Source organism: Nocardia sp. GCM10030253, from assembly GCF_042675075.1.
Taxonomy (GTDB): domain Bacteria; phylum Actinomycetota; class Actinomycetes; order Mycobacteriales; family Mycobacteriaceae; genus Nocardia.
Genome location: NZ_JBHTDL010000012.1, coordinates 168,603 through 283,152, shown reverse-complemented (window position 1 = coordinate 283,152; position 114,550 = coordinate 168,603). Strand labels below are relative to the sequence as shown.

Genomic DNA, 114,550 nt, shown 5'->3' with positions numbered 1-114,550 from the left:
TCTTGTTTGCGTTCATTGAAAAGCGGCTGGTGGCAGGCCTGACCGCAGGCAGCGTCAAGTAGCGGAGCTGTCTGGGTCAGGGTATGGACTTCCGTGAAGAACAACAGCCACGGCGAGGCCATCGCGACCGTCACCACGATCCTGCGGCCACGCGGTGCGGCGCCGGAGGGTGGGCGCAAGCTGCTGTCGTATCAGATCGCCGAGGACAGCGGGGCACAGTATTGCGCGCCGTCGTACGTGATCCAATCCGGTGCCATTCCAGTCGATTACGTCAACGCGGCCGAAACCTTGATTCCGATCGCCGCTGGGCTCGGCCGGGGCTGGTACCCGAGATCAAGGAAAGCTATGCGCCGGAACTGAATATCGTCGGCGTCGCGGTAGGCGGCGTCGCACCCGGTGACTACGCGGCCGTGGTTCGGCACAACAACAGTGGCGTGTACGCCGGATTGATCTCGGCGTCGTTCGTCGGACTGGCAACCGAATACCCGGAGGTGCAGCGGGTGATGCGCGAGCGGGTGGATCTGCTCGGGCAATTCGTGATGGCGTCGAAGAAGGTGCTGTGCCATCCGCAGGGCGCGATACTGTTCCCCGGATTCAACTACCTCGGCACTTTCCGGGGCGGCGCCCCGCTGTCCCTGCCCGAGGTGCGGAATGCAATCGCGGACAATTCTCTCGGCCAGCAGACGCCGTCGGTGCCGATCTACTTCTACCACGCGCAGAATGACGAACTGATTCCTATCGGTGGCACCGACGCCGCTGTGGAGAAGTATTGCCGCGAAGGCGCGCCGAGCGTCACCTACGTTCGGGAATTCGCGGCCGAACATATCTCGGGTGTCATCTCGCACCTGCCCGGCGCGTTCTATTGGCTGAAGGACCGGCTCGACGGTGTCACCGCGACCGCCGGATGCACGATCACCAGTCCGGTGAGCACGCTGACCGAACCGCAGTTCGCACAGGGTCTCTCAGATCTGTTGCCGCCCATGGCCCAAGCCCTCGTCGGGCAGGCCATCGGACAGCAGCGTTAGTCAGTCCCCGCCCCGGCGTCGACCCGGTCATCCTGATGTCCGCGCCGGGGTGCGGCCGTGTTCGCCCGGTAGCATCGAAGCGTGGCACGGCAGGGTGACGAACCAAGGGACGGTCGCAGTTACGGCGGCCTATCCAAGGAGCAGCGGGTAGCGCAGCGGCAGACGCGGCTGGTCGATGCCGCGCTGGAGTTGTTCGGCACCCATGGCTATGCCGCGACCTCGATCGAGCGGCTGTGTACCACCGCCAATGTTTCCACCCGCAGCTTCTACGAAGATATGGGCAGCCGTGAGGCGCTATTGATCGCGCTGGTAAATCGCATTACCTCGCACGCCGTGGAACGAGCGTTGGAAGTATTGGATGAGACGAAGGGTGAGCCGCTGTCGAAAAGGGTCGTCGACGGTTTTCGCGCCTATCTTGATGTGACCTGTCACGACCAGCGGTCCGCGCGGGTCTGCTATGTCGAGGTGGTCGGTGTCAGCCCGGCGGTGGAGGACTGGCGCAGACAGCAGCGGCGGCTGCTTTCGGCGCTGTTGATGAGCGAGGCGCAACGCGCGGTCGAACGTGGCGAAACCAAGCCGCGGCGTTTCGATCTGTTCGCGCTCGCGGTGATCGGCGCGGTGAATTCGCTTGCGCAGGAACTGGTGCAGAACACGCTGCCCGATTCGGTGATCTCGCTCGATGAAATATGCGATGAGATCGCATATTTCGTGAATTCTGGGCTCGCGTTGAACTGATCCGGGATTCACTTCTCCGGCGTCCGTCATGCCGCAGGCCGAAGCAGACTCCGGATTGCGTTGACCGCAGGCACTACTCGGGTGGCCGCATTGCGTACCGCGATCCCGGATCTGGTCGCGGGGATCAGCAGTGCCGCCGCGGCCGTAACGCCATTGAGCTTGGGTTCCACCAACACGCGATGTCGCTTCTCGTAGCGCCGGAACGCCGACTCGTGATCTCCTGGCTCGGCAGCAAGCTCTTCCGCCAAGGTGTACGCCCCGGCGATGGCGAGCGTGGAACCATCGCCGAACAGCGATACACAGGAGGCGGCGTCCCCGAGCAGGGCGATGCGACCGTCCGACCACCTCGGCAGCTCACCCTTGCTGACGGAGTCGAAGAACAGGTCGTCGGTGCTGCGTACCTGATCGAGCAGTTCGGGCAGTCGCCAGCCCTGATCGGTGAATGCGTCGATGACCATCCGCTTGTGCAGCGCGGTATCGCGGTGGTCGTAGCCGGGTACGCCCTTGTGGCGGAACATGAATGCCGCAATCGCCTTGCCGCGCGTCGGATGCACCGCCAGCGCGCGCCCCGGCGTGTTGTAGATGAGGACTTCCCTGTCATCGCCGAAGGGTTGGTCGATTCGCAGCGTCGCGACGTAGATCCCCTGGTGCTCGATGAACTCGTTATCGTCGCCGAAGGCCAAGCGCCGCACCGCCGAATGCAGTCCGTCCGCGCCGATGACCAGGTCGAATCGGCGTGGCCGCGCGGTGGCGAAGGTGGCATCCACTCCGTCGGGACCTTGGGTGAGGCTGGTAATGGTGTCGTTCCAGAGGAACTCGGCCTGTTCACCTCCGGCATCCAGCAGGATGTTCGCCAGATCGGCTCTGGGCACCTCGACTTCGCGCGCACCCGCTGACCCCCGGAAGGCCTTCAGGTCGACATGCGCGACCTGCCGGCCGCGGCCGTCGACAAAGCTCATTCGGGAGACATCGGACCCGGCCGCGCGCAGTTGCGGCATGACGCCCATCTGTTCGACTACGTCGACCGCGGGGCCTTTGACGTCGACGGGATTGCCGCTGGAGCGCGCTCCGGCGGCCCGTTCGACCACTGTGACCTCGAAGCCCCCGCGGGCCAGCCAGAACGCGAGCGTCGAGCCGCCGATGCCTGCGCCCGAGATCAGAACCGTCTTGTTCATGGCAGCGCCTTCCACGTAAGTGGACGAATTTCGTCCACTTAGGAGAGGGTACAGTAAGCGGAAGGATTTCGTCCACTTAATGTGGGAGGTGAGTGCCACGACCCCGGCACAGCGGGCAGATGCCAGGAACAATCGCGACCAGATCATCGCGGCGACCCTGGTGACATTCCGTGAACAAGGCATCGACGTACCCATGAAAGAGATCGCCGACCGCGCCGGCGTCGGCGTCGGCACGCTGTATCGGCACTTCCCGGACCGCGACGCGCTGATCGCCGCGACCGCCCACTCCTACCTCGCCGACCTGGCGCGGACCGCCGCAACTTGCTGGCAGGAGGAGGTCGACGCGTGGCCCGCGCTGCGCCGATTCCTGCACGAATGCGCCGAACGAAAGGTGGGCGGACTTGCCGCGGCCATCGAGCCGTCGCTGCACGCGGAGATTCAGGCCGACCCGGGACTGCGCGAAGTGCGCGGCAAGATCGTCGACCTCGTCGCGCGAATGACCGAGCAGGCCAAGGCGTCCGGAGTCGTGCGCGCGGATATTCGGACAGAGGACGTGGCCGCCCTGATGACGTTGCAGATCTACACCCGATCGAACGAGTCGTATGCCGAGGCCGTCCACCGTGTCGTCGAGATCGTGCTGGACGGGCTCCGGGCACCGCCGGGAAAGAGGTGAGTGTGGCCGAGTGGTTGTCGCCAGGCTTGGCAAGACCCGTCTGGAATCTCTACGGTCTGCAGCGTGCCTGTGGTCAGATTGTTCGCGTGCATCGAAAAACGGCAGGTCGCCGGATCGACCGGGATGGGGTGAGATGACCGGACCGACGGACCGGCCGCAGCGGTGGAACCGGCTGCTCGAACTGCTCGCCGACTCGGGGCGGCTATCGGTGGAGGAAGCCGCCGAACGCCTCGGCGTATCACCGGCGACGGTGCGCCGCGACTTCACCGCGCTTGCCGAACAGCAGCTGGCCACCAGGACGCACGGCGGGGTCGTGGCAACCACCGTGGCCTACGACCTGCCCGCCCGCTATCGGCAGACCGGCGGCGAAGCCAAGCAGCGGATCGCCGAACATGCTGCGACACTTGTCAATCCGAGTGCGGTGATCGGCATGAACGGTGGCACCACCACTACGGCGGTGGCGCGGGCGTTGGCCGGGCGCGCCGATCTGGCGAACGCCGGTGGTGATCAGCTGACGATAGTCACCAACGCGCTGAATATCGCGGGCGAGATGGTGCTGCGCCCGCATCTGCGCACCATCTGTCTCGGCGGGGTGGCGCGCCGGGAGTCCTATGAGCTGCACGGGCCGTTGGCCGAGCGTGCGTTGGCCGAGCTGCGCTTGGATTCGCTGATCCTCGGGGTGAATGCGATCTCCGCCGAGGGTGGCGCGCAATGCAGGCACATCGACGAGGCCGGGGTGACGACCGAGATGGTGCGCCGTTCCGGTTACGTCATGGTGGTCGCCACCGCCGACAAGTTGGAGCGGTCCGCGCTGGCCAGGATCTGCGGCATCGAGCAGATCGATGTGCTCGTCACCGATTCCGATGCTGATCCCGCGGCCGTCGCGACGATCCGTGCCGCGGGCGTCCGGGTCGACATCGTGTAAGTCCATTCCGTGCAGTGCGGCCCGGCGGCCATTCGGCTCGCCGGGCTGTTTTGTCGTTGCCGGGTGATCGCCGATTCGTAGTCGCAGACCATTGACCGAGTCACCGTGTCTCACTAGCGTTAGTGGGACATCACGTCTCATTGAGAACGTCAAAGGGAGCCGGGCTATGGCCGACGGTGTCGATTCCACAATGCATCCGCCCAGGTGGGCGCCGACCTTTATTCGCTGGCACAACACGCCCATCACCTGGTGGGAGTCGGTGCGGCTGTCGCTGCGCATCCTGCCGCGCGTCCGCGATCACACCGTCCTCGACTATGTGACCAGCCTGCCCGGGCAGGACGACATCCTGGTGGCGCGGGTGCCGTTCGCGAAGTTCGTCATCGTGCGCAGCCCGGAACTGGCGCGGCACGTGCTGGTCACCAACCAGAACAACTATATGAAGAGCCCCGAATACGACATGCTCGCAGTCGCTTTCGGTCGCGGGCTGGTGACCGATCTGAATGATGCGAATTGGCAACGCAATCGGCGGCTGGTGCAGCCGATCTTCGCCAAGCGCAATGTCGACGGTTTCGCGCCGGTGATGGTCAGGGCCGCGCGGGATGCGGTCGCCCGCATTCGCGAACTTTCCGCGTTCGGCGACCCGGTCGACATCGGCGCCGAAATGAACCGTCTCACCCTGGACATCACCTCGCGCACCATGTTCGGCACCGATATCACCGGGCCGATGTCCGAGGTGGTGCTCGCCCGGCTGTTGCGGTTCTTCGGGCGCGGTTTCATGACAAACCTCAGCCGCCCGACGCACAACATCGGAATCTGGCTGCACAAGCGCAGCCACCGCGGCGGCGATGCCGCGAACTCCCGGCTCCCGATGCGCATCATGCGAGCCTCCGGTTGGCTGGTCGAGCCCAAGGCCATGCGCGATCTGAAGCATGCCGAAGGTGTGGTGGACGGGTTGATCGCCGACCATCGCAGCGGACGCATCGACCACAAGGACAATCTGCTGGCCCTGCTGATGGACGCGTCGGATCCCGAAACCGGTTACCAGTACACCGATCAGGAGATCCACGACGAGCTGATGACCTTCATCGGTGCGGGCATGGAGACCACCGCGACCGCGCTGAGCTGGGTGTGGCAGCTGTTGTCCGAGCATCCGCAGGTGCGGCAGCGGCTGCACGATGAGGTGCGCTCGGTGCTCGGTTCGCGTCCCGCGACCGCCGCCGACCTCGATAACCTGCCGTGGACGCAGGCCGTCGTCTCCGAAACCATGCGGCTGCTGCCGCCGGTGATCGGCCTGGCCAGGACCGCGAAGGAGCACGACGCGCTCGCCGGCTACCCGATAAAGCCGGGGACCACGGTAGCGATCGTGGTGCACGGGGTACACCACCACCAGCGGGTCTGGGACCGGCCGGAGGAATTCGACCCGAGCCGGTACCTGCCGGAAAACCTGGAGCGCGAACAGAAGCGGGCCTCACTGCCCTTCGGTGCGGGTAAAAGGATGTGTGTCGCATCGGGATTCGCGAGTATGGAGGCGGCGCTGGTCGTCGCGACCTTTGCCCAGCACATGCGGTTGGACGCGGTCTCGCCGCAGCGGGTGCGCAGACAGATCTCCTTCACCGGTGGTCCGGACGGCCCGCTGCCGATGCGGCCGCGATTCCTGCCGCAGTCGGAGCCCGCCGACACGGCCGTATAGTCGGCACCGTGAAACCGTCCGCCGACATGCGGCACCATCGCAGGCGCTCGGGTGGGCAGCGCTGGAAGGAACACAACTCCGCGCGACAGACCTTGATCCTGGAAACGGCCGTGGCGTTGATCGAGGAGAACGCGCCCGGCACCGAGGTTTCCATCCAGCAGATCGCCGAGCGGGCAGGTTTGGCGCGCTCGGTGATCTACCGGCAGTTCGAGAATCGGGAAGATCTCGACGCCCAGGTGCGCGAATTCATCCTCGGGCGCTATCTGGCGGAGTTCGAATCGATGCTGGTGCTCGATCCGGGCAAGAGCGCCGAGGAGATCATTCTCGAGGTCATGCGCGCGGTCGTCTCCTGGGCGGCGGAGCATCCGAATCTGTACCGGTTCGGTTGGACCGGCGACGTGCACGGCAACGAACCGGGAGAGACCGGCCTCGCGACCGCCAGGCATCGGATCGCCGACGCACTGTGGCACCGGTTTTCGTCCTGGACAGCGGTGCTCGGCATCGATGTGACGGGCTTCCGCCCGCTGGTCGTTGGGCTGGTCGGCATGGTGGAGGGCGTTGTCACCCAATACATCTGCGTGCCGCCAGACGCCGAACAGCCGGACCAGGAAGCGATCGCCACCCTGCTGACCTCATCGACCTGGTACATGTTCGCAGGCCACGCGGCCGACCTCGGCTACCACTTCGACCGCTCCGCCAACGTCGCCGCCGTCCTCGGCGAACTCTTCGCCGACGCCGCCGCTCACCACCCCGACCACTGACTGGTGGTCAGTGGGTTGGGGGGAGGCCGAAATGAGGGAAGAGGGTGGGGTCTACGAAGACGGTGATTCGATGGATCGCCGATTTCTTCAGGGTGAAGGTATGGATGGAATGCGCACGGTAGGTGCCGGTTTCGTCGCGAAGGTAGTAGGCGATGGCGGGTTCGGTGTTTGCCGCGGTCGGGATGGGGCGCCACTGGGTCGGGTCTGTGGCGCACTTGTCGGCGAAGAATTCGAGGACATGGGCGCGGCCTGCGAACCAGAGCAGAGCGGGTGGCATTTCGAGGGTCACGTCGTCGCGCAGTAGTTTGGCGAATTCGTCCATGTCGGCGTTGCCGAAGGTGGATGCGTAGCGGTCGATCATCGCGCGTTCGTCCGGACTCAGGGATTCCGATATTCGATCGAGCATCGGGGCGTCTTTCTCGAGTTGGGCGCGGGCGCGCTGTAGCGCGCTATTGACTGCGGCGGGGGAGGTTTCGAGCAGGTCGGCGACTTCGGCGGCGGACCAGGCGAGCACGTCACGAAGGATCAGCACCGCACGCTGCCGGGCCGGCAGATACTGCAGTGCCGCGATGAAGGCGAGCCGGATCCCGCTGCGCGCGGCCACGACGGTCGCGGGGTCGTCGGCCGAAGTGCCGAGCAGCGCATCGGGAATCGGCTCCAGCCACGAGAGCTCGGGGTGCTTCTCGGGGCGGGTCCGCATTTCCGTGCTCGGTCCGCCGAGCCCGGTGGGTAGTGCCCGCCTGCCGCGCTGCTCGAGCGCGGTCAGGCAGGCATTTGTCGCGATCCGATAGAGCCAGGTGCGCATCGAGGCGCGCTGCTCGTCGAAGCGGTCCGCGGCCCGCCAGGCGCGCAACATGGTCTCCTGCACCAGATCCTCGGCGTCGTGGATCGAGCCGAGCATGCGATAGCAGTGCGCCAGCAGCTCCGGGCGATGCTGCGTCGTTCGCGCCTCGAAATCGGCATCTACGGTCATGGATCAGAACCTATCGACTCGGCGCGGGCCGCACAGTCACCAGCGCGGATGGTTCGGTGCGGACTGGCGCACCTGCTTCGGCGGGAACCGGCGCACCCGCGGGGATCAGCAGACCGATGGCCGCGCCCGCCAGCGCGAGAACCATCGCTGTCCCGATCGCCGCCGCGAATCCGTCACTGAACGCCCGCGCCGAGTCGAAACCGCCGACCGCCGCGAAAACCGCTGCGGGCAAAGCGATCCCGAAGGCCGCGCCGAGCTGGCGCATGGTGTTGAAGGTGCCGGACGCGGCACCGACGGCGGCCATCGGCACCGCACGCAGGACGGCGCTCTGGGCGGCCGGGATGGCCATCGACACCCCGATCCCGGAGATCACGAACGGCGCGATCATGGCCGGATAGGACAGGTCGGGGTCGGCGATGAGCGCGATCCAGCCGTAGCCGGTGGCCTGCATCAGCAATCCGGCGACGATCAGCGGCCGCTCACCGAACCTGTTGACCTGCTTGCCCGCGATCGTCGCGACCAGGAACAGCGTCACCGTCCACGGCGCCAAGCGCAGACCGGCGCCCAACGGTCCCTCGTGCTGAACCTGCTGCAGGAACTGGGCGAAGAAGAACGCGCCGCTGAAGATCGATGCGAACAGCAAGAACCCGGCGGCATTACCGGCGGAGAAGGCCCGCGAGGCGAAGAAACGCATCGGAATCAGCGGGGACGGCGTCCGCAGCTCCCAGCGCACGAATCCGAACAACGACACCGCGCCGACAACGAACGCACCGATGACTTCGGTACTGGCCCAACCGGATTCATTGCCGCGAACCAGCCCCCACACCAGACCGAACGCCGCGGCGCTCACCAGGCCGATGCCGAGGAAGTCCAGCTTGCGCGCCACGCCGGAACTCTCGTCGAGCCGAGCGACGATCAGCGGAACCAGAGCGGCCCCGATCGGCACGTTCAGCCAGAAGATCCACTGCCAGGCCAAGCCTTGCACCACCGCGCCGCCGACGAGCGGACCACCCAGCGTGGCCAAACCGGTGATGCCCGCGAATAATCCGAGCGCCCGCGTCCGCTGCTGCGGCCCGAACGCGGCCGACAGCAAGGCCATCGTCACCGGCATCACCGCGGCCGCGCCGACGCCTTGCACCGCCCGCGCCGCAATCAACCATCCGAGACTCGGGGCCAGCGCGCACCCGGCGGACGCCGCGCAAAACACGACGAGCCCAACGACGAGCACTCGCTTTCGGCCGTATCGGTCGCCGAGCGCCGCGCCCGCCATCAAAAGCACCGCGAAACTCAGGGTGTAGGCGTTGATCGTCCATTCCAGCTCGGCGATCGTCGCATGCAGGTCCAGCTGGATCGCATGCAGCGCCGTGGTGACGACCAACGCGTCCAGCATGATCATCACCGCCGCCAACGATGTCAGCGCAAGCACCCAGCGCTGACCGACAGTCATCTTCATTGCGATGCACTCCTCCGATGGGTTTGTGAGTACATACCTGCGCCGCGGCGCAGACTCATCGGAGGAGGAGAAAATTCGTCCGGACGATCCGGCTACTGCTCTACGGCAACGACCTCGGGACGTGTGGCAACCGGATTCCGCGGGCGAAGCGTTCGTGTCCAGACGACGAATCCCCACGCGACGAAGCCCGCATAGACCAGGTAGAGCGTGGCGGACGGGTAGTAGCCCGCCTTCAGCAGCAGTGGCACGCCGACCAGATCGACGGCGATCCAGATGAGCCAGAATTCGGCGAGGCCACGGGCCATGCCGTAGGTGGCGAGGACCGAGCCGGTGAAGATCCAGGCTTCGGCCCACGGCCCGTAGGAGCCGATCACGGCGAAAAGCTGGGCGAAGGCGGCGGTGCCGATCACCATGGCGGCAACAAGGAGCCACCGTTCCCTCGGGCTCGCCGAGCGCGGATCGACACCGCGATGCTCGAGCCCGGTTTCGATCCGGGCATGGCGGTACCAGCTCCACCAGCCGTAGACGCTGACCGCGACGAACATCAGTTGGCGGCCCGCCTGGCCGGCCATATTCAGCTGCTGTGGTGTGTTGAAGATGCCGCCGACGAAGACCGTGAACAGCAAAAGGTTGCCCGCGATCCCGATCGGCCACGCCCAGACCCGCCGGCGCATGCCGCCGATCGCGGACGCGAGCCCGAAGCCGTTGCCGATCACCTCGCGCCACAGGATCTCCGAGCCCGCGATATGCAGCTTGGCGTCGAGCAGCGCGTAAAACGGGTTCACGACCGGTGTAACCGTGAGCGGGCGATTTCTCATCCGCGACGCGGGATTCGGGTCAGCGGGATTCGAACGAATGGCCGTCCTAACGTGCCGAGCGTAACGATTGCGCAATCTGGGGTGGCGATTCGCAATATCCGTGCAACGACCTGCTCCTAGGGTTTGTTTCATGAGCACGGCAAGCGAGACCGGCGAGCAGGAGCCCATCGGCGGGACGGGCATCCACATCAGCGGGTTGACGAAGACGTTCCGCGTCGGCAGGCGCACGGTACAGGCGTTGGATTCGGTGGATCTGCATACCGAGCAGGGTGCCTTCCTTTCGCTGCTCGGGCCGTCGGGATGCGGCAAGTCGACGGTGCTGCGCATCCTGGCCGGATTGGAGACGCCGACGGCGGGCAAGGCGCTCATCGATGGTGAGACACCCGCCGAGTTGCGTGGTCACCACGAGCTCGGCATCGCCTTCCAAGATTCGGCGCTGCTGCCGTGGCGCTCGGTGGAATCCAATATCAAGCTGCCCTTGCAGGTCGCGGGGCTCAAGTCCGATCCGGAGCAGATCGCCGACCTGGTGCGGCTGGTCGGGCTGGAGGGCTTCGAGAAGGCGAAGCCCGCCCAGTTGTCCGGCGGTATGCGGCAACGAGTCTCGATCGCGCGGGCGCTGGTGGTGAAGCCGACGGTGCTGCTGCTCGACGAGCCGTTCGGCGCGCTGGACGACATGACCCGGCAGCGGCTCAATCTCGAACTGCTGCGGATCTGGACCGAGAAGCCCGCGACCACACTGATGGTCACGCACGGCATCGCGGAGGCGGTGTTCCTCTCCGATGTGGTCGCGGTGATGAGCCCGCGGCCAGGGCGGGTGCTCGAGCTGGTGAAGATCGATCTGCCGCGCCCGCGTACGCCCGAGATGATGCGGACGCCCGAGTTCCACAAGCTGCACGATTACCTCTCGGAGCTGTTGTTCGGGAAGTCGGGCAAGGGCGGCGTCGCATGAAACGGATAGGCGGGCTGCTCGGCATCGCCGGGCTGATCGCGATCTGGTGGTTGCTTGCGGCGCTCGGTGTCGCCGGCGGCACGATCCCGAGCCCGTGGCGCGTGCTGGACACCATGTTCACCGACGGCTGGGAGCTCTACGGCCCCAACTTCCGGATCACCGCACTTGGCGCGCTGAAGGGCTTCGTGTGGGGCAATGCGCTTGCCATCGGGCTGGCGATCCTGATCATGCTGATTCCGCCGATCGAACCGCTGGCCACCCAGTTGGCCATCCTCAGCTACTGCACACCGCTGCTTGCGCTCGGCCCGATCATCCTGGTGGTCTTCGGCGGCCGCACCCCGACGGTGTTCCTCGCCGCGATGTACTGCTTCTTCACCACGATGGTCGGGACGGTGACCGGCCTGCGCTCGGCCGACCGGACCAGCCTCGATCTGGTGCGAGCCTACGGTGGCGGCCGCTGGCAGCAGCTGTACCGGGTGCAGGCGATCGCCGCACTGCCGAATACGTTCGCGGCGTTGAAGATCGCCGCGCCCTCCGCGGTGCTCGGCGCGATCATCGGTGAATACCTCGGTGGCGTGGACAGCGGCATCGGCGTTGCGCTGACCGCCGCCCAAACCGCGTACAACGTGCCACGCACCTGGGGCATGGCACTCGCCGCCGCCGCACTGGCCGGACTCGGCTATGCGATCGTCGCGTTGGCCGCCAGGCTGGTCGCGCCGTGGACGACACAGGAGGCCCGATGAGTGACCGAGCCGAAGGCCAGGACCTGACCAAGGCCGCGGTCGGCGACGCCCCTGCGGTCACCGGGGCGGACACCCAGGCGTCACGGCCGAGCGCGGCCGCTGGGACCGTGGACGTCCTGCGCCGGATCGGGCGTTTCCTGTTCCCGCTGTTCACCTCGCTCTTGCTGATGCTTGCCATCTGGTACGCCTTCTTGAAGGCGTACCCGCAGGTCGGGCCGCGAGTGGGCAAGACGCCGAGCGATATCTGGAAGTACCTCGTCACCTCGGAGAACGCCGGTACCGCGCGGCAGGCCATCTTCGACGATCTCCAGATCACGTTGCGGGACGCGGCGATCGGGTTCGGGCTCGGGATGGGTGCGGCGCTGGTGGTTGCCGCGCTGTTCGTATCGTTCGCGGCGGTCGAGCAGACCTTCCTGCCGGTCGCCATGCTGCTGCGGTCGGTGCCGCTGGTCGCGCTGACGCCGATCATCGTGCTGGTGTTCGGGCGTGGGCTCGCCGGTGTCACGGTGATGGCCGCGATCGTGGTGTTCTTCCCGGCGCTGGTGATGATCATGGCGGGATTGCGCAACGCACCACAGCAGGCGATAGACCTGGTGACGGCTTACGGTGGCTCGCGCTGGACCGGGTTGCGGATGGTCGCCGTCCCGGCCGCGCTGCCCTCGGTGTTCGCCGCGGCCCGAATCTCGGTGCCGGGGGCACTGATCGGGGCCCTGCTCGGTGAATGGCTCGGTAGTGGCACCGGCCTCGGCGCGAGCCTGATCCGGGCCATCCCGACGTTCCAGTACAACAAGCTGTGGGCGACGATCGTCATCGTCACCATCGTGTCGGTGATCCTGTACGCGATCGTCGGTGTGATCGAAAATCTCGTGCTCGCCCGATTCGGCCCCGAAGCCGGTCGCCGTTGAGACCGAATTCGCGCAAATCAATGCTCGGAACGTCAAAGTAAAGAAATCGAAACGGAATCGACCTAGATTCGGCGCATGACACCCGCACAACGCTCTTCGTTCGGGCCGCACCTGGACCGCCGTTCGTTCCTCCGATACTCCGCGCTGGCAGGCGCCGTCCTGGGCGGCACCGGGCTGCTCGCCGCTTGTGGCTCCGATTCCAGCAGCTCATCGGGCGGCTCGATCGACGACGGTTCCAAGTACGGCACCGTCGCGATCCAGCTCTCCTGGTTGAAGAACATCGAATTCGCAGGCGAGTACTTCGCCGATTCGCGGGGCTATTTCAGGGAGGCGGGTTTCGGCTCGGTCAACCTGATCGCGGGCGGCGCAGGGAGCACCTCGACGGAGGCCGGGCTCGACACCGGAAAGGTGTGGCTCGGTACCTCGGCCCCGCAAACCACCGCACGCGCGGTCCTGGAGGGCCTGCCCGCGAAGATCGTCGCAACCACGTATCAGAAGAACCCCTTCGCGATCGTCAGCTCCGCCGCCAAGCCGATCAAGACGCCGCAGGACATGAAGGGCCGCAAGATCGGCGTGCAGGACACCAACCAGGTGATCTTCGGTGCGTTGCTGACCGCCAACGGCATGACGCCGAGCGATGTCACCATCGTGCCCGCACAATTCGATCCGACCCCGCTGGCCAACGGTGAGGTCGACGGCTGGGTCAGCTATGTGACCAACGAACCGATCACCTTGGCCGCCAAGGGATTCGAGAACAACCACTTCTTGTTCGCCGACTACAACCTGCCGCTGGTCGCCGAGACGCTGACCGTCAAGCAGTCCACCATCGACAAGGAGCGCGACAAGCTCAAGGCCTTCCTGATCGCCGAGATCAGGGGCTGGAAGGACGCCATCGGCGACCCCGCGGAATCGGCCAGGTTGGCCGTCGAGGTGTACGGCAAGGACCAGAAGCTCGATCTGGATGAGCAGACCAAAGAGGCGATCGCGCAGAACGGCCTCGTGGTTTCCCAGGACACGACGGCCAACGGACTGCTGAGCATGACCGATCAGCTGATCGAGCAGAACATCGCCGCATTGCGCAAAGCCCAGATCGACATCAAGGCCGATCAGCTGTTCGACCTGTCCGTGCTACGCGAGGTGTACGCCGAGAATCCCGGACTGAAATAGCGGCTAAGCGAACGCCTGCTCGGCGTGGAAGGTGTCGCTGCCCTCGGATAAGTGCCGTCCGGTCCGACCGGACCGGGCGGCAAGCAGTTGAGCGGCGATCGAGACCGCGAATTCGGCCGCGGTCCGTGCGCCGACATCCAGCCCGGCGGGCGAGTGCAGGCGGGAGAGTGTCGCGTCGTCGAAGCCACCCGCCTGGAGGTCTTCGACGCGCCTGACATGGGCGGCCCTGGAGCCGATCGCACCGAGATAGCCGAGCTCGGGTAGTCGCAATGCCACTGTCAGCAGTGGGATCTCGAACTTCGGATCGTGCGAGAGCACGACAATCCCGGTGCTGCTGTCGATTTCACCCGCCGCGGACAGGGTGTTGAGGTAGCGGTGCGGCCAGTCGACGACCACCTCGGCGCCGGGGAAAGCGTCGGGAGTGGCGGCGGTGTCACGTGAGTCGCAGATGGTGACGCGATAGCCGAGCAGCTTCGCCTGCACGGTGAGGGCCGCCGCGAAGGCGTTGGCGCCGAAGATGAGCAGCCGCGGTGGCGGCGGGAACGAGGCGACGAACAGATCCGATTCGGGCAGCGCGACCAATTCGGTGGCGTGCCGCTTGTCGGTGACCAGGTGCTGGCCGATGAGGTCCGCATCCGGATTCCACACCACGGTGAACACGGTGACGCGCCGGTGCGCCGCGATTTCGGCTGCGACAGTGGGGAATTCGGGGAAGTCTCGGCGGGAGAACGGTTCGATGAACACGTCGATCATGCCGCCGGAATCGAGGCCTGCCTCGCCGATGGGAACGCCGAAACGGTGCAGTCCGCGCCGACCCGTTCGGGCGGCCTCGACGGCGGCGTCGTAGATGGTCGACTCGACGGACCCGCCGAGCACCGAGCCATAGATGGAGCCGTTCGCGTCGACCAGGATCGTCGAACCCACCGGTAGCGAACCGGAACCGATGGTGCGCACGATGGTTGCCAGCCCTCCGGTACGCCCGGAATGCCATAGTCGCAGTAAGTCCTCGACGATGTCGCGCATCAGTTAGCTCCGATCACCGTGCGGCCGAGGCCGGGTAATCACGATCGTTCCCCGTCGCCAAATCGTCGCACGTGACGCACACCATATCGTTCTTACCGGACAAATAGGTGCGGGCGCCCGAATCTCCTACGGCTTCTGTACATGCCGAGGTCCAATGCTTGTGTGCGAGCACAACGGGGTGCCCCGGTGTGTTGTGGAACACAGCGCGGGCGAGGCCGCTCGGTGCGGCGAAGGCGGCGGCGGTCACCCTGGCGACGACATCGGCTCCGACATCGGGGGTATCCACCGGCATGATCGCCGCGTAGCTCGCGGAGGTGCTCGCCGCGGCGATCAGTCCCGCCCGGAACGAGGCGCCGAGCCCCGTGGCCCAGTCCGCCGCCCACACGTGGCGCACGCCCGCAGGCAGGTCGACGATCTCCGGTGACGGGCCCGTGGCGCCGAGCACCACGATGATCGGATCGCAGCCGCCACCGCGCAGTGCCGCCACCGCGGCATGCAGCCAGGCGCCGCCTTCGGCAAGTACCTTCGGCTTCCCGTAACGCGTCCCCGCCCCCGCGGCGAGCACGATGCCGACACACTCGGGACCACCGGTGCGGCCTGCTCCACGTGCTGGATCGGCGCCGTGTTCGGTGCCGGCGCCGTGGTTGGGAACACCCATGGTGAGAACGGTAGTCCGAAAGCGTTGCCAGCAGGTTTCCCACAGGTGGTGTGGATGCGACGAGCACTCCCGGCGGGTCTACGCGACACGCCGGAAGTGATCTATCGCGTTCGAGTGGCAACCCGGCTGTTGGTATTCGATGCTGGACCGATGACACTCGACGGGGTGGGCATCGCGCCGTTCAACGCGCTGCCCGAGACGGAAGCCGTCGCGGCGTTGCTTGCCTGTTGCTCGGCGCCCGCCTTGGCTCGTGCGGTGGCTGCCGGGCGGCCGTACGCCAACGTCGAGGACTTACTGGAAACGGCCGACGCGGTGCTGGCCGAGCTGCCCGAATCGGAGATCGATCGCGCACTCGACGGGCACCCGCGCATCGGCGACCGGCCGGACACCGCGTCGTCCGCGCGCGAGCAGGCCACCGTGGCCAGCGCGGCTGACTCGATACGGGCCGCACTCGCCGAGGGCAACCGCAGCTACGAGGAGCGATTCGGTCACATCTACCTGGTGTGCGCGACCGGTAAATCCGGGGCCGAGCTGCTCGAGCTGCTGTACGCCAGGCTCGGCAACGATCCACAGACCGAAAGGCGAGTGATGCGAACAGAATTGGCGAAGATCAATCGAATCCGGTTGCGCCGCATGCTCGGAGCTACCGGATGAGCACGCTGAGCACACATGTGCTCGACGCGGTCCGTGGTGCGCCGGCGGCGGGCATCGCGGTGACGTTGTACGGCGAGGAGCAACTCGATGCGGGAGAGACCGATGCCGACGGCCGGATCGGCGCACTCGGGGCCACCCTGGCCGCGGGCACCTATCGGCTGGTGTTCGACACCGGGTCTTATTTCGCCGGGCTGGGGGTCGACTCGTTCTTTCCCGAGGTTTCCGTCGCGTTCGTCGTCACCGAGGAGCGGCATTATCACGTCCCGTTGTTGCTGTCGCCCTTCGCTTTTTCCACCTACCGAGGGAGCTGATCCATTCATGGAGCTGACCGGGCCGATCGTGCTGTCGGACAACCGTTACGGCAAGGCCGAGAACCGGATCGTCCGCATCTACCGGGACGAGGCACGACACGAGATCCGCGACCTGAATGTATCCACGGTGCTGCGCGGCGATTTCGCCGAGGCCTACATCAGCGGTGACCAGTCGAAAGTGCTGCCAACCGACACTCAGAAGCACACCGCGTACGCGTATGCGAAAAAGCCGGGGGTGCAGACCATCGAGGACTACGCGCTCGCACTGGCAAGGCACTTCGTCGACGAGGTGGAGCCGGTCGACAGCGCACGCATCGAGGTCGAAGAGTATGCCTGGCAGCGGGTTTCGGTCGGCGGTAGCGAACACGACCACACCTGGACCCGCTCGGGTCCCGAGGTGCGCACGGCAACGGTCACGGTGACGGGCAAGGGTAGCGACCAGCAGGCCTGGGTTATCGGCGGCGTGCGGGATCTGGTGATCCTGAAGTCGACGGGTTCCGAGTTCGCCGGCTTCCTCACCGACGAATTCACCGTGCTCGCACCGACGCACGATCGAATGCTGGCGACCTCGCTCGTCGCGCAGTGGCGCTTCGCGACCACCACCGGCGTCGAGTGGGACGAGGTATACGCCGGTGTACGAGCCCGTTTGGTCGAGACGTTCGCGACACTGCATTCGAAGGCGTTGCAGCAGACGCTGTTCGCGATGGGCACGGCCGCGCTGGAGGCGTATCCGGTGCTGGCCGAGGTCCGGCTTGCCGCGCCGAACAAACATCACTTCGACTACGACCTCGGCAGATTCGGGATCGACAATCGTGGCGAGGTGTACCACGCCGACGATCGGCCCTACGGGCTGATCCACGCGACGGTGTCGAGGGAAGATGCGCCTGAGGCGGGGTCGGCATGGCGACAGTGACCGAACCTACGCTGGTCATCGACGGATGCGCCGTCGCGACCGTCGATGCGGCGGGCACCGAGTTCCGGCGCGGTTATGTGACGGTGCACGGCAATAGGATCGGCGCCGTCGGCGCGGGTGACGCCCCCGATTTCGGTGGCGTGCCGCGCATCGACGGCCGTGGCTGCCTGCTGACCCCCGGCCTGGTGAACACCCATCACCACCTCTATCAGTGGATTACCAGAGGTCTGGCGGCGGACAACACCCTGTTCGAGTGGCTCACCACGCTCTATCCGATCTGGGCAGGCATCGACGAGCAGGCGGTGCGCGTCGCGGCGACCGGAGCGCTGTCCGCGCTGGCGCGCACCGGTTGCACCACCACGGCCGACCACCACTACGTCTTCCCGCGTGCCGGCGGCGACCTGCTCGGCGCCGAGATCGCGGCCGCCGCGGAGGTTGGACTGCGCTTCCACCCGTGTCGTGGCTCGATGGACCTGGGTGCGAGTTCCGGTGGGCTGCCGCCGGATCACGTGGTGGAATCGCTGGACACCGTGCTGTCCGCGAGCGCGGATGCGATCACCCGCTGGCACGATCCGTCGTTCGATTCGATGCTGCGCATCGCCCTGGCACCGTGCTCACCGTTCTCGGTCACCGCGGACCTGATGCGTGAATCCGCCGTGCTTGCCCGCGACGCCGGGGTGCGACTGCACACCCATCTCGCCGAGACCGCCGACGAGCTGGATTTCTGTGCGGCCCAGTTCGGTTGCACACCAGCGGAATACATGGAGCAGCTCGGCTGGATCGGCTCCGACGTCTGGTTCGCGCACGCCGTACACCTGGACGACGCGGCCGTCACCGCGATCGCGCGGTCCGGTACCGGAATCGCACACTGCCCCACCTCCAACGGCCGTCTCGGCGCAGGCATCGCCCGCACCGCGGACCTGGTCGCCGCGGGTGCGGTGGTCGGGCTCGGCGTGGACGGCGCGGCGAGCAACGAGTCCAGCTCGATGATCGAGGAACCACGCAATGCGCTGCTCTACGCCCGCGCCAAGGGCGGACCGCGCGCACTGAGCGTGCGAACAGCGTTGGCGCTGGCCACGATCGGCGGCGCACGGGTACTCGGCCGCGATGCGGAGATCGGCTCGATCGAACCGGGCAAGCTCGCCGACCTGGCCCTCTGGCGACTCGACACCCCAGCCCACGCGGGCATCGACGACCCGGTGACCGCACTGATCCTCGGCTCGGCCCCGCCACTGGCGGCCTTGATCGTGAACGGACGCGAGGTCGTTCGCGACGGCGAGGTTCGCACCGTCGACGAGCGGACCGTCGGGGCGCAGGTAGCCCGAGCGCAGGCCGCACTCGTCGCGAAGGCGGGCTGAGGCCAGCCCGGCCCGCGTGCGGGAGGGTTATAGACATTCACGTCGGAGCAACTCGATGCGGGCCTGGGCTGGAGCTGAGGCATCGGTCCTGGGTGGGAGCGACGAGGGCGGTCGCGTCCGGTGTTGATTCAGCGTGGACGTGGAGCGCAGCATCGGCCCTGGATGGGATCGACGACGGTGGTCGCGTCGCGGTGTGATTCGGCGTGGACGTGGAGCGCAGCCATCGATCCTGGGGGACCGACGAGGGTGGTCGTGTCGCGGTGTGATCCGGCGTCGACGCGGAGCGCAGCCATCGGCCCTGGATGGGACCGACTAGAGCGGTCGCGTCGCGGTGTGATTCGGCGTGGACGGCGAGCGCAGCCATCGATCCTGGGGGACCGACGAAGGGCGGTCGTGTCGCGGTGTGATTCGGTGTGGACGCGGAGCGCAGCCATCGGCCGTGGGTGGGACTGACGAGGGTGGTCGTGTCGCGGTGTGATTCGGCGTAGACGTGAAGCGCAGCCATCGATCCTGGGGGACCGACGAGGGCGGTCGCGTCGGGTGCGATTCGGTGTGGACGCGGGAGCGCAGCCATGGGCCGTGGGTGGGACCGACGAGGGCGATCGCGTCGGCGTCAGGATGCGATTCGGCATGGGCGTGGGGCGGATCGGAGCTATCAGCGGGCTGAGTCCGGCAAAGCGACCATGTCGTTCAACCGAACGTATACACAACGGACACGACAGGTGCGGGGCGGGATGGGAGGCTGGATTGTGCCGGGCGGCCCGGCCGGTCGGGGCGGGCCTGCGATGCGGTGATCCGGTTCGCTAGGACCATCGAAAGGGGTATAGCGGGCCGGACAGCAGGGTGGCTGGCGGCTGGACGGTGCTGGTCGGGAAGGGTGCCGGTGGTGGCGCGGTAACGGTGGCGCAATGTGGCGCAGGTGTCGTGCAACATTGCGGCAACTCTCGGCTTCTACTGTGGCGGCAGAGGTAGTGGAGCGAGGTGAGACGTGGACCTGGACACGATCCGGGAGGTGGTAGTGGCGCGGGAGCGAGCTGACCTGGGGGTCCTGGGTGGCTCGTGCGGGGTTCTCGCCGGGGGCACCTTCCTGTTCTCCGAGCCGCAGGAGCGGTTGGAGCGGCTGGTCGACATCACCACACTCGGCTGGCCCGCATTGTCGGAGACGCATGACGGGCTGGAGATCGCCGCGACCTGCACATTGGCCGAGTTCGCCGGTGCGGGGCCCGGCCGTGAGCTCGGTACGCCGGTGCTGCGTGCGCAGTGGCCGGGGACGGCGCTGTTCGCGCAGGGCTGCCGGGCACTGCTCGCCTCGCACAAGATCTGGCGGACCGCGACTGTCGGCGGCAACGTGTGCTTGTCGTTGCCCGCGGGCGGGGTGCTCGCCGCGGTGATCGCACTCGACGGGGTCGCGCTGGTGTGGTCGCCGGACGGAACCGATCGACGTATCCCCTTGCGGGAGTTCGCTATCGGCCCGGGGATCAATCTGCTGCTGCCCGGCGAGGTGCTGCGATCGATCACCATCCCCACGCGAAGCCTGCTCGCGCGCACTGCTTTCCGGAAAATCGCATTGTCGCCGCTCGGCCGTTCCGGGGCGGTGGTGATGGGTCGCCGTGAGCGCGACGATCGGTGCGCGCTCACCATCACCGCCGCGACCAGCAGGCCGATTGTGCTGGATTTCGCCGAGCCGCCGAGCGCTGCCGAGGTGCGGGCGGGCATCGAATCGATCGATCCGTCGACCTGGTTCGACGATCCACACGGCGCGCCGGACTGGCGCTGCCATGTCACCGAACTCCTTGCCCAGCAAGTGTCCGCCGAGCTACATGTCGAAGCGGGTGCGCAGCAATGAAATTCGAGGTCGACGGCAAGCCCGTACTGGCCGATCCGCGCCCGGGTCAATGCCTGCGTACCTTACTGCGTGAAACCGGCCACCTGGCGGTGAAGAAAGGCTGCGACGCGGGCGACTGCGGTGCCTGTTCGGTGCAACTCGACGGAATGACCGTGCACTCCTGCATCATTCCCGCCTACCGCGCCGCCGACCGCGCCATCACCACAGCCTCCGGCCTCGGCACCACCGACGACCCACACCCGGTGCAACAGCAATTCGTCGCCGCGGCAGCCTTCCAATGCGGCTTCTGCACCGCGGGCATGGTGGTCACCGCCGCGGGCCTCGGCTGCGACAGTCGATCGACAGCCCCCGACACGGCCGAACTACCGGAGCTGATGAAGGGAAACCTCTGCCGCTGCACGGGATATCGCGCCATCACCGACGCGCTGACCGCCACACCTCCCAGCCCTGAACCGGGCACGGCATCAGAAACCGCGCCGGTGGCACGTGGAGCCAACGCTCCCATCACGCGCCGGTTCGACACCGGTACGGCCTCCGATCTCGGTACGGTCTCCGGCACAGGGGCTACCGATCGCGGCACGGCTACCGACACCGGCCAGGTCACTGACCGCGGCGCGGCTTCTGGCATCGGCAGGGCGGCAGGCTTCGGCGCGGGTTCTGGCACCGGTTCGGTCTCCGGCGTTGGCGCGGGTTCTGGCACCGGCCAGGTCACTGACCGCGGCGCGGCTTCTGACACCGGCAGGACCGCGGGCTTCGGCTTGGGGCAGATCGGCAGTGGAACCGGTGCACCCGCGGGGGCTCGTGTCGTAACCGGCACGGAGCCTTTTACTTTCGATGTCCGTGCCCGCGATGTCGACCCCACCGCCGATGCGTCGATGGCCCCGCCGACCGCACCATTGCATATCGCGGTGCTGCCGAGTCCCCATCCGCATGCGCGGATCGTTTCGATAGATTCGTCGGCCGCCGAGGCGATTCCCGGGGTGCATGCGGTGCTCACCTGGGCCGATGCGCCGGATGTCGCGTTTACGACGGCGCGCCACGAATTTCGGATGGACGATCCTGATGACACGTATGTGCTGGATCGGACGGTGCGGTTCGTCGGGCAGCGGGTGGCCGCTGTCGTCGCCGAGAGCTTGGCTGTTGCCAGGGCCGGGTGTCGGGCGTTGCGGGTGGAGTACGAGGTGCTTCCCGCCGTGTTCGATCCGGCACAGGCGCTGAGTCCGGAGGCGCCGAAACTGCATGGCGGTAAACCGAATTCGGCTCGCATCGCGGACGCGGAGCGGAATCTGGTTGCCGAGGCGCATGGCGAGGTGGGTGATGTGGCCGCCGGGCTGGACGCGGCAGCCCATGTGGTGCGAGGGGTTTGGCATTCGCCGCGCGGGCAGCATGTGCATCTGGAAACGCACGGCGGGATCGGCTGGTTGGACGAGCGGAGCAGGCTCGTGATCCGGTGCAGCACGCAGGTGCCGTTCCTGGTGCGTGACGAACTGTGCGTGGTGTTCGGGCTGCCTCGGGAACGGGTGCGGGTGTTCGCGACCAGGGTCGGCGGGGGTTTCGGCGCCAAGCAGGAGATGCTCGTCGAGGATCTCATCGCGCTGGCGGTGCTGCGGACCGGGCGACCGGTGCAGTACGAGTTCACCAGGTCCGACGAATTCACCGCGGCTACCAGCAGGCATCCGATGCGGGTCGAGGTGACAGCGGGCGCCGATGCCGACGGCATACTGACCGCGCTGGCGATCGACGTGCTCGCCGATGCGGGCGCTTACGGCAATCACAGTGTGGGGGTGATGTTCCATGGTGTCGGTGAATCGGTGGAGGTCTACCGCTGCGCCAACAAGCGGGTCGACGCGCAGTCGGTGTACACCAACAACATTCCCTCCGGCGCGTTCCGTGGGTACGGTCTCGGGCAGATCATCTTCGGGGTGGAGTCGGCGCTGGACGAGCTGGCCCGTGCCGTCGGCATCGACCCGTTCGAGTTCCGGCGACGCAATGTGGTGGTGCCGGGGGATCGGTTCGTCGGTGTGGAAGTCGACGACGGCGACCTGGTTTTCGGCAGCTATGGCTTGGACCAATGCATCGACATAGCCGAGCGAGCGCTATTGCGTGGCAACGGTATTGCTTCACCGGGCCCGGACTGGCAGGTGGGCGAAGGCATGGCCCTGTCCATGATCGCCACTATCCCGCCGCGCGGTCACCGCTCCGACGCGACGGCCAGCCTGCTCGCCGACGGACGCTACGAGATCCTGGTCGGCACAGCGGAATTCGGCAACGGCACCACAACGGTGCACGCCCAGCTCGCGGCCACGGCGCTGAATGCCGATGTGCGGCAAGTGGTGATCCGGCAGTCCGATACCGACCTGGTCGGACACGACACCGGTGCGTTCGGGTCGACCGGAATCACGGTGGCGGGCAAAGCCTCCTACGCCGCCGCCCTGTCGCTGCGTGATCGGATGCTGGCCAGGGCGTCCGAACTGACCGGGACAGCCGAGTCGGAATGCGAACTACGACCCGACGGTGTCCGCTGCGGCGATCGGCTGCTCGTCGCGGCCGAACTGCTTGCCGATGGTGAGCTGTCCGCCCGCGGCGATCATGACGGCAGCCCCCGCTCGGTCAGCTTCAACGTGCACGCCTTCCGGGTCGCGGTTCACCCGGAAACCGGATCCGTGCGCATCCTCCAGTCCATCCAGGCCGCCGACGCCGGCACGGTGCTCAACCCGGTGCAGTGTCGCGGGCAAGTGGAGGGCGGTGCGGCGCAGGCCATCGGCACCGCGCTGTACGAGGACATGCGCACCGACCACGGCGTAGTGACCACACAGACACTGCGGCATTACCACATTCCGCAGTTCGCGGATGTGCCGCGCACCGAGGTGTACTTCGCCGAAACGGCCGACGACCTCGGCCCGCTCGGCGCCAAGTCGATGAGCGAATCGCCGTACAACCCGGTCGCCCCTGCCCTGGCAAACGCCATCCGCGATGCTGTCGGGGTACGACTGGACCGGTTGCCGATGACAGCCGACCGGATCTGGCATGTCATTCAGAAAGGAGAGCAGGGGTGACCCGGCTACCCGAGGACGTTCGTGCCCGAATCGATGCGATGCTCGACACGGTTGATACCGAACTGCGCACGCGTTATCCAGGCCCCGACGGCCGGGCGCAGCCGATTCACACGGCGTACGTGTCCGCCGATCGTGTCAACGCCGAGACGCCCGGCGAATGGGGAGCCGCGGCAACGCAGCTGCTCGACCGCCACCACGATCTGCTCGCCGAGCTCGACAGCACCCAGGCCCTGCCTGTCGTGCGCGAACGCCTCCAGCGCAACCCGATCCAGGATCTGCGCATCGACTTCGAGGACGGCTACGGATTCCGTTCCGACGACGAGGAAGACAAGGCCGCCATCACGGCGGGCACGGTGCTGTCCGCCTGGGCGGGGCAAGCGGGCGGCCCGGCAAGTTTCGGCATCCGGACCAAAGGTCTCGCGGGCCCCGAACGCGGCAGGGCGCTGCGCACTCTCGAACTGGTGCTGGACGCGGCGGGCGGCGTGCCGGACGGCTTCGTTTTCACCGTGCCCAAGATTCGCGCGGCAGCACAGGTGTCGGCACTCGTCGCACTGTCCGAAGGTTTCGAACGCGGCTACGGTCTGGCCGAGGGAACGCTGCGTTTCGAGCTGCAGATCGAAAGCCCGCAGGCCATCATTGCCGCCGACGGCACCGCGCCGATAGCGAGGATGATCGGGCTGGCCGATGGGCGCTGCAGCGGATTGCATTTCGGCACTTACGATTACACGGCGGCATGCGGTATCGCCGCGCCTGACCAGGCACTCGATCACCCGGCCGCGGACTACGCGAAGGCGGTCATGCAGGTTGCCGCGGCGCAAACCGGCGTGTGGATCTGCGACGGCTCCACCCAGATCGTGCCCGACACCGACCCGGAAGCCGCACTGCGCAATCATCATCGGCTGGTCACCAGGTCGCTGCGCCGCGGTTACTACCAGGGCTGGGACATGCACCCCGGACATTTGGTCACTCGCTGGCTGGCGACCTACGAGTTCTTCCGGCAGGCCACCGCCATTGCGGTCCCGCGCTTGCAGGCCTATCTCGAACGCCGATCCGGCGGTGTCATGGACGAGCCAGCCACCGCGGAAGCCCTGGCGGCCACCGTCTTACGCGGCGTGAACTGCGGCGCGCGCACCGCGGCCGAGCTGAGCGAGCTGACACCCGCACTGACCACGGAGGTCTTGCGAGCGCTGGTCTCGCGCGCGCCGATCCCGCAGGAGGCGTAGATGGACAACAATGGCGTAGTGAACGGCGACGAGGACTTCGCGCTGCTGCCCGATCTGGCGGTTCGCCCCCTCGGCGGGTCGGTGATCTGGGTCAATGACGAATTCTTCGCGGAAAAGGAGAATTTGATCAATCCAGGCCCGTCCGAATATCGCCCCTCGACCTTCGGGCACAAGGGCCAGATCTACGACGGGTGGGAAACCCGCAGGCATCGCGGCAGGCCCGGTGACGACTCCGCCATCGTGCGGCTCGGCGTGCCAGGTGTCATCCGTGGCATCGTGGTGGACACCGCCTGGTTCAAGGGCAACTATCCGCCCGCGGTGTCGGTGGCCGCCCTGGAGATCGAAGGCTATCCGGACGCCGAGACCATCGCCGAACGCGACGACTGGGTGACCCTGGTCGACCGGGCTCCCGTCTCGGGCGACAGCCGCAACCCGTTCTCGATCGAGAGCGAAAAGCGTTGGACCCATGTGAAACTCACCATGCATCCGGATGGCGGCGTGGCTCGGCTGCGGGTGTACGGGGAGGGGCGTCCTGATCCGAGGCTGCTCGGTCTCGGTCCGCTGGATCTGGCCGCGCTGGAGAACGGCGCGCTGGTGATCGACTGCTCCAACCGCTTCTACAGCTCGCCCAACCAGCTGCTCTATCCCGGCCTGGCCGGGAAGATGGGCGACGGCTGGGAGACCGCCCGACGCCGCGACAACGGCAACGACTGGGTGCACATCCGGCTCGCCGGACCTGGACTGATCCGGCTCGCCGAGATCGATACGTCGTACTTCCTCGGCAACAGCCCCGGCGCGGCCCGGCTCACCGGCCGCACCACCGACGGCACCGAGCTGGAGCTGCTGCCGCGCACCGCACTGCTGCCCGATACCCGGCACCGATTCGCGATCGCGCCGATGGCAGCGTCGGTCGAGGAGGTTCGCCTGGATATCTATCCGGATGGCGGGCTCGCGCGGCTGCGATTGTTCGGAGAGTTGGGCGAATGAGCGGGCGGGACTTTCGCGGGTACGGGGCAACACCGCCGGATCCGAGGTGGCCTGGGGGCGCGAAGATCGCGGTCCAGTTCGTGCTCAATTACGAAGAGGGCGCCGAAAACAATGTCCTCGACGGCGACCCGCACTCGGAGACCTTCCTCTCGGAAATGACTCCGGCGGAAGCCTTTCCGAACCGGCACATGAGCATGGAATCCCTGTACGAATACGGCTCCCGCGTCGGTCTGTGGCGGGTGCTTCGCGTATTCGAGCGACGCGGCCTGCCGCTAACCATCTTCGCGGTGGCCAGGGCCATGCAGCGAAATCCCGAGGCGGTAGCGGCCTTTCGTGAGCTCGGCCACGAGATCGCCAGCCACGGCCTGCGCTGGAAGTCCTACCAGCTCGCCGATCGCGAGACCGAGCGGGCGCACATGGCCGAGGCGGTCCGCATCCTCACCGAATTGACCGGCGCCCCACCACTGGGTTGGTACACCGGGCGCGACTCCCCGAACACCAGGCAACTGGTGGTCGAGCACGGCGGATTCGTCTACGACTCCGACTCCTACGCCGACGACCTGCCCTACTGGGTCACCGTCCACAACCGCAATCACCTGGTAATCCCGTACACGCTGGACACCAACGACATGCGTTTCGCGTCGCCCGCCGGTTTCCCCAGCGGCGAGCAGTTCTTCGCCCACCTGCGCGACGCCTTCGACGTCCTCTACCGCGAAGGCGCGGAAGGCAGCCCGAAAATGCTCTCGGTCGGCCTGCACTGCCGCATCGTCGGCCGCCCCGCCCGCACCGCCGCCCTCGAACGCTTCCTGGACCACGTCCAATCCCACCCCGACGTGTGGATCACCCGCCGCATCGACATAGCCACCCACTGGCGCCGAACCCATCCCCCGCTGCCGCGCTGAGCAGAGGCCGCACTCCCGACAAGGAGTGCGGCCGCGGGGGCCCGGTCAGGCGAACAGGCCCGCGACGAACGGCAGTGAGTCGGGGAGCGATGCGTTGACCGTTCCGCTGTGGTCGGTGGGGTAGGTGTGCAGGGTGATCGGCTGGCCGTTCGCTTTCAGTACGGCTGCGAAGCGGAGGGATTCCGGTGTGATGACGTCGGTGTCGCGCAGGCCCTGTCCGATGAAGATGGGCTTGTCGTAGCCGGATTCGGGCAGGCCCATGTATCGGGCGAGGAACCTGTGCAAGTCGGGGATCTGTAGCAGCGGCCGGGAGAACAGGTCACCGAGCACAACGTCGCGGGCGGCGAGCTCGTCGCCGAGCGGACCGATGCACGCATCCCGTGCCCGAGTCAGCCATTCGCGGCCGGAGTCGGTGAGGAAAGACTCGATATCCACCGTCGGGTAGGTGGTGCGCAGGCCATTGAGGATGTACAGCACGTAGGCAGTGGGGTGCGGGCTGAGCTCGATCGGCGGCATGTGCGGAGCGAGCGGCAGCAGGACGTCCTCGATATAGGCGGGCACACCGGTGTTGACCCCGCCGCGATAGTCCAACTCGGGACCACCGAATTCGGTCGCGTAGCGCGCGGTATAGATGGCCGCGCCCGCGCCCTGGGACTGTCCGACGACAACCCACTTCTTCGCAAGCGAGGAGTACTGCCTGGTCGCGGCCTGTACGGCGTCGACGACGTTGTGCGCCATGACCATCCCATTGAGGTAGGGATGCTCGCCCGGCGTGCCGAGCCCGGCGTAGTCGGCGGCCACGATGGCGTAACCCTGCTGCAGCCAGGTGCCCAGGTAAGCCCAGTCGCGTTCGGCGGCGCTGGGTCCGGCGATGCTGTATGCGCAGTTGTCGCCCAGTCCGACGGTGCCGTGCGCCCAGGCGATCACCGGCCAACCGCCCGCGGGCGGTTGGCCCTGCGGGAAGTAAACGGCGGCGCTCGCCTCGGTGGGCACGTCGTTGGCGGTGATGGTGCGGTAGAGGATGCGGGTGGGGTTCACCGCTCCTGGCGGGGTCGCGACCGTGGCGAGTGGGGCGGTGGAAGTGACGGTGCCCGGTCCGTCTGCCGGGTTCGCTGTGGCGGCGGGAAAGGTCAGCAGGCTTGCGGCACAAGCGCAGGCGACTGCCGTGGTGAACCACAGTTTCCGCATGGTGCTCCTGTCGGGTCGATCGAGCGCCCGATGCCCGTCACGGATCGCCGAGGCAGTTGGACGCGTGTCCTGGAATAGATCCGACCAAGTGTGCCCGACGGCACCCTCGCCGTCCCACTCGAAGGTGGCCGGGCACACACCGACGGCACCTGCCTGAAGCTGTGAAGGTCCTCACAGCGCGGAATGTCTGCGCGGGTCTATGGCAGCTCACCCGGAGATCGCTAACAGTACGAGCGTTACGCTAAAACCCCACGTCAGAGCTACCCGCCGGTAGGTTGCACGCTTGCAATTCGCCCGCAAATTTCGCAAAGTTAGCAAAGGCCTGCGGAAACCTAGCTGAGATTCACACTAGCAACAGGTAGACGGCTATTTCCTGGTGTGCCATCGTGTGGAAGTACACCCCATGGGCCTAGCAAGCCTGCAAATTGCCGCTCCAGCAGTTCGAGTGAAACTCGACCGTGGGGCACACGTCGCCAGCGACTGCTTGCAGGTCGCTCGAAATACACCGACCAAACGAGGAAGTGGAGTCAGAGATGACCACCGGCACCCCGAAGACAGCCGCGGAAATCCAGCAGGATTGGGACACCAACCCCCGCTGGAAGGGCGTCACCCGTAACTTCACCGCGGAGCAGGTGTCGAAGCTCCAGGGCACCGTCGTCGAAGAGGCCACTCTCGCCCGTCGCGGTTCGGAGATCCTCTGGGATCTCGTGAACAACGAGGACTACATCAACTCCCTGGGCGCCCTGACGGGCAACATGGCCGTGCAGCAGGTGCGCGCCGGCCTCCAGGCCATCTACCTGTCCGGTTGGCAGGTCGCCGGTGATGCGAACCTCTCCGGCCACACCTACCCGGACCAGAGCCTCTACCCGGCCAACTCGGTCCCGGCCGTCGTGCGTCGCATCAACAACGCGCTGCTGCGTGCCGACGAGATCGCCAAGGTCGAGGGTGACACCGCGGTCAAGAACTGGCTCGCCCCGATCGTCGCCGACGCCGAGGCCGGCTTCGGTGGCGCGCTGAACGCCTACGAGCTGCAGAAGGCCATGATCCAGGCCGGCGCCGCTGGCGTGCACTGGGAAGACCAGCTCGCCTCGGAGAAGAAGTGTGGCCACCTCGGTGGCAAGGTGCTGATCCCGACCCAGCAGCACATCCGCACCCTGACCTCCGCGCGTCTCGCGTCCGATGTCGCCGACGTGCCGTCGGTGATCATCGCCCGCACCGATGCCGAGGCCGCCACCTTGATCACCACCGATGTGGACGACCGCGACAAGCCGTTCCTCGACGGCACCCGCACCGCCGAAGGTTTCTTCGGTGTGAAGAACGGCATCGAGCCCTGCATCGCCCGCGCCAAGGCCTACGCCCCGTACGCGGACCTGATCTGGATGGAGACCGGCAAGCCCGATCTCGAGCTGGCCAAGCAGTTCTCCGAGGCCGTGCGCAGCGAGTTCCCGGACCAGCTGCTTGCCTACAACTGCTCCCCTTCCTTCAACTGGAAGGCGCACCTGGACGACGCGACCATCGCGAAGTTCCAGAAGGAGCTCGGCGCGATGGGCTTCAAGTTCCAGTTCATCACCCTGGCCGGCTTCCACTCGCTGAACTACGGCATGTTCGACCTGGCCTACGGCTACGCCCGCGAGGGCATGACCGCCTACGTCGACCTGCAGGAGCGCGAGTTCGCCGCCGAGGAGCGCGGTTACACCGCCACCAAGCACCAGCGTGAGGTCGGCGCGGGTTACTTCGACCTGATCGCCACCACCGTGGACCCGAACACCTCGACGGCTGCCCTGAAGGGCTCCACCGAAGAGGGTCAGTTCCACTGATCTGAATGATCGCGCTGTGCTCGATCGCCGCGCCTGAGGCACGGCAGGTTCACGGTCCCGCACGGAGCCGTGAACCGCACGGCGCGCTCGCAATACTTCACCCTGTGGGGTGTACCGCCCTTCCCGCTGAACAGCCCCAGCGGGGAGGGCATCCCTATACCTTGATCCACAGCCAATACAGCCACCCGATTGCCAGACAAAACAGCAGGAGCGGGACGTGAGCAGCGAGAAGATTCAACGCGTCGGCATTATCGGCGCCGGACAGATGGGTGCCGGAATCGCGGAGGTGTGCGCCCGCGCGCATATCGACGTGCTCGTCTTCGAACAGACTCGGGAACTAGCCGCCGCGGGCCGCTCCCGCATCCTGCGGTCGCTGGACCGCGGCGTAAGCAGCGGCAAGATCACCGAGCGTGAGCGCGAGCAGGCCGCTTGGCGACTGCGATTCACCTCCGACCTCGGCGACTTCGCCGACCGCCAGCTGGTGGTCGAGGCGGTGCTCGAGGACGAGAAGGTGAAGACCTCGATCTTCAGCGAGCTCGACAAGGTCGTCACCGACCCTGATGCCGTGCTTGCCTCCAACACCTCGTCCATCCCGATCATGAAGATCGCGGTCGCCACGGCGAACCCCGAGCGTGTGGTCGGCATGCACTTCTTCAACCCGGTTCCGGTGCTGCCGCTGGTCGAGCTGGTCACCACGCTCAAGACGAGCGAGTCGGTGTCCAAGCGCGCCGAGGCCTTCGCGGGCGATGTGCTCGGCAAGCAGGTCGTGCGCTCGGCCGACCGCTCCGGCTTCGTCGTGAACGCGCTGCTGGTGCCGTACCTGCTGTCCTCGATCCGCATGGTGGAGTCCGGCTTCGCCACCAAGGAAGACGTCGACAAGGCGATGGTGCTCGGGTGTGCCCACCCGATGGGCCCGCTGGCGCTGACCGACCTGGTCGGCCTCGACACCGTCAAGTCGATCGCCGACTCCATGTACGCAGAGTTCAAGGAGCCGCTGTACTCGGCCCCGCCGCTGCTCATGCGCATGGTCGAGGCCGGCCTGCTCGGCAAGAAGACCGGCGCGGGTTTCTACCAGTACAAGGTCTGAATTCAATTTGCAGCGCCTGCGGCGCTGCGTGTTCGCGGCCCCCAAGGCTCGCGTCCGAGCGGCCGAGACTCGCGACTTCGTCGCATCGCTTCGGCCACTCGGACGCGAGCCGGCCGCGAACGGTCGCTCGTAAAACTCGCTCCGTTGTGGGTGGGTTCAGCTGAACATCATTCGGTCTCAGGTATGGCCGGGTGGATGGGGTTATCGGCATAAGCTGCATGAAGGGCCGAGTGGATTCTCGGTCGCACATCGAGAGCGCAGCGTTGCGTGGCGTCCACCATTTCGGGTAGGCGCCGCGCAGGTGATCGAAAGGGAGCATCCCGCGCATGGTCAACGTCACCGATGGTTACGGGTCGAGCATCCTCGGCTACCCGAGAATCGGGCCGCACCGGGAACTCAAGCGGGCCCTCGAGGCCTATTGGCGCGGCGGGGTATCTCGCGACGAGCTGCTCGCTGTCGGGCGCGACATCCAGGAGCGGCAGTTCAACGAGCTGGCCGCCACCGGGCTGACCCAGGTGCCAGGCAATACCTTCTCCTTCTACGATCATGTGCTCGACAACGCGCTGCTGTTCGGCGCGGTGCCGACCAGGTTCAAGCCGCTCCAGGACGAACTGGACCCGCTGGACTTCTATTTCCTGATGGCCCGCGGCCGTCCCGATCTGCCGCCGCTGGAGCTGGTGCGGTTATTCGGAACCGCCTACCACTACCGCCAGCCCGAGCTCGACGAATCCACCGAGTTCTCACTGCATCCCGAGGCGCTGCTCGACGAATTCGACCGGGCCAAGGAACGCGATATCGAGCTGCGCCCGGTGGTGCTCGGTCCGCTGTCGCTGCTGCTGCTGTCCAAGGCCGGACACGTCCCCGGTGAGGCGGAATTCGACACCCTCAGCCTGCTCGACAAGCTGCTTCCGGTGTACGAGCAGCTGTTCGAGATCCTCGCCAAGCGCGGCGCCACCTGTGTGCAGCTGGACGAGCCCTGCTTCACCGGTGAGCGCGGCCCGGCCGAACTTGCCGCGTTCGAGAAGGCCTACCAACGGCTTTCGAAGGCGCCGCTGCGTCCGCGCATCCTGGTCACCGGTCAGTACGGCGACTTCGGTGAGGCGCTGACCATTCTGGCGGGCACCAATGTCGAGGCCATCGGCCTTGACCTGGCGAGCTTCCGGATCGACCCGGAGGAACTCGCGAAGGTTCCCGGCATTCGTCGTAAGCGCTTGTACGCGGGCGTGATCAGCGGGCTCAATGTGTGGCGCGCGGACCGCGTCGTCACGCTGTCCTACCTCAACGAGCTGGCCGAGGTCTGCCCCGACCTGGTCGTCTCCACAGGTACCACACTGCTGCACGTGCCCTACGACGTGCTTGCCGAATACGACATCGAGGGCAATGTCGCCGATCGCCTCGCCTTCGCGAAACAGAAGGTGGGCGAGGTGGTTTCGCTTGCGAAGGCGCTCACCGAGGGGCCGTCGGACAAGTGGCGCAAACGGCCGACCGAGGTGCACTTCAAGCAGAAGCACGCGGTGCGCCAGCGCGTTTACTCGGTCACGCCGGACATGCGTGAGCGTGAGCCGTACGAGGTGCGGCGAGAAGCCCAGCAGCGCAAGCTGAATCTGCCTCCGGTCCCCGCGACCACGCTGGGATCATTTCCGCAGACCACGCGAATGCGGCAGGCGCGCTACGACCTCGGCGAGGGCCGGCTGTCCTACGAGGAGTACCGCAAGAAGATCGAGGCCGAGATCGAGGCCACGATTCGCTTGCAGGAGGACATCGGTCTCGACGTGCTCGTGCACGGCGAGCACGAGCGCAACGACATGATCCAGTACTTCGCGGAGCTGCTCGACGGCTTCGCGACCACCCGCTTCGGCTGGGTGCAGGTGTACGGATCCCGTTGTGTCCGACCGCCGATCATCTACGGCGATGTGTCGCGCCCGGCTCCGATGTCGGTCGACTGGATCACCTACGCGCAGTCGCTGACCGACAAGCCGGTCAAGGGCATGGTCACCGGCCCGGTCACGATGATCGCGCGCTCGTTCGTCCGCCAGGACCTGCCGCTGTACGAAACCGCCGACCAGGTGGCGCTGGCGATCCGTGACGAGGTCGTCGATCTGGAGCGCGCGGGTATCTCGATCATCCAGGTCGACGAGCCCGCCATCCGCGAAATGTTGCCGCCGCGTCCCACCGGCCGCGCCGAGTACCTGCGCTGGGCTGTCGGCGCGTTCCGTCTGGCCACCTCCGGTGTGCGGCCGGAAACCCAAATCCACACGCATATCAACTATTCCGGTCGCGCCGAGGTGGTGGAGGCGATCAACCAGCTGGATGCCGATGTCACCGCGCTGGTCGCCACCCGCTCCATCGAATGGGTGCTCAAGGCGCTCAAGGACGACTGTGCCTCGGGCCACGGCCTCAATCACGGTGTTGGGCCCGGTGTCTACGAGAGCCGTTCGGCGCGTATCCCGGACATCGACGAGCTCGACGAATTACTGACGGCCGCAGCCGAAGCCGTCACCCCGGAACGACTGTGGGCAAATCCGGACGGCGGTCTGAAGACGCGTCACTCCTGGCAGCTCGAGCCGTCGCTGCGCAATATGGTCGCAGCCGCGCGCCGAGTTCGTCGGCGGGCAACGCCGACCGATTAGGCAAACCCAAAGAAACCCCACCCCCCAAAAAAACCGCCTGCCCATCGACAACCAGCAGTCCGAACGCCCCGTGTGTCAGCCGAACACCCTGTACACGGGGTGTTCCGCTGTAACAAGGGGTGCCCGGATACCACAATTCCCGGCTTGGCTGCTGGATGATCGGCTAGTTCAGTCCGGTTCATTCGGGGGCGGTGATGGTGCCGCGCAGAGGTCGACCATGCGGCGGAGCATCCCCGGCGCCAGTGCGAACTCGAATTCGCTTCCGCCACTCTCAAAGACGAAAGTGAGGTAATCGTCTCGTTGCATGGGCGCGCGACGGACAGAGCAATGCTCCCCCACGACGACCCAGCTACCGATGGTCAGCTGATCGGACATCGAACCCTCCCACCCATTGGCCTATGCCACTCCCGGACAACTGGACTATGCCAGTTGTGCCGGACGGCTGTCAATGGCGGAAACAGGCTATGAGCTGGTGGAATACTCCTGCTCGAATTCCCAGCGGTCCGGCGGGTAGACCACTTCGTCGAACTGGACGACTGTGTCGTCGGCTTCGTGCAGTGTCAACCGGTAAACCAGCACCGCGGACGGGCGGGCCAGATCGAGGTGGCGGCGCTCGTCGGCCGTGGCGAGACGAGCGCTCACCCGGTCGCGGGCATACGACACGCGGCGGTCGGTGACAGACTCGACGTATCCGACGGTTCCACCTGCCAGCCGCTCGGCGTCCAGCAGCCGCGGCGCGGCCTCGGCCAACGCGGCGGGAAACCACGATGTCGCAAGCTCGCTGACACCGGAATCGTTGGACACCAACCGCTTCCGAACGAGAACGGAGCTGCCGACCGACACCGCGAGGCCTTTTCGAACCCATGCGGGTCCATCGACCATCCCCGCCTGCAATACGGTCACCGACTCGTTTTCGGAGTACGCCGGGCCGTAATTCCGTGCCCGATCACCCCGTTCCCGCGCCGCGGGCAGCGCACTGCGATCGACAACATACGTGCCGGATCCGCGCCGCGACTCCACAAACCCCTGCTGCCGCAACTCATTCAGCGCCCGCGATGCCGTCGGCCGTGCGACGTGCCAGCTCGCGGCGAGCTCCCGCTCGGACGGCACCTCGGCGCCGGGAGCGAGTTCGCCGCGCTCGATCTGATTGCGGATATATCCCGAGATCTGCAGATATTTCGGGAGTACTTCTTCGATTTCGGGCACCGGACGCCTTCCCCTTCGAAAACCTCCCTGGACCAGCGGCCAGTGTAACCGGCAGGCGTGCCCCACATCACAGGGCGCCGCGGGGACGGCCTGCGGCAAGGGGGCCACCTCGCGCCTTACCGACCGGTAGAGTACGAAACCAGTACGTGCGGTGGGTGTGGACCGACAGGTGCGGTGGGTGAGGACCGAACAGAAGGGGGCGACCCAGATGGCGGTACCGGATACCGGGCAGCGGATGGCCAGGCAACTCTATGCGGCGGCCACCGGTGGCAGCGGCGAGCAGTTCGAGCTCGCCGAAGACGTCGCCGAAAATCTTGCGGCAGCCTGCGACAGACTCGTCGACGACCTGCAAAAGGCCATGGCCACCGGACATCTCGTCACCGAGGTCTCCGGATTCCCGAATCTGCCGACAGGGCAGGGCCTTACACGAGGGTTCGGCAACAAGGGCAGCCAATACCTGGACACCGTCACCGCCCTGCAGGAAACGGCGCTGCTGTATAAAGCCGCATACCTGGCGGCTGGCAAGAAGTTCGAGGACGCCGACGCCGCGAACAAGGCCGCCCTCGCGCTGGTCAACGAATACCTGGAGCCCCGATGACCGCGCCACGGGATGCCAGAGCAGCCGCCGACGACATCCGTATCCGACAGCAGCGGCTGACGAGCGATGCCGCAACAGCAAGCGGCGGAACCGATCCCGCGTTCGCCCAGGAGCGGGAGCGATTCGGCGCCTACACCCATCGGGAGATCTGGGATCTCGTACACGAGACCCTGGATCCGGGCGCACTTGGCGAGGTGGCCGCCGGATGGGAGTCGAACGCCGTCGCGCTCGCCGAGGCTTTCCAGATCTTCTCCGACACCACGAACCGCGAATTCGCGCGCTGGTCAGGCCGATCCGCCGACGCCGCACTGCAGGCCACCCGCGCTTTCGTGCGCGCGGGTACGGAAGCACACGAGGTCTGCCGGACGGTGCAGCGCCTGATGGAGTTGAATTGCGAAGCTGCGCAGACTATTCGAGCTGCCATACCGCCGCCGAAGGAGTACCGTCCGCTGGACGACCCGGCCGCCGAGGCCGTGCACGGGGGTCAGCGCAGAATGGAACACGACATCGCGGCCGCCGCGACCCAGGCCGATGTCCAGGACACGATGACCTACGTCTACACCCCGACCATGCCCGCCTCCGGCGACCATGTCCCCCGCTTCACGCCCCCATCCGAGGCGTCGGTGGGCGGCCAGGCTCCGCTGACGGCACCCCCGCCCGGCCCACCTCAGTCGGCGGGGGCGGCGCGCGGTGAAATGGATTCTCACGCCGGACGAATTCACCCACGTCTGGGAAAACGAAACAAGCCTGGACCGGCGGCCCTACCCGGTCAACATGATGCCAGCGGCCACCACTCGCACCGAAACCGAATACGCCGCACTGCGATTGCCGCAGCGCTTCGCCCGCCAGGCCGACCCCGACCTGGCGGCTGCCCTCATGATGTGCGCGCGCACCGACGCGACCACCATCACGATCTCCGGCGAACGCACCGTTCCCGCACACAACGGTAACTCCAGTGACGCCGATCCGATCCTCGCCTTCGCTGCGGTGGTGCACAACCACGCGGGCATCCTGGTCGCCACCCCTGACAACGTGATCGTGCAGATGTGCCACGCCCGCACCCTCGGCCAGCGCCTGGTCCAGATCATCGGCCCGGCGCCTGCGGGCAGGCTCGGCCCGATGCGGGAGCCGCAGGACGCGGTGCTGAGCCCGGATCGCACCGAGCCCTTCGTCACCAACGGTCACCGCGGCGCCGCACGCTTCCGCCAGACGCTCCGAAAACCGGTCGATGGCCGCGGCTTCATCACCGTGACCGTGGAACCCGATCACCCGATGTCTCCGCCGACCCGCCACCGCAGTTGGCTCGACTTCACCGGCGACGGACGCTACCTGCTCGCCTCCTCGAACGACCTGGTGCTCACCCCTGTCTCCGACGAGGATTTCGCCGCGCAAATCCTGCGCCTCGCGCAGATCCGCTGAGCGCCGCTAGCGACTGCTTGTGCCAACGGCCCGTCGTCGTGAGCTCGCCGTGGTTAGCTGGAGCGATGGCGAAGAACTGGTCTCTTCCGCCCACCGACGCCCTGCGGGCCGATGGATTGCGGATCGCTGATCTGGCCACCTCCGGCACACCCGGATTCAAAGGTGACAAGAAGACTGCCCAGCAATTCCAGGCCGAACGCGCCGAGGTGCTGTCGGGTCTGCAGGAAAAACTGTATGCCAACGGCCGTTCCGGCGATCTCCGCAGCATCCTGCTGGTATTGCAGGGCATGGACACCGCGGGCAAGGGCGGCATCGTCCGGCACGTCATCGGCTCGGTGGACCCGCAGGGCGTCGATCACGCCTCGTTCGGGGTGCCGACCGAGGAGGAGAAGCAGCACCACTTCCTGTGGCGTATCCGCAAGGCGCTGCCGCGCGGCGGGCAGATCGGGGTGTTCGACCGGTCGCACTACGAGGACGTGCTTGTCGTGCGGGTACACAATCTGGTGCCGCCGGAGGTCTGGGAACCACGCTACGAGGAGATCAACGCCTTCGAGCAGGAGCTGGTCGACCAGGGCACCACGCTGGTGAAGGTGGCCATGTTCGTGTCGCTCGACGAGCAGAAGCGGCGGCTCATGGACCGCCTCGTGCGACCGGACAAATACTGGAAGTTCAACCCCTCCGACATCGACGAGCGCGCCTACTGGCCCGCCTACCAAGAGGCCTACCAGGTGATGTTGGACCGGACCTCGACCGAATCCGCGCCATGGCATGTGGTTCCCGCCGACCGCAAATGGTTCTCCCGCCTCGCGGTGACCGAGCTGCTCATAGACGCCCTCGACCGGCTGAAGCTGGACTGGCCGCCGGCCGAGTTCGATGTCGAGGAGCAGAAGCGCCGCCTGGAACAAGCCTGACCGCAGTCACCGCTCGAAACAGCCCGCCGCTAGCGACTGCTTGCAGGTCGCTCGAAACAGCCCGCACGAAATTTCGGAATCTCTCAGGTTCACCCAGGATGATGTGGGCCGTGCCAGACCACGCCGGGGTGAGCTCCGGAACTACCATCGTGGCGGCAGGAAAACCGGCAGGCTAGCGAAAGGCGTGGTGAACGCACGGTGAGCAACAACCCTGGTGGCAAGAAGAATCCGCTGGCGGCGGCAGAGCGCGCGGACCGCAACCGCAAGATCTTCATTCAGGTCGGCGTTGCTGTCGTGCTGATCGGCCTCGTCGCGGCCATCGGAATCGGCATTGCGGTGAAGAACAACCGCAAGAACGAGCCCGGCGCCACCCCTGCCATCGCGGCCTCGGGCCAGAACTCCGGCGCGGTCCAGGGCTCCATCACCGACAACGGCGCGATCCGCATCGGCAAGCCGGACGCGAAGGTCACCGTCCGGGTCGTCGCCGACCTGCAGTGCCCGGCCTGCAAGGGCTTCGAGGCGGCCAACGCCAAGGTGCTGGAGGACGCTGTCGACAACGGCACCGCCGTCGTCGAATACAACGTGATTTCCTTCTTGGACAAGGCCTCCACCACCCAGTACTCCTCGCGGGCTGCGAACGCGTCGTACTGCGTCGCCGAGTCCGATCCGACGAAGTACCTGCCCTGGCTGGCCACCATGTTCGCCCAGCAGCCCCCCGAGGGCGGCACCGGCCTGACCGACGACAAATTGATCCAGATCGCCAAGGACGCCGGCTACACCGATCCCGCTGTGGCCCAGTGCATTACCGATCGCAAGTACGACAAGTACATCCAGGACAAGACCAAGGACGTGCTCAACAGCGGTATCAAGTCCACCCCGTCGGTATTCGTCAACGGTAAGCAGATCGACTCCAGCCAGGAGATCTTCGGACCCGGCGGACTCGCACCCGCGATCGCCGCAGCCGCGGGTCAGTGAACGACGCGGCAGCGGCACGGTCCGCATGGGTGCTGCTGATCGGCGGGCTCGCCGGTTGGCTCGCCTCGGTGACGCTGACCATCGAGCGCTTCAAGCTGTTCACCGATCCCGGGTACGTGCCTTCCTGCAGCATCAACCCGATCCTGTCCTGTGGGTCGGTGATGGCGACCGATCAGGCCGCCGCGTTCGGGTTCCCGAATCCGATCATCGGCATCGTCGGGTTCTCGGTGGTGGTGACCCTCGGCGTCCTCGCGGTCGCCGGGGTGCGGTTTCCGCGCTGGATCTGGGGCGGGCTGTGGCTCGGCACTGTGCTCGGCGTCGGTTTCATCGGCTGGCTGATCTTCCAGAGCCTGTACCGGATCAACGCGCTGTGCCCGTACTGCCTGGTGGTGTGGGCGATCATCACGCCGTTGCTCGCGGTCGTCACCGACCTACTGTGGGGTCGCTCGCGCGGACCACTCGGCATCGTCGCGGAGTGGCGGTGGACGTTTGTCGCGGTGTTCTACGCGGTGGTGCTGCTGCTGGTGTTCCTGCGCTTCCAGGACTACTGGCTGTCATTGGTCTGAATTCGGTAGTCCGGCAAGTCGATTCGACGCACCGACAGTGCACGTCACCGTCGGTGCGTTGCCGTCCTCGCCTGCGGGGCATGGCGTGATCAGTTCGGCGGCCCGACGGTCAGCACCACGGGTACCGTGCGCTGGGCGTGGCCCGCTCCGGTAACGGCAAGTCCCACGGTGTCGTTCGGTCGGCGGGTGTTCAGTGCCGCACGCAGCGACTGGGCGGTGGTGACGGCGCGCCCGTCGATCGCGGTGATCACATCGCCCGCGACGATGCCCGCGGTGTAGGCGGGCATTCCGTAGATCGCGACGTCGACGCGGGCGCCGGTGCCCGCGGGCTCCGCATTCGAGATGAGGACGCCGAGAGTGGCGGTCGGGCCGATATGCACGGTGTCGGTGGGCGTACCGGATCGGATCTGCTGCACCACCCCCATCGCGGTGTCGATCGGCACCGCATAGCCGTTCGCGGTGCGCCCGACATCGGGCGGGGGTTCGCCCGACGCCGCGGTGATCACGCCGACCACCGCGCCGTTCCGATCGGCGAGCGCGCCGCCGGACTGCCCTGAACTGACCGCCGCCGCGACCTCGAGCATGCCGGAGAGCGCCTTGCGCGACAGGTCGGCCGAATTGAGCGCGACGATCGTGCTGTTCAGGTTGGTGATGGTGCCCGCGATCGCGGTCGGAGGCCCACCGGTGCCGCCCGCATTGCCGATCGCGAGCACCTCCTCGCGCATCCGCAGGTTCGACGAGCTGCCGATATTCGCGATTACCAGGTCGGCCGCATTGCCGAGTTCCAGCAACGCGATATCGGCGCCGGAGTCGTAGCCGAGCACTGTTGCGTCGTATACGAGGCCGTTGCCGATGTCGGTGACAGTGACGGTTTCCGCGCCCTTCACCACATGATGGCTGGTCAACACCTGTCCGTCGGTGGTGAGCACGATTCCCGACCCGGCGGCCCCGACCCCGAAGGCGCGGCTGGAGGTGCTGATGTTCACCAGTGCCGGTTCGACGATATGCGCGACCGCCACCGGGTCCAGCGGCGGCGCGGGTTCGTATATCGCCGGCGCGGCGGTATCGGTTCCGCCGGACGACCAATCAGGCAGTTCGCCACGGAAGCCGAGGAAGGCGGCAACGGCAAGCAGCGCGGCGACGACCAGCGCAAGCGCGCGCCCGCCGCCGGGCACCCGATCCCGCTCGGGCACGCGATGCCATTCGTCGTCCATCGTCTCCCGCCTCGGCTAGACCTGATGAATTCCATTGTGGCCGGAGATCATCATCTCGCCGGGTATATTCCGCGAACGCCGTAGGCACCTCGGGCGTATCCGGCGAGGCGGTTGGCAAACATGCCCATGCAGCGGTAGGCATGTAAGCATGAGCTCCGCTGCCGCTTACGCCATGCCCGCGCCCGATGGCGCCTTCGAGAAGGTCACCATCGAGCGCCGTGAACTGGGGCCGCGCGATGTGCTGATCGACGTCAAATACGCGGGCATCTGTCACTCCGACATCCACACCGCGCGCGATGAGTGGGGCGGTGCCAAGTACCCCTGCGTGCCCGGGCACGAGATCGCGGGCATCGTCGCCGCGGTCGGCTCCGCGGTGACCAAGCACCAGGTCGGGGACCGGGTGGGCGTCGGCTGCATGGTCGACTCGTGCGGCGTCTGCGGACCCTGCCTCGCCGATGAGGAGCAGTACTGCGAGGCCGGCGCCACGATGACCTACAACACCCCGGTCGATCCGGCCGTCCAGCCCGGCGGCCACACGATGGGGGGCTACTCGACTCAGATCGTGGTGACCGAGCATTTCGTGCTCACCATCCCCGAGGGTATCGGGCTGGATGTGGCCGCACCGCTGCTGTGTGCGGGCATCACACTGTTCTCCCCGCTGCGGCACTGGCAGGCCGGACCCGGCAAGCAGGTCGCGATCATCGGGATGGGCGGCCTCGGGCACGTCGGGGTGAAGATCGCGGCGGCGATGGGTGCGGAGGTCACCGTGCTCAGCCATTCGCTGAGCAAGCAGGACGACGGGAAGCTCTTCGGCGCCAACCACTACTACGCGACCAGCGACAAACAGGCCTTCCGTGAACTGCGCAACCGCTTCGACCTCATCCTCAACACCGTCTCGGCCGACCTGCCGATCGACAGCTACCTGCGTCTGCTCGCGGTGAACGGGACGCTGGTACAGCTCGGTGTGCCCGAGAACCCCATGAGCGTCAAGACATTCAGCCTTGCCGCCTACCGTCGCTCGCTGTCCGGCTCGATGATCGGCGGCATCGCGCAGACCCAGGAGATGCTGAACTTCTGCGCGGAGCACGGGATCGGGGCGGAGATCGAGCTGATCTCCGCCGACGAGATCGATGGCGCATATGACAGTGTCGTCGCCAGCGACGTCCGCTACCGGTTCGTCATCGACGCCGCGACGATCTAGCGGTCCGGAGGAGAGTTGTGCCCGGGGATGAAGACAGCTCGCCTACCGACAAGGTCTCGACCTCCGGCGACGCAGCGGCCAGTACCGACAACGCGGTGGTCACGGCCGATGTGACGGCCGAGCCGCCGCCCTGGTTGTTGCGCGCGTTCCTGCTCGCCGCGGCGACGGTGGCTGGTCTCGTCGGCGGCTTCTGGCTGCTGACACGGCTGCAGGGGCTGCTGACGGTGCTGTTGATCTCGTTGTTCCTCGCCTTCGCCATCGAGCCCGCGGTGAACTGGCTCGCGGCCCGTGGCATGCGCCGCGGACCCGCGACCGGGCTGGTGTTCCTCGCATTGACCGGGCTCACCGTCGCGTTTGTGTGGACGCTCGGCGCGCTGCTCATCGATCAGGTCACCACGCTGGTCAAGAACGCGCCCCATTACGCCGACCAAGCCGTCGACTGGATCAACCGCACCTTCAAGACCGACCTGTCCGGCACGGATATCGGGAAGATCGCCAAGGACCGCAGCGCCACCATCGAGGGCTACCTGGACGGTTTGGCAGGCAATGTGTGGGGCATCGGCACCACTGCGGTCGGCGTGCTCTTCCAAGCCCTCGGCGTGCTGCTGTTCACCTACTACTTCGCCGCGGACGGGCCGCGCTTCCGCAACGCCGTCTGCTCGCTACTGCCGCCGCACCGCCAGCGACATGTGTTGCGCGCCTGGGATATCGCCGTCGAGAAGACCGGCGGCTACATCTATTCACGGGGGCTGCTCGCGCTCTGCTCGACCATCGCCCACTATGTGGCGCTGCGAGTGCTCGACGTGCCGTCGGCGTTCGCGCTCGCGCTGTGGGTCGGCGTTGTCTCGCAGTTCATTCCGACCGTTGGTACCTATCTCGCGGGTGCGCTGCCGGTGATCGTCGGGCTGGTGCACAGCCCGAGCACGGCGTTGTGGATTCTGGGCTTCATCATCGTGTATCAGCAGTTCGAAAACTATGTGCTGCAGCCGAGAATCACCGCAACCACCCTGGATATGCATCCGGCCGTCGCCTTCGGCGCGGTGCTGGCCGGAGCCGCGATACTCGGCGCAACCGGTGCGCTGCTCGCCATTCCGGTGACGGCCACCGTCCAAGCCTTCGCGGGCGCTTACGTTCGCCGCTACGAGGTCGAGACCGATGGCGGCGCCGACGAGCCGAATGCACCTGTGAAGCGGCGCCGAAAGTGGGCCCGGCAGTTGACTATTCGGCTCAGCCGGAGCGGACGACCGCCGACGGAATGAGCTCCGGCGCACCGGAGTGGTCGGCCCAGGCCTCCTGATCCAGCGCCTGACGGACCCGACCACGCCCCGCTGCGCCGACATCACCACCGGCCGCCGCACGCTGGCGACCCTCACCCAGCCGACGAGCAAGACATTGCTACTGCATTCGCCGAGTAGCACCTCCCTCATGTCCTCTCGACGGGCGCGGCAGTCGGTTCCTGGCGGACTCGCCGGGCGGAGGTGGGGGTGGGGTGAGTGCTGGTGGCACATGCTCGAGCGATGGCGATCTTGCTGGCTCTGGCGTCTATGTGCTCTACGCTGATCGGCGGGCTGGTGGCGGTGCGGATCGGGGACCGCAAGCATCTGGTGCTCGGGTTGGCGGCGGGGGTGCTGCTCGGCGTGGTTTTCTTCGACCTGCTGCCCGAGGCACTGGAGCAATCCGGACAGGCCGTACTCGGCGTGCCCGCCGCGCTGCTTGCCACCGTGTTCGGCTTCCTCACCATCCACATCATCGAGCGCGCGGTTGCCATTCACACCGGTCACGAAGGCGAATTCGGCGCGCACAAACACGGTTTCCAGTCGGTCGGCTTACTCGCTGCCGCCGGGCTGATTTTCCACAGCATGCTCGACGGACTCGGGATCGGACTCGGCTTCCAAGCCGGAGCCACCGTCGGCATTGCCGTGGCAATCGCGGTGATCAGCCACGACTTCGCCGACGGCTTCAACACTTTCACCATCACCACCCTCTACGGCAACGCCCGCAAACGAGCCCTCACCCTGCTCGCTCTGGATGCCATCGCCCCGGTAATCGGCGCAATAATCGGCACTCTCATCCGCGTCCCCGCCGAAACAGTCGGCCTCTACCTCGGCTACTTCGCCGGCTTCCTGCTCTACCTGGCCACCGCCGACATCCTCCCCGAAGCCCACGCCGAACACCCTTCCCGTCTTACCCTCGCCTGCACAGTCACAGGCGCCACCTTCATGCTGGCCGTCTCCGCACTGAGCCACTGACAGCTGCCGGGACCTCGACGCCCGCGACCGGGCAGCGGAACTCCTTGCCGCACTTGTCGAAATCATCCTGGCGGCCGCCCGAGCCCATCGGCGGCACCGACCCCCACCTGCCGATCCTGCGGACCGCAGGCAGCAGCAAACCACGCAGCCGAGCAACTCCACCACCGGTCGACAGCCGAACGGCCCCTGCGAGCAAAGGCTCGAGGGGCCGTTCGGTTGTGCCAGAAGGCAATTCGTTCAGTTGATCGGCCGGGGTCGGCCGGTGATGTCTATCGGGTGATCAGCGACGGCCCGCGCGGGGCGGCGCAGCCTGATCGCGGGAGGCGGTGCGGGTGTGCGACGCGCCGGTGCGGGCGGGGCGACCCTGGGACCGGGCGGCTGCGGAATCGGTGCCACGGGCAACGGCGACGCCTGCGCCGCGGCCGTTTCGACTGCGCTGACCACCGGCTGCGGCGCCGTGGTCGGCGCGGCCACGCGACTGTCCGTCGAATCCGGCACCACGCCCGTCACCATTGCGCGACGGACCGGCTGCACGCTCAGCAGAGCCACGTGAACGGCCATCGAATCCGGCACCACGCTCGGTGCGGCCGCTCGGCCGACCATCGAAGCCGGTACCACGCCCGTCGCTGCTGCGCGACGGTCCGGCAGCACGCTCTGAGCGGCCGCTTGACCGGCCGTCGAAGCCGGTACCACGGCCACCGGCCACGGTGTCGTTGTCGCGGCGACGCGGCTGTCCGCCGCCAGCGCCTTGCCCGGCACGCGTACGCGACCCACCGGTCGCGGCACCGCGCGCACGCGACGGCCCACCACGCCCGGCGTCACCGCTCGGACGGCTGTTCCTGTTGCGAGCCTGTCCGCCGGTGTGTGTGGAGGCGGTCGGGTTGTATGTCGGTGCGACGAGCGGCGCGATCTCGCCGACCAGATCCGTCACGGGTGTCGAATCCGCCGTCACGCGCTGCGGGCTGACCTGGATGCCTGCCTTGCGCAGCAGCCCGGCGACGTCCCTGCGCTGTTCCGGCAGCACGACGGTGACCACGTCACCGGCACTGCCCGCGCGGGCGGTCCGCCCGGAGCGATGCAGGTATGCCTTGTGCTCGGCGGGCGGGTCGACGTGGACGACAAGCTCGACATCGTCGACGTGCACGCCGCGGGCGGCGATATCGGTGGCGACGAGGACGCGCGCCGTGCCTTCGGTGAACGCGGCCAGGTTGCGGTCGCGTGCGACCTGCGAAAGGTTGCCGTGCAGATCGGTCGCGGGAATGCCCGCCGTGGTCAGCTGCTTGGCGAGCTTGCGCGCCTGATGTTTGGTGCGCATGAACAGGATTCGGCGGCCGCCGCCGGAGGCGAGGGTGCGTACGAGCGCGTTCTTGGCGTCGACACCACCGACCTCGAAGACGTGGTGGGTCATCGCGGCCACCGGCGAATTGGCCTCGTCGACCGAGTGCGACGCGGGATTGCGCATGAATCGTTTGACGAGCTTGTCCACGCCGTTGTCCAGGGTGGCGGAGAACAGCAGTCGCTGACCGGTCGACTGGGTGGCCGCGAGGATCCGGGTCACCGCAGGCAAGAAACCGAGGTCAGCCATGTGATCGGCCTCGTCGAGCACGGTGACCTGCACCTCGTTGAGGTGCACGACGCGCTGACGCATCAGATCTTCCAACCGGCCGGGGCAGGCGACGACGATATCGACGCCCGCGGCCAGGGCTCGGCTCTGACGCACCTGGGAGACACCACCGATGATCGTGGTCACCGTCAACCCGCAGGCCACGGCCATGGGCTCCAGGGTCGCGGTGATCTGGGTCGCCAGCTCACGAGTCGGGGCAAGGATCAGGCCGGAGGGCCGACCGGGCTTGCGCACGCCGCCCGCGAGCCGGTCGACCATGGGGATGGAAAAGGCCAGCGTCTTACCGCTGCCGGTCTTGCCGCGGCCGAGCACGTCACGCCCGGCGAGCGAGTCGGGCAGGGTGGCGGCCTGGATCGGGAACGGTGCGGTGATGCCATTCGACGCGAGCGCGTCGACCAGCTTCTTGCGCACGCCGAGCGCGGCAAAAGAGGTAACAGGGGCAGGGCTCGAGGAACGAGTCGTCATAAGTGGTACGGGTGCCTTTCCGGCATCGGGTGTTGTACCGCAGCGGCGCGCAGGATGGGGTGTCCATACCTGCGTTCGGTGTTATGACACCCAGCTGCGGGGCCGACGCGAAAGAAAGACATCCACGACGGACATAGGGCGACCGTGCAAGATCAACAATCGCCGACTAGCAACCATAGCGCAGATCCTGTCCGTACGCGGCAGAGGCGTCGTACGTCACTATCGGCCCGAACACTCACGCAATTCACACCACTCCCATCAACGACCCCTCAGCTGCCGCACGACCTCCTGCGCGACCCAAGCCATTGCGTCGGCGAATGCGGCTGTCGGCACCGGCAGCCATAGCGAGCAGGCGCTCAGTCCGGCTTCCCGCAGCGCGCCGAGTTCATCGACAATGCTTCCGGCCGACGCCTCTGGCCCGCCGAGCAGTCGCCCCAGATCCCGGCCGATCGCGGTGAATCCCGGCGGCACCACGAACGCCACCGAGTTCGTCTGTAGCGGTTCGCGTTCGATGCCGGACGTCTCGAGCAGCTCGGCCAACCGGCCGCGGATCCGGCCGAGTTCCGCTGGCCCGGAAACAGATCCGTACCATGCTGCCCCGAACCGCACCGCTCGACGCAATGCGGCATCGCTTTGCCCGCCGACCCACACCGGCGGGCCGCCGAGCGTGCGTGGCGCGACACCGATTCGGATGTCGGACGACTCGCCCCACCACAGCGTGCCGAGTGCCTCCAAATGCTCGTCCGTGCGCTTCCCGCGTGCTTCGAACGGCGCGCCGACACCCTCGAATTCGTTTCGGTCCCAGCCGGTCCCGACACCCAACGTGAACCGTCCACGCGACAGCCGGTCGAGCGTCGCGGTCTGGTGCGCGAGCACGATCGGGTTGTACAGCGGCAGGATCAGCACGCTGGTCACGATGCCGATCCGCGATGTCGCCCCCGCAATCGCCGACAGCATGACCACCGGATCGAGCGTGACCCCCAACTCCCCGGCCAGCACGTGGCTGCCCGCGATCACATGGTCGAACCCCAATTGCTCGGCGGTACGGGCAGTTTCCACCACGTCGTCGAGCTCGGCGTCCACATCCGTCCACAACCGGTGCGGCGCGATACCGAGCCGCAGTCCGTCGCTCGCGCCAACGGACTCGTCCACATGCATTCTGTCGGCCTTCCTGTCGTGACTACGGTCACCAGGCCAACACCGACCGACAGCAGATCCATCCTGCCGCGCGCGACCTCGCCTGCGGCGTGAACCACCGCCGCCCGGCGAGGGTCGGTCAACGAGACGGGGCGACCACACGCAATGCGGCGGCGACGGACTGGTCGGCGAGGGCGTCGGTCAACGAGACGGGGCGACCACACGCAATGCGGCGGCGACGGACTGGTCGGCGAGGGCGTCGGTCAACGAGACGGGGCGACGACACGCAATGCGGCGGCGACGGACTGGTCGGCGAGGGCGTCGGTCAACGAGACGGGGCGACGACACGCAATGCGGCGGCGACGGACTGGTCGGCGAGGGCGTCGGTCAATGGCAGGTGACCGAAGAGTGCTCGGTAGTAGATCGGGGCGGCGATGGCGTCCAGGACGAAGTCCATGTCCAGGTCCGGGTCGATCTCGCCGCGGTTGATCGCCGATTGCAGCGCGGTGGCCGTGGTTTGCCTGCGTGGCTCGAAGACAGTGGCCAGGAAATGGTCTCGTAGGGCGGGCTCGTTGGCCAGGTCGGCTACCAGGGCCGGCAGGACTCGATGTAGCGAGGTATCGCGTAGTGCGGCAACCAGATTGCGCATCGCGACGGTCAGGTCGGCGCGCAGGTCGCCGGTGTCGCGTGTCGGGTGACGACCGAGCAGGTCGGCGACCACGTCGACAACGAGATGCCGCTTCGATGGCCAGCGGCGGTAGATCGCCGGTCGATGGACACCGGCCCTGGTGGCAACCTGACCGATGGACAGATCGGCATACCCGGTTTCGTCGAGCAGTTCCCGCGCCGCCGTCAACACCGCAGCATCGATCCGGTCCTCCCGCGCCCTACCCGCCATCAGAAGACCGGGCGCGGCATCAACACAACCCGCCAACCGTCCGGATCCGGAAATGTCAGCCCACCGTTCTCGGCCCAATACGGATTCTCCGCATCCACCGGTTCCACGCCGAACTCACCGAGTCGCCACGCCACGTCGTACATCTGCGCTTCGCCCGAGAAGTACAGCACCAGAAGGTTTTCCGCACTGGGGGCATCGCCAGGACTGCCGTCCACATGAGTGGTGAACTCCAAGTGGTATCCGGCCCCGGGCAATCCGAGCATCACCCCGTCGTACCCGGCGTGGTTCTCGAACCGATACAGCTCCCGTAACCCCACCCCCTCGACATAGAACCGCACCACCTCTGCCAACCGATCGGTAGGCCGCGCAATCCGAACCTGCGCCACCTGCAACGACTCCGGCCACACCTCGCTATCAACTGCCACACTCCAACAATACAGTACGACCCGTACCGAATTACCCAACCCATTTCACTCGCGCGACAGAGAAAAGCCCGGAACCCATCCACAGCCAGTCCCACACCGGAAGCTATGCGCCTGCCTCGCAAAGCTGCGAAAGATCAACTGTCGTCCGAACACCCTGCGCCACAACCGAACACCCCGTATGCGGGGTGTGCAGTCACAACAAATGGTGTGAGGACGCTGTACGGGGGGTGTGCAGCCACGACACGCGGTGTGAGGACGGAATTTCTCTACCACCCGGGAACGCAACCACAGCCAGCCCTCACGCTGGAAGCCGTGGGCATGCCTCGCAAAGCTGTGGAAGACCAAACTGTCGTCCGAACACCTAGCGTCACAGCCGAACACCCCGTATACCGGGTGTGCAGTCACAACACAGGGTGTGAGGACGCTGTACGGGGGGTGTCAGCTACGACACGGGGTGTGAGGACGGATTTCTTTACCGCCGGGAACGCAACCACAGCCAGTCTTCACGCTGGAAGCCGTGGGCGTGCCTCGAAGAGCTGTGGAAGATCAAACCTGTCGTACCGAACACCCCGTATCCCAGCCGCACACTGCGTATACGGGGTGTGCGGCTGGGACGCGGGGTGTGAGGACGGATTTCTACCGTCCGGGAACGCAGCCACAGCCAGTCTTCACGCTGGAAGCCGTGGGCATGCCTCGAAGAGCTGCGGAAGGCCAAACTGTCGTCCGAACACCCAGCGCCGCAACCGAACACCCCGTAGACCGGGTGTGCGGTTACAGCACGGGGTGTGAGGACGGATTTCTTTACCGCTGGAGAACGCAACCACAGCCAGTCTTCACGCTGGAAGCTGTGTGCCTGCCTCGAAGAGCTGCGGAAGACCAGGTTGGGTACGGCACCCGACGTGCCCAGCACTGCCCCCGGCAAAACCACGGGGAGGCAACCAAAACTGGGGTGCGCGCCTTGGGTTCAGTAAACCGAGCTGACCGCCCTGACGCACTCCGCTGGAACTCGCCGAGGACAGCCGGAGCGTTTGGGAGCGTGCCCTGGATTGGTGGACCGAGCTCGCCTGCCTGAGGTTGCCTTGCTGGAACTCACCGGGGTAGGCCAGAGCTGTAGGGAGCGTGCCAGGTTTGGTAGACCGAGTTGACTGCCCTGAGGTGCCCCGGTGGAACTCACCGGGGTAAGCCAGAGCTGTAGGGAGCGTGCCCCGGTTTGGTAGACCGAGGTCACCTTCCAGCGGTGTTCCGGGCAGTGCTGGGCACGTCGTGTGCCGTACCCGACCTGGTCTTCCGCAGCCTGGGTAGGCAGGCACGCGGCTTCCGGCGTGAGGACTGGCTGTGGTTGCGTTTCAGGCGCTTTAGGTGGTGAGGGCAGCCGGTGCTGGGGAGTGCGTCCTGGGGTGTGTGGGCCGAGCTCACTTCCCTGAGGTTGCCCCGGTGGAACTCACCGGGGTAGGCCAGAGCTGTGGGTAGCGTGCCCTGGTTTGGTAGACCGAGCTCACGTCCCGGCGGTGTTGCGGGCAGTGCTGGGCACGTCGTGTGCCGTACCCGACTTGGTCTTCCGCGACCTGGGTAGGCAGGCGCACGGTTTCCGGCGTGAGGACTGGCTGTGGTTGCGTTTCAGGCGTTTTAGGTGGTGAGGGCGGTCGGTGTTGGGGTGTGCGCCCTGGGTTCAGTAAACCGAGCTCACTTGCTCGAGGTTGCCCCGGTGGAACTCACTGGAGTAGGCCAGAGCTGTGGGTAGCGTGCCCCGGTTTGGTAGACAGAGCTCACGTCCCGGCGGTGTTCGGGGCAGTGCTGGGCACGTCGTGTGCCGTACCCGGCTTGGTCTTCCGCAGCCTGGGTAGGCAGGCACGCGGCTTCCGGCGTGAGGACTGGCTGTGGTTGCGTTTCAGGCGCTTTAGGTGGTGAGGGCAGCCAGTACGGGGGAGGTGGCTGGTTGGTCGAGCTCACTTCCTGGCGATGTTCGGGGCAGTACGGGGTGGCGTCGTGTGCGGTACCCGGCTTTGTCTTCCGCAACCTGGTTAGGCAGGCACACTGGTTCCGGCGTGAGGACTGGCTGTGGTTACGTTCCAAGCACTTTCGGTAATGACGGTGAAACGGTGATTCTGGCTTCGCCTGTGAACCCCACCAACGACTTGGCGGCGGCAACATGCTGTGGGCCACCATCCCCGCTCCCTCGGACCATCCCAGGCCGGGCGCACTCGGTGGATCTCGCCGAGGGTCCTTGGCCCGAAGCTGGGACCTCGGATCATTCACTACCGCCATCCGAGTGAATATCTTGTACTCCAACACCATTCATCTGATGGTGAATCCAGTTAGCGGCTCGCGCTCATTTCGCGCGGCGAAACATGCACCAGCGCAGTATGTGTCGGCCCGGCTTCTTATGCATGGGGTTCCCATTCTGGTCGCTTTTCAGGTGACGTCCGGGAGAGGAGCGGGAGGACGGGCACCCTGGGCGGCGCCCGTGCTGCCAACTGGCGGGGTATTTGTCTTGAATGTCAGCCTTGCGGGTCGCCAGTCTCTCCGGCGGGCGGAGATTGTGGGCTGCTGGTCAGCTTCGGGCCGCAGCCGAATTTGCTACTGCCGCCATGAGTTACGTACCCGACGCGGCCAAGAAGTACACCATGTGCCACAGGCCCGGACGGGCAATCCGCGTATCGACCTTCGAACATCGGCATCGTTGTTCACCCTCTCGGGCATTCGCTGGATGGACGGTTCGGGCATCTCCTCCTCCTTCTTCTTCGGAAGGTGACGCGTCATCGACGACGCTTCGTTCGCCACGCCGGAGCCACTCCGGTTTCGTTCGGACGCGAGATGAATTGTCGGACAATATCTTTACCGCTCAGGTCGGGTAACGGCGTCGATTGGCGGGGGCGTGGGACCGGGATCGCCACAGGCGCATCGTGCTCGCACGGCGACGACTCGAAATGTATTTCCCCATGGGCTTCGGTGTACATCGCGACGTACACGCTACGCTCCCCATCATGACGACGATCACACCTGCGATGGCGGAGGAATTCGACGAACCGCCCGCATCAATGCTCGGTGCGTCCTTGGCGAACTGGCGGCGCTGGCTCAAGCCGCGTCCGGCGCATGCGTCGCTGATTGTTACTGCTGTCGTGGCGGTCAAGGCATTCGAGATGTCCTTTGTCGCTTTGCACGGCCTGGCCATCACGAACCTAGTCCTACCTGACCTCGCCTCGAATGTGCCGATCGCGATCGACGGTTTGGTGATCGGTTCCATGATTGCCACTGCCTCATTCAAGAAATTCAGTGCCGGTTGGTGGTACGCGACGGGGCTGTTCGTCCTGTCGACGCTGGTGTCGGTCGCCGGGAATGTCGAGTACGCACTCGAGATCGGCGGTAGCACAGTGTCAGTGGCCATTTATGCCGGGATGCCGCTTGCACTGCTGTTCGCAGTGCATCTCACGCTGATGCTATGGCAGCAGGGACGCACGACCGGACGCGCCGAAGTCCCTGCCGTGCCGCAGCATGCCAGCGCATCGGCGCCGACCAAGCCCGATCCCGAAGCCCACACTGCGCCGATGCGGCTCGACCCGATCGACATCGTCGCGAAGACGGAACTGGCCGCCGTGCCGTTCATCGCCGAGCAGCCGGTGCAAGCTAAGATCAGCCCGATCAAGGTGACCGACGGCCGTCAGGTGGTCCCGGCAGCGGTCCGCGTGTAATCGCACGAGTCCGAATACTTCAGTCATGCTCGAATACTTCGATGGAGTAGCCATGCCTTTTATCGTCTGGCAGGACCAGGGTATTGACCAGTTCCGTGAAATAGGAGGCCGATTGGCGGCCGTCATCCTGAGTACCGTTGACAGATCCACAGCCTTGAATCAGCTCACCGAAGCGGCGGACAGCGCGGAAGCGTTCACCGATCTGTTGATCGAATATTCCGGCCGATGGTTCCACGAGAGCGGCGGGCAATCGATTCTGATCGGACCCGAGCTTTTCTGGATGCTGTCGGAGCCCACCCCGCGACAGGGGGGCAACGGCATGATCCGAAGCCACGAATCGCACCCGTCCCTCGAATACACGGTGAGCCGGCGTGGCCGCAAGTTGCTGGTGACCTGCGTTCTCGAGGCACTGGCACAAAGCCAGTGGCTACCGGTAAACATCAACGAGAACGGTGACTTCAGCATGTCCGGATGACGGACTGGCACATCACCTTTCGGAGAAGACGGAGCGAGACAAAGGCTATTCGAGCGAATCGCCGGTTCCGGACGATTTCTCGCCTTTCATTGCTCACGCCGAAATACTCACCGGCGCAATCGGTGTCGGCCAGTTTTCGTCGGCGCAACGAGCCGGCAGGTGACAACAGGTCATTCGGCGTGGTAATGCTGTCTTCGCAGAGTAGTGCCCGTTTCGGGAGGCGATATGCCAAATGTCCTCGAGCAGAGCCGACAACGGGCCGAGCAAGCGCATGAGATTCTCGCTCGACTGAAGCTCTTCGAGCGCTGGCGGGCCTTCGGAACGCCAGTGCTCGTGGGCGCAGTCGCCTACGACTTGGCGATGGCGCCCGATATCGACATGGAGATCTATTGCGATGAACCACGTATCGAGGACGGGCTGGTGAGCACGAATCGCACGATCACGGCACCCGACGTTCCCGCCATTGGAGCTCGTACCAATGTCTCGAGCAGTGCGAGCCGCGAACTCACTCTGGGCGGCTTGCGCTCACATACTGCAACAGCCGGTGGACCTGCTGGTCGACGTTGACCAATCCGTTCTCGGCGAAGAGCTTCGGGAAGATGTCGGTGTCGAAGACTCGTAGTCCACTCCAGCCGCCGACTATGCGGCTGGCGTGACCGAAGGGGCTGTCGGCGCGGTGGCTGGTGGTGATGGCGATGCGGCCGCCGGGTGCTAGGACGCGGATCATTTCGCGGGTGGCGGCGATGGGGTCGGGGATGAGGTAGAGGGCGCCGAAGCAGCAGACGGCGTCGAAGGTGCGGTCGGCGAAGGGGAGTCGGCGGGCATCGCCGCGGAGGTAGCCGACCCGGGGGCCCGCATTGTCGGTGACGGCGCGGGCAAGCATCGGCTCGGAGTAATCCAGGCCGATCGCGTAGCCGTCGTCGGTGAGTGCGTTGCTCAGGTGCTTGGTGAAATTGCCTGGGCCACAAGCGATATCGAGGACCTTCTTGGCGCCGTCGAGGTGCAGTGCGGTAACGGCGTCGCGCCGGTCGGCGGCTGTGGTGCGTCCGCTGGCGAGATAGAACAGCGTTGGTCGCCAGGCCTTTTCGTATACCGCCGCGAGCGCGGGCGCGTTCATCGTGCGTCGGGCGAGGTTCACGAGCTCATCCTCGGTTCGGCCGCTATCGATGCGGTGTCGGGGCGGCGACGGCCGCGTGGACCGGCTGGCAATTCCATTGGGCTCCTCGTCATTGGGGAGTCGGATGGCGCGGATCGGGCGGTGACCGCGTATCGATCACCGCCCTCCGCAGGTCAACTCAGGTCCGGTCGACCTCGATGGTGATCCCCGCAGCCCGCAGCCGGTCGGTGAGTGCGTCACCCATCGCCGATGCCGGAGTGAGGATGCCAGCCAGTTCCGGCTGCTTGTCGCCGTCGAAGGCCAGGCACAGGCCGCTCTCGCCCAACATCACCGCAGTCGCCTGGTAGCCGGGGTCGCCGGTGCCTGCGAAGGTCGCGACATACTTGGCGCCCGAAGTGGTCCGCGCGAACGTCTTCATCGTGAACCAGCCACTGGTGCGGGCCTTTTCGCTCGGACCGGTGCCCGGCTTCGGCAGCATCTTGTCCAACAGCTTGCGGCCCGCCGACACCCGTGACAGCACCGCGCCCGCCGCCATGGTGGCCACGATGCCGCCCGCCATACCTGCCGCGACCAGCGGTGCCACCGGCGACTTGCCCGCGCTCATCACCTCGCGGTAGCGGAAGTTCTTGCCGTACACCCAGCCGAGCAGGCCATTGGTACGCCGCACGATTTTGGTGTTGTGCGCGCCCATGATGAACGTGGCAACCCAGCCGTCCAGGCTCGGGTCGATACTGCTTGCCCGCTGCAGCGCCTGATCGGACTGCCGACCCACATCCGGGTCCATCGACTTGTCGGGGCTCAGTGAGTACGGGTGTGACAGCACCGAACCCTTGGACGGGTCTGCGGCGATCGCCTCCATCATCGCGCGGCCGGAGTCGATGGTGCCGCCGCTTGCGCCGCCCTTGAGCCAGGCGATCAGCGTGGTCTCCTCCAGTTCGCCGGTGTTGTCCGCGACCGAGCGCTTGTAGAGCTGGTAAACGCTGATGTCCGACGGAATCGAGTCGTAGCCACAGGAATTCACGATCTTCGCGCCGGTTTCGGCGGCCTGGTCGTGGAATTGGTCGATCGCGTCCCTGATGAACAGCGGCTCGCCGGTGAGGTCGGCGTAGTGGGTGCCCGCCTTCGCACAGGCGGCCACCAGCGGCAGGCCGTAGCGCAGGTACGGTCCCACGGTGGTGACCACGACCGTGGTTCGCGCGGCCAGCGCGTCGAGTGCGGCCTGATCGGTGGAATCGGCGACCACCAATTCCCAGTTCGCCGCGGCCGGTCCCAGTTCCTCGCGCACCTTGGTCAGCTTGTCCAGCGAACGTCCGGCCAGCGCGATGCGCGCCGACTCGGGTGCGGCGCCCGCCAGGTACTGCGCGGTGAGCTTGCCGACGAAACCCGTTGCGCCGAAAAGCGTTAGGTCGAATTCTCGTTTGTCTGCCATCGTTACCTGCTCCCGATCAATGCGGTGAAATGCCTTGTGTCATGCCTTGTCCCGCACGGGCTTCTTTGCCCGTGCCCGTGACTTTTTCGGCGGTACCGGCGAACGCTCGGCGAGCCATTGGTGATGAAGCTTTCCGAGTTCGGTGACCGGAGGTTCGTCGTAGAGCCATTCGCGGGAGATGCGATGCCAGTTCGTGGTGCACTCCAGCTGGCCGAGCATGCCGAAGGTCAGGAAGTCGGCGCGGCGCGAGAAGAGGTGCTCCGGCGGCAGATTCTGCTGTTTCATCCCGGCGAATTCGCTGGCCCTCGGGTCGACCGCCAGCAGGAACGCGCCGCTGGCCAGCTCGGGGGTGATAGTCAGCTCTTCGTCGAGCAGACACCATTCCGACGCGGCGAGCACGTAATCCAGGCACTCCTCGGCGCCGATCTCCTCGGGTGAGTCGATCACGCCGCGCTCGATCATCAACTCCCGCAGGTCTTCCGCGCGATCCTCGGCGGCCGCGCGCAGACAGATCGTCTCGAATCGCACGTGCTCCGGATCCATCCGGTTGAACAGGCCGAAGTCCAGGAAGGCGACCCGGCCGTCGGTGGCAAGCAGCACGTTGCCGGGATGCGGATCGCCGCAGAACTCGTGGAAGGTGAACAGCGAGCCCACATAGAAGCGGTAGATGATCTCGCCGATCCGGTTGCGCTCGGCATCGGGCAGCTGGCGGATCGCCTCGAAGCCCATGCCCTCTATGTACTCGCTGACCAGCACTCTGGTGGTGCTGAGTTCCGGCAGTGAGCGCGGCACCACGATGAACGGATGCCCTGCGTAGAGTTCGGCGATCTGCAGCTGGGTGTTGGCCTCGGCCTGGTAGTCGAGCTCGCTCTCCATGTTCAGACGCAACTCGTCGAGTACGGCAGGGGTCACCCATGGCATCGCCGACTGCAGCACCCGGCGGAACATGGCGAGGTTCTTCAGGTCCGCGCGCACCGCCGCGTCGATGCCGGGGTACTGCACCTTCACCGCGACCTGCCGCCCGTCGTGCAGCGTGCCTCGATACACCTGGCCGATCGAGGCCGCCGCGATCGGCGTCGCCTCGAACTCGGCGAACACCCGATCGAGCGGTTGCCCGAAATCCTCCTCGATCACCTGGCGCATCGACTCGAACGAGACTGTCGGTGCGGCATTGCGCAGCACGGCAAGCCGCTTCTGGAAGCGTTCGCGGTGGTTTTCGGGCACCAGGTCAAGATCGAGCACCGACATCATCTGGCCGAGCTTCATGGCCACGCCCTTCATGGTCCCCAGGACCATGACCACCTGCTCGGTGGTGCGGATCATGGACTCCTCGGCCATCTTCGCCCGCACGGCATCGGACCTACCCCGCATCGATAACCGCGTGCGCTGCGTCCGGATGACCGAGCTGGCTGCGACCGCACCCAGCTTGGTGCCACGAGCAAGCCGAGAAGTCGGCACTTGCTTCGCCATCGAGGTACCTCCATTGGTGCCAACGCGCGGGGCGGTGACGCAGCCCACTCGGCGCACCGCTCGGGTTCAGACTAGCCAACGTTCCCGCAAAGTCGAGCGGCCTGGTGAACTTCAGCTAGCAGCCCAGCTAGCACCCGGTGGGTGTGCCCGAAGTCGGGCGATTGTTCAGTTTCCCGAGTCGGTATCGAGAGTCGGCAGCACATGCGACTGCGCGTTGAACACTTCGCGCGACCCGTTGGCCCGCGCCATCCCCTCGATCGCGCTCCACGCCATCATCGTGAGGTAGTCGATGACTTCTTCGCGGGACATGGACTTATTGGTGGTCCACCAGTGCGTGGCCAGCTGAATGCCGCCGACCAGCACATAGGACCACAGCAGGGCGCCTTCGGTTTCGATGCCCTTCTCGCCCGCGCGATCGGTGATCACCACGGAAACGACCTCGGCGAAGAGTTTCTCGAACTCCGCGAGCGAGGACTGGTCGGCCGAGCCGTTGCCCATGATGAAGCGGTAGACCTCGGGGTCCTCGTCGACGGTGCCGACGTAGGCCGAAAGGGCCGAGCGCACCAGCTGGTATTCGTCGGCGTCGAGGCTGATCGCGTCGTAGACCCGCGGCATCAGCGTGGTTTCGATGAACCGTTGCATGGTCGCGTGGACCAGATCGTTCTTATCGGAGAAGTACCGGTAGAGGACGGTTTTGGAGACGCCGATCTCGGCCGCGATCTCGTCCATGCCCGCATTGCTGCCCCGGGTGCGGATCGCCGCGAGGGTGCCGTCGACCAGCTCTTCACGCCGGTCGATCTTGTGCTGCCGCCACCGGCGCTTGCGTCCGTCCGTCCGGCCGGTGCGCACCGCCGCCGGTCGCTCGGCGCGCTCGCCGACGTCGACAAGGTCTTCGGTGGACAGCGTGAGCTCCCTCGTTCGTAGGGTTTCGGGCTTCGAGCCGTTGGGCTCCGTCGCCCCAAGCTTAGGTCCAGGCAACCGGTGAGATGTGCGTTTGGGTCGCTGATGCGGCAGGAACCACATATTTGCCGACCAGGACCGGGGAGTTGGGCGGGGTGTCGACACACGCCGCCCGCGCCACGCCGAGTCGGGCCGCGCGTCGGGCACAGCAGAATGGAGGCATGGAGAAAGCTCCCGGCAACATCGCGGTTCTCGATACGCGCAGCCAGCCTGCCGCAGCGGCACCCAGTTCCTTCGCGGCCTTCGTGGACGATGAAGGCAAACGGCGGGACCTGTTCCGGATGAAGGCGCTGGCCACCGGGCTGTTGGCCTTTGCGACGGTGATCTATCTGCTCTGCCGCTGGCTGGAATCGCGCGGTTCGGGCGGCGATTGGGTCGGCTATGTGCGCGCGGCTTCGGAGGCGGGCATGGTCGGTGCGCTTGCCGACTGGTTCGCGGTGACCGCGCTGTTCCGGCATCCGCTGGGTCTGCCGATTCCGCACACCGCGATCATCCGCAAGAAGAAGGATCAGCTCGGCGCCAGTCTCGGCTCCTTCGTCGGCTCGAATTTCCTTGCTCCGGACGTGGTTTCGGCGAAGGTGACCTCGGCGCAGGTCTCCTGGCGGGTCGGGCGCTGGATGGCCGACCCCGGCCATGCCGCCCGGGTGGCCGAGGAGAGTTCGACCATCCTGCGTGCGGTGGTCGGGGTGCTGCGCGACGAGGACGTCGAGCAGATCATCGACAACACGATCGTCAAACGGATCGCCGAGCCGCTGTGGGGTCCGCCGATCGGCAGAGTGCTCGCCGAACTGCTTGCCGATAACCGGCAGCTGCCGCTGCTGGACATGCTTGCCGAGCGCGCGCATCAGTGGGCTTTGGGTAGCCAGGAGACGATCGACCGGATCGTTTTGCGTGACGCACCGCAATGGGCCCCGAAATTCGTAAACATTCTGCTTTCAGAAAAGATCTACCGGGAACTCGTCGAGTTCACCTGGAAGGTCCGTTCGAACCCCGAACACGAGGTACGCCTAGCGGCGAATCGATTCCTCGAGGAATTCGCCTATGACCTTCAACACGACGACGCGATGATCAAGAAGGCCGAGCGGATCAAGGCGCAGGTCATGGGTCGCGAGGAAATCACCGGCATGGCCGAGGCGACCTGGCGTGCGGCCAAGCGGCTGATATTGGAATCGGCGGATGATCCCAGCAGTACGCTGCGTAGGAAGGTGGCCGAGAACGTGCAGCAGCTCGGCGAGCGGCTGCGCGACGACGACGAGATGCGCGCAAAAGTAGATGGATGGATCGACCGAGGCGCACGGTATCTGGTGGGAAACTATGCGGGGGAGATCGCGACCCTGGTCACCGACACGGTAGCCAGGTGGGATGCTGAGGAAGCTAGCAAGAAGATCGAATTGCAGGTTGGGCGCGATCTGCAATTCATTCGCATCAACGGAACGGTGGTCGGATCGCTGGCAGGGCTCGCGATCTACACAATTTCTCAGCTGCTGTTCCACGGCTGAGCGTAGAGCGCCGAATGTTTGCTGGAAGAGTGCTTACAGAGTGCTTGCAATAGCTAGCACCCTCGCTTAGAATTGAACCGTACAACCGCCAGAAGGTGAGTGATGGCAGACCAGCCCGAGGTTTCCGCCAAGTACAACGACAGTTCGGCCGAGCAATCGGCAGGGGTCGGAGAAAAGGCGGCCCGCGTCGTGAACGCGGCGCACGACATCGGAGGCTTCATCAGGGCACAGCGAGAGGCCGCGCAAGTCTCGCTGCGTCAACTCGCCACCCTTGCGGGAGTGAGCAATCCGTACCTCAGTCAGATCGAGCGCGGATTGCGCAATCCGTCCGCCGAGGTACTCGCGCAGATCGCCAAGGCACTGCGAGTGTCTTCGGAGGTGTTGTACGTACGGGCTGGCTATCTCGAGCAGCGGCCGCACAGTCCGGTCCGGGATGCCCTGCTTGCCGATACGTGGATCAGCGAACGGCAAAAGCAGGTCCTGCTGGAAATCTATGAATCGTTTCGCCGCGAAAACGGAGGGGACGAGTCAGGGGGGGATCAATGGGACAGCGAAGTTCCGCGCACGACAACCGACACTCCGCCACGCCAGGAGACTGAAGAATGACCGATAAGAACCAGTCCACCAAACCACTGTTCGCCACCGTCGGCGCTGGTGACGCGGTCTATGCCGCCGTTATCGACGCTGTCACCCAGGTGCGTGAGCGTGCCGCCACCGCCGATGTGACCGGCCGTGTCGAAGAGGCCCGTGAGCGCTTCGCCAACGTGCCCGCCGATGTGCAGGCCCAGTTCGAGACGCTGCGCGAGCGGCTGGCCGGGCTGCCCTCGGAGCTGCCGGAGGACCTCGCCGAGCTGCGCGAGAAGTTCACCCCCGAGGAGCTGCGCACGCTCGCCGAGAAGTACTACGCCAAGGTCATCGACCTGTACTCGGACCTGGCCGTTCGCGGCGAGGAGACCGTCGAGCGGCTGCGCGCCAACCACCTGGTCGAGGATCAGATCGAGCGCGTGGAATCCCTCTATACCGACGCTGTCACCCGCGCGGAGGACGTGCTCGGCAAGGTCAACGACCTGCTCGGCCGCCCGGTCAAGGACGAGGAAGAGGTCGCGGCCGAGCCGGTCGTCGAGGCCGAGGTGCTGACGGTGACCACCGAGTCCGAGCCCGCCCCTGCCGAGGAGACTGTTGTCGCGAAGGCTCCCGCCAAGAAGGCTCCCGCCAAGAAGGCGCCGGCCAAGAAGGCTGCTCCCAAGAAGGTCTAATCGCTTGACCCGCACGACCAACGGCCCCGCACACCTCTCGTGTGTGGGGTCGTTGCTCCTATGATGGGTGGGGTGAATATGGCGCACGATTTGACCGGCATGATCTTGTTCGTGCTGCGGCTGGTGGCACTCGGCGCGACGATCTTCGCGTTGATTCACGCTATTCGTCAGCGTCCCGACGCGTTCACCGCTGTGGACAAGCTAACCAAGCCGATCTGGACCGCCATCCTCGCCGCGGCATTGTTGTTCCTGCTGCTCTCGCTGACGGTCACCAGTCTGCTCGCGCTCATCGCGATCATCGCGACCGGCATCTATCTGGCCGATGTGCGGCCGAAGGTAGATGAGATTCAGCGCGGTCCGCGCTGGTAGGGCGGAATCCGGCATAACATTCTGAGTGCTAGCTCTAGCTAGCAGCGCGCATCGGGGTTACTGTATCGAGCAGTAACACAAAGGAGTGTCCGATGCGTGCAATGTTGCCGTCTGCGTTGGCGAGCCTCCCGGAACAGGTCCGGGGCCTGCTAGACGTTCACCGTGCGAACCTGCGGAACCGTACCTATGCGACCGCGGCGCTGAACCCGCCGACCGTCCCGCATCAGGTCGTCCCCGTGACTACCGCCGATGGCGCCCGGCTGCGTGTGCACGCATACGGACCGGCCGACGGCCAGGTGATCGTGCTCGTGCACGGCTGGACCTGCGCCATCGAATACTGGAACGCCCAGATCAACGCGTTCGCAGGCGAATATCGCGTGATCGCATACGACCAGCGCGGGCACGGTGAAAGCGAGTTCGGCTCCAGCCCGCTGACCACTGACCTGCTCGCCGACGATCTGGCCGCTGTCCTCGCGGCCACCCTGCGTCCCGGTCAACAGGCCGTGCTCGTCGGGCACAGCCTCGGCGGGATGACACTGCAGGCTTGGGCCGGACGTTACCCAGAGCGGGTCGCCGAGCAGGCACTCGCGGTGCTGCTGACCAACACCGCCCCCGGTCAGCTGATCGCGGAGACCACCGTCGTGCCGCTGTTCAACCGCCCGCTGCCGCTGCTGAAGCTGCGAATCCCGTTGCCGTTCTTCATCGGTCGACGCGGGCTCGGCACACCCATCGGGTTCCCGCCGCTGGCTCCGGTGCGCTGGGGCTTCGCCAGGCAGATCATGAGCCTCGCCGCCACCGACGACGAAATCGCATTCAGCATGGCCATCGTGCGATCCTGCCCAGCGCGGGTCCGCGCCGAATTCGGCATCCTGCTGGCCGAGATGAACCTGGGCGAATCGGCGCGGAACCTGGTGGTGCCGACGACGGTGCTCGCGGGCTCACTCGATGACATGACCCCACCGGTGCACTCCGAACGGATCGTCCAAATGCTCAGCGAGACCGGCAGTCTGGCCCGCTACGAGGTACTGAAGACCGGCCATCTCGGCAACGCCGAGGCCTACGAGCGCTTCAACCAGGAACTCACCCGAGTCCTGGAATCGGTACGCCAGCCAGTAGAAGCCGTCGGCTGACCCGCCACCAACACCCACGGCAGTGAAATGGCGGCCACGTTCCAGCGGGGCGTGGTCAGGAGAAGACGACTGTGCGGCGGCCGTGGACTAGGACTCGGCCTTCTAGATGCCAGCGGAGGCCTCGGGCCAGGACTACGCGTTCGATGTCGCGGCCTTGTCTGACCATGTCGCGGACCTCGTCGACGTGGTCGATGCGGATTACGTCCTGTTCGATGATCGGGCCCGCGTCCAGTTCTGCTGTCACGTAGTGGCAGGTTGCGCCGATCAGTTTGACGCCGCGGGCGAAGGCTTGGTGGTAGGGGCGGGCGCCGACGAACGACGGTAGGAAGCTGTGGTGGATATTGATCGCCCGGCCCGCCCAGTGCTCGGTCAGCTCGGGCGGAAGGACCTGCATGAACCGGGCGAGCACAACCGCGTGCGGGTCGTGCGAGTCGACCAGCGCCCGCACCTCCTCGAATGCCGGGCCGCGCTCGGCCGGATCCTTCGGGAACGGCACGTAGTGGAACTTGACCCCGTGTGCCGCGGTCATGCCTGCCAGATCGGGATGGTTGCCGATCACCGCCTCGATGGTGGCGGGCAGCTCACCGCTCGCGGCCCGGCCGAGCAGATCGTGCAGGCAGTGCCCGTCCTTGCTGACCAGCAGCACCGCGCGCCGCCGCTCCCCGGAATCGAGCAGCTGCCATTCCGTCTCCGGCCCAAGCTCGGCGGCCACACCCGCGAAGCGATCCCGCAGTTCCGCGATCCCGAACGGCACCGTCGAAGCCTTGATCGCCTGCCGGGTGAAAAACCACCCGGTGTCGACGTCCGAGTGGTAACCGGCCTCCACGATCGACCCGCCGAACTCGGCGATGAACGAGGTGATTCGGGCGATGATGCCCGGACGGTCCGGGCAGCCGAGGCTGAGCACGAAACGGCGGTCGTCGAGAGCGGATGGAGCGGAACTCATCGGTACATCCTCCCAGGTCGGCTGTGCCTGATTTGCCGCACCTATGGGTGACGGGATCGCGCTCCCCGGTCCGGGTTCGTCTCAGAGTTCATAAAACGGCTCGGCGTAATGGAATTCGCCGACTATCTGAGATTCGTACGCGGTCAGCGGGCGGACCTGGAAGTGGGAAACCCAGGTCGGTTCGTCGGGCGTGATACCGAGACGGGCGGCGGGGGTGAAGCCGAATTGGGGGTAGTAGTCGAGGCTGCCGAGCAGGGCGACCAGGGGTTCGTCGAGGGCATCGGCCGCGCCGAGTGCGGCGTGCATGAGGGCCGCGCCGACGCCGTTGCCCTGATGTTCGGGGACGACGCCGATCGGGCCGAGGGCGAGGACCGGAAATGGGCCGACGGCCGCGCGGGTGAGGCAGACGTGGCCGATGACCCTGTCGTGCTCGATCGCCACGAAGGACAGGGTGGGGATCCAGCCTTCATCGCTGCGGAGGCGGGCGACCAGATCGACCTCGGGCGGCTCCACAGCGCCGTCGTCGGCGGTTTTGCCGGTCATCTCGAGAATGTCGGCATCGGCGAGGGTGTACCGCGCATCGCCGTTCGCGTACTGCGGTCCGAACGCACTGCGATGGACCGCCGCGATGGCAGCGGCATCATCGGCGTGTTCGCGTCGGATCAGCACGGTGTCTTCTCCTCCTGAACGAGTAGGGCCATCCGTACATGCTCCTGCGACGGTGGCCGACTCGTGCACAGCCACCGACACTAACGAGTGTGCGCGAAGGTCCCGAGGCTCGCAATGTAATTCGCCACCGGTGTGCCAGACTCTCACCCCATGGCAAATTCCACGTCGCTGACCCGGGCCGAAGTGGCCGCCATGATCGACCACACCCTGCTGGCGCCCGAGGCGACGACCGCCGATGTCGACGCGCTCATCGTCGAGGCGCGTACGCTCGGCGTATACGCGGTCTGCGTGTCGCCGTCCATGCTGCCGGTGCGCGCACCCGGCGTGGTGATCGCGACGGTTGCCGGATTCCCTTCCGGCAAACATCATTCGCTGGTCAAGGGCGCGGAGGCGCGCCTTGCCGTCGAGCACGGCGCGGCCGAGGTGGACATGGTCATCGATGTCGGTGCGGCGCTGGCCGGCGACTACAACGCGGTACTGACCGACATCGTCACGGTACGTGAGGCGATGGGCGATCGCGCGGTCCTCAAGGTGATCATCGAGTCGGCGGCGTTGCCCGATGCCGCGATCGTCGAGGTCTGCCGGGCCGCCGAGCGCGCGGGCGCGAACTTTGTGAAGACCTCCACCGGATTCCACGCTGCGGGCGGGGCGAGCGTGCACGCGGTCGCGCTGATGGCAGACACCGTGGGTGGGCGGCTCGGCGTCAAAGCGAGCGGTGGGATTCGTAGCTCCGAAGCCGCCGCGGAACTCATCGCCGCGGGCGCGACCCGTCTCGGTTTGTCCAAATCCCGTGCGGTGCTCGAGGGTTTCCCCGCCTGAGGATCAGCAGCGGGTAGCGTTGGGGTCGGCCGTCAGCTCGGTACGTCCGCCCGCGAGCTTTACCACGATGCCGTCGTCGGTCACCTTGATGTCGGTCGGCTTCAGGCCGAGTGGGTAGCTCTGCAGGCTCTGGCTGAAGACATCGACGATCCCTTGCACCAGATCCGTGGGCAGGCCCATGCCGAGCAGCTCTGCCGACATCGTGTTCACCTCCACCACCCCGTTGCGCACCTGCGGTTGCACCTGCAGCTGCGCGAGACCGCCGAGCACGTCCAGGGTCAGCATCCCGCTGCTCGTCGAGGAGCGAACACCGCTGACCAAGCCGCCCAGCGTCTGCTCGATGCCATCGTTGTTCCAGGTGACATCGGCCGACGAGCTGTCGACGCTACCGCCGCCCTGGCCGCCGTCCTCGAGCTCGATGCCGTTGAAGCGCGCGTGCACCACCATGCCGACGGCCGGACCGAACTTGGAGTCGTCGCTGTCCACCGTCACCTCGGAGACCTTGCCGTCGATCCAGGTGATCAGCATCGGCTTCCAGCCGAAGCCGACATCGATCTTCGAGCCCATCTCTTTCTCGAATTGCGAGCTGATGCAGCTCGAGACCTTATGTCTGGCATATGCCTCACCGCCGACCAGCGCACCGATGAGCAGCGTCGCGACCACGACGAGGGCGATCACCAGGGTGCGCCGGTTCGTCGTCACAGTGGCAGGAGGCTTCTGACTCATGACGCCGATTCTTCCCGACTTTTCTGTGTTCGCTCTGAGGGCGCGGTGAGGGCTTCGATTGTGACATGTGACACAAGTTTCGAGCGTAGCCTGGTGGCCATGGCTGGCGATGCGGCGGCCCGCGCACTGAATTCCGCGGAGCATGGATGGCGGGTGTTGCGGCGCCTGGCCGGTCGCCATGCCGGATTCTTCACCACAAGGCAGGTGCTGCGCACCGGTTGTGAGGCGCGCGTGCGGGCGGCGCTCGCCGACGGGTCGGTGACGCGCGCCGGGGTCGGTTTGCTGCGGCTGACCGATTGTCGAGCGGGACCGCTCGACGAATACGCCATGTGGGCGGCCTGGTTCGACGGTGCTGCCGCGGTGTCGCATCAGAGCGCGGCGGAACTGCACGGGCTCGGTCGACTGCGGCCACGATTCCTGCATCTGTCGGTCGCCGCCGGGCGTCCGCCGGTGACGCCGCGCCTGGTGGTGCTGCGCCGTCCCTTGATCGCCGCCGATGTCGAATCGGCGGGCTCGTTCCTGGTGACGACGCCGGTTCGGACAGTGCTGGATCTGGCGGAGGCGGATATCGGACAGACCGCCTTGGACGAGGTGGTCGGCGACGCGGTCGCTATCCATCGATGTGCGCGCGACGAAATCCGTTCGGCCAGTGTGCGTCTGCCGCCGCGTGCGGCCGCCCGGCTGTATCGGGCCCTCACCGGCGTGTGAGTCACGCGGTGCGCGGGTTCGATGTGATTCGGTCCGGCTATGAATTCCCCCGTCGTCCGGTTTTGCCCGGCGCGCAATCGTGGCAGGGTGACTGATCATGGGGACGGTAGGTCAGAGTAAATGGGATCTCGTCTTCCCCTCCGGCGCTCCCGAGCGGATCGGCGACATGTTCGCCACCGCCGTGGTAGCCGACGCGGTCCGCGGGTATGACGCGGATCTCGCACAATCGGTGGAGACCTGCCGGGACTGGCATTGCTCGTACCGCACGATGTTTCGCGGGCTGACCGCGCTAGCTGCCAGCTCGCCCGCGGCTTCGGTGGGCATCGCGACCGAGGGGCTGCGTTCCGCGCGCAATCTGCTGCGCTTCGTCACCGGATCTACCGTCGCGCCGCTACGCAGCGTCGATGTGGAAACGGTCGCCGAGCCCGGCACGCTCGATACCGTCCGGGTCGAGGGCACTGCGAAACCGTCTGCTCGACTCGAAGTCCCGTATCGCGAGACCGTGTTGACCGAGGAGTCGTTGCAGCGCCAGCTGACGGAATGGCGTCGTGGCGGCATCGTGGAACCGGGTTTCGCCGCTGCGGTGGAGCGGGTGATCGACCATCCTGAATGGTTGTCCCTGCCTGGCTTTCGGGTCATCGTCGCCGGGGCGGCGGCCGAACTCGGCCCGCTGCGCCCGCTGTTGCGGTGGGGCGCTGACGTGCTCGCCATCGATCTGCCGGGACCGGAACGCTGGCAGGAACTTTCGCGGATCGCCGAGGCAAGCGCCGGGCTGCTGCGGTATCCGATCACCATCGGTCCCGGCGCCGACATCACCAGGCAGTTCCCGGCGCTGGTGCACTGGATCCGGGCGCACCTCGGTGCGGATGCGCGGCCGGTGTTCGGCCTGTACGCGAATGCCAGCGGGCCCTCCGGAGTGCGGCTCGTCACCGCGATGGATGTGCTGGTCGAGGACCTGCTCGACCACAGGCCGGACGCGGCCCTCGCGGTTCTCGGGTCGCCTAACGACTGCTACGCCGTACCCGAGGAGGTTGTCGCGCAGGCGCATGCGAGACTGCGCGGCACGGGGCAGAATCTGCTGCGCCTGCTGTCCGCGTCGACGCTGTATCGGCCGAACTATCGCACCACGATCACCGACCATCTCGGCGCGATCTGGAGCGTCGCGGATGCGCTCATTCCAGCCGATGGCCCGAATCATGTACTGGCCCAGCGGATCCTGCGTTGGCGCGCGGTGCTCGCGCACACCGCGGGCCGGACGGTCTCCTACACCGTGGCGCCACCGGCTTTGACCGGTGCGGTACGGGCCCAGCCTTCGCTGGCGGCGGCATATCGCAGCGCGCACCGATTCGGCATCGAGGTCTTCGAACCCGGTACGGCGCGTGCCCTGCTCGCGGCGAAGCTGGTTGCCGACCTGATGGCACCGCCTGCCGCACCGGACAACGTGAATCCGGAGAGTCTGTTCGCGGTGGGCGCCGCACACGGCGGCCTCTGGCGTCAGCCCTTCGAGCCGCATTCGATCCTGCCGATGGCGGCGGTAGAGGGCTCGGTCGCGACGGCGGTGGATTCGGTCGCAGCGGCGGTGGATTCGGTCGCAGCGGCGACGGGCTACGTTCGCTCGCTGTTCGGCGCAACAGCCGACCACGGCACCGAGAGCACGCAGTCGCGCATGCGGCGGCGGTAGGGCCGCACCGGGAAACCCTCCTGCCGCAACGACTCTGCCGCGGCCCGCCAGCGGACCCGCGGCCCGAACGGTGCGTGCGGCGCGGCGCGGGCCCAGGCACGGTCGGCGGCGGTGAGCAGGGCGTGGATCGGTTCGCCGGGAATGTTGCGGTGGATCAAGGCCTTCGGGAGTCGCTCGGCGATGTCGGAGGGGCGCTCGACGGTGAACGGGTCCCACGCCAGGGTGAGCGACAGCGGTCCGGTCCGATCGAGCAGCACCCAGGCGCAGCGGCGGCCGAGTTCATCGCAGGTGCCGTCGACAAGCAAGCCATCCGGAGCGATGCCCGACAGGATGGTCGTCCACGCGTCGGGTACCGCCGATTCCGGGTATTGCCGCAGTACGTTGAACGCGCGCACCAAAACCGGCCGCAGCCCGGCCAATTCGAAGCCGCCACGGGCGAAGGTGACGCCGTCGCGGCCGGGCACCACGCGTTCCGGATCGATCTCCAGACCGACCACCCGCACGTCGGCGCGAACGGTCCGCAGCCGACTCGCCAACTCCAGCGTGGTCCATGGGCTCGCACCGTAACCGAGGTCGACGACGAGCGGATCCGTGGCGGCCCGCAGGCGCCCACGGACCAGGTCATCGTGGATCAGCCGGCGGTCACTGCGCCGCAACCGGTTGACGCCGGTGGTACCGCGGGTGATGGTGCCGACCGGTTTGGTCAGCTGGTCGGATTCTGTTCTTCGAGCCACCGCACGGTCTCTTCGGCCTCGGCACGGAACAGGTCCACCAGGTTCACCAGCATGAGCTGTTCGAGCCGTGGACCGACCATGGGAATGAACACTTTTGCCTCCGAGGAGAACCGCGTGGTGCAGCCGGTGTCGGTGGGGAACAGGCGGATGGTGCCGCCGAGGCTGCCGGGGCCCGCGGGGATGGACGCCGAGTACTTGCCGACGACCTCATCCTCGTTGAAAGGGCCGTAGCTCTCTTTGCGGGTGATCACCATGTCCTTGCGCATCACCGCCTGGGCAATCTCCGGCAGCATCTCGCGCGGCAGGATGTGGTGCAGCACGATCTCGATCCCCGAGTCGCTCACCTCGTGGCGCACGACTTCGTTCTCCGAGTACTTTCGCATCTCGGTGACCCGCGCCTCCCAGTAGTCGCGGTTCGACAGTGCCGCGTACAGCTCTTTGGTGGTGTGCAGCGGGTAGCGGGCTGAATAGTCCAGTCGGCGAGCCATGAGGGGTTACGTTACCGGGACCTGTTGTCACGCCATCGCTCGGCGGTAAGTGTGGAGAGCCGCCACAATCGGCACGCCACCGTACCCGGACGTTGCCCAGTTCGCGCTGGTGGCCGCTCGCTCACGGCCGAGATCGAAGTCTTCGGTAAGACTTGCGAAGTGAGTGGGACGTGGCAGGCGTGGGGCGGGGTTGTCGTGGCGGCGCTTGCCGTACTACCGGTCGCGGGCCTGGTCGCCTGGTGGCTGGCACGGCGGCGCGGTTTCTGGCGCACTGCGCTCTGTGATGTCGGCATGGTGGTCGGCACGGTGCCGTGGCTGTGGATGATTCTCACGCCTGTCGGTTCGGGTCGCTCGGTGAACCCGGTGCCGTTGCATGACTTGGCCGAGCAGATCACCGACGACCGCGTTATCGAGCAACTCGGCGGAAACCTGCTTGTCTTCGCGGCTCTCGGGTTCTTGCTACCGGTGCGCTTTGCCTGGTTCGCTGATCCGTGGCGACTGCTGATGGTTGGCGCGATCCTGTCGGGCGTCGTGGAGATTCTGCAGTTCGCTCTAGGGATCGGTCGTCATTCCTCGATCGACGACGTACTCGTCAACGCGGTCGGCGCGCTGCTGGCCGGACTGCTGTCGCACCGCTGGTGGCAGCCGAGCAGAATCAGCGCTGGGCGAGCCAGTTGTTGGTGAACTCTTCTTCCGAGGCCAACAGCTCGGTGAGGCGCTCGGCGATCGCGGCCTCGATCTTGCTGCCGAACAGCGGGATCTTCACCTCGATGCTGCCGGTGACCGTGCCGACCGAGCCGGTGCCGTCGGCGGCGAGGGCGATATTGCCGCGGACCTCGGCGGGGGCGCCGTCGACGCGGGCCTCGAAGGTCGCGGAATCGCCGGTCCAGTTTTCGACGCGCGGGATGATCAGATCGCCGGGGCGCACCGCGGTGATGGCGGCGGGCAGCAGCTCGGCGGCGATTGCCTGCACCATTTCGGCGCGGACCTGGTCACCTTCGACGGTGACCGAATCGAGCCGGGCATTCGGGCCACCCACCTCGGCGATGCGGTCCTTCCAGTACTGCTCGTCAGCGATCGCCGCGCGCACGGCCGCGACCGGATGCGAATAGCGGGCCGTGTACGCCAGGGGTGTAGCCATGTTCGAACACGCTACCGTCTGGCTGTGCGAACTTCACGGGTGGTGTCGTCGGATCAGCTGCGCGAGCTGCTGGCCGACACCGGTGCGCTGCTGCGCGAATCGGTCCGGCTTGCGGAACTGACCACGCTGCGGGTCGGCGGGCCCGCGACGGTCGCCGAATGCGTGACGACCGAGTCGCTGGTGGCGACGGTGCGCGCGCTGGACACGGCCGAAATTCCGGTGCTGCTGCTCGCCGGCGGCTCCAATCTGCTGATCGGTGATGACGGCTTCGACGGCGTCGTGGTCCGGGTGTCGACCGAGGATGTCGAGATCGGTGAGGACGGTGTGATCGCCGAGGCGGGCGCGAACTGGGACGCGGTGGTCGCGGCGACGGTGGCGGCCGGGCTGGGCGGTCTGGAGTGCCTTTCCGGCATTCCGGGTTCGGCGGGCGCGACCCCGGTGCAGAACGTCGGCGCCTACGGCGTCGAGGTAGAGCGCCTGCTGCGCCGGGTGCGGCTGATGGATCGCGCCACCGGTGAGATCCGCTGGGTCGAGCCGGGTGAGCTCGGTTTCGGATACCGGACCAGCGTGCTCAAACACCGTGACGACGCGATGGTGCTCGCTGTCGATTACGCGCTCGACCCCGATGGCTCCAGCGCGCCACTGCGCTACGGCGAACTGGCGGTCGCGCTCGGCGCCACCAACGGTGAATCCCGGCCAGCGGCCGAGGTGCGGGCGGCGGTGCTGCGGCTGCGGGCGGGCAAGGGCATGGTGCTCGACCCGGCCGATCACGACACCTGGAGCGCGGGTTCCTTCTTCACCAACCCGGTCGTTTCCGAGGCCAGGGTGGGAGAGGTGCGGGCCGCCATCACCGCCCATGTGGGAGAGATCACGATCCCGACCTATCCGGCGCCGGGCGGGGTCAAATTCTCCGCGGGCTGGCTCATCGAGCGGGCCGGCTTCGCCAAGGGCTTCCCCGGCCCGGCCGCCCCGGCGCGGCTGTCCACAAAACACACGCTCGCACTGACAAACCGCGGCGACGCCACGGCCGCGGACCTGGTCTCGCTGGCCCGTACGGTTCGTGACGGAGTGGCGGAGCGATTCGGGATCCGACTGGAGCCGGAACCGGTCACCGTGGGGGTCACGCTCTAACAGGATGAAATGGACACCACATTCTTCGCTAGCCGATCGAGCGATTCCTCCGGCGTAAATTCGAAGAAGTGAGCAACCGTCCAGTCATCCGAAGACCGGCCGCTGCCGTGTCGGCAGTGCTTCTCGTCGTGGTCGCCCTGGTGGCCGGATGTGGCGGCAAGAGCGACTCCGCGCGCGACTCCGGTCCCGTCGCGAAAGTCACCCTGGCCCCGGCCGCCGATACCGACAACGTCAACCCGACCGCGCCGATCTCGGTCACCGTCGCCGACGGCATCATCGACCAGATCGCGCTGACCAATGCCAAGGGCAAGCAGGTCACCGGCGAACTCGCGGCCGACAAGCGCAGCTACCGGATCACCGAGGCGCTCGGCTACGACGCGAGCTACACCTGGTCGGGCACGGCGATCGGTACGGATCACAAGCCGGTCCCCATCGACGGAACCTTCAGCACGCTTGTGCCGAAAAGCACTGTCCCGGCGACTCTCAACATCGCCGACAACCAGGAAGTCGGCATCGCCGCGCCGATCATCTTGCAGTTCAAGGCTTCCGTGCAGAACAAGGCCGCGGTGGAGAAGGCGCTCACTGTCACCACCAATCCGCCCACCGAGGGCGCCTGGGCCTGGTTCCCCGACGACAACGGCGGCTCGCGCCTACATTGGCGGCCGAAGAACTACTGGGCGCCCGGCACCACCGTGCACGTCGCGGCCAAGCTCTACGGACTCGACCTCGGCGGCGGCAACTACGGATATACCGATCTCACTTCGGATTTCCGCATCGGCCGCAGTCAGATCGTGAAGGCCAACGCGCCGAGCCACCGCATGCAGGTGGTGCGAGACGGCCAAGTGATCTTCGACTTCCCGGTCAGCTACGGCGAGGGCAATGAGCCACGCAACGTTACTCGCTCCGGTGTGCACGTGGTCACCGAGAAATACGAAGACTTCATGATGTCGAATCCGCCGTTCTACACCAACGTTCGCGAACGCTGGGCGGTACGCATTTCCAATAACGGCGAATTCATCCACGCGAACCCGGAATCGCTCTCGGCGCAGGGATTGTCGAACGTCACCAACGGCTGCATCAATCTTTCTCCGAGTGACGCGCAGGCGTACTTCCCGACCGCGCTCTACGGCGATCCGGTCGAGGTTACCGGTACGTCGATCCAGATGTCCGCCGCCGATGGCGATCTCTACGACTGGACGATCGACTGGAATACCTGGAAGGGCTTGTCCGCGTTGGACGACTCCGATGCGCCCGGCATCTCCGCCACCCCGGTCGCACCCGGGCCGCCGCGCTAGTCCGCGACAGGCGATCTCGGACAGATCCGCCCCCGTTCGGAAACCGAACGGGGGCGGATCGTGTTGGGCGCCAGGTGGTTACCGGTTCGCATCGGCTTTCTCGGGTTCCACATTCGCCTTCTCGAGCGCGATGGCCTCCTCGACGGTGTCGAGGTTGCGCTTGGCGAGCAGGTCGCGGATTTCGATGAGCAGTTCGGTCTCGGTCGGCTCGGCCGCCTTGGTGGTGCCGAAGCGGTTCGTGAGCGTCTTCATCGGCACCATCAGTACGAAGTACAGCACCGCGGCGACCATCATGAAATCGATGAGCGCGGTGATGATCGGTCCGACCGCGATGAAGGTGGCCGGCTTGCCCGGCCACCAATTGGACACCGAGTCCGAGCTCGTTGGTCTTTCCGAAAACGGCAAGCAAGGGATTGATGATGCCCTTGGTCACCGCTGTCACCACCGCGGTGAACGCGGTGCCCATGACCACCGCGACAGCAAGGTCGATGACATTCCCGCGCATCAGGAAATCTTTGAAACCCTTGAGCATGAGCCGAGCAACTCCGATCTGGTGTATTCGAATTTCAAATCCCAGATGCTAGCCGCCCGCGCAGGTTGGAGCGAATCTTCAGCAACCACTGCGGCGGCGGTCCGGCCAGCCCTGACTCGGGCCACGATAGACCGGAGAACGCGGCCCTGCGACCCGAGCCGCCGGGGCTGAATTCAGCCGCGGCGCGCGAAGCGGCCGGGGACCACCTGGTCGCGCGGCGCGACGATGATCTGGTCCAGGTTGACATGCGACGGTCGCGAGGCCACGAAGCCGACAATCTCCGCGATGTCCTGGGCCACCAGCGGGTCGATGCCTTCGTACACCTTGGCGGCACGTTCCGCGTCGCCGTCGAAGCGGACCAGGGAGAACTCGGTTTCCACCGCGCCGGGCGCGATCTCGGTGAGGCGGACCGGCTGACCGAGCAGCTCGCCGCGCAGCGTGCGGTGCAGCACCGCCTGGGCGTGCTTGGCGGAGGTGTAGCCGGAGCCGTTGTCGTAGGCATGGAAGGCGGCGACCGAGGTGATGGTGACGATGAGGCCATCGCCGGAGGCGATCAGCTTCGGCAGCAGCGCCTTGGTGATGCGCAGCGTGCCGAGCACGTTTGTCTCCCACATCCAGCGCCAGTCGTCGAGATCGGCCTCGGCGACCGGGGCAAGACCCTTCGCGCCACCCGCATTGTTGACGAGCACGTCGGCGCCCTCGATCGCCTCGGTGAAGGCCCGCACCGATTCGTCGGAGGTCACGTCGAGCTCCAGCGCGGTGCCACCGATTTCGTCGGCGAGTGTCTGCAGCCGATCGAGCCTGCGGGCACCGACGCAGACGTGGTAGCCCTGCTTGGCGAGTTCCCGGGCGGTGGCTTCCCCGATTCCCGAGCTGGCTCCGGTGACGACGGCAGTGCGGATACTCATAGCGTCGATCTTATGTGCCGGCGGTTTGCCGAAGGCCGCGGTTGTTGCCCGGATCACGGTCGGCCCGCGCCGCACCGTTAGCCTCGGTGGCATGGCTATTCGGGATGCGGTCAGTGCCGACGGAACCACCATCGTCTATCAGGTGACCGGGCCCGCCGACGGGCGACCGTTGGTGCTGCTGCACGGTTGGTCGGCGAACCTGCGGTGCTGGGGTGCGGCCGCCGACGAACTGGCCGAACGGTTCCGTGTCATCGCCGTCGATCTGCGTGGGCACGGTTACTCCGACGCTCCGGAGGCTGGATACGACGATCCCAAGAACTGGGCCGCCGATGTCGCGGCGGTGCTGGCGGGGGAGGGCATCGAGTCCGGCGCGGTGCTGCTCGGCTGGTCCTACGGCGGGATCGTGCTCAGCGACTATCTGACCGCATACGGCACCGGCGCGATCGCGGGCATTGTCTACACGGGTTCGATGGCGAATATCGGCCGCGCACCCGGTGCGGAGACCGGTTCGGCCATGAAGGACGCCATTCCGGGTGTCTTCGAGGAGAGCGCCGGTCGTGCGGTGCGCGCCTTCGGCGCTTTCGGCAATGCCAACACCGGGCCGGGCCAGGACAAGGGAGTCGACGCGCAGCGGTTGTTCGGGGCGAGCCTGGCCACGCCGCCGAGGGTGCGCAAGGCGCTGTTCTATCGGACCGTCGACAACACCGAGACGCTGCGTGCGCTGGATGTTCCGGTGCTGGTTCTGCACGGCACCAGCGATCCGGTCGTCCCGATCGAGAACGGCCGCTACATCCTCGACACGGTGCCCGGCGCTCGCGCCTCGTTCTGGGAGGGCGCGCAGCACGGCCTTTTCATCGAGGACCGTGCCAGGTTTGTCGCCGAGGTCAGTGCGTTCGCAGACGGTCTGTAGCGCGACCGCGCTGCCTGGCGTGGCGATCTCGATCGCACCGAATCAGCCGTCCGAAACCCGCCGGTACGTATGGCTTGTGTCGAGCAGACTTGTCGTGTTCGGCAGCGCCGACCGAGTCGGCCGTGCATGGTGCCGGTATTGGTGCGTGTCCTCACGAACACCCTGTGATGGCTGTCACTTGCTTCGGTAGCGGCGTCTGAGTTCGCCGATGCAACGTGCACTATGGATAGTGTGAGTCAACGCCCGGACCTACGGCCCAATCGGATTGCCGTGCTATCGGTGCACACCTCACCACTTGCTCAACCGGGCACTGGCGACGCGGGCGGCATGAACGTGTACGTGTTGCAGACCGCCGTTCAGCTGGCTCTTCGCGGTACCGAGGTGGAGATTTTCACCCGGGCCACCTCCTCGAATGTCCCGCCCGTCCAAGAGGCGGCGCCGGGGGTGCTCGTACGCAATGTGGTGGCGGGTCCGTTCGAGGGGCTGGACAAGCACGACCTGCCGACCCAGCTGTGCCCGTTCACCGCCGAGGTATTACGGCAGGAGGCCAGGCACCAGCCCGGTTACTACGACCTCGTGCACTCGCACTACTGGCTGTCCGGTCAGGTCGGCTGGCTGGCCCGTGACCGCTGGCGGATACCGCTGGTGCACACCGCGCACACGTTGGCCGCGGTGAAGAACGCCGCGCTCGCCGATGGCGACTGTCCCGAGCCCGTCACCCGCGAGATCGGTGAGAAGCAGGTGATCGCCGAGGCGGATCGGATGGTCGCCAATACCGCCGAGGAGGCGCGTCAGCTCATCGAGCTCTACGGCGCCCAGCCCGAACGTATCGACGTGGTGCCGCCCGGCGCCGATCTGACCCGCTACCTACCCGGCGAAAAGGCCGCAGCCCGAGCCGAATTGGGGCTGGCCGCCGACGAGCAGATTGTCGCGTTCGTCGGCCGGATACAGCCGCTGAAGGCGCCCGACGTACTGGTGCGCGCCGCCTCCGAGGTGCTGCGGAGGCAGCCTGAGCGGAAGCTGCGGGTGCTCATCGTCGGCGGCCCATCCGGAACAGGACTCGAGCGTCCCGATGCGCTGATCGAGCTGGCGGCCGACCTCGGCATCGCCGACCGCGTGACCTTCCTGCCACCGCAGCCGCCGGACCGCCTGGTTCAGGTGTATCGCGCCGCCGACCTGGTCGCGGTGCCCAGCTACAACGAATCGTTCGGACTGGTTGCCATCGAAGCGCAGGCCAGTGGCACCCCGGTGCTCGCCGCGGACGTGGGCGGTCTCGGCACCGCGGTGCGCCACGGCGAGACCGGCCTGCTGGTGCCCGGCCACACCACCATCGATTGGGCAGGCGCCCTCGGCCACCTGCTCGATGACCCGGAACGGCTGCGCCGCATGAGCACTCGCGCCGTGGAGCATGCCGCGAACTTCTCCTGGGAACACACCGCGGAGGGTCTGCTCGCGAGCTACTCCGCGGCGCTGACCGATTTCCGTGCCGCCCGCACCACCCTCGGTGGCGGGCGCGGTGTGGCAGACCACGCACAACTGCTCAGCGGCGGCAGCGAGTTCGACGGGGCACGGCTCGCGGCGCCCGGTGAACGCGCTAGCCTCGCCATGGAACGCGCTGCGGCGCTCCTCGGCGAGAGCAGCCAGGCCAGATCGCGGGCGCTGTGGCGGCGCCGGACGGGAGCACGCCGGTGAGTAGTGAGGCACACGCGACCGCGCGGCTGATCGACGAGACGCTGCGTGAGCGGGAGATCGAATACACCCACCCCAGCGCGGATGTCTTCGTCGTCATCCTGCCCGGTGAGCGCAAGCTGAAGACCACCGTCCTGCTCACCGTCGGCAAGCACGGCGTGCGGATCGAATCGTTCGTCTGCCGCAAGCCCGACGAAAACTTCGAGGGCGTCTACAAATTCCTGCTGCGGCGCAACCGCCGCCTTTACGGCGTGGCCTACACCCTCGACCGCGTCGGCGACGTCTACCTCGTCGGCCGCATCGCCACCCACGCCGTCACCGCCGACGAACTGGACAGGGTGTTCGGCCAGGTCCTCGAGGCTGTCGACGCCGACTTCAATACCCTGCTCGAACTCGGCTTCGCCGAATCCATTCGGAAAGAATGGAAGTGGCGCGTCTCGCGCGGCGAGTCGCTCACGAACCTGCGCGCCTTCGAGCATCTGGTGGACGCGGCCGACAAGGCCTGAACGGGCCAGACTCCATGGATCCTGGCCGAGCCGGCGTCGAAACCATGAGGCGCGGGCGAAGCATATTCTCGAGTGGTCGCGAGGTATGAGGAGGTCGCACGCGATGATGGTTCTTGCTCTCGATATCGGTGCGACGAAATTTGCCGCCGGGGTGGTGCACGCCGGTCGGAAGGTGCGCGATGTGCGCCAGGTCGAGGTGCCGCGCGAGTCGGTGTGGGAGGCGTGCCGCGACCTGCTGCTGGAGGTGGCTGGCGAGGGCACCGTCACGGCGGTCGGGATCGGCTCGGCCGGGCCCATCGATGTGCGATCGGGTGTCACCGGCCCGCTGAATATCCCCGAATGGAAGTCCGGGTTTCCGATCGTCGCCGAGGTGCAGCAGCTCTTTCCCAGCGCCGCAATACGATTCGCGATGGACGGAGCATGCCTCGCGCTTGCCGAACATCACGTCGGCGCGTTGCGCGGTGTGCCGAACGGGTTGGCGATGACGGTGTCCTCGGGCATCGGCGGCGGGATCATCGCGGATGGCCGGGTGCTGCTCGGCCGCACCGGCAATGCCGGGCATATCGGTCACATTGTGGTGCCGGGCTGGGATGTGCCGTGCGAATGCGGCGGTGTCGGGTGCGTCGAGGCGATCGCGAGTGGCATGTCCTCGGTGCGCTGGGCGCGCGAGCAGGGGTGGGGCGGAGAAACCGGCGCGAGTCTGGCCAAGGCGGCGCACGCCGGTGACGAGATCGCGCTCGCCGCGCTGCACCGTTCGGGCACCGCGCTCGGGACGGCGATCGCTTCGGCCGCGGCACTGCACGATATTGATCTCGTGGTGATCGGCGGCGGCTTCGCGCAATCGGGTGAGCCGCTCTGGAAACCGCTTCGCGCGGCGGTAGCCCGGCACGCTCGATTGGACTTCCTCCGCGACCTCCATGTCGTGCCGTCGCGAATTACCAACGGCGCCACCCTCGTCGGTGCCGGCGTGCTGGCGGCCGGTCATGCAGCGGCCGACACCATCGGATGAACGATTCCCGACATGCCAGAATGGCCTGCATGACGTACACCCTCGTACTGCTGCGCCACGGCGAGAGCGAATGGAATGCCCTGAATCTGTTCACCGGCTGGGTGGACGTGCACCTGACCGACAAGGGCATCGCCGAGGGCAAGCGGGCCGGGGAACTGCTGGCCGAACACGGCATCCTGCCGGATCTCGTCTACACCTCGCTGCTGCGCCGCGCGATCAGCACCGCGAACATCGCGCTGGACGCGGCCGATCGGCACTGGATCCCGGTGGTCCGCGACTGGCGGCTCAACGAGCGGCACTACGGCGAGCTGCAGGGCAAGAACAAGGCACAGATCCGCGACAAGTACGGCGACGAGCAGTTCATGCTGTGGCGTCGCAGCTACGACACGCCGCCGCCGCCGATCGACCCGGCCAACGAGTACAGCCAGGAGGGCGACCCGCGCTATGCGGGCATCGAGGTGCCGAAAACGGAGTGCCTCCTTGACGTGGTGAACCGGATGGTCCCGTACTGGGAGTCGACCATCTCGAGGGAGTTGCTCACCGGCAAGACCGTGCTCGTTGCCGCGCACGGCAATTCGCTGCGTGCCCTCGTGAAGCATCTCGATCAGATATCCGACGACGACATCGCGGAGCTGAACATCCCGACCGGCATCCCGCTGCGCTACGAGCTCGACGAGAACCTGCGCCCGGTCCGCCCGCGCGAGTACCTGGACCCGGAGGCCGCCGCCGCCGGCGCCGCCGCGGTGGCAGGCCAGGGCGGCAAGTAGCCCGTCGGACATTCTGCACGCGGCTGCGCCGCGGTCGAGCAATCGGCCGCGGCGCATTGCCGTTTCGTGCTGGAAACCGTGCCTTGTGGTGAGCGTTAATTCTGATCTTCGGGCAGGGCTTCAGCGGTAACACGCATGCGCTATGGCATGCTGTCGGCTGTATGTGAATCGGTATTCGGGTCAGAAGTGCGCGTAACCGAAAGTTCGAACTTACTCGTCGGTATGTACACTTCGGTCGTTCGATCAGTCCGAGAGGTGGATCACGTCCGATGAAGCACGCGTTGCGGGTCACGGTGGGGGCAGTTGCCACCGCGGTGCTCGTTCCCTTCCTCACTTCCGGCGCCGGCGCCGATCCTGTTACCCCGGGTGCTGACGGCGGCGCCGCGGGAGCCGCCTGGGTAGCGGCCGAAGACGGCCCCCAGCAGTTCCCGAACGTGAACATCCAGTGGGATGTGCCGATCACGATGAGCGACGGCACCGTCCTCAAGGGCAACGTGTACCGCCCCGCGGACGCGGCGGGCCGTCCGATCGACACCCCGACGCCGACCGTCGTCAACATGACGCCCTACACCAAGCTGGTGTCGAACCTCGCCGACAGCGCGATGTCCATCCCCGGCCTGTCCGACGCGCTGATCGAGCTGTTCCGTCAGATCGACATGAGCGGCACTCCGCTGTCCGGCGTCACCGACCTCACCAAGGCCTTCGGCGGCGGCGAGCTACGCAACTTCACCGTCGATCGCCAGCTCATCAAGGGCGGCTACACCCAGGTCGTCGTCGATGTGCGCGGCACCGGTTTCTCGCAGGGCGTGTGGGACATGCTGCGTCAGCGCGAGCAGCAGGACACCGTCGAGGTGATCGACTGGGCGTCACGCCAGCCGTGGTCCAACGGCCGCATCGGCATGAACGGCATCTCGTACTCCGGCATCAACCAGGTGCAGGTCGCCGAGAAGCAGCCGCCCGCGCTGAAGGCGATCTTCCCGGTCGTGCCGGGCAGCGACCTTGTCAACGACGTGCTCGCGCCGGGCGGCGGCTTCGGCTTCAATTTCATCCCGCTGTGGCTCACCGCCATCAACGGCCTCAAGCTGCTCCCGGATCTGGCGTCGGTGGTCAACGGCCAGTTCGATACGAAGTGGCTCGCCGACCGGGCGAAGGATCCGCTGACCTTCATGGACGTGCTGCTCAACGTCTACACCACCGCCCGCGTCGAGGATCTCGACCCGCGTGCCAAGGAACTGCTGACCGGCACCTCGACGGCGCGGGCAGACTGGCTGGGCGATCCGAGCAAGATCCAGGTGCCGACCTTCGTGACCGGCGGCTGGCACGACCTGTTCACTTACTCGGAATCCAAGATCTACAACGCGATTCCGCTGCCCGCGGGCCAGAAGCAGCTGCTGATGGGCAACACCTATCACGTCAACTCCGGCAACGAATACGGCAAGCCCGGCCTCCCGCCGCGGCTGGATGTGCTGCAGCGCGCCTGGTTCGACAAGTGGCTCAAGGGCATCGACAACGGCATCGATGAATACGGCCCCATCACGCTGCGCCAACAGGGCGGCGGCTGGATCACCACCGACTCGTTCGCCGATCCGGACGCGGCCACGTCGGCGCAGGTCGCGGCGCATCGCCGAATGTACTTGTCCGCCAACCGCAGTGGCACCACGAACAGTCTGTACGACGGATCGCTGCTGCCCGAGGCAAGCCCCGACTCGGCGCGGCTGACGGTCGCGCCCGGCCTGACTACCCTGTGCTCCAACGACGCAGCGCAGGGTAGCGCGGGCGTGCTCTCGATCATCGATGGCTGCGCCAAGGACTCTCGGATCGCGGAGACGAACGGCCTGACATTCACCAGCGCCCCGGTCGCCGACACCACGACGATCTCCGGCCGGATCGCGGTGCGGCTCAATACCGTTCAGGATGGCACCGACGGTTACTGGGTGGCCACCGTGAACGACGTCGCGCCGGACGGGCGGTCGACCGTGCTCTCCTCCGGGCAGATCATGGCGTCGCTGCGCGAGATCGACGACGCCAACAGTTCCAAGTCCGCCAACGGCGACTACACCGACCCGCGGCCGTACACCTCGCTGGATCGGCGCCAGCCAACGGTGCCGGGGCAGGAGACGACCTTGGACATCACGCTGCCCGCCACCGAGGCGATCCTGAAGCCGGGCCACCGCCTGCGCGTCGATGTGTTCGCGGGCAACTTCCCGAAGGGCCTGCCGGTGCTACCTATGCTGCTCGACACCGGTTTGAAGCCGCAGCATGTGCAGCTGGATCCGAACCGCCCGAGCTTCGTCAATATCCCGGTCCGAGGTAACTCCGGTTGGTGATATCGGCGTCGGCGTGCTGACGAGGGCGTCTTTCTTCGATTCTTTCGGAGGAAGGCGCCCTTCTTCTTTGGCGCGCGGCGATTGGGCACTGTGACGGTCCGGTGAATGTCGCTTTGTGAACTCACACGAATCGTGTTCGTTTTCACCGGATTCGCGTACAGACCGTCCGGCACGACCTAATTTAGGGAGCGCTTACTCCCTGAGAAAGTGGGTCGCATTCACATGCGGTACGTACTCCGCGCTGCCGTGCTGATCATCGCCGCAGGCGTGCTGACGCCGTTCCTCTCCCCGGTCGCGTTGTCCGCGGTGGTCGACCGGCGACATCGGGATGAGCGGCGTGTCGTACTCGGGTCTCAACCAACTCCAGGTCGCGGCGAAGAACCCGCCTGCGTTGAAGGCGATCTTCCCGGTCGTGCCGAGCCGGAATCCGTTCCGCGACTTGGTCGCTCCCGGCGGAGCCGTCGGCGTCACCTTCATGCCCGCCTGGCTCGCCGCCGTCAACGGCGGAAAGCTGGTGCCGGATATGACGGCGCTGCTGAGCGGGAAATTCGACATGAAGTGGCTGATGGATCGATTGGCCGATCCCTTCACCTTCATCGATGCCTTTTTGAATATCATGCTCACCCCGCAGATCTCGGATCTCAGCCCGAAGGTCCAGGAGTTGCTCGACGGCGACAGCCCAGGGCGGCTGGCCTGGGAGACCGACCCGACCGCGATCACCGTGCCGACCTTCGTGACCGGCGGCTGGCACGACGTATTCGTCAATTCCCAGACCGATGTCTACGAGCGAATCCCCGTGCCGCCCGGCCGGAAACAACTGCTGATGGGCGATGGATACCACATCAGCAACGGCAACGAGTCCGGTCGCCCCGGCCTGCCGCCGCGCATGGACGTGTTGCAGCGCGCCTGGTTCGACAAGTGGCTCAAGGGCATCGACAACGGGATCGACCAATACGGCCCGGTGACCATGAAACAACAGGGCGGCGGTTGGATCACCGCGCCGTCCTTCGGACAGCCCGACACGGTGTACCGGCGGATGTATCTGTCCGCGGCCTCGAGTCGCACCTCGGCGAGCAGCGTGCATGACGGATCGCTTTTCACCGCACCGAGTCCGGGCGTCGACCGGCTCAGCGTCGCGCCCGGACTGACCGGACTGTGCTCGCGTGACGCGGCACAGCAGACCATCGGCATCGTGTCCATCATCGACGCCTGTGGCAAGGACTCGCGTATCCAGGAAATCGGCGGGCTGACCTTCACCAGCGCACCGGTCGGCGAGCCGACCACGATCTCCGGGGCGATCGCGGTGCGGCTCAACACGATCCACGACGCCACCGACGGGTACTGGGTCGCGACCGTGAACGATGTCGCGCCCGACGGACAGTCGCGGGTGCTGTCGTCCGGTCAGCTGGTCGCCTCGTTGCGCGCCATCGACGAGGACCGCAGCACCAGGCTGCCCAACGGTGACTACATCGAACCGGTGCCCGCTCTGTCACTCGACGAGCGTCAGCCGACGGTGCCCGGTCAGCCGACGACCCTCGATATCGCGGTGCCCGGCGTCGACGCCGTTCTCCAGCCGGGCCACCGCCTGCGGGTCGACGTCTACGCGGGCAACTTTCCGAAGGGCCTGCCACCGATGCCGCTGATGTTCGAAAGCGGCATACGCCCCCAGCACCTGCCGCTCGACCCGAATGAGCCGAGCTTCGCGAACATTCCGGTGCAGGGCAATCCCGGATGGTGAGGGATTAGTCCTCGACGGCGAAGGCGGCGTCCAGCGGCGGGAAGACGGCCCTGGCGTCCTGGCCGCTGAACCAGAGGCCGACGGTGAAGACGGATGTCGCTTCCAGGTACTTGGCGCGGTGCAGGCCGCCCGACGAAACCGGTTGCAGGTTCAGGTCTTCGGCCAGTTCGGCGACCTGCCGCACGGCGGTCGGGTCGTCGCCGCAGATCGGGACGCCCAGCCGGCGGCCCTCGAATTCCCGTGCGTCCGAAGCCCATACCTCGGCGGCACACACGTTGAACGCCTTCACCACATGCGCGCCCGGTGCGGTCGCCGCGACGCGCTCGGCGACCGCGTCCTCCGCGAGCACGAACGCGGTTGCCCCGGCGGGTGCGGCCTCGTCCGGCATGAACGCGTTGGTGCAGTCGATCACTGTGCGTCCCACCAGTTTTTCGCCGACCGCACCCAACACTTCGTCAAGGGCGCTTACCGGTAAGGCAAGCAGGACAACGTCGCCGAACTCGGCGGCGTCCACGATGTCGCCCGCTCGTGCGCCGTGGCCGATCGAGGCGGCCAAGCCGTCCGCGGCGGCTCGCGATCGCGCGCCGATGACGATCTCGTGCCCGGCCTCGGCCCAACCCCCGCCGAGCGCCTGCGCCATCTGCCCGGCACCGATGATTCCGATTCGCATCTCAACTCCTAGCTCTGGATGTCTTCGGAAATAACGCTAGGAACTTCGATAGGCACCTCGAGGTGCGTATCAGCGGTGGCAGGCTTGATCCATGACAGTCGAACCTGCCGAGCCGATCGTCGCCGGACCCGCGGAGTTCGCGCCGTACGGCGATTTCGAAGCCGACTGCCCGGCCAGGATGGCGGTGGACCTCTTCGGCAACTCGTGGCTACCGGTGATCGTGTACATGCTGCGCGAGGGTCCGATGCGTCCTGGCGACCTGCGCGCCACCATCGGCGGCATCAGCCAGAAGATGCTCACCCAGACACTGCGCCGGATGGAACAGATGACCCTGATCGTGCGCCACCGCTATGCCGAGGCCCCGCCACGGGTGGAGTACGAGTTGACGGCGGCGGGGCGTGATCTGCTGATCCCGATCTACGCTCTCGGCGAGTGGGTCGACAGGCACGGCAGCGCGGTCCGCGCGGCCATGTCATGTGCCGATGACGAGGACTGATCGCACCAGGTAGAACCGCTTATATGCCGATTGGGTATGACCGAATACCGCTCGTCGCTCGTTTCGCCCTCCGGATGTCTAACAACGCGTAAACGCGCGGCTAACAGGGCTGGAAGTGCCCATGACCTGCGCGAAACTTCGCGTACCCAGAGTTGGGTTGTCGGTTGGCGACCGTACGATTCAAGTGTGAGTGTTCCGCAGGCCGTACTGTTGGCAGTCCTCGCGGCTGTCGTCGGGCTGGCAGTCGGCGGGCTACTGATCCCGTTCATGAATGCCAGGCAAGCCGCGCGCAGGCAGGCCGATTCCGGGCTCACGATGTCGCAGGTGCTCGACCTGATCGTGCTCGCCTCCGAGAGCGGCATCGCGGTGGTCGACGAGTATCGCGACGTGGTGCTGGTGAACCCGCGTGCCGAGGAACTCGGGCTCGTCCGCAACCGACTGCTCGACGAACGCGCATGGGCCGCGGTGGAGAAGGTCCTCGCGACCGGTGAGTCCGCCGAATTCGACCTCACCGCGAAGAACCCGATGCCCGGCCGCAGTCGGATCGCGGTGCGCGGCGTGGCCAGGCAGCTGTCTCGCGAGGAAACCAGCTTCACCGTGCTATTCGCCGACGACGACTCCGAGCAAGCCCGGATGGAAGCCACGCGCCGCGATTTCGTCGCCAACGTCAGCCACGAGCTCAAGACTCCGGTCGGCGCCATGAGCCTGCTGGCCGAGGCCATGCTGGAATCCGCGGACGACCCCGAAGCCGTGCGCCACTTCGGCCAGCGCGTGCTCGGCGAATCCAGGCGGCTCGGCAAGATGGTGACCGAATTGATCGCGCTGTCGCGGCTTCAGGGCGCGGAAAAGCTGCCCGAGCTCGAAGTGGTGGATGTGGACACGGTGGTGACGCAGGCGGTCGACCGCTCGCGCACCGCGGCCGAGGCGGCAGGCATCACCGTCAGCACCGACCGGCCCAGCGGGCTCGAGGTGCTCGGCGACGAGACTCTGCTGGTCACGGCCCTGTCCAACCTGGTTGAGAACGCGATCGCCTACTCGCCCGCCGGCTCGCACGTCTCGGTGAGTCGTTCGCTGCGCGGCGATCACGTCGCGATGGCCGTGACCGATCGCGGCATCGGCATCGCCAAGGAAGACCAAGAGCGGGTGTTCGAACGGTTCTTCCGATCCGACAAGGCGCGCTCGCGCGCCACCGGCGGCACCGGTCTCGGGCTGGCTATCGTCAAGCACGTGGCCGCCAACCACAACGGTGAGATCACCCTGTGGAGCAAGCTGGGCACCGGTTCGACGTTCACCTTGCGAATACCCGCACATCTCGAGGCCGACAGCGACGACGAGGTCGACGGTTCCGTGGTGAGCATGAGAGAAATCAGCCCGCGCCTCTCGGGGCCGGGCAGACCCAACGGTGTGGAGGCACGCAGATGACGAGTGTTTTGATCGTCGAGGATGAGGATTCGCTGGCCGATCCGCTCGCGTTCCTGCTGCGCAAGGAGGGTTTCGAGGTCACCGTTGTCGGTGACGGACCGTCCGCGCTCGCCGAATTCGACCGGTCCGGCGCCGACATCGTGCTGTTGGATCTCATGCTGCCGGGCATGAGCGGCACCGACGTGTGCAAGCAGCTGCGCACTCGCAGCGGAGTCCCGGTGATCATGGTGACCGCGCGCGACAGCGAGATCGACAAGGTGGTCGGGCTGGAGCTCGGCGCCGACGACTACGTGACCAAGCCGTACTCGGCACGCGAACTCATCGCGCGCATCCGGGCCGTGCTGCGGCGCGGCGCGGGCGACGAACTCGACGGCAGCAACGAGAGCGGCGTGCTGGAAGCCGGTCCGGTCAGGATGGACGTCGATCGGCATACCGTGCACGTGAACGGCAAGCAGGTCACCCTGCCGTTGAAGGAATTCGACCTGCTCGAATATCTACTGCGCAATTCCGGTCGCGTGCTGACCCGTGGCCAGCTGATCGACCGGGTGTGGGGCGCCGACTACGTCGGTGACACCAAGACTCTCGACGTCCACGTCAAGCGGCTGCGTTCGAAGATCGAGGGCGACCCGGCCAAGCCGGAACATCTGGTGACAGTGCGCGGCCTCGGCTACAAGCTCGAGGCCTGACGGGCCGGTCCGCGGCGGGGTCGGCCGAGGCCCCGACAACCTCGGCGTCGCCGCAACCTCAGGGCAGGTAGAGCCAGGTGGGGCCGACCGGGGTGTCGGTCCTGCGCAGGCTGATCCAGCCGAGCGCGTCTTCCTGCATGCAGTCGTAGACATCCGCGGCGCTGGTGCCGCGGCACGCGATGGTGTGCGTGACCCCGTACGGGCTCATGATCAGGTTCTTGCCCTCCTTCGTCGCGTTCATCGCCTCCGGGCTGTTGGCGGGCACGAAGTCGGCGGTGAAATCGGCGTATTTGGCCGGATCACCATTGGGTTCCGCGTGCGCGGCGCCGCTCATGGCGAGGGTGGCTCCGACCGCGATGGTTGTCAGGGTGACAGCTTTCTTCAACATGACCGCACATCAAACCCCATACCGATGACGCTCATGTGGCGCGCAGGTGAACCACCCGCTATGCAAACCTCACGCCGATTGGTCGGAAACCTGTGCGTGCGCGTTCATTCGGTCGGCATGGACGGTCGCCGGATGAATTGCAATCAGGCCGAGTCCTTCGCGGCGCTTGCAATGCCTGGCCAGTTCCTCGTAGGCCGGTTTGCTGAGCAGTTCTGTGAGCTCGGGCCCGTAGGACTGCCACACCGGGCGAGCGCCGACGTGTGCGTCGGGGGAGCCGGAGCAGTACCAATCCAGGTCCATGCCGCCGGGGCCCCAACCGCGGCGGTCGTATTCGGTGATGGTGGTGCGCAGGATCTGAACGCCGTCGGGACGGTCGACCCAGTCCTGAGTGCGCCGGATAGGCAATTGCCAGCACACATCCGGCTTCACTTCCAGCGGCTCGATGCCTTTGCGCAGCGCCATGCTGTGCAGTGCGCAGCCGACGCCGCCCTCGAAGCCGGGCCGGTTGAGGAAGATGCACGCACCGTCGAAGCGTCGGGTGCGAAGCGCAGGCTCGTCTTCCAGCTCGTCGAGCTCGAGAAAGCCCTTCTTGACGACCTTGCCGTCCGCATTCCTGGCATGGTCCATCAGCTGCCAGTCGCCGGGTGTGAGCATTTTCACAGCACCCTCGAGGCGCTTGCGGTCGTCCTTGTCGGACAGGAAAGCGCCGTGCGAGCAGCAGCCGTCGTCCGGACGGTCGCTGAGGATTCCCTGGCAGGCCGGCGTGCCGAAGACACACGTCCAGCGCGACAGCAGCCACGTCAGATCCGCGACGATCAGATGCTCATCATTTGCTGGATCGACGAACTCGATCCATTCACGCGGGAAGTCCAGATCGACCTCGGGACTCGGATCGATCTTCTCCGCTGGTCGGGGCCTGGTCGGGCCGCTCGCGGATGCGCCTACCGTCACACATCGAGACGCTAACAGTTCGGTCGCCTGGTCTAAAGTCCCGGTTCACCCAGTACCGTGTTCATGTGCGGCTTGGGGTACTCGATGTCGGAAGCAATACCGTCCATCTGCTCGTGGTGGACGCCCATCGTGGTGGTCACCCGATGCCGATGAGCTCGACAAAGGCGACACTACGGCTGTCGGAAAACATGGACGGCGCAGGTCGGATCACCGTCCAGGGGGCCGAACGACTTATCGCGACCGTCGCCGAATTCGCCAGCATCGCCGAGACTTCCAAGTGTGTCGAGCTGATGCCCTTCGCGACCTCGGCGCTGCGCGAGGCGACCAACTCCGACGAGGTGCTCGCCAGTGTGCGGGCCGAGACGGGCGTCGATCTACGGGTGCTCTCCGGCGTCGATGAGGCCAGGTCTACCTTCCTCGCGGTGCGCCGGTGGTATGGCTGGAGCGCGGGCCGCATCCTCAACCTCGATATCGGTGGCGGTTCGCTGGAAATGACCAACGGCGGCGACGAGGAACCCGATGTCGCGCTGTCGCTGCAACTCGGCGCCGGTCGGCTGACCAGGGAGTGGCTGCGCGAGGATCCGCCGGGCAAGCGCCGGGTCGCGGTGCTGCGCGACTGGCTCGACGCGGAGCTGGTGCTACCGACGAAACAGCTGCTCGACGTGGGTAAGCCGGATCTCGCCGTCGGTACTTCGAAGACCTTTCGCTCACTGGCTCGGCTGACCGGAGCGGCACCCTCTTCTGCGGGTCTGCGGGTGCGCCGTACACTCACCAGCTCAGGTCTGCGCCAACTGATTGCTTTCATCTCGAGAATGACAGCGTCGGACCGTGCAGAATTGGAAGGCGTAAGTTCCGATCGGTCACAGCAATTGGTGGCTGGCGCATTGGTCGCGGAGGCGAGTATGCGGGCACTATCGCTGGATACCCTCGAGATTTGTCCGTGGGCACTGCGTGAGGGGCTCATCCTGCGCAAACTGGATACCGACATGAACGGCGGACCCCGAGCGACGAGCTCACCGGGACCGGCTGCCGATATCGGCAGGCCCGCACCCGGTGGTGGCGCCGCGCTTTCCGGCCCGATCGAAACGGTGTCGCAATGAGTGACGACTCGAAACAGCTATCGGTCGCCGAGCTGTTGGCCCGCAACGGTCAACAGGGTTCGGCCTCCTCCACTGGCGGTGGCGGTGGCAGGCGAAGGCGCAGCGGCCGTGGGATCTCGGTCGCCGAGCTGACGGGCGACCTGCCGGTCATCCCGGCCAACGGTGGGCGCTCTTCGCACGCCGCGCCCGACGAACCGGCGCTCGATGCGCCTTCGTATGAGCCCACCTCGTATGACTCGTATGAACCGTCGGCGTACCAGCCCGCGGCACGCGAGCCTGCGGCATACGAACCTGCCGGATACGAGCCTGCGGCATACGAACCTGCGGCATACGAGCCTGCCGGATACGAACCTGCCGCTTATCAGCCTTCGGCGTTCGAATTGCCTGCGCCGGAACCGGTTTCGTATTCGCCGCCGCCGCCCGCGCCGGAGCTGCCGAGCTACTCGCCGATGTCGGGGCCGATCACGCGCTACGACCCGCTCTCGGACTACGCGGCGCCGGAACGGCAGCCCGACCCGATGCCCGGCCGCTCGAATCGGGTCATGCCAGGTCGGGACATGCCCTCGTCGCGACATGCCGCGCCTGCCGACCCGCTGTCCTCGCACGCCGCGGCGCCCGATCCCTATGCGCCCGTCGATCCCTATGCGCCTGTCGATCGTTATGCGGCCGATCCACTGTCCAGCGACAGTTCGCTCTCGTCGCCGCCGCTCGGCTCCGGACGCACCGGGCGCCGGCGAAGGCACGAGCCCGACGAGGAAACAACCGAAGTACGTCCGCTGCGCGACACCGGCCGAGCCGAGCCGCTGCCAGATCGTGGATCGCCCAACGGTCATGCGGGGAATAGCGGATCGAGAACCGGCAGAGCGGCCCGGCGCCGCGCGGAGGAGGCCCTCGAAGTCGGGCCCTCGACCGCGGCCTGGTCCCCGACGACCAACGGGTTCGTACCGGAATCGCCGCCGCCGCCGTCGCCGTTGCCGGACACCACGTCGAGAACCAATGCGCCCGGCCGAGCCCCGAGCCCGGAGCCGCGTCCCGAGCCGCCACGAAGATCATCGCGCCGCGGCCAGGCCGATGGTGGTCTGCCCGCCTGGTCGGCACGAAGACGTCACACACCGACCCAGAAGAACGACGATCTCGCGCCCGAATCCGGTGGCATTCCGACCGCGGCGTGGTCGCTGGCAAGCCAGGATCAGCAGCTCGTTTCCGGCCAGACGGTGGCGGGCGACCTGCTGCGGGACGGTGTCGAGCGAGCCGAACGCGAGGATGCCGAGCGAGCAGGCAGGCGCGAGGGCGGTCGAAGCAAGCGCGGACGCTCGAAACGCGAAGCGGACAGGCCGCTCGATGTCGTCGATCTGGACGATATGGACGGCCGCACCGATGTGTACCCGGCGTTCGGGGTTGGCGCCGCCGCGGTCGACGACGACGAGGACGACCTCGACGAGCATCCCGATTCGGAGCGGGCTGGCGCGGGGATCATGTCGTCGCGCCGTTCCCGGGTCGCGCGTAAGGCGGAATACGACGCCAATCGGCGGCAGTGGATGATCCTCGGCGGACAGAGCACCGGCGCGGCGGTCGCCGGAATGTTGCTGTTCAAGGGTTTCGAGCGGATGTGGGAGATGCTCCCGTGGGTGGCGCTTGCCCTGGCGATGATCGTGATTCTCGGGCTGGTGGCGCTGGTACGGATTCTGCGCCGGACCGATGACATCCTCAGCACGGTGATTGCCGTTGTCGTTGGCATCTTTGTCACCCTGGGCCCGCTAGCCTTTCTTCTCAGTACGAACTGAGTAGGAGCTGCTGTGGGGAACATCGGGCAGGCGGACGACACACGGGTGGGAAGTGCGGTCGGCGAAGGCGTACTCGATACGGGCGTGCGATCGGAACCTCGCTCGCCCGGCGAACTGGCGCGTGCGGATGGTCAGCAGATATTGGTCGGCCTGTCGACGGCGTCGGTGTATCCACAGAACACCGAGGCGGCCTTCCGCTACGCGGCCGAACTCGGTTACGACGGCATCGAATTGATGGTCTGGGCCGAACCGGCCAGCCAGAGTATCGCCACCGTGCAGGGATACGCCCGGAAGTACTCGGTGCCCGTGATCGCGGTGCACGCACCGTGCCTGCTGATCTCGCAGCGGGTATGGGGTTCGGATCCGATCGCCAAACTCGAACGCAGCGTGCACACCGCCGAGGCGCTCGGCGCGAGCACCGTTGTTGTGCATCCGCCCTTCCGCTGGCAGCGCCGCTACGCGGAGGGTTTCGCAGACCAGGTCGGTGAGCTGGAGGAGCACAGCCCCGTCATCGTCGCGGTGGAGAACATGTTTCCGATGCGCGCGGACACCTTGTTCGGCCGAGGTGCGGGCTCGGCCAAGCGGCTGGAGCGTCGCGGCGGGCCAGGGCTCGGTGTGACCGCGTTCAGCCAGTCCTATGACCCGACCGACATCGGATTCCGGCACTACACCCTCGACCTCTCACATACCGCGACGGCGGGTGCGGATCCGCTCGCGCTGGCCGGGCGGATGGGCCACGGCCTCGCGCACCTGCATCTCGCCGACGGCCGCGGTGCTGCACACGACGAGCACCTGGTGCCGGGCGAGGGCACCCAGCCCTGCGTGGAACTGTGCGCGGCGCTGGTGCACGCCGGTTTCTCCGGGCACGCGGTCGCCGAGATCAATACCCAGAGCGCACGCACCACCCAGGATCGTGCGGCGATGCTGCACCGCACGCTCGCCTTCGCCAGGCAGCATCTCAACGGCATGGCACCCGCTCCCGCTCCCGCGCCTACCCACGCCAACCAGGTGTGACGGGGTCGTTCGCCGAAACTCCTCCAAGGGGAATGCGGACGCTGAATCCGGTCGTTCTACGCTGTACGAACGTCGGGTAGCGGATAAGTGCCGCAGCTCGGTAGCCGCCGCAGACCGCCGACGCGGCGCATGGACGACAGGAGTGACGATGCCGGAGCTGACCGTGGACCTCGAGCGGGACACCGAGACCGATGCCCCGTTCAGCCGCGTATGCGCGCTGACCGAACTGTCCGCGCCCACCCCCGACACCGGCCGCTACCTGGGCAGCATCGACAAGATCTGGACGATCGGCAAGAAGGTGCACGGCGGCACCATGGTCGCGGCCAGCGCCGCGGCGGCCACCAACTGGCTGCGCGCCTCCGATCCGACACTGGCCGCGATGGCCCCCATCGCGGCGAGCTCCGACTTCCTCGGCGCCCCGGTGCCCGGCGACGTCGAGTACGAGGTGCGTATCCGCAAAGTGGGCCGACAGATCTGCCTGGCCGACACGACCCTGATCCAGGACGGGCGCAGCCTGGTGCGGACCGCCTTCACCTTCGGGCACCTCGACGACGCCGATCCCCTGTACGCGCCGCAGCACGGCGATATGCCCGCCGAGCCGCCCGCCGACGCCGTCGGCTACGAATCCGGCTCGCCGATGGGCAGCATCGTCCACGTCGGCCAAGGCGCGGAGCTGTACATCGACCGCGAGTGGGCCCGGTTCCTGGATGGCGAGCAAGCCGAACCGCGGCTGCGGCTGTGGATGCGCCCGCGCGCGGGCGATCAGCGGGATCCCGACGTCTCGATGTACTTCGCGATCATGTCCGCCGACATGAGCCCGCCGGTCCCGATGAACCTCGGCCACTTCGGCTGGGCGCCGACGGTCCAGATGACCACCTACCTGCGGCGCAGGCCGGCCCCCGGCTGGCTGCGGATCATCGCGACCACCCACGAGGTCGGTGGCCGCATGTTCGACGAGGATCAGCTCATCCTGGATTCCACCGGCGCGGTCGTCGCGCAAAGCCGCCAGCTGGCGCTGATTCCGCAGCGTTGAGCGCGGTCTAATCTTTACCCCCATGACGAGAATTGCGGTGATCGGTGGAGGTCGCATCGGGGAGGCGTTGGTCGCCGGGTTGCTCGAGTCGGGCCGAGCGGGCAGGGACCTGGTCATCGTCGAGACGCATGCGGATCGGGCCGCGCTGATCGCCGATCGGTTCGGCGTGCGGGTTACCGGCTCGGTGGCCGATGCGGTCGTCGGCGCGGATCTGCTTGTCATCGCGGTCAAGCCCGGTGACGTCGATACCGTGCTGACCCAACTCGGCAAGGCCGAACTCGACGCCGACCGGGATCAGGTGCTGGTCTCGCTCGCCGCGGGCGTGCCGACGGCGCGGCTGGAGGCGAAGCTGCCCGCGGGGTTCCCGGTGGTGCGGGTGATGCCGAATACACCGATGCTGGTCGGTCAGGGCATGAGCGTGCTCGCGCCGGGCCGCTACGCCAGGCCGGAGCAGTTGGCCGAGGTGACCGAGCTGCTCGCCGCGGTCGGCAAAGTGGTGACCGTCGCCGAATCGCAGATGGACGCGGTCACCGCGGTCTCGGGTTCCGGACCCGCGTATTTCTTCCTGGTCGTGGAGGCGATGGTGGACGCGGCCGTCGGGCTCGGCCTGACGAGGGACGTCGCGACCCAGCTCGTGGTGCAGACCATGGTCGGTTCCGCGGCGCTGCTCGACGACGCGGGCCAGAGCGCGGTGGAGCTGCGTGCCGCGGTGACGTCTCCGGCGGGCACCACTGCTGCGGCGCTGCGCGAGCTGGAGCGGGGTGGGGTCCGTTCGGCATTCCTGGAGGCGCTGCACGCGGCCAAGCAACGGTCGGCGGAACAGGGCAGGTCTGCGGAGTGACCGGTCGGTTCCCTGTAGGCAAACCTTATTTCTCACACCCGTCGCAGTAATCCCACTGGTCCCGCTAAGCTTCAAGGAGCACGTGCGTGTCTGTTCCGCCGGTGGGGAAGCCGGCGGCGCGGACGTGCCGGAGGTCAATGGTGCAATGATGTCTAACAAGATGTCTGCAAATAGCTCAGGGACGTCGCCAGGCGGCTCCGGACCATCTAGCAGCCGGGCAGGTTCCCGGTCGCAAGGCAGTCCGGGATCTCCAGCGCAACCCGTGCTCGGTGGCGGCACCCAGTTCCTCACCGTCGCCGAGGTAGCGAATTTGATGCGGGTGTCCAAAATGACGGTCTATCGGCTTGTGCACTCGGGTGAGTTGCCCGCCGTGCGAGTCGGTCGTTCGTTCCGGGTGCATGCCAAAGCGGTACACGACTACCTGGAGACGTCCTACTTCGACGCTGGATGAGGCGATTTCATTCGCCTATGAGTGTCCCGGTAGGATGAGCCCTCGGTTCGTGTTCGCCTGCCGGTGGCACCGTTTCGTGGTGTCCGGTGGCCGTCGGCGGCGCGGATGCTGAGTACGGCGTACGTGATTGACGTGCGCGCCGAGTAGAGAGAACGCGAGGAACAACCCTATGGGTTCTGTGATCAAGAAGCGTCGCAAGCGCATGTCGAAGAAGAAGCACCGCAAGCTGCTTCGCCGCACCCGCGTTCAGCGGCGCAAACTCGGCAAGTAAGCCGCTGCGCGTTAGCTGAGGGCCCGTCACCGATCAGGTGGCGGGCCTTTCGTTTTGAAACGCTCAAGTTTGAAAACGATTTGTGTCTGCGTGACTGAAGTCATCGTTAGCACCTGGTTAATACTCTCGAATACTCTCGGCGCGTCGTTGTGCAACGGTTACGCTGGAACCGCATTAAATGAAATGGGGGGCTGTCGAGTTGGGATCCGGTGCAGATGGGATCTGAGGTTAGAGACGGACACACGCCCAAGGTTGCGCTGGTTACCGGCGCCAGCCGGTACTTCGGCGGCAATGTGGTGGCTCGGCTCGCGCAGGATCCCGGCATCGAACGCATCATCGCCGTCGACACCATGACCCCGAGTCGCGAGCTATCCCGCCGCATGGGCCGCGCCGAATTCATTCGCGCCGACATTCGAAATCCGTTGATTCGCAAGGTAATCGATGTCAGCGAAGTAGACACTGTCGTGCATGCCGCGCTGTTGGCGCGCCCGCCGGCCGGTGGCAGCAGGGCGGTGATGAAGGACCTCAACGTCCTCGGCGCCATGCAACTGCTCGCGGTGTGTCAGAAGTCGCCGTCGGTGCGGCGGGTGGTGGTGCGCTCGACTTCCGCGGTGTACGGATGCAGCGCGAAGGATCCCGCGAAATTCACCGAAGAAATGAGTGCGCACACACCGCCACGCGGCGGATTCGCGCGCGACATGATCGAAATCGAAGGATTCGTTCGCGGGCTTGCACGGCGTCGCCCCGATATGGCAACCGCGATTCTGCGTTTTGCGCCGATCGTCGGTCCGCGGCTGGCCAGCCGCGGCGTGCAATATTTGCGTTCGCCGGTTGCGCCGACCGTGTTCGGGCGCGATGCCAGGATGCAGCTGGTGCACGAGGAGGACGCCGTTGCCGCGCTGGCGCATGCGGCGCAGGTGGCGGCCGTCGGCGCCTACAACATCGCGGGTGAAGGCGCGCTTGCCCTTTCCCAGGCGGTGCGGCGGGCAGGCCGCATCGAGCTGCCGATCCCGTTCGTGCTGTTCCGTACCGCGGGGCGCGCGCTGATGGGCCCGGTGATGCGTGAATTCAGTAGCGAGCAACTCGATTATTTCCACTTCGGCTGTGGTCTGGACACCACGCGCATGCGCACTGAACTCGGGTTCGTGCCGCGCTGGACGACGGTACAGGCGTTCGACGACTTCATCGGGGGCGCAGCGTCGCGGCCCGTCTTCGATCCCGCGTGGATCGATGTCGCAGAAAAGAAACTGCTCGGCCTGCTCGGGGCCGGTACGGGAGCACAACAATGAACGATGTAGCGAAAGTCATCCAACTCCACGACGTGAACATCGAGGCGCGCCCGCGCCCGACCACGCGCCGCTGGCCGGAACTTACGGTCGGTGAATCGCCGTCGAGCCAGGTGACCTCGCTGACCGAACGGCTGGCGGCCACCGAACCCCCAGTGCCGCAATCATTGTCGGAGATGCTGCGGGGTGCCCTCGGCAAGCAGATCGGCAAGACCGCGGATTTCGCGCGGCGCAGACTCAGCGGCGACTATCAGGTCGACGAATTCGGCTTTGACGAGCACCTGCTCGAGTCACTGCTCCTGCCCATGCTGCGTCCGATGTCGGATTTCTGGTTCCGGGTGCAGGTCAGCGGGATGCAGAACATTCCTGAGGTGGGTGGCGCGCTGATCGTCGCCAACCATGCGGGCACGGTCCCGCTGGACGGACTGATGCTGCAGCTGGCGATCCACGACAAGCATCCGAAGCAGCGGGCCCTGCGGCTGCTGGCCGCCGACCGCATCTTCGAGACGCCGGTCCTCGGCTCGCTTGCTCGCAAGGCCGGCCACACCCTGGCCTGCCGCCCCGACGCCGAACGACTGCTGCGCGCCGGCGAGCTGACCGGCGTGTTCCCCGAGGGTTTCAAGGGCGTCGGCAAGCAGTACACCGACCGCTACAAGCTGCAGCGTTTCGGCAGAGGCGGATTCGTGGCCGCCGCGGTGCGCACCGGCACGCCGATCATCCCGTGCTCGATCGTCGGTTCCGAGGAGATCTACCCGAAGCTGGCCGACATCAAGCCGCTGGCCCGGCTGCTCAATCTCCCGTACTTCCCGGTGACCCCGACATTCCCGCACCTCGGCCTGCTCGGCGCGGTGCCGCTGCCGTCCAAGTGGTACATCGAGTTCGGGACGCCCATCCCGACCACCGGCTACGAGGCGGAGGCCGCGGACGATCCGATGACCATGTTCGAGGTCACCGACCAGGTCCGCGAAACCATCCAGCAGACCCTCTACAAACTGCTCACCAAGCGCCGCAACGTTTTTACGGGTTAGTGCTCGCGGCGGCGGGTGACCGCCGCCGCGACGGCTCCACCGGCGGCGCCGAGCGCTAGTGCGGTCGGCACGCCGATCTTGGCGGCCTTGCGTCCGGTGCGGAAGTCACGGATTTCCCAGCCGCGATTCTTGGCGACCTCACGCAGATCCGAATCCGGGTTGATCGCCACCGCGGTACCGACCAGCGACAGCATCGGCACATCATTGTGGCTGTCGGAGTAGGCGGTACACCGCTTGAGGTTCAGGCCTTCCCGGACCGCGAGGGTGCGCACCGCGTGCGCCTTACCGAGACCGTGCAGGATGTCGCCGACCAGCCGCCCGGTGAATTTCCCGTCCACACTTTCGGCGACGGTGCCGAGAGCGCCGGTCAGCCCGAGCCGCTTGGCGATCACCTGGGCCAGCTCGACCGGCGTCGCGGTGACCAGCCACACCTGCTGGCCCGCGTCGAGGTGCATCTGCGCGAGAGCCCTTGTTCCTGGCCAGATCTTGTCGGCGATGATTTCGTCGTAGATCTCCTCACCCAGTGCGGCGAGCTCGGCGGTCGGGCGTCCGGCGATGAAAGCCAGCGCCTTCTCCCGGCCACTGGCCATGTCGGTGCTGTTCTCCTTGCCGGTGACGCGGAACTTGACCTGTTTCCAGGCGACGTCGACCAGGTCGGAGGTCTTGAAGTATTTGCGTGCGGCAAGACCACGGGCGAAATGCACGATCGACGCGCCCTGCACCATGGTGTTGTCGACATCGAAGAACGCGGCCGCGGTGAGGTCGCGCGGCACCTCGGGCCCCGTTGCCTCCTGGTCGGCCGCCGCTAGGTCGGCGTCGTGCAGCGTCAGCGCGGCATCCGCGCTTGCCTCGCCCGCAAGATTGGCCCGTAGCTCTTCTTCGCTCGGGCCGAAAGGGCTGCGGGAGATGCGCGCGAGCTGGTCCTGGAGACCCTGGCCGAGTCGGCCCTGATTCCATCGCACCGGAAATTCGCCGAATCGTCCCGCGATGAATCCGGCTTTCAGCCCTGAACTACGCACCTTCGATTGTTCCGGCACCAGTACCTCCGCCCGTCGCGCGAACCACGTCCACAGTAGCTGGAAGCGGTGACAGTCACGGCCTTACCGCGCGCAGCGAACAGGGCGTGGCGAGGCGATTTAATATCCGTCATGACCAATCCCACACATTCGGTGACTTTGCTGACGAGATCCGGTTGCGGCCTGTGTGTCATCGCGTTGGAACAGCTGCGGGTGATCTGCGCCGACTTCGGGATCGATCCGGCGACGGTGGATGTCGACGCTGCCGCCGATACCGACCCTGGCCTGCGCGCGGAGTACGGAGACCGCCTCCCGGTCGTGCTGCTGGACGGCCGTGAGCACAGCTATTTCGATGTCGACGAGCCCCGATTGCGGGCCGACTTGACCCGCTGAGGGAAAGCTGATCCTGTCCGTTTCCGCCGCGCTGCTGGTCGCGGCGGAAAATGAGGCCAAATTCACCGACTTTGTGCAGGGCTTCACAAGCGGTTACGGTGGTGGCACGCGACCCGCATGCCGAGGCTGCGGACCCACCGCGTAATGACACCCAGCATTCCGATACTTCGACCATGGCACCGGACCGCCCCGGGCACGAGGTCGAACAGCGACCGGACCCGAGCAGGCCGGAACGAGGAGCCGACGACGTGACAGAGCAGCATGAGGCGCCAGGCGGCGTCTCCGGCAGGGCTCTGCAGAAGGACATCCCGCAGGCCACTGTTGCGCGGCTGGCCACCTATCTCCGGGTCCTCGCCATGTTGGCCGACGACAGTGTTGCCATCGTATCGAGTGAGGAACTGGCTGTCGCGGCGGGTGTCAATTCCGCCAAGTTGCGCAAGGACCTTTCCTTCCTCGGACCGAACGGCGTCCGGGGTGTCGGCTATGACGTAGCCAAGTTGCGCAGCAGGATCGAAGATGTGCTCGGTCTGTCGCAGGGACATCGGGTGGTACTGGTCGGCGCCGGAAATCTGGGGCGGGCCCTGGTCGGCTACGGCGGTTTCCAGCGCCGCGGGTTCACCGTTGTCGGCATGTTCGACAGTCATCCAGAAGTGATCGGCCTGCAGGTCGCCGGTCTCGTGGTGCGTGATGTGGCCGGCCTCGCCGAGGCGGTCACCGTGCTGCAGCCGACCATCGCGGTGATCACCGTCCCCGACGACGCGGCACAGGCGGTGTGCGACTGCCTGGTCGGTTCCGGGCTGCAGTCGATTCTGAGCTTTGCCCCCTGCGAGCTGACCGCGCCCGACGGCGTGGAGGTCCGACGGGTGGATCTGGCTGTCGAGATGCAGATGCTTTCCTTCGACGCTTCGCGCAACGCGCCGCCGCTGCCCGAAGTGTCCCGCGCGGTGTCCGGCCGCATCGCCCATCGCGTGCACCCGGCACTCAAGCATTCGACAACCCCGCATTCGGCAACGGAGCCAAGCAGCAAGGGATCGGTGGTTACACCATGAGTGTTCTTTTGGTCGGGATTTCGCATCGGAGCGCTCCCGTCTCGGTGTTGGAGAAGGTTGCCATCACCGATGCCGACCGCCCGAAGCTGGTCGACCGAATGCTCACTTCCAGCCACGTGTCCGAAGCGATGATCGTCTCCACCTGCAACCGGGTCGAGGTCTACGCGGTAGTCGACGCCTTCCACGGCGGTCTCGCCGAGGTCGGCGATCTGCTGACCAAACATTCCGGGCTGCCGCTGCCGGACCTGACCAAGCACGCTTACGTCCGCTACAGCGAGGCCGCCGCCGAGCATCTGTTCGCGGTGGCCAGCGGCCTCGATTCGATGGTGATCGGCGAGCAGCAGGTGCTCAGCCAGATCCGCGGCGCCTACGCCTCCGCCGACGCGCAGCAGGCCGTCGGCCGGACCATGCACGAACTGGCCCAGCACGCGTTGCGGGTCGGCAAGCGGGTGCATTCGGAGACCGGAATCGACCGGGCGGGCGCCTCGGTGGTTTCGGTCGCGCTGGATCGGGCCCAGCAGGTGCTCCGGGCGGCAACGAAGGGCCCGGAGGCGGCAGGCCGCGTAACCACGGAGGGCACCGCTGCCGCCCCATCAGATACAGCGCTCGCCGGTCGAACCGCCGTCGTGGTCGGCGCCGGTGCGATGGGCGGCCTTGCGGTAGCCCATCTTTCGCGTGCCGGAATCGGCCGCATCATCGTGGTGAACCGCACCATCGAGCGGGCCGCCCGGTTGGCGGAGACCGCGGGTTCCTACGGGGTCGAGTCGGCGGCGATGGAGCTGTCGCGGCTGACCGAGGCGATGGCCGCCGCCGATATCGTCATTACCTGTACCGGCGCGGTCGGCGCCGTGGTGACGCTGGCCGACACCCACCGTGCTCTCTCCGATCGCGAGCGCGGTACCGAATCTTCTTCGCCCGAACGGCCCTTGGTCTTCTGCGACCTCGGCCTGCCCCGTGATGTCGAGCATGCGGTGGCCGGCCTGCCCGGCATTACTGTTATCGACATCGAGACGCTGCAGCGCGACCCCGCGGCGGGCGCCGCCGCCGACGATACCGCCGCGGCACGCGCGATCGTCGCCGAGGAACTCGCGAAATACCTTGCTGGCCAGCGGATGGCCGAGGTGACGCCGACCGTGGCCGCACTGCGGCAGCGCGCGGCCGAGGTGGTCGAGGCCGAACTGCTTCGGCTCGATTCGCGGCTGCCGAGCCTGGCCGACCCGGAGCGCGACGAAGTGGCGCGGACCGTGCGCAGAGTGGTCGACAAGCTGCTGCACGCGCCGACGGTGCGGGTCAAGCAGTTGGCCTCGACGCCGGGCGGCGACAGCTACGCCGAGGCGCTGCGGGAATTGTTCGAGCTCAAACCGGGTGCGGCGCAAGCGGTTGCCGCGCCGATGGAGATCAATGCGATCGGCGGCGAGGACGGATCCATCCGATTCGCCGGCGACGGCGAAATTGTGCTGGCCGATGACTTCACGGCAGGCCACCTCGGCGAAGAACGGGGGCAGTCCGCATGACAATCGTGCAGGAAGAGGACAACGTGACCGCAGGCAGCATTCATGCGCCATGGCGGATCGGCACGCGCGGCAGTCTGCTCGCGCTCACCCAGTCGGGCACCATTCGTGACGCGCTGATCGCGGCCGGGCACGCGGCAGAGCTGGTCGTGATCAAAACCGCGGGCGACAACAACGCGACGGACCCGGTGGCGCAGATCGGCGTCGGGGTCTTCACCTCCGCGTTGCGTGACGAACTGGCCGCCGGATCAATCGACATCGCGGTGCACTCCTATAAGGACCTGCCGACCGCACCGGACCCGCGCTTCACCATCGCCGCGATCCCGGTGCGCGAGGATCCGCGTGACGCGCTCGTCGCGCGCGACGGACTCGTGCTCGGTGAGCTGCCCGCCGGCTCCCGAATCGGCACCTCGGCGCCGCGGCGCGCGGCGCAGCTGCGTGCCCTCGGACTCGGTCTGGAAATCGTGCCGCTGCGCGGCAACCTCGACACCCGGCTGCGCAAGGTCGCCGACGGCGAGCTCGACGCGGTCGTCGTCGCCAGAGCCGGGCTCGCCAGAATCGACCGCCTCGACGCGGTCACCGAGTCGCTGGAGCCGGTGCAGATGTTGCCCGCTCCGGCCCAGGGTGCGCTCGCGGTCGAATGTCGCAGCGACGACACCGCATTGCTCGCGGTGCTGACCGGACTCGACGATGCCGCCACGCGTGTGGCCATCATCGCGGAGCGAGCGTTGCTCGCCGAGTTGGAGGCGGGCTGCACCGCGCCGATCGGCGCGCTCGCCGAGGTCGTCGAATCGCTCGACGACGACGGCCGGGTAGTCGACGAACTCTCGCTACGCGGATGCGCGGCGGCCGTCGACGGTTCCGAGGTGCTGCGGGCTTCCGTGGTCGGCGCCCCGGAGCGTGCGGCCGAATTGGGCCGAGCACTGGCCCGTGAGCTGTTGGAGCTCGGCGCGCGTGAGCTGCTCAGCAGTACGGAACCGGATGCGCCCGGTTCCGCCACACAGGCGGTGAATCCGCCCGCCACAGACTTTGTCGATCCCAGCCCAATGGAGAACAGCCGATGAGCAGCCGAGCTACCAAGAAGCATCCCGGTCGGATCCTTTTCGTCGGGTCGGGTCCCGGCGACCCGGCACTGCTGACAGTGCGGGCCCGTGATGTGCTCGGCCGGGCGACACTGGCGTTCACCGATCCCGATGTGGACAAGGGCGTGCTCGCCTTGATCGGTGCCGACGTCGCGGCGGATCCGGATGGCGAGCGCCCCGTCGACGTGCGACCGGCGCTCGGCGAACCCGCCGAGGTCGCCAAGACACTGATCGCCGAGGCCCGCAATGGCAATGACGTGGTCCGCGTCGTCTCCGGTGATCCGCTCACCACCGACGCCGTGATCGCCGAGGTCACCGCAATCACTCGCTCGCACATGGTCTTCGAGGTGCTGCCCGGTCTGCCCGGCGGCTCGGCGGTGCCCAGCTACGCGGGCATCGCACTCGGCTCCGGGCACACCGAGGCCGATGTGCGCGGCGAGGTCGATTGGGCCGCTCTCGCGGCCGCGCCCGGTCCGCTGGTGTTGCACGCGTCCTCGGGTCACCTCGCCGAAACCGCCAGTGCCCTCGTCGAACACGGTATGGCGCCGCAGACCCCGGTCGCGGTGACCGTGCGCGGCACCACACGCCAGCAGCGCACCATCGAGGCCACCCTGGCCACGCTCAACAGCGCTGCCTCCGAGCTGGTCGGCCCGCTGGTGGTGACCATCGGCAAGGTGGTCGCGCAGCGCTCGAAGATGTCGTGGTGGGAGTCGCGCGCCCTGTACGGCTGGACCGTGCTGGTACCGCGTACCAAGGACCAAGCGGGCGAGATGAGCGAGCGGCTGGTGACGCACGGAGCCATCCCGATGGAGGTGCCGACCATCGCGGTCGAGCCGCCGCGCAGCCCCGCTCAGATGGAGCGTGCGGTCAAGGGTCTGGTCGACGGCCGCTACCAGTGGGTGGTGTTCACCTCTACCAACGCGGTGCGCGCGGTGTGGGAGAAGTTCGCCGAATTCGGCCTGGACGCCCGGGCTTTCTCCGGTGTGAAGATCGCCTGTGTCGGCGAGGCCACCGCGGAGAAGGTGCGCTCGTTCGGCATCAACCCGGAGCTGGTGCCGAGTGGTGAGCAGTCCTCCGAGGGCCTGCTCGCCGACTTCCCGCCCTACGACGACGTTTTCGATCCGGTGAACCGAGTGCTGTTGCCGCGCGCGGACATTGCCACCGAAACCCTGGCCGAGGGTCTGCGCGACCGCGGCTGGGAGATCGACGATGTCACCGCCTACCGGACCGTGCGCGCGTCGCCGCCGCCCGCCGAGACCCGCGAGATGATCAAGACCGGCGGCTTCGACGCGGTCCTGTTCACCTCGTCCTCGACGGTCCGCAACCTGGTCGGCATCGCGGGTAAGCCGCATGCCCGCACCATCGTCGCCTGCATCGGCCCGAAGACGGCCGAGACCGCGATCGAGTTCGGCCTGCGCGTGGACGTGCAGCCGGAGGTCGCTCAGGTCGGCCCGCTGGTGGAGGCGCTCGCCGAGCACGCTGCACGGCTGCGCGCCGAGGGACTGTTGCCGCCGCCGCGTAAGAAGAGCCGCCGCAGCCGGTAATCGGATTGTCGGACGAAACGCCCACCGCGCTGTGGGCGTTTCGCTTTTCCACCGGCTGCCGCGTCGAATGCCGGGCAGATCGGCAGGATCAGCGGCTGTAGCGCATCAGCGTGCGCACCAGCCTGCATGTGGTGTCCGACGGCGGGCGTATATCGATGAGTTCCGCGGTGCGCCGGATGCGTTCGTTGCTCGCCTGGCTCGGGAGATAGATGCCCGAGTCGAGCAGCGCGATGGTCAGCCGCATGGCCTTGAGCCTGCGGTTGTGGCTGACGTACCACTTGCGCGGGCGACCCGCGGGCAGTGGCCGCTTCAGCAGCGGGACATACGGCCGGTCGATGATGACGGTCTTCGACTTGGGTGCGGTAGCGGGCATCGGAGTCCTCCCGTAGCGATCGGGAACCCGAGCGGATTCCCTCGAACACTTCTTCGATTCTACCTCCGGGTACCGACAAAAACTGCTGGCCACAACAACTTTCGCGGTCGGCACAGTAGCGCGCCGACCCCACGATCGGCGAACTGTGCCACGGCATCGAGGACGGCCACATCGGGGAGAGTCGAGGGCCAACGCCCTTCACCGAGCGAACAGATCGGCCCGAGCGAATGGATCAGTCGTTGCAGATCGAGCGCATTATCACCGGGTGCGGGCCGGTCGCCGCGCCGATCGCATTGGCCGTCGCCTCCGCTCGATAGGCGGCGCGCGCCCACGACCAGGTGTCGTCCTCCGCGCGCGCGATGGCGGCACCCGAAGGGTTCCTTGAAGCAGGGTGGGATGTGGCCCCGGTCATCGGCGCAGGATGCGCTGAAAAACCCTCGCAACAGCAGGCGTATCGTGCGGTTTATGACCGGAATGGACCGCCCGCGGCGGTTGCGCCGTACCCCCGCTTTGCGTCGTCTCGTGGCCGAAACAACTCTGCAGCCACGGCAATTGGTGTTGCCGATGTTCGTGGCCGACGGGCTGGACGAACCGCGGGAAATCAGTTCGATGCCGGGGGTGATGCAGCATTCGATGGATTCGCTGCGCAAGGCGGCGGTCGAGGCGGTGACCGCGGGTGTCGGCGGGCTCATGCTGTTCGGGGTGCCGCGTGCGGAGGACAAGGACGCCACCGGTAGCAAGGCCAGCGATCCGGACGGCATCCTCAACCGGGGCCTGCGGGCGCTTGCCGACGAGGTGGGCGCTTCGACGGTGATCATGGCCGACACCTGTCTCGACGAATTCACCGACCACGGGCACTGCGGCGTGCTTTCCGCCGACGGTGCCGTCGATAACGACGCCACCCTGCACCGCTACGTGGAGATGGCGCTCGCGCAGGCCGACTCCGGTGCCGACCTGCTCGGTACCAGCGGGATGATGGACGGCCAGGTGGGCGCGATCCGGCGCGGGCTGGACGCGGTCGGGCACATCGACACCGGCATCCTGGCCTACGCCGCGAAGTACGCCTCGGCCTTCTACGGCCCGTTCCGCGAGGCCGTCGCTTCCTCGCTGGAGGGCGACCGGCGCAGCTACCAGCAGGATCCGGCCAACCGCAAGGAGGCGATCCGGGAACTCGAGCTGGATCTGGCCGAGGGCGCGGACATCGTGATGGTGAAGCCCGCGATGTCGTACCTCGACATCCTGCGCGATGTCGCCGACCGCTCGACCGTTCCGGTCGCCGCCTATCAGATCTCGGGCGAGTACGCGATGATCACCGCCGCCGCCCAGCGCGGCTGGATCGACCGCAGGGCCGCCGTCCTGGAGTCGCTGCTCGGTATCCGGCGGGCGGGTGCGGACATCGTGCTCACCTACTGGGCGACCGAGGCCGCACACTGGCTGTCGTGACGAACCTGCCAAGCCCGATGGGCGGTGTGCCTTTGCCGCAGCCGCCCGCCCCACCGGAAGACATCCGGACCGCGCGTCAATTGTGGTGGGGTGTTGTCGGATTCGGCATGGTGCAGCTCGCGGGCTCAATGCTGGCCGCTGTACACAATCGGCACGAATTCGCCAAGCGGATGTACGACCAGGCGCGGGCGAGCGATCCGAATTTCACCATGGCCACCGCCGATCTGATGGTCTCCTTGGCGTACGTGGTCGCGGTCATGCTCGGTCTGACACTCGCCGCGGTCGCGCTGGTGATCGCGCATCAGCTGTTCCGGGGCAAGCTATGGGCGCGGACCCTGCTGACCTTCGTCGGCGTCTGGCTGGCGCTCACCGCGATCGGCACCATGTTCGCGCTCGGCTCGGGGACCGCGGGCGTGGCCTCGCTGGTGGCGGGCGGCGCCGCCATCGTGCAGGGTGTGCTCGCGGCGGGCGCGATTTATCTGAGTCACCGCGCGGACTCGACCGCGTACTTCCAGATGAACCGTCGGTGAACGGCCGGAGCGGTAGGCGCCGAGTTTGTCCGGGTAACGCCAGCATGTATCGTGAGGGTTGTCACAGTGGACTTGGGAACCGGTAGTTGCTCGTTATGCGTTTGCTTGCGTTTCGTGAGTGCGTTGACCAGTTGGCTCCGGGAGAGCGGAGGCATCGATGCGTGTGGTGATCCAACAGCCGCAGAGCATTCGGCGAGATTTGCTCGTGCTCAGTCTGCTGATTCTGTTCGGTGTGCTCACCGTCGCTGTCCTGCTGATCCCCAGCCTCGTCGGCTGATCCTGTCCTCGATGGTGATCCCTGTCGTTGTATTCGGCGCGGCCGGGAGCACGGGGTGACAGAGGCGGCCGACGGCTCTGGCGTCCTGTTCGCCGAACCGGGTGCGCGGTGGCGCTCGGTGTCCTACGGGCCCGGATTGTGTTCGATCATTCTCTTCATCGAATTGGTGACCGCCAGTCGGGTGCACTGGTTCGCCTTGATTTTCTGTGCCGCGCTGATCGCGGTTTTCGTTGTGCTGCAAGTGATTGCGGGCCAACGGCATGTGAGCGTCGAACTCACCGAAAACGCTCTGCGCGAGGGTACCGAGACACTCCCGCTCACCACGATCGACGCGGTGCTCCCCGAGCGCGACGAGGACTCCTGGGATGATGAGGACTGGGAGTCGGCGCGGGCGCTCGGCGAGCTGAGCGGGGTCCCTCGTCGTCGCTCCGGGATCGGGTTACGCCTGGCCGACGGCAGCCTCGTGCAGGCTTGGGCCAAGGATCACCGCGGGTTGCGAGCGGCACTGACCGAGACTCTCGACCGGCAACGTGGCACGGGCAGTATCGACACCGTCGAAGGTTCCGAGGGAATCGATGATCGACACAGCGAGAATGGAGCGGATCGTTGAGGCGCGAAATCGTAGTGCTCGGTGAAGTGGCCGTTGCGGTGCTGTGCGTGGTTGCGGCGGTGCTGAGCTGGCGCAACGGGCTGGTTGTCACGTCGTTCCCTGGGGCCGGGGATGTCCCCGCTTTCGACGCCACCCGTTATGTCGGTCCGTGGTTGATCCTGGCCGCGTTTCTGGTCACGGTGGCCGGTGTGATCGGCATCGACGCGGGCGCGCGGACCATGCATACCGTCGCCGAACGCTCGACTCGAGGCTGACCAGCGCCAGGGCAATCGGCGGCGATGTGCGCCGCTGTGGCCGTTCACCGCCTGGCTGGTGACCACGCGACTCGGCCGCGTTCTATGTCGGGCTCACCTGATGCGGCACGCGGCACCGCCGACTCGGTTACCGTGCAATTGCAGCCACCGGCTGCCGTGGGCGGAATGGTCGGCGCATGACGCTGAATATGGCGAATCTTTGTGTGGCCATTAGGATTTCGCCGTAGTGAAGATTGCGTCGATAAAGGAATGCTTGTGATCGGTTTTGCTGGAAAGCTTTGTGCCGGGGTGGCCGTCGCCGCCGCGATCGGGTTCGGGGCGGCGCCCGCGGGAGCCACCACGGGGGTGCCGTTGGAGCCTGCTGTGGTCGAGACCGCCAAGGTGGCGCCGGTCTTCGCCCCGGAGACCGGCTCCGCGGGCATCTACAACATGGTCATGTGCCAGCTGCACACCATCTCGGCCTCGGTGCCGTGCATGTACACCTGAGCCGGAACGCGGAACCGGCGCCCGCTCAGTTCCACTGCTGGTAGATATCCAGCACGCGACCGTCGCGGGTGCCGGGGGCATTGACATAGAGGATGACGGTGCCGTCGGGGTGATCGGCGGCTTCCACCATGATCTGGCGCAGTGAGGCGTGGACACCGCCGTTATCGTCCCGGTAGATCTCGGTGTCGGCCTTCAGGCCTGCGCCGATCCGGTTCAGCGGCACAACCATGGAGACCAGCGCGGGCAACGGCCCGTCGGCGATGGCCATGGTCTCCTCGTGGTTCAGGTGCATGCCGACGCGGTCGGGCTGGCCGATCGGTACCACGGCCCCTGCGGATCCGGCGCCGAGCAGCGCGGCGGCGGCGGTGAACGCGGTGAGTACCACGGCGGTGAGGACGGCAAACCGCATAGAGAAACCCTTTCGACCGGTAGATGGTGCCCAAAGGTGATGCGAGACGCACCGAGATTACGCATCAGCAATCATTCGGCGACCGATATTCGACGAATCGCGCTCGGCGTGTTGCGCAATGACACCGCGCCGGCTCGACGCACTCGCTGCGGCGTGGATCACTCCGCTACACCCTGTCGTCGACTCATTCGGATCGGGCTGAGAGACTGGACGTCGTGAGTTCTTCTCCGCGCGCGACCAGGTCATCGGTGCCGGTTTCCGCTCAGCTCTTCGAACGGGCGAGTTCGGTGATCCCCGGTGGTGTCAACTCACCGGTGCGGGCGTTCAAGTCCGTCGGTGGCACACCGCGATTCATCGCTTCCGCCAACGGTTACACCCTTGTCGACGCCGACGGCAACGAGTACGTCGACCTGGTGTGTTCGTGGGGGCCGATGATTCTCGGCCACGCGCACCCTGCGGTGGTCGAGGCCGTGCAGCGCGCCGCGACCGGTGGGCTGTCCTTCGGTGCCCCAACCGAGGCCGAGATCGAACTCGCCGAACTGATCGCCGAGCGGGTTGCGCCGGTGCAGCGGGTGCGGCTGGTGAACTCCGGCACCGAGGCAACTATGAGCGCGGTGCGGCTGGCCCGCGGCTACACCGGCCGCGCGAAGATCATCAAGTTCTCCGGCTGCTACCACGGGCACGTGGACGCGCTGCTCGCCGACGCCGGGTCCGGCATCGCAACGCTCGGGCTGCCGACTTCGCCGGGAGTCACCGGCGCCCAGGCGGGCGACACCATCGTGCTGCCCTACAACGACATCGACGCCGTCACCGCCGCGTTCGCGGCGAATCCGGGCGAGATCGCCTGCGTGATCACCGAGGCCGCCGCGGGCAATATGGGCGCGGTGGCGCCGCTGCCCGGGTTCAACGCCGGCCTGCGCACGCTGACCGAACAGCACGGCGCGCTGTTGATCATGGACGAGGTGATGACCGGATTCCGGGTCAGCCGCGCCGGCTGGTTCGGCCGCGAGGGCGTCGCCGGTGACCTCTACACCTTCGGCAAAGTGATGAGCGGCGGCTTGCCCGCCGCCGCGTTCGGCGGCCGCGCCGAGATCATGAATCATCTGGCCCCCCTCGGCCCGGTGTACCAGGCGGGCACCCTCTCCGGTAACCCCGTCGCCGTCGCGGCGGGCCTCGCCACGCTGCGTGCTGCCGACGATGCCGTGTACGCCGCACTGGATCGCAATGCCGACCGCCTCGGCGGCCTGTTCACCGAGGCCCTCACCGCCGCAGGGGTCGAGCATCAGGTGCAGTTCGCGGGCAATATGGTGAGCGTGTTCTTCGCCGACCGTCCGGTCATCGACTACGCCGCCGCCAAGGCCAGCCAGACCTGGCGTTTTCCCGCCTTTTTCCACGCCTTGCTCGACGGCGGTGTGTACGCGCCGCCGAGCGCGTTCGAGGCTTGGTTCGTTTCCGCGGCGCTCGACGAGGACGCGTTCGACCGTATCGCCGCCGCCCTGCCCGCCGCCGCACATGCGGCCGCGGCCGCCACACCCGAAGGATCCCGCGCGTGAGTTCCGACCCCGATCAGACAGATTCCGAAGAGCGCGAAGTACCAGCCGCGGCCGCCGAGAGCGAGCCCGGTGTCGAGACCATCGTGCACGTGCTGCGCCACGGCGAGGTGCACAACCCGAAGGGCATCCTCTACGGCCGACTGCCCGGCTTCCAGCTCTCGGTGGCCGGACGCGCGCAGGCCGGTGCGGTCGCGCGGTCGCTGTCCGATCACGACATCTCGCTGGTGATCGCTTCCCCGCTGCAGCGCGCGCAGGAGACCGCCGAGCCCATCGCCGCCCAGCACGGACTGGTCGTGCGGACCGACGAGAACCTCATCGAAGCGGGCAATACCTTCGAGGGCCTGCGGGTGTCGGTCGGTGACGGCGCACTGCGCAAGCCGCGGCACTGGTGGAAGCTGCGCGATCCGTTCACCCCGTCCTGGGGTGAGCCGTACCTGCAGATCGCGCACCGGATGCTGGCAGCGGTGAACAAGGCGCGGGTCGAGGCAGCCGGACATGAGGTCGTGCTGGTGTCGCATCAGCTACCGGTGTGGACGCTGCGCCGGTTCCTGCAGGGGCAGCGGCTCTGGCACGATCCCCGGCACCGGCAGTGCTCGCTCGCTTCGCTGACTTCCCTTGTCTACCAAGGCGATACGCTCGTCGACATCGTTTATTCCGAGCCCGCGGGCGGTTCGGATCCAACGGTGCACGGCGCATGAGACCGCCCACCGCGTTATCCCGGACCCGGCGCCTGGCTCCGGTCCTGCTCGCCTGCGTGTGCCTCGTCGCCGCGCTGGTGGGCTGCTCGACCGGGACGGACGCGGTGGCCTCCGGCGGCACCTTCGAATTCGTCTCACCCGGTGGTAAAACCGACATCTTCTACGACCCGCCGAGCGCCAGAGGCACCATCGGCAAGCTGGCCGGACCCGATCTGATGACCGCTGGCGCGACCACCTCGGTCGAGGACTTCGCAGGCAAGGTGGTCGTGCTCAATCTCTGGGGTCAGTGGTGCGGCCCGTGCCGTGCCGAGGCTCCTGCCCTGGAAAAGGCCTTCGAGGCGACCAAAGGCAAAGGTGTCGCCTTCCTCGGCATCAATGTCCGTGACCCGCAGCAGGACAAGGCCCAGGACTTCGTGGTGGACAACAAGATCGGCTATCCGTCGATCTACGACCCGTCCATGCGCACGCTGCTCGCTCTCGGCGGCAACTTCCCGACCAGCGTCATCCCGACGACTCTCGTTCTGGATCGCCACCATCGCGTAGCCGCCGTCTTCCTCCGGTCCCTCCTGGCCGAGGATCTCCAGCCCGTACTCGAACGTATCGCCGCAGAGGACTCTCAGTGAACCGCACCCGCAGCCCGCGCGCCTGTCGCCCGCGGCAGGCAGCCAGACTCATCCGTGGGACATGGACGGTCGACGATCGCTGGGCCGGCGTCGCCTCCGTACCGCGAAGTGCCGCAGCGGCATCGATGATGGATGTCAGCTGGGGTGAGGTCACCCCGGCGGCGTCCGATACGGAACGGCAGGTGCCGGTTCGTGGCGACACGGAGCCCGAAGAGGCGCAGTCGTGACCCGCGATCGCCGTACTCGCGGCCACCGCGCCTGTCGTCCGCGGCAGGCCGCCCGACTCGTTCGCGGGACGTGGACCGTCGATGATCGGTGGGCGGGCGTCGCGGTGGTCCCGCGAAGTGCCGCGGCGGAATCAATGATGGATGTCGCGCGCGACGACGCGCCGGCAGTCTCCTCCATGCCCGCTCCCGAGCAGGCGCCCGCCGGTGACCCGCGAGGAGCGGAGTCCGCGTGATCGTGCTTGCCGGAGTGGGGGAGTCGTTCCAGCAGACGGCGGCGTCCGGGCCGCTGCTGCTCGCGCTCGGCGCCTGCATGCTGGCGGGACTGGTGTCGTTCGCTTCACCGTGTGTGGTGCCGCTGGTGCCCGGTTATCTGTCATATCTCGCGGGCCTGGTCGGCGCCGAGGCGCCGCCTGCCACCGCTGCCGAAGCCAAAGGCCTTGGGGGCAAGCCCGGTTCGGTCGCGGTCGCGGATCGGGCTGTCGCGTCGCCGGAGCAGGTGGCGCGCAGGGGCCGGATGCGGGTTGCGGGGGCGGCTGGTTTGTTCGTCGCCGGATTCACCGTGGTGTTCGTGCTCGCCACCGCGACGGTTTTCGGCGTGATTCAGACGCTGAACGTGAATCGTGAACTGCTGCAGCGGATCGGCGGTGTCGTCACCATCCTGATGGGCTTGGTGTTCATCGGCCTGGTGCCCGCACTGCAACGTGACACCAGAATGGAGCCGCGCAGGCTGACGAGCATCGCGGGTGCACCACTGCTCGGCGCGGTGTTCGCGCTCGGCTGGACGCCGTGCCTCGGGCCGACCCTATCCGGGGTGATGGCGGTGTCCGCGGGCACCGACGGGACGACGGCCGTGCGCGGGGTGGCGCTGATCGTCGCCTACTGCCTCGGTCTCGGTCTGCCGTTCGTGATCCTGGCCTTCGGTTCGGCCAGCGCGCTGCGTGGCGTCGGCTGGCTGCGTCGCAATTCCCGCACCATCCAGATCATCGGGGGCATCTTGCTGGTCGCGGTCGGCATCGCGCTGGTCACCGGGGCGTGGGACCAGTTCGTCGCCTGGGTTCGCGATGCGTTCGTTTCCGAGGTGACGCTACCGATATGACCGTGATCGACAGACCAGAGGCGCAGCACATTCCGCCGCGCCAGTCGCTGCCGGGCCGGGCGTGGGCACTGGTGCGCAACACCTGGCGCGGGCTCACCAGCATGCGCACCGCGCTGGTGCTGCTGTTCCTGCTTGCGTTGGCCGCGATCCCCGGCGCACTGCTGCCGCAGCGCAGCCTCAATGAGCAGAAGGTCGCCCAGTACATCGCCGACCGGCCGACCCTCGGGCCGTGGATGGACCGGTTCGAGCTGTTCGACGTGTTCTCCAGCTTCTGGTTCACGGCCATCTATGTGCTGCTGTTCATTTCGCTGGTCGGCTGCATTCTGCCGCGCGTGTTCGACCACTACCGGGCGCTGCGCACCCCGCCGGTGCGCGCACCGCGCAATCTGGCCAGGTTGCCGCACCATTACTCCGAGACCGTCGCGCGGACCACCGACGAGGTGATCGCGCACGCCCGTCAGCAGTTGCGTGGCTGGCGCACAGAGGTGCGCGCCGGTGCGAGCATCAGGCCAGGAGGCGGCAGCCTGCGCAACCACGGAGGGCCCGGCGAGCGCCGCATCGAGCAGGGCACACGCGACGGTGAGATCACGCTGTCCGCGGAGAAGGGGTACACCCGCGAACTGGGCAATCTCGTCTTTCACCTGGCCTTGGTCGGGCTGCTGGTCGCCATCGCAGTCGGCAAGCTCTTCGGCTACGAGGGCAGCGTCATCGTCATAGCGAACAACGGCCCCGGCTTCTGCACGACCTCGCCTGCGGTGTTCGACTCGTTCCGCGCGGGCAATGTGAACGACGGCACCGGCATGGCCCCGATCTGCGTGCGCGTCAAGGACTTCAAGGCCGACTACCTGCCGAACGGCCAGGCCGAGATGTTCACCTCGAACCTCGAATATCAGGCAGGCGCCGACCTCCAGACCAACACCTGGCGCACCAGCACGATTCAGGTGAACCACCCGCTGCGAGTCGCGGGCGATCGTCTCTATCTGCAAGGACACGGGTTCGCGCCCACGTTCACCGTCACCTTCCCGAACGGGCAGACCAGGACCGAGACCATCCAGTGGCGTCCCGACGACGCGCGGACCTTCCTGTCCAGCGGTGTGCTTCGGATCGATCCGCCCGGCGGCATGTACGCCACCGAGGACGAGCGGCGCAAGAACCAGATCGCCATCGAGGGCCTGTTCGCGCCGACCGCCCTGCTCCACGGAAACCTGTTGACCTCCTCGTTCCCCGTGATGAACGACCCGGCCGTCGCGGTGGACGTCTACCGCGGCGACACCGGTCTCGACACCGGGCGGCCGCAGTCGTTGTTCTCGCTGGACTCCGAGCAGATCAAACAGGGCAGACTGACCAAGGAGGCCAGGGTGAACCTGCGCCCCGGCGAATCGACCACCCTGTCCAACGGCGCCAAGGTGACCTTCGACGGCGCACAGGAATTCGTGAACCTGCAGGTGTCGCACGATCCGGCGCAGCAGTGGGTGCTGGTGAGCGCGCTTGCCATGATGGCGGGGCTGCTCGTATCGCTGCTGGTGAAGCGCCGCCGTATCTGGATCCGCGTCTACCCCGCCGATGCCGAAGCCGGTACCGTTGAACAACGACGCACCGTAGTAGAGATGGGTGGGCTCGCCAGGTCCGATCAGGCCGGCTGGGGCGGCGAGTTCGACAAGCTGCGTGCGCGCCTGCTGGATCAGCGGGCAAGTACCGAAACCACGGGAGAGTGACCATGCCGATCGACGCGAACCTCGCGCACTACAGCGATCTCGCCTTCAAGTCGGCGATCGTCGTGTACGCGCTGGTCCTGGTACTGCTCATCGTGCAGTACGCGTCCGCGCGGACGCTGAAGGTCGTCGAGCGCGAACTCGTCACCGCGGGCGGTTCCGGCTCGGATCGCCCCGCCCTTCCTGGCCGTGTCGAGACACCACAGGCCAAGCCGCTGGCGGAGCGCGCGGGCAATATGGCGTTCTCGGTGCTCATCGTCGCCATCGCACTGCACGTGGCCTCGATCGTGTTGCGCGGCTTCGCGACCCACCGCTTCCCACTCGGCAACATGTACGAGTTCGTCACCATGGCGACCGCGGCCGCCGCCGTCGTCGGCATCCTTTTCCTGCGCGAACAGCGCTACCGGTCGATGTGGGTGTTCCTGCTCGTCCCGATGCTCATCCTGATGTTCCTCGCAGGCACCATGCTCTACGCCGACGCGGCCCCCGTCGTACCCGCGCTGAAATCGTTCTGGCTGCCCATCCACGTCACCATCGTCAGCATCGGCAGCGGCGTCTTCCTGGTCTCCGGCATAGCCAGCCTGCTGTTCCTCTTCCGCCTCCGCCAGCCGGAAGGCCAAGAATCCGAAAGCATCCTCGGCACCATCGCCCGCCGCCTCCCCGACGCCCGCGCCCTCGACCGCCTTGCCTACAAAACCACCATCATCGGCTTCCCCCTCTTCGGCGCAGGCGTAATCCTCGGCGCCATCTGGGCCGAAGCGGCGTGGGGGCGCTTCTGGGGTTGGGACCCGAAGGAGACTTGCTCCTTCATTGCTTGGGTCCTCTACGCGGCCTACCTCCACGCCCGCGCCACCTCCGGGTGGCGTGACACCAAGGCTGCTTGGATCAACATCGCGGGGTTCGTTGCGATGCTTTTCAACCTGTTCATCATCAACATCGTGATCAGCGGGTTGCACTCGTACGCGGGGCTGAACTAGAACTCGTTTCCTGCTGAAATGCTGATGATGTCGGCACCATGCTTCATGAGCAGCACCACTGCCGCACGGTGATCTGAGCATCGCGGGGCGCGACATGGACACGCCAATCCGAACCCGATCACGCCAGGCCGGTGGCCGGGCGAAAAATCGAGGTTAGCTACATATTTGTCATGCTTGGCGTAGCCTGATCGGCCAGGGAATGAGGTCCAGCGATCGAGGACCGAATTCAACATTGGCGATACATCATCGAAGAAGGAATCGTCATGTTTTTCTACAATTCCTCCGGAGCTGCCGCAACAGGGAAACTCGATGCCTCAGGTAACTACATTAATCTGATGGACTTTCCACCCGGGCAATTCGGGCAGTGGCATCATATTGTTTCCGTCGACGGTCAACGGCTCTTCTTCCACAACTGGCAGAGTACGCAGTCTGCATCGGGCGAGATCGACGCCACCGGCAACTACGCCAACCTGAAGGACTTTCCGCCCGGGCAATTCGGGCAGTGGGCGATCGTGCCCCTCGGCGACGGCCGCCTCTTCTTCTACACCGCGCACACGGGAGCTGGTGCGGTGGGTAGGCTCGATACCGCCGGTGACTACATCAACCTGAAGGACT

110 protein-coding genes and 2 pseudogenes (2 of these 112 only partly in view) are annotated in these 114,550 nt (G+C 66.6%); 81 read left to right on the top strand and 31 right to left on the bottom strand.

What is annotated here, in order from left to right; genetic code table 11:
- The 4 genes from ACFQZZ_RS27610 to ACFQZZ_RS27595 form a co-directional block, all read left to right on the top strand.
- On the top strand, positions 1–62 hold the 3' portion of the coding sequence (locus ACFQZZ_RS27610; protein WP_378686559.1) for a carbohydrate ABC transporter permease. Its footprint begins 844 nt before the window's first position; 62 of the gene's 906 nt are visible here — the last part of the coding sequence; the start codon falls outside the window, past its left edge; its stop codon occupies positions 60–62.
- Between the two features lie 31 nt (positions 63–93).
- Positions 94–360, top strand: coding sequence for a hypothetical protein (locus ACFQZZ_RS27605; protein ID WP_378687191.1), 267 nt, complete (start codon positions 94–96; stop codon positions 358–360).
- Positions 246–1,025: a lipase family protein gene (locus ACFQZZ_RS27600; RefSeq protein ID WP_378687133.1), complete on the top strand. Its 780-nt coding sequence runs from the start codon at positions 246–248 to the stop codon at positions 1,023–1,025. The genes ACFQZZ_RS27605 and ACFQZZ_RS27600 overlap by 115 nt, the downstream gene beginning before the upstream one ends.
- Positions 1,026–1,106: 81 nt before the next feature.
- Positions 1,107–1,760 (top strand): TetR/AcrR family transcriptional regulator, encoded by a 654-nt coding sequence (locus ACFQZZ_RS27595; RefSeq protein WP_378686558.1) that lies wholly within the window; start codon positions 1,107–1,109, stop codon positions 1,758–1,760.
- 26 nt (positions 1,761–1,786) lie between these two features.
- Here the strand turns inward: ACFQZZ_RS27595 and ACFQZZ_RS27590 are convergent, their stop codons facing one another.
- Positions 1,787–2,935 carry an FAD-dependent monooxygenase gene (locus ACFQZZ_RS27590; protein WP_378686556.1) on the bottom strand — a complete coding sequence of 383 codons (1,149 nt, stop codon included), beginning with the start codon at positions 2,933–2,935 and terminating at the stop codon, positions 1,787–1,789.
- Between the two features lie 88 nt (positions 2,936–3,023).
- On the opposite strand from ACFQZZ_RS27590, the gene ACFQZZ_RS27585 reads away from it, so the two are divergent.
- The 4 genes from ACFQZZ_RS27585 to ACFQZZ_RS27570 all read left to right on the top strand — a co-directional run bounded on the left by ACFQZZ_RS27585 (position 3,024) and on the right by ACFQZZ_RS27570 (position 6,984).
- Positions 3,024–3,608: a TetR/AcrR family transcriptional regulator gene (locus ACFQZZ_RS27585; protein WP_378686554.1), complete on the top strand. Its 585-nt coding sequence runs from the start codon at positions 3,024–3,026 to the stop codon at positions 3,606–3,608.
- Positions 3,609–3,741: 133 nt separating this feature from the next.
- Positions 3,742–4,533 carry a DeoR/GlpR family DNA-binding transcription regulator gene (locus ACFQZZ_RS27580; RefSeq protein ID WP_378686552.1) on the top strand — a complete coding sequence of 264 codons (792 nt, stop codon included), beginning with the start codon at positions 3,742–3,744 and terminating at the stop codon, positions 4,531–4,533.
- Between the two features lie 166 nt (positions 4,534–4,699).
- Entirely contained in the window at positions 4,700–6,223 is a 1,524-nt protein-coding gene (locus ACFQZZ_RS27575) for a cytochrome P450 (protein WP_378686550.1), read from the top strand.
- Between the two features lie 8 nt (positions 6,224–6,231).
- The gene (locus ACFQZZ_RS27570; protein WP_378686548.1) at positions 6,232–6,984 is read left to right on the top strand and encodes a TetR/AcrR family transcriptional regulator; all 753 of its coding nucleotides are present in this window, start codon (positions 6,232–6,234) and stop codon (positions 6,982–6,984) included.
- Positions 6,985–6,991: 7 nt separating this feature from the next.
- On the opposite strand, the gene ACFQZZ_RS27565 is transcribed toward ACFQZZ_RS27570, so the two are convergent.
- The 3 genes from ACFQZZ_RS27565 to pnuC form a co-directional block, all read right to left on the bottom strand.
- Positions 6,992–7,957, bottom strand: coding sequence for a sigma-70 family RNA polymerase sigma factor (locus ACFQZZ_RS27565; RefSeq protein ID WP_378686546.1), 966 nt, complete (start codon positions 7,955–7,957; stop codon positions 6,992–6,994).
- A 10-nt stretch (positions 7,958–7,967) separates the two neighbouring features.
- Positions 7,968–9,410, bottom strand: a complete 1,443-nt coding sequence (locus tag ACFQZZ_RS27560) for an MFS transporter (RefSeq protein ID WP_378686544.1) — start codon at positions 9,408–9,410, stop codon at positions 7,968–7,970.
- 92 nt (positions 9,411–9,502) lie between these two features.
- Positions 9,503–10,195 (bottom strand): nicotinamide riboside transporter PnuC, encoded by a 693-nt coding sequence (gene pnuC / locus ACFQZZ_RS27555; RefSeq protein WP_378686542.1) that lies wholly within the window; start codon positions 10,193–10,195, stop codon positions 9,503–9,505.
- A gap of 163 nt (positions 10,196–10,358) precedes the next feature.
- On the opposite strand from pnuC, the gene ACFQZZ_RS27550 reads away from it, so the two are divergent.
- From ACFQZZ_RS27550 to ACFQZZ_RS27535, 4 genes are all read left to right on the top strand, one after another.
- Entirely contained in the window at positions 10,359–11,177 is an 819-nt protein-coding gene (locus ACFQZZ_RS27550) for an ABC transporter ATP-binding protein (protein ID WP_378686541.1), read from the top strand.
- Positions 11,174–11,920: an ABC transporter permease gene (locus tag ACFQZZ_RS27545; protein WP_378686539.1), complete on the top strand. Its 747-nt coding sequence runs from the start codon at positions 11,174–11,176 to the stop codon at positions 11,918–11,920. Before ACFQZZ_RS27550 ends, ACFQZZ_RS27545 begins: the two co-directional genes overlap by 4 nt.
- A 107-nt stretch (positions 11,921–12,027) precedes the next feature.
- Positions 12,028–12,825 (top strand): ABC transporter permease, encoded by a 798-nt coding sequence (locus ACFQZZ_RS27540; RefSeq protein WP_378687131.1) that lies wholly within the window; start codon positions 12,028–12,030, stop codon positions 12,823–12,825.
- Between the two features lie 75 nt (positions 12,826–12,900).
- Positions 12,901–13,992: an ABC transporter substrate-binding protein gene (locus ACFQZZ_RS27535; RefSeq protein ID WP_378686537.1), complete on the top strand. Its 1,092-nt coding sequence runs from the start codon at positions 12,901–12,903 to the stop codon at positions 13,990–13,992.
- 3 nt (positions 13,993–13,995) lie between these two features.
- On the opposite strand, the gene ACFQZZ_RS27530 is transcribed toward ACFQZZ_RS27535, so the two are convergent.
- Together ACFQZZ_RS27530 and ACFQZZ_RS27525 are read right to left on the bottom strand one after the other, a co-directional pair.
- A complete protein-coding gene (locus ACFQZZ_RS27530; protein WP_378686535.1) occupies positions 13,996–15,015 on the bottom strand; it encodes an XdhC family protein in 1,020 nt (339 codons plus the stop codon).
- A gap of 13 nt (positions 15,016–15,028) precedes the next feature.
- Entirely contained in the window at positions 15,029–15,673 is a 645-nt protein-coding gene (locus ACFQZZ_RS27525) for an NTP transferase domain-containing protein (RefSeq protein WP_378686533.1), read from the bottom strand.
- Between the two features lie 150 nt (positions 15,674–15,823).
- Between ACFQZZ_RS27525 and uraD the strand changes: the two genes are divergently transcribed.
- From uraD to puuE, 9 genes are all read left to right on the top strand, one after another.
- Positions 15,824–16,327, top strand: coding sequence for a 2-oxo-4-hydroxy-4-carboxy-5-ureidoimidazoline decarboxylase (gene uraD / locus ACFQZZ_RS27520; protein ID WP_378687129.1), 504 nt, complete (start codon positions 15,824–15,826; stop codon positions 16,325–16,327).
- A complete protein-coding gene (gene uraH / locus ACFQZZ_RS27515) occupies positions 16,324–16,638 on the top strand; it encodes a hydroxyisourate hydrolase (protein ID WP_378686532.1) in 315 nt (104 codons plus the stop codon). Before uraD ends, uraH begins: the two co-directional genes overlap by 4 nt.
- A gap of 7 nt (positions 16,639–16,645) precedes the next feature.
- The gene (gene pucL, locus ACFQZZ_RS27510; RefSeq protein ID WP_378686530.1) at positions 16,646–17,551 is read left to right on the top strand and encodes a factor-independent urate hydroxylase; all 906 of its coding nucleotides are present in this window, start codon (positions 16,646–16,648) and stop codon (positions 17,549–17,551) included.
- Positions 17,539–18,909, top strand: a complete 1,371-nt coding sequence (locus ACFQZZ_RS27505; RefSeq protein WP_378686528.1) for an 8-oxoguanine deaminase — start codon at positions 17,539–17,541, stop codon at positions 18,907–18,909. Before pucL ends, ACFQZZ_RS27505 begins: the two co-directional genes overlap by 13 nt.
- A 988-nt stretch (positions 18,910–19,897) precedes the next feature.
- A complete protein-coding gene (locus ACFQZZ_RS27500; protein WP_378686527.1) occupies positions 19,898–20,755 on the top strand; it encodes an FAD binding domain-containing protein in 858 nt (285 codons plus the stop codon).
- On the top strand, positions 20,752–23,811 hold the full coding sequence (locus ACFQZZ_RS27495; protein ID WP_378686525.1) for a molybdopterin cofactor-binding domain-containing protein: 3,060 nt from the start codon (positions 20,752–20,754) through the stop codon (positions 23,809–23,811). The genes ACFQZZ_RS27500 and ACFQZZ_RS27495 overlap by 4 nt, the downstream gene beginning before the upstream one ends.
- 38 nt (positions 23,812–23,849) lie before the next feature.
- Entirely contained in the window at positions 23,850–25,034 is a 1,185-nt protein-coding gene (locus tag ACFQZZ_RS27490) for a DUF6986 family protein (RefSeq protein ID WP_378687127.1), read from the top strand.
- Positions 25,035–26,021, top strand: a complete 987-nt coding sequence (gene alc, locus ACFQZZ_RS27485) for an allantoicase (protein WP_378686523.1) — start codon at positions 25,035–25,037, stop codon at positions 26,019–26,021.
- Positions 26,018–26,923 (top strand): allantoinase PuuE, encoded by a 906-nt coding sequence (puuE, locus tag ACFQZZ_RS27480; RefSeq protein ID WP_378686521.1) that lies wholly within the window; start codon positions 26,018–26,020, stop codon positions 26,921–26,923. Before alc ends, puuE begins: the two co-directional genes overlap by 4 nt.
- A 45-nt stretch (positions 26,924–26,968) precedes the next feature.
- Here the strand turns inward: puuE and ACFQZZ_RS27475 are convergent, their stop codons facing one another.
- Positions 26,969–28,111: an alpha/beta hydrolase family protein gene (locus ACFQZZ_RS27475; RefSeq protein WP_378686519.1), complete on the bottom strand. Its 1,143-nt coding sequence runs from the start codon at positions 28,109–28,111 to the stop codon at positions 26,969–26,971.
- Positions 28,112–28,644: 533 nt separating this feature from the next.
- Here ACFQZZ_RS27475 and aceA point away from each other — a divergent pair.
- From aceA to metE, 3 genes are all read left to right on the top strand, one after another.
- Positions 28,645–29,928 carry an isocitrate lyase gene (aceA, locus tag ACFQZZ_RS27470; RefSeq protein WP_378686518.1) on the top strand — a complete coding sequence of 428 codons (1,284 nt, stop codon included), beginning with the start codon at positions 28,645–28,647 and terminating at the stop codon, positions 29,926–29,928.
- Positions 29,929–30,145: 217 nt separating this feature from the next.
- Entirely contained in the window at positions 30,146–31,015 is an 870-nt protein-coding gene (locus ACFQZZ_RS27465) for a 3-hydroxybutyryl-CoA dehydrogenase (protein WP_328406697.1), read from the top strand.
- A 326-nt stretch (positions 31,016–31,341) separates the two neighbouring features.
- Complete coding sequence (gene metE / locus ACFQZZ_RS27460) at positions 31,342–33,645, top strand: 5-methyltetrahydropteroyltriglutamate--homocysteine S-methyltransferase (protein ID WP_378686516.1); 2,304 nt, start codon at positions 31,342–31,344, stop codon at positions 33,643–33,645.
- Between the two features lie 462 nt (positions 33,646–34,107).
- On the opposite strand, the gene ACFQZZ_RS27455 is transcribed toward metE, so the two are convergent.
- Positions 34,108–34,851, bottom strand: a complete 744-nt coding sequence (locus ACFQZZ_RS27455) for a GntR family transcriptional regulator (protein ID WP_378686514.1) — start codon at positions 34,849–34,851, stop codon at positions 34,108–34,110.
- 178 nt (positions 34,852–35,029) lie between these two features.
- Between ACFQZZ_RS27455 and ACFQZZ_RS27450 the strand changes: the two genes are divergently transcribed.
- The 5 genes from ACFQZZ_RS27450 to ACFQZZ_RS27430 all read left to right on the top strand — a co-directional run bounded on the left by ACFQZZ_RS27450 (position 35,030) and on the right by ACFQZZ_RS27430 (position 39,320).
- Positions 35,030–35,449, top strand: coding sequence for a hypothetical protein (locus tag ACFQZZ_RS27450; RefSeq protein WP_378686512.1), 420 nt, complete (start codon positions 35,030–35,032; stop codon positions 35,447–35,449).
- Positions 35,450–36,139: 690 nt separating this feature from the next.
- Positions 36,140–36,868 carry an ESX secretion-associated protein EspG gene (locus ACFQZZ_RS27445; RefSeq protein ID WP_378686510.1) on the top strand — a complete coding sequence of 243 codons (729 nt, stop codon included), beginning with the start codon at positions 36,140–36,142 and terminating at the stop codon, positions 36,866–36,868.
- Between the two features lie 65 nt (positions 36,869–36,933).
- Positions 36,934–37,779, top strand: a complete 846-nt coding sequence (locus ACFQZZ_RS27440; RefSeq protein WP_378686509.1) for a polyphosphate kinase 2 family protein — start codon at positions 36,934–36,936, stop codon at positions 37,777–37,779.
- Between the two features lie 198 nt (positions 37,780–37,977).
- Positions 37,978–38,754, top strand: coding sequence for a DsbA family protein (locus ACFQZZ_RS27435; RefSeq protein ID WP_378686507.1), 777 nt, complete (start codon positions 37,978–37,980; stop codon positions 38,752–38,754).
- Positions 38,751–39,320: a vitamin K epoxide reductase family protein gene (locus ACFQZZ_RS27430; protein WP_378686505.1), complete on the top strand. Its 570-nt coding sequence runs from the start codon at positions 38,751–38,753 to the stop codon at positions 39,318–39,320. The genes ACFQZZ_RS27435 and ACFQZZ_RS27430 overlap by 4 nt, the downstream gene beginning before the upstream one ends.
- Positions 39,321–39,409: 89 nt before the next feature.
- Here ACFQZZ_RS27430 and ACFQZZ_RS27425 read toward each other — a convergent pair whose 3' ends face one another.
- On the bottom strand, positions 39,410–40,534 hold the full coding sequence (locus ACFQZZ_RS27425) for a S1C family serine protease (RefSeq protein ID WP_378686503.1): 1,125 nt from the start codon (positions 40,532–40,534) through the stop codon (positions 39,410–39,412).
- Between the two features lie 148 nt (positions 40,535–40,682).
- Between ACFQZZ_RS27425 and ACFQZZ_RS27420 the strand changes: the two genes are divergently transcribed.
- The 3 genes from ACFQZZ_RS27420 (at position 40,683) to ACFQZZ_RS27410 (ending at position 43,984) form a co-directional block, all read left to right on the top strand.
- Positions 40,683–41,735, top strand: coding sequence for an NAD(P)-dependent alcohol dehydrogenase (locus tag ACFQZZ_RS27420; RefSeq protein WP_378686501.1), 1,053 nt, complete (start codon positions 40,683–40,685; stop codon positions 41,733–41,735).
- Positions 41,736–41,752: 17 nt separating this feature from the next.
- Positions 41,753–42,994, top strand: a complete 1,242-nt coding sequence (locus ACFQZZ_RS27415; protein ID WP_378686499.1) for an AI-2E family transporter — start codon at positions 41,753–41,755, stop codon at positions 42,992–42,994.
- Between the two features lie 258 nt (positions 42,995–43,252).
- On the top strand, positions 43,253–43,984 hold the full coding sequence (locus tag ACFQZZ_RS27410) for a ZIP family metal transporter (protein ID WP_378686497.1): 732 nt from the start codon (positions 43,253–43,255) through the stop codon (positions 43,982–43,984).
- Positions 43,985–44,264: 280 nt separating this feature from the next.
- On the opposite strand, the gene ACFQZZ_RS27405 is transcribed toward ACFQZZ_RS27410, so the two are convergent.
- From ACFQZZ_RS27405 to ACFQZZ_RS27390, 4 genes are all read right to left on the bottom strand, one after another.
- Entirely contained in the window at positions 44,265–46,073 is a 1,809-nt protein-coding gene (locus ACFQZZ_RS27405; RefSeq protein ID WP_378686496.1) for a DEAD/DEAH box helicase, read from the bottom strand.
- 258 nt (positions 46,074–46,331) lie between these two features.
- Positions 46,332–47,225 (bottom strand): TIGR03619 family F420-dependent LLM class oxidoreductase, encoded by an 894-nt coding sequence (locus ACFQZZ_RS27400; RefSeq protein ID WP_378686494.1) that lies wholly within the window; start codon positions 47,223–47,225, stop codon positions 46,332–46,334.
- A gap of 310 nt (positions 47,226–47,535) precedes the next feature.
- Positions 47,536–48,108 (bottom strand): TetR/AcrR family transcriptional regulator, encoded by a 573-nt coding sequence (locus tag ACFQZZ_RS27395; RefSeq protein WP_378686493.1) that lies wholly within the window; start codon positions 48,106–48,108, stop codon positions 47,536–47,538.
- Positions 48,108–48,533, bottom strand: coding sequence for a VOC family protein (locus ACFQZZ_RS27390; RefSeq protein ID WP_378686491.1), 426 nt, complete (start codon positions 48,531–48,533; stop codon positions 48,108–48,110). The genes ACFQZZ_RS27395 and ACFQZZ_RS27390 overlap by 1 nt, the downstream gene beginning before the upstream one ends.
- A gap of 2,927 nt (positions 48,534–51,460) precedes the next feature.
- Here ACFQZZ_RS27390 and ACFQZZ_RS27385 point away from each other — a divergent pair.
- Positions 51,461–52,222, top strand: coding sequence for a DUF2637 domain-containing protein (locus ACFQZZ_RS27385; RefSeq protein WP_378686489.1), 762 nt, complete (start codon positions 51,461–51,463; stop codon positions 52,220–52,222).
- A gap of 25 nt (positions 52,223–52,247) precedes the next feature.
- Positions 52,248–52,697 carry a hypothetical protein gene (locus tag ACFQZZ_RS27380; protein ID WP_378686487.1) on the top strand — a complete coding sequence of 150 codons (450 nt, stop codon included), beginning with the start codon at positions 52,248–52,250 and terminating at the stop codon, positions 52,695–52,697.
- Between the two features lie 505 nt (positions 52,698–53,202).
- On the opposite strand, the gene ACFQZZ_RS27375 is transcribed toward ACFQZZ_RS27380, so the two are convergent.
- The 4 genes from ACFQZZ_RS27375 to ACFQZZ_RS27360 all read right to left on the bottom strand — a co-directional run bounded on the left by ACFQZZ_RS27375 (position 53,203) and on the right by ACFQZZ_RS27360 (position 57,562).
- Positions 53,203–53,835: a class I SAM-dependent methyltransferase gene (locus ACFQZZ_RS27375; RefSeq protein WP_378686486.1), complete on the bottom strand. Its 633-nt coding sequence runs from the start codon at positions 53,833–53,835 to the stop codon at positions 53,203–53,205.
- Between the two features lie 157 nt (positions 53,836–53,992).
- Complete coding sequence (locus ACFQZZ_RS27370; RefSeq protein ID WP_378686484.1) at positions 53,993–55,243, bottom strand: saccharopine dehydrogenase family protein; 1,251 nt, start codon at positions 55,241–55,243, stop codon at positions 53,993–53,995.
- 39 nt (positions 55,244–55,282) lie between these two features.
- Entirely contained in the window at positions 55,283–56,713 is a 1,431-nt protein-coding gene (locus ACFQZZ_RS27365; RefSeq protein WP_378686483.1) for an ABC1 kinase family protein, read from the bottom strand.
- A 165-nt stretch (positions 56,714–56,878) separates the two neighbouring features.
- Positions 56,879–57,562, bottom strand: coding sequence for a TetR/AcrR family transcriptional regulator (locus tag ACFQZZ_RS27360; RefSeq protein ID WP_378687125.1), 684 nt, complete (start codon positions 57,560–57,562; stop codon positions 56,879–56,881).
- 272 nt (positions 57,563–57,834) lie between these two features.
- Here ACFQZZ_RS27360 and ACFQZZ_RS27355 point away from each other — a divergent pair, with 272 nt between their 5' ends.
- The 5 genes from ACFQZZ_RS27355 to ACFQZZ_RS27335 all read left to right on the top strand — a co-directional run bounded on the left by ACFQZZ_RS27355 (position 57,835) and on the right by ACFQZZ_RS27335 (position 61,927).
- Complete coding sequence (locus tag ACFQZZ_RS27355; protein WP_378686481.1) at positions 57,835–59,172, top strand: DUF445 domain-containing protein; 1,338 nt, start codon at positions 57,835–57,837, stop codon at positions 59,170–59,172.
- Between the two features lie 102 nt (positions 59,173–59,274).
- Complete coding sequence (locus tag ACFQZZ_RS27350; protein ID WP_378686479.1) at positions 59,275–59,778, top strand: helix-turn-helix domain-containing protein; 504 nt, start codon at positions 59,275–59,277, stop codon at positions 59,776–59,778.
- Positions 59,775–60,428, top strand: a complete 654-nt coding sequence (locus ACFQZZ_RS27345; protein WP_378686478.1) for a heparin-binding hemagglutinin — start codon at positions 59,775–59,777, stop codon at positions 60,426–60,428. The genes ACFQZZ_RS27350 and ACFQZZ_RS27345 overlap by 4 nt, the downstream gene beginning before the upstream one ends.
- 78 nt (positions 60,429–60,506) lie before the next feature.
- Entirely contained in the window at positions 60,507–60,797 is a 291-nt protein-coding gene (locus ACFQZZ_RS27340; RefSeq protein ID WP_378687124.1) for a DUF2516 family protein, read from the top strand.
- Between the two features lie 92 nt (positions 60,798–60,889).
- Positions 60,890–61,927, top strand: coding sequence for an alpha/beta fold hydrolase (locus ACFQZZ_RS27335; RefSeq protein ID WP_378686476.1), 1,038 nt, complete (start codon positions 60,890–60,892; stop codon positions 61,925–61,927).
- Between the two features lie 55 nt (positions 61,928–61,982).
- Here the strand turns inward: ACFQZZ_RS27335 and purU are convergent, their stop codons facing one another.
- Complete coding sequence (purU, locus tag ACFQZZ_RS27330; RefSeq protein ID WP_378686474.1) at positions 61,983–62,873, bottom strand: formyltetrahydrofolate deformylase; 891 nt, start codon at positions 62,871–62,873, stop codon at positions 61,983–61,985.
- A gap of 81 nt (positions 62,874–62,954) precedes the next feature.
- Entirely contained in the window at positions 62,955–63,542 is a 588-nt protein-coding gene (locus ACFQZZ_RS27325; RefSeq protein ID WP_378686472.1) for a GNAT family N-acetyltransferase, read from the bottom strand.
- Between the two features lie 150 nt (positions 63,543–63,692).
- Here ACFQZZ_RS27325 and deoC point away from each other — a divergent pair, with 150 nt between their 5' ends.
- Entirely contained in the window at positions 63,693–64,361 is a 669-nt protein-coding gene (gene deoC / locus ACFQZZ_RS27320; protein ID WP_378686470.1) for a deoxyribose-phosphate aldolase, read from the top strand.
- A gap of 3 nt (positions 64,362–64,364) precedes the next feature.
- Here the strand turns inward: deoC and ACFQZZ_RS27315 are convergent, their stop codons facing one another.
- Positions 64,365–65,087, bottom strand: coding sequence for a DUF2993 domain-containing protein (locus tag ACFQZZ_RS27315; protein ID WP_378686468.1), 723 nt, complete (start codon positions 65,085–65,087; stop codon positions 64,365–64,367).
- Between the two features lie 99 nt (positions 65,088–65,186).
- On the opposite strand from ACFQZZ_RS27315, the gene ACFQZZ_RS27310 reads away from it, so the two are divergent.
- Together ACFQZZ_RS27310 and ACFQZZ_RS27305 are read left to right on the top strand one after the other, a co-directional pair.
- Entirely contained in the window at positions 65,187–65,795 is a 609-nt protein-coding gene (locus ACFQZZ_RS27310) for a hypothetical protein (RefSeq protein ID WP_378686466.1), read from the top strand.
- A 97-nt stretch (positions 65,796–65,892) separates the two neighbouring features.
- Entirely contained in the window at positions 65,893–67,476 is a 1,584-nt protein-coding gene (locus tag ACFQZZ_RS27305; protein WP_378686464.1) for a hypothetical protein, read from the top strand.
- On the opposite strand, the gene ACFQZZ_RS27300 is transcribed toward ACFQZZ_RS27305, so the two are convergent.
- Both ACFQZZ_RS27300 and ACFQZZ_RS27295 read right to left on the bottom strand, forming a co-directional pair.
- On the bottom strand, positions 67,401–68,210 hold the full coding sequence (locus ACFQZZ_RS27300; protein WP_378686462.1) for a class I SAM-dependent methyltransferase: 810 nt from the start codon (positions 68,208–68,210) through the stop codon (positions 67,401–67,403). The two genes, ACFQZZ_RS27305 and ACFQZZ_RS27300, sit on opposite strands and share 76 nt — an antisense overlap.
- Positions 68,180–68,698: a DUF2505 domain-containing protein gene (locus ACFQZZ_RS27295; RefSeq protein ID WP_378686460.1), complete on the bottom strand. Its 519-nt coding sequence runs from the start codon at positions 68,696–68,698 to the stop codon at positions 68,180–68,182. Before ACFQZZ_RS27295 ends, ACFQZZ_RS27300 begins: the two co-directional genes overlap by 31 nt.
- A gap of 159 nt (positions 68,699–68,857) precedes the next feature.
- Between ACFQZZ_RS27295 and ACFQZZ_RS27290 the strand changes: the two genes are divergently transcribed.
- Positions 68,858–69,382 carry a VanZ family protein gene (locus ACFQZZ_RS27290; RefSeq protein ID WP_378686458.1) on the top strand — a complete coding sequence of 175 codons (525 nt, stop codon included), beginning with the start codon at positions 68,858–68,860 and terminating at the stop codon, positions 69,380–69,382.
- Here the strand turns inward: ACFQZZ_RS27290 and ACFQZZ_RS27285 are convergent.
- Complete coding sequence (locus ACFQZZ_RS27285) at positions 69,354–69,839, bottom strand: DUF2505 domain-containing protein (protein WP_378686456.1); 486 nt, start codon at positions 69,837–69,839, stop codon at positions 69,354–69,356. The two genes, ACFQZZ_RS27290 and ACFQZZ_RS27285, sit on opposite strands and share 29 nt — an antisense overlap.
- A 90-nt stretch (positions 69,840–69,929) precedes the next feature.
- Between ACFQZZ_RS27285 and ACFQZZ_RS27280 the strand changes: the two genes are divergently transcribed.
- On the top strand, positions 69,930–70,970 hold the full coding sequence (locus ACFQZZ_RS27280; RefSeq protein ID WP_378687122.1) for a UDP-N-acetylmuramate dehydrogenase: 1,041 nt from the start codon (positions 69,930–69,932) through the stop codon (positions 70,968–70,970).
- Positions 70,971–71,038: 68 nt separating this feature from the next.
- Entirely contained in the window at positions 71,039–72,265 is a 1,227-nt protein-coding gene (locus ACFQZZ_RS27275) for an Ig-like domain-containing protein (RefSeq protein WP_378686454.1), read from the top strand.
- 78 nt (positions 72,266–72,343) lie between these two features.
- Here the strand turns inward: ACFQZZ_RS27275 and mscL are convergent.
- Both mscL and ACFQZZ_RS27265 read right to left on the bottom strand, forming a co-directional pair.
- A pseudogene (mscL, locus tag ACFQZZ_RS27270) lies at positions 72,344–72,797 on the bottom strand (large conductance mechanosensitive channel protein MscL).
- 173 nt (positions 72,798–72,970) lie between these two features.
- The gene (locus tag ACFQZZ_RS27265; protein WP_378686452.1) at positions 72,971–73,705 is read right to left on the bottom strand and encodes an SDR family NAD(P)-dependent oxidoreductase; all 735 of its coding nucleotides are present in this window, start codon (positions 73,703–73,705) and stop codon (positions 72,971–72,973) included.
- A 91-nt stretch (positions 73,706–73,796) separates the two neighbouring features.
- Here ACFQZZ_RS27265 and ACFQZZ_RS27260 point away from each other — a divergent pair, with 91 nt between their 5' ends.
- The 7 genes and pseudogenes from ACFQZZ_RS27260 to ACFQZZ_RS27230 form a co-directional block, all read left to right on the top strand.
- Positions 73,797–74,615, top strand: coding sequence for an alpha/beta fold hydrolase (locus tag ACFQZZ_RS27260; protein WP_378686450.1), 819 nt, complete (start codon positions 73,797–73,799; stop codon positions 74,613–74,615).
- A 222-nt stretch (positions 74,616–74,837) separates the two neighbouring features.
- Positions 74,838–76,307 (top strand): D-inositol-3-phosphate glycosyltransferase, encoded by a 1,470-nt coding sequence (gene mshA, locus ACFQZZ_RS27255; protein ID WP_378686449.1) that lies wholly within the window; start codon positions 74,838–74,840, stop codon positions 76,305–76,307.
- A complete protein-coding gene (locus tag ACFQZZ_RS27250) occupies positions 76,304–76,810 on the top strand; it encodes a YbjN domain-containing protein (protein WP_378686447.1) in 507 nt (168 codons plus the stop codon). The genes mshA and ACFQZZ_RS27250 overlap by 4 nt, the downstream gene beginning before the upstream one ends.
- A gap of 103 nt (positions 76,811–76,913) precedes the next feature.
- Positions 76,914–77,819: an ROK family protein gene (locus ACFQZZ_RS27245; protein WP_378686445.1), complete on the top strand. Its 906-nt coding sequence runs from the start codon at positions 76,914–76,916 to the stop codon at positions 77,817–77,819.
- A gap of 29 nt (positions 77,820–77,848) precedes the next feature.
- Positions 77,849–78,586 carry a phosphoglyceromutase gene (locus ACFQZZ_RS27240; protein ID WP_378686443.1) on the top strand — a complete coding sequence of 246 codons (738 nt, stop codon included), beginning with the start codon at positions 77,849–77,851 and terminating at the stop codon, positions 78,584–78,586.
- Between the two features lie 269 nt (positions 78,587–78,855).
- Complete coding sequence (locus ACFQZZ_RS27235; RefSeq protein WP_378686441.1) at positions 78,856–80,913, top strand: CocE/NonD family hydrolase; 2,058 nt, start codon at positions 78,856–78,858, stop codon at positions 80,911–80,913.
- A 316-nt stretch (positions 80,914–81,229) separates the two neighbouring features.
- Positions 81,230–82,651: pseudogene (locus ACFQZZ_RS27230) on the top strand (CocE/NonD family hydrolase); the annotation flags it as partial.
- A 4-nt stretch (positions 82,652–82,655) separates the two neighbouring features.
- On the opposite strand, the gene ACFQZZ_RS27225 reads toward ACFQZZ_RS27230, so the two are convergent.
- Positions 82,656–83,321 (bottom strand): NADPH-dependent F420 reductase, encoded by a 666-nt coding sequence (locus ACFQZZ_RS27225; protein WP_378686439.1) that lies wholly within the window; start codon positions 83,319–83,321, stop codon positions 82,656–82,658.
- Between the two features lie 91 nt (positions 83,322–83,412).
- On the opposite strand from ACFQZZ_RS27225, the gene ACFQZZ_RS27220 reads away from it, so the two are divergent.
- The 3 genes from ACFQZZ_RS27220 (at position 83,413) to ACFQZZ_RS27210 (ending at position 85,925) form a co-directional block, all read left to right on the top strand.
- Entirely contained in the window at positions 83,413–83,817 is a 405-nt protein-coding gene (locus tag ACFQZZ_RS27220) for a winged helix-turn-helix transcriptional regulator (protein ID WP_378686437.1), read from the top strand.
- A gap of 186 nt (positions 83,818–84,003) precedes the next feature.
- Positions 84,004–85,239 carry a sensor histidine kinase gene (locus ACFQZZ_RS27215; RefSeq protein ID WP_378687121.1) on the top strand — a complete coding sequence of 412 codons (1,236 nt, stop codon included), beginning with the start codon at positions 84,004–84,006 and terminating at the stop codon, positions 85,237–85,239.
- Complete coding sequence (locus ACFQZZ_RS27210) at positions 85,236–85,925, top strand: response regulator (RefSeq protein ID WP_378686435.1); 690 nt, start codon at positions 85,236–85,238, stop codon at positions 85,923–85,925. The genes ACFQZZ_RS27215 and ACFQZZ_RS27210 overlap by 4 nt, the downstream gene beginning before the upstream one ends.
- Positions 85,926–85,983: 58 nt before the next feature.
- Here the strand turns inward: ACFQZZ_RS27210 and ACFQZZ_RS27205 are convergent, their stop codons facing one another.
- Complete coding sequence (locus tag ACFQZZ_RS27205; RefSeq protein WP_378686433.1) at positions 85,984–86,313, bottom strand: hypothetical protein; 330 nt, start codon at positions 86,311–86,313, stop codon at positions 85,984–85,986.
- Between the two features lie 69 nt (positions 86,314–86,382).
- Positions 86,383–87,264 (bottom strand): hypothetical protein, encoded by an 882-nt coding sequence (locus tag ACFQZZ_RS27200; RefSeq protein ID WP_378686431.1) that lies wholly within the window; start codon positions 87,262–87,264, stop codon positions 86,383–86,385.
- Between the two features lie 65 nt (positions 87,265–87,329).
- Between ACFQZZ_RS27200 and ACFQZZ_RS27195 the strand changes: the two genes are divergently transcribed.
- From ACFQZZ_RS27195 to ACFQZZ_RS27155, 9 genes are all read left to right on the top strand, one after another.
- Entirely contained in the window at positions 87,330–88,364 is a 1,035-nt protein-coding gene (locus tag ACFQZZ_RS27195) for a hypothetical protein (RefSeq protein WP_378686429.1), read from the top strand.
- Between the two features lie 204 nt (positions 88,365–88,568).
- Entirely contained in the window at positions 88,569–89,906 is a 1,338-nt protein-coding gene (locus ACFQZZ_RS27190) for a pentapeptide repeat-containing protein (protein ID WP_378687119.1), read from the top strand.
- Between the two features lie 326 nt (positions 89,907–90,232).
- A complete protein-coding gene (locus ACFQZZ_RS27185) occupies positions 90,233–91,162 on the top strand; it encodes a sugar phosphate isomerase/epimerase family protein (protein WP_378687117.1) in 930 nt (309 codons plus the stop codon).
- A gap of 148 nt (positions 91,163–91,310) precedes the next feature.
- Positions 91,311–92,195, top strand: coding sequence for a thioesterase family protein (locus ACFQZZ_RS27180; protein WP_378686427.1), 885 nt, complete (start codon positions 91,311–91,313; stop codon positions 92,193–92,195).
- Positions 92,196–92,217: 22 nt separating this feature from the next.
- Positions 92,218–93,036 carry a pyrroline-5-carboxylate reductase gene (gene proC / locus ACFQZZ_RS27175; RefSeq protein ID WP_378686425.1) on the top strand — a complete coding sequence of 273 codons (819 nt, stop codon included), beginning with the start codon at positions 92,218–92,220 and terminating at the stop codon, positions 93,034–93,036.
- A gap of 160 nt (positions 93,037–93,196) precedes the next feature.
- Positions 93,197–93,487, top strand: a complete 291-nt coding sequence (locus ACFQZZ_RS27170; RefSeq protein WP_378687115.1) for a helix-turn-helix domain-containing protein — start codon at positions 93,197–93,199, stop codon at positions 93,485–93,487.
- Between the two features lie 169 nt (positions 93,488–93,656).
- Entirely contained in the window at positions 93,657–93,758 is a 102-nt protein-coding gene (locus ACFQZZ_RS27165; protein ID WP_003402602.1) for a 30S ribosomal protein bS22, read from the top strand.
- A 215-nt stretch (positions 93,759–93,973) separates the two neighbouring features.
- Entirely contained in the window at positions 93,974–95,047 is a 1,074-nt protein-coding gene (locus ACFQZZ_RS27160; protein ID WP_378686424.1) for an NAD-dependent epimerase/dehydratase family protein, read from the top strand.
- The gene (locus ACFQZZ_RS27155; protein WP_378686422.1) at positions 95,044–96,072 is read left to right on the top strand and encodes a lysophospholipid acyltransferase family protein; all 1,029 of its coding nucleotides are present in this window, start codon (positions 95,044–95,046) and stop codon (positions 96,070–96,072) included. The genes ACFQZZ_RS27160 and ACFQZZ_RS27155 overlap by 4 nt, the downstream gene beginning before the upstream one ends.
- Here ACFQZZ_RS27155 and ACFQZZ_RS27150 read toward each other — a convergent pair.
- Complete coding sequence (locus tag ACFQZZ_RS27150) at positions 96,069–97,034, bottom strand: HAD family hydrolase (RefSeq protein WP_378687113.1); 966 nt, start codon at positions 97,032–97,034, stop codon at positions 96,069–96,071. The genes ACFQZZ_RS27155 and ACFQZZ_RS27150 overlap by 4 nt on opposite strands.
- Positions 97,035–97,220: 186 nt before the next feature.
- Between ACFQZZ_RS27150 and ACFQZZ_RS27145 the strand changes: the two genes are divergently transcribed.
- The 5 genes from ACFQZZ_RS27145 to ACFQZZ_RS27125 all read left to right on the top strand — a co-directional run bounded on the left by ACFQZZ_RS27145 (position 97,221) and on the right by ACFQZZ_RS27125 (position 102,667).
- On the top strand, positions 97,221–97,481 hold the full coding sequence (locus tag ACFQZZ_RS27145) for a glutaredoxin family protein (RefSeq protein ID WP_378686420.1): 261 nt from the start codon (positions 97,221–97,223) through the stop codon (positions 97,479–97,481).
- A gap of 248 nt (positions 97,482–97,729) precedes the next feature.
- On the top strand, positions 97,730–98,530 hold the full coding sequence (locus ACFQZZ_RS27140) for a redox-sensing transcriptional repressor Rex (RefSeq protein ID WP_378686419.1): 801 nt from the start codon (positions 97,730–97,732) through the stop codon (positions 98,528–98,530).
- Entirely contained in the window at positions 98,527–100,044 is a 1,518-nt protein-coding gene (locus ACFQZZ_RS27135; RefSeq protein ID WP_378686417.1) for a glutamyl-tRNA reductase, read from the top strand. The genes ACFQZZ_RS27140 and ACFQZZ_RS27135 overlap by 4 nt, the downstream gene beginning before the upstream one ends.
- Positions 100,041–101,105: a hydroxymethylbilane synthase gene (gene hemC / locus ACFQZZ_RS27130; RefSeq protein WP_378686415.1), complete on the top strand. Its 1,065-nt coding sequence runs from the start codon at positions 100,041–100,043 to the stop codon at positions 101,103–101,105. Before ACFQZZ_RS27135 ends, hemC begins: the two co-directional genes overlap by 4 nt.
- The gene (locus ACFQZZ_RS27125) at positions 101,102–102,667 is read left to right on the top strand and encodes a uroporphyrinogen-III synthase (RefSeq protein WP_378686413.1); all 1,566 of its coding nucleotides are present in this window, start codon (positions 101,102–101,104) and stop codon (positions 102,665–102,667) included. Before hemC ends, ACFQZZ_RS27125 begins: the two co-directional genes overlap by 4 nt.
- A gap of 88 nt (positions 102,668–102,755) precedes the next feature.
- On the opposite strand, the gene ACFQZZ_RS27120 is transcribed toward ACFQZZ_RS27125, so the two are convergent.
- Positions 102,756–103,040, bottom strand: coding sequence for a hypothetical protein (locus ACFQZZ_RS27120; RefSeq protein WP_378686411.1), 285 nt, complete (start codon positions 103,038–103,040; stop codon positions 102,756–102,758).
- Positions 103,041–103,505: 465 nt separating this feature from the next.
- Here ACFQZZ_RS27120 and hemB point away from each other — a divergent pair, with 465 nt between their 5' ends.
- The 5 genes from hemB (at position 103,506) to ACFQZZ_RS27095 (ending at position 106,640) form a co-directional block, all read left to right on the top strand.
- The gene (gene hemB, locus ACFQZZ_RS27115; protein ID WP_378686409.1) at positions 103,506–104,483 is read left to right on the top strand and encodes a porphobilinogen synthase; all 978 of its coding nucleotides are present in this window, start codon (positions 103,506–103,508) and stop codon (positions 104,481–104,483) included.
- The gene (locus tag ACFQZZ_RS27110; protein ID WP_378686408.1) at positions 104,480–105,013 is read left to right on the top strand and encodes a hypothetical protein; all 534 of its coding nucleotides are present in this window, start codon (positions 104,480–104,482) and stop codon (positions 105,011–105,013) included. The genes hemB and ACFQZZ_RS27110 overlap by 4 nt, the downstream gene beginning before the upstream one ends.
- A 332-nt stretch (positions 105,014–105,345) precedes the next feature.
- Positions 105,346–105,900 carry a hypothetical protein gene (locus tag ACFQZZ_RS27105; protein ID WP_378686406.1) on the top strand — a complete coding sequence of 185 codons (555 nt, stop codon included), beginning with the start codon at positions 105,346–105,348 and terminating at the stop codon, positions 105,898–105,900.
- On the top strand, positions 105,897–106,154 hold the full coding sequence (locus ACFQZZ_RS27100; protein ID WP_378686405.1) for a hypothetical protein: 258 nt from the start codon (positions 105,897–105,899) through the stop codon (positions 106,152–106,154). The genes ACFQZZ_RS27105 and ACFQZZ_RS27100 overlap by 4 nt, the downstream gene beginning before the upstream one ends.
- A 255-nt stretch (positions 106,155–106,409) precedes the next feature.
- A complete protein-coding gene (locus ACFQZZ_RS27095; protein ID WP_378686403.1) occupies positions 106,410–106,640 on the top strand; it encodes a hypothetical protein in 231 nt (76 codons plus the stop codon).
- 25 nt (positions 106,641–106,665) lie between these two features.
- Here the strand turns inward: ACFQZZ_RS27095 and ACFQZZ_RS27090 are convergent, their stop codons facing one another.
- Positions 106,666–107,049, bottom strand: coding sequence for a hypothetical protein (locus tag ACFQZZ_RS27090; RefSeq protein WP_378686402.1), 384 nt, complete (start codon positions 107,047–107,049; stop codon positions 106,666–106,668).
- A 215-nt stretch (positions 107,050–107,264) separates the two neighbouring features.
- Here ACFQZZ_RS27090 and hemL point away from each other — a divergent pair, with 215 nt between their 5' ends.
- The 7 genes from hemL to ACFQZZ_RS27055 form a co-directional block, all read left to right on the top strand.
- Positions 107,265–108,602 (top strand): glutamate-1-semialdehyde 2,1-aminomutase, encoded by a 1,338-nt coding sequence (gene hemL / locus ACFQZZ_RS27085; RefSeq protein ID WP_378686401.1) that lies wholly within the window; start codon positions 107,265–107,267, stop codon positions 108,600–108,602.
- Positions 108,603–108,682: 80 nt separating this feature from the next.
- On the top strand, positions 108,683–109,300 hold the full coding sequence (locus ACFQZZ_RS27080) for a histidine phosphatase family protein (protein WP_378687111.1): 618 nt from the start codon (positions 108,683–108,685) through the stop codon (positions 109,298–109,300).
- Positions 109,297–109,923, top strand: coding sequence for a TlpA disulfide reductase family protein (locus ACFQZZ_RS27075; RefSeq protein ID WP_378686399.1), 627 nt, complete (start codon positions 109,297–109,299; stop codon positions 109,921–109,923). Before ACFQZZ_RS27080 ends, ACFQZZ_RS27075 begins: the two co-directional genes overlap by 4 nt.
- A 456-nt stretch (positions 109,924–110,379) precedes the next feature.
- Positions 110,380–111,246: a cytochrome c biogenesis CcdA family protein gene (locus ACFQZZ_RS27070; RefSeq protein WP_378686398.1), complete on the top strand. Its 867-nt coding sequence runs from the start codon at positions 110,380–110,382 to the stop codon at positions 111,244–111,246.
- Positions 111,243–112,961, top strand: a complete 1,719-nt coding sequence (locus ACFQZZ_RS27065; RefSeq protein WP_378686396.1) for a cytochrome c biogenesis protein ResB — start codon at positions 111,243–111,245, stop codon at positions 112,959–112,961. The genes ACFQZZ_RS27070 and ACFQZZ_RS27065 overlap by 4 nt, the downstream gene beginning before the upstream one ends.
- A gap of 2 nt (positions 112,962–112,963) precedes the next feature.
- Positions 112,964–113,935, top strand: a complete 972-nt coding sequence (gene ccsB, locus ACFQZZ_RS27060; RefSeq protein ID WP_378686395.1) for a c-type cytochrome biogenesis protein CcsB — start codon at positions 112,964–112,966, stop codon at positions 113,933–113,935.
- Positions 113,936–114,198: 263 nt separating this feature from the next.
- Positions 114,199–114,550, top strand: partial view of a hypothetical protein gene (locus ACFQZZ_RS27055; RefSeq protein ID WP_378686393.1) — the 5' end (the start) only. It continues 479 nt past the right edge of the window; 352 of the gene's 831 nt are visible here — the first part of the coding sequence; its start codon is at positions 114,199–114,201; its stop codon lies beyond the right edge, outside the window.

Coding starts and splice junctions, on each gene's coding strand:
- ACFQZZ_RS27365 (WP_378686483.1), bottom strand. CDS start 56,713: ATGGCGAAGCAAGTGCCGACTTCTCGGCTTGCTCGTGGCACCAAGCTG.
- ACFQZZ_RS27440 (WP_378686509.1), top strand. CDS start 36,934: ATGGCGAAGAACTGGTCTCTTCCGCCCACCGACGCCCTGCGGGCCGAT.
- ACFQZZ_RS27310 (WP_378686466.1), top strand. CDS start 65,187: ATGGCTGGCGATGCGGCGGCCCGCGCACTGAATTCCGCGGAGCATGGA.
- ACFQZZ_RS27335 (WP_378686476.1), top strand. CDS start 60,890: ATGCGTGCAATGTTGCCGTCTGCGTTGGCGAGCCTCCCGGAACAGGTC.
- proC (WP_378686425.1), top strand. CDS start 92,218: ATGACGAGAATTGCGGTGATCGGTGGAGGTCGCATCGGGGAGGCGTTG.
- ACFQZZ_RS27340 (WP_378687124.1), top strand. CDS start 60,507: ATGGCGCACGATTTGACCGGCATGATCTTGTTCGTGCTGCGGCTGGTG.
- ACFQZZ_RS27205 (WP_378686433.1), bottom strand. CDS start 86,313: ATGTTGAAGAAAGCTGTCACCCTGACAACCATCGCGGTCGGAGCCACC.
- ACFQZZ_RS27240 (WP_378686443.1), top strand. CDS start 77,849: ATGACGTACACCCTCGTACTGCTGCGCCACGGCGAGAGCGAATGGAAT.
- ACFQZZ_RS27385 (WP_378686489.1), top strand. CDS start 51,461: ATGTATTTCCCCATGGGCTTCGGTGTACATCGCGACGTACACGCTACG.
- ACFQZZ_RS27170 (WP_378687115.1), top strand. CDS start 93,197: ATGTCTGCAAATAGCTCAGGGACGTCGCCAGGCGGCTCCGGACCATCT.
- ACFQZZ_RS27565 (WP_378686546.1), bottom strand. CDS start 7,957: ATGACCGTAGATGCCGATTTCGAGGCGCGAACGACGCAGCATCGCCCG.
- mshA (WP_378686449.1), top strand. CDS start 74,838: ATGGATAGTGTGAGTCAACGCCCGGACCTACGGCCCAATCGGATTGCC.
- ACFQZZ_RS27535 (WP_378686537.1), top strand. CDS start 12,901: ATGACACCCGCACAACGCTCTTCGTTCGGGCCGCACCTGGACCGCCGT.
- alc (WP_378686523.1), top strand. CDS start 25,035: ATGGACAACAATGGCGTAGTGAACGGCGACGAGGACTTCGCGCTGCTG.
- ACFQZZ_RS27395 (WP_378686493.1), bottom strand. CDS start 48,108: ATGGCGGGTAGGGCGCGGGAGGACCGGATCGATGCTGCGGTGTTGACG.
- ACFQZZ_RS27405 (WP_378686496.1), bottom strand. CDS start 46,073: ATGACGACTCGTTCCTCGAGCCCTGCCCCTGTTACCTCTTTTGCCGCG.
- ACFQZZ_RS27490 (WP_378687127.1), top strand. CDS start 23,850: ATGCTCGACACGGTTGATACCGAACTGCGCACGCGTTATCCAGGCCCC.
- ACFQZZ_RS27210 (WP_378686435.1), top strand. CDS start 85,236: ATGACGAGTGTTTTGATCGTCGAGGATGAGGATTCGCTGGCCGATCCG.
- ACFQZZ_RS27220 (WP_378686437.1), top strand. CDS start 83,413: ATGACAGTCGAACCTGCCGAGCCGATCGTCGCCGGACCCGCGGAGTTC.
- ACFQZZ_RS27135 (WP_378686417.1), top strand. CDS start 98,527: ATGAGTGTTCTTTTGGTCGGGATTTCGCATCGGAGCGCTCCCGTCTCG.
- ACFQZZ_RS27530 (WP_378686535.1), bottom strand. CDS start 15,015: ATGCGCGACATCGTCGAGGACTTACTGCGACTATGGCATTCCGGGCGT.
- ACFQZZ_RS27165 (WP_003402602.1), top strand. CDS start 93,657: ATGGGTTCTGTGATCAAGAAGCGTCGCAAGCGCATGTCGAAGAAGAAG.
- deoC (WP_378686470.1), top strand. CDS start 63,693: ATGGCAAATTCCACGTCGCTGACCCGGGCCGAAGTGGCCGCCATGATC.
- ACFQZZ_RS27495 (WP_378686525.1), top strand. CDS start 20,752: ATGAAATTCGAGGTCGACGGCAAGCCCGTACTGGCCGATCCGCGCCCG.
- ACFQZZ_RS27065 (WP_378686396.1), top strand. CDS start 111,243: ATGACCGTGATCGACAGACCAGAGGCGCAGCACATTCCGCCGCGCCAG.
- hemC (WP_378686415.1), top strand. CDS start 100,041: ATGACAATCGTGCAGGAAGAGGACAACGTGACCGCAGGCAGCATTCAT.
- ccsB (WP_378686395.1), top strand. CDS start 112,964: ATGCCGATCGACGCGAACCTCGCGCACTACAGCGATCTCGCCTTCAAG.
- ACFQZZ_RS27550 (WP_378686541.1), top strand. CDS start 10,359: ATGAGCACGGCAAGCGAGACCGGCGAGCAGGAGCCCATCGGCGGGACG.
- uraH (WP_378686532.1), top strand. CDS start 16,324: ATGAGCACGCTGAGCACACATGTGCTCGACGCGGTCCGTGGTGCGCCG.
- ACFQZZ_RS27260 (WP_378686450.1), top strand. CDS start 73,797: ATGGCTATTCGGGATGCGGTCAGTGCCGACGGAACCACCATCGTCTAT.
- ACFQZZ_RS27235 (WP_378686441.1), top strand. CDS start 78,856: ATGAAGCACGCGTTGCGGGTCACGGTGGGGGCAGTTGCCACCGCGGTG.
- ACFQZZ_RS27285 (WP_378686456.1), bottom strand. CDS start 69,839: ATGGCTACACCCCTGGCGTACACGGCCCGCTATTCGCATCCGGTCGCG.
- ACFQZZ_RS27075 (WP_378686399.1), top strand. CDS start 109,297: ATGAGACCGCCCACCGCGTTATCCCGGACCCGGCGCCTGGCTCCGGTC.
- ACFQZZ_RS27120 (WP_378686411.1), bottom strand. CDS start 103,040: ATGCCCGCTACCGCACCCAAGTCGAAGACCGTCATCATCGACCGGCCG.
- ACFQZZ_RS27180 (WP_378686427.1), top strand. CDS start 91,311: ATGCCGGAGCTGACCGTGGACCTCGAGCGGGACACCGAGACCGATGCC.
- ACFQZZ_RS27315 (WP_378686468.1), bottom strand. CDS start 65,087: ATGAGTCAGAAGCCTCCTGCCACTGTGACGACGAACCGGCGCACCCTG.
- ACFQZZ_RS27245 (WP_378686445.1), top strand. CDS start 76,914: ATGATGGTTCTTGCTCTCGATATCGGTGCGACGAAATTTGCCGCCGGG.
- purU (WP_378686474.1), bottom strand. CDS start 62,873: ATGAGTTCCGCTCCATCCGCTCTCGACGACCGCCGTTTCGTGCTCAGC.
- ACFQZZ_RS27545 (WP_378686539.1), top strand. CDS start 11,174: ATGAAACGGATAGGCGGGCTGCTCGGCATCGCCGGGCTGATCGCGATC.
- metE (WP_378686516.1), top strand. CDS start 31,342: ATGGTCAACGTCACCGATGGTTACGGGTCGAGCATCCTCGGCTACCCG.
- ACFQZZ_RS27350 (WP_378686479.1), top strand. CDS start 59,275: ATGGCAGACCAGCCCGAGGTTTCCGCCAAGTACAACGACAGTTCGGCC.
- ACFQZZ_RS27345 (WP_378686478.1), top strand. CDS start 59,775: ATGACCGATAAGAACCAGTCCACCAAACCACTGTTCGCCACCGTCGGC.
- ACFQZZ_RS27370 (WP_378686484.1), bottom strand. CDS start 55,243: ATGGCAGACAAACGAGAATTCGACCTAACGCTTTTCGGCGCAACGGGT.
- aceA (WP_378686518.1), top strand. CDS start 28,645: ATGACCACCGGCACCCCGAAGACAGCCGCGGAAATCCAGCAGGATTGG.
- ACFQZZ_RS27560 (WP_378686544.1), bottom strand. CDS start 9,410: ATGAAGATGACTGTCGGTCAGCGCTGGGTGCTTGCGCTGACATCGTTG.
- ACFQZZ_RS27425 (WP_378686503.1), bottom strand. CDS start 40,534: ATGGACGACGAATGGCATCGCGTGCCCGAGCGGGATCGGGTGCCCGGC.
- ACFQZZ_RS27295 (WP_378686460.1), bottom strand. CDS start 68,698: ATGGCTCGCCGACTGGACTATTCAGCCCGCTACCCGCTGCACACCACC.
- ACFQZZ_RS27505 (WP_378686528.1), top strand. CDS start 17,539: ATGGCGACAGTGACCGAACCTACGCTGGTCATCGACGGATGCGCCGTC.
- puuE (WP_378686521.1), top strand. CDS start 26,018: ATGAGCGGGCGGGACTTTCGCGGGTACGGGGCAACACCGCCGGATCCG.
- ACFQZZ_RS27575 (WP_378686550.1), top strand. CDS start 4,700: ATGGCCGACGGTGTCGATTCCACAATGCATCCGCCCAGGTGGGCGCCG.
- ACFQZZ_RS27090 (WP_378686402.1), bottom strand. CDS start 107,049: ATGCGGTTTGCCGTCCTCACCGCCGTGGTACTCACCGCGTTCACCGCC.
- ACFQZZ_RS27355 (WP_378686481.1), top strand. CDS start 57,835: ATGGAGAAAGCTCCCGGCAACATCGCGGTTCTCGATACGCGCAGCCAG.
- ACFQZZ_RS27475 (WP_378686519.1), bottom strand. CDS start 28,111: ATGCGGAAACTGTGGTTCACCACGGCAGTCGCCTGCGCTTGTGCCGCA.
- ACFQZZ_RS27265 (WP_378686452.1), bottom strand. CDS start 73,705: ATGAGTATCCGCACTGCCGTCGTCACCGGAGCCAGCTCGGGAATCGGG.
- pucL (WP_378686530.1), top strand. CDS start 16,646: ATGGAGCTGACCGGGCCGATCGTGCTGTCGGACAACCGTTACGGCAAG.
- ACFQZZ_RS27190 (WP_378687119.1), top strand. CDS start 88,569: ATGCGCCTTCGTATGAGCCCACCTCGTATGACTCGTATGAACCGTCGG.
- ACFQZZ_RS27160 (WP_378686424.1), top strand. CDS start 93,974: ATGGGATCTGAGGTTAGAGACGGACACACGCCCAAGGTTGCGCTGGTT.
- ACFQZZ_RS27305 (WP_378686464.1), top strand. CDS start 65,893: ATGGGGACGGTAGGTCAGAGTAAATGGGATCTCGTCTTCCCCTCCGGC.
- ACFQZZ_RS27155 (WP_378686422.1), top strand. CDS start 95,044: ATGAACGATGTAGCGAAAGTCATCCAACTCCACGACGTGAACATCGAG.
- ACFQZZ_RS27580 (WP_378686552.1), top strand. CDS start 3,742: ATGACCGGACCGACGGACCGGCCGCAGCGGTGGAACCGGCTGCTCGAA.
- hemB (WP_378686409.1), top strand. CDS start 103,506: ATGACCGGAATGGACCGCCCGCGGCGGTTGCGCCGTACCCCCGCTTTG.
- ACFQZZ_RS27225 (WP_378686439.1), bottom strand. CDS start 83,321: ATGCGAATCGGAATCATCGGTGCCGGGCAGATGGCGCAGGCGCTCGGC.
- ACFQZZ_RS27410 (WP_378686497.1), top strand. CDS start 43,253: ATGGCGATCTTGCTGGCTCTGGCGTCTATGTGCTCTACGCTGATCGGC.
- uraD (WP_378687129.1), top strand. CDS start 15,824: ATGACACTCGACGGGGTGGGCATCGCGCCGTTCAACGCGCTGCCCGAG.
- ACFQZZ_RS27525 (WP_378686533.1), bottom strand. CDS start 15,673: ATGGGTGTTCCCAACCACGGCGCCGGCACCGAACACGGCGCCGATCCA.
- ACFQZZ_RS27125 (WP_378686413.1), top strand. CDS start 101,102: ATGAGCAGCCGAGCTACCAAGAAGCATCCCGGTCGGATCCTTTTCGTC.
- ACFQZZ_RS27380 (WP_378686487.1), top strand. CDS start 52,248: ATGCTCGAATACTTCGATGGAGTAGCCATGCCTTTTATCGTCTGGCAG.
- ACFQZZ_RS27420 (WP_378686501.1), top strand. CDS start 40,683: ATGAGCTCCGCTGCCGCTTACGCCATGCCCGCGCCCGATGGCGCCTTC.
- ACFQZZ_RS27145 (WP_378686420.1), top strand. CDS start 97,221: ATGACCAATCCCACACATTCGGTGACTTTGCTGACGAGATCCGGTTGC.
- ACFQZZ_RS27590 (WP_378686556.1), bottom strand. CDS start 2,935: ATGAACAAGACGGTTCTGATCTCGGGCGCAGGCATCGGCGGCTCGACG.